The organism is Mesorhizobium sp. M0189, assembly GCF_040322135.1.
Classification (GTDB): Bacteria; Pseudomonadota; Alphaproteobacteria; order Rhizobiales; family Rhizobiaceae; genus Mesorhizobium.
Map to the genome: position 1 here is coordinate 448807 of NZ_JAMYSW010000002.1, position 115343 is coordinate 564149.

104 protein-coding genes and 2 pseudogenes (2 of these 106 only partly in view) are annotated in these 115343 nt (G+C 63.5%); 42 read left to right on the forward strand and 64 right to left on the reverse strand.

The window, feature by feature from the left end; translation table 11 throughout:
- The 3 genes from NKJ09_RS05090 to mtnK all read right to left on the reverse strand — a co-directional run.
- Positions 1-441, reverse strand: the 5' end (the start) of a protein-coding gene (locus tag NKJ09_RS05090; RefSeq protein WP_352762448.1) for a helix-turn-helix domain-containing protein. The gene continues 444 nt to the left of window position 1, outside the view; only the first 441 of its 885 coding nucleotides appear in the window; it begins with the start codon at positions 439-441; its stop codon lies beyond the left edge, outside the window.
- 182 nt (positions 442-623) lie between these two features.
- A complete protein-coding gene (gene mtnA / locus NKJ09_RS05095) occupies positions 624-1718 on the reverse strand; it encodes an S-methyl-5-thioribose-1-phosphate isomerase (protein WP_023716743.1) in 1095 nt (364 codons plus the stop codon).
- Positions 1715-2986: an S-methyl-5-thioribose kinase gene (gene mtnK, locus NKJ09_RS05100; RefSeq protein WP_352493973.1), complete on the reverse strand. Its 1272-nt coding sequence runs from the start codon at positions 2984-2986 to the stop codon at positions 1715-1717. The genes mtnA and mtnK overlap by 4 nt, the downstream gene beginning before the upstream one ends.
- Before the next feature lie 135 nt (positions 2987-3121).
- Here mtnK and NKJ09_RS05105 point away from each other — a divergent pair, with 135 nt between their 5' ends.
- From NKJ09_RS05105 to NKJ09_RS05120, 4 genes are all read left to right on the forward strand, one after another.
- Positions 3122-4633 (forward strand): sugar ABC transporter ATP-binding protein, encoded by a 1512-nt coding sequence (locus NKJ09_RS05105; RefSeq protein ID WP_023716745.1) that lies wholly within the window; start codon positions 3122-3124, stop codon positions 4631-4633.
- Between the two features lie 83 nt (positions 4634-4716).
- Positions 4717-5712: an ABC transporter permease gene (locus tag NKJ09_RS05110; RefSeq protein WP_023716746.1), complete on the forward strand. Its 996-nt coding sequence runs from the start codon at positions 4717-4719 to the stop codon at positions 5710-5712.
- A 46-nt stretch (positions 5713-5758) separates the two neighbouring features.
- Entirely contained in the window at positions 5759-6814 is a 1056-nt protein-coding gene (locus tag NKJ09_RS05115) for a substrate-binding domain-containing protein (protein WP_352482691.1), read from the forward strand.
- A 147-nt stretch (positions 6815-6961) separates the two neighbouring features.
- A complete protein-coding gene (locus NKJ09_RS05120) occupies positions 6962-7807 on the forward strand; it encodes an acyl-CoA thioester hydrolase/BAAT C-terminal domain-containing protein (protein ID WP_352482690.1) in 846 nt (281 codons plus the stop codon).
- Positions 7808-7880: 73 nt separating this feature from the next.
- On the opposite strand, the gene NKJ09_RS05125 is transcribed toward NKJ09_RS05120, so the two are convergent.
- A complete protein-coding gene (locus NKJ09_RS05125) occupies positions 7881-9935 on the reverse strand; it encodes a bifunctional aldolase/short-chain dehydrogenase (RefSeq protein ID WP_352482688.1) in 2055 nt (684 codons plus the stop codon).
- Positions 9936-10020: 85 nt separating this feature from the next.
- Positions 10021-10986 (reverse strand): sugar-binding transcriptional regulator, encoded by a 966-nt coding sequence (locus NKJ09_RS05130; RefSeq protein ID WP_352482687.1) that lies wholly within the window; start codon positions 10984-10986, stop codon positions 10021-10023.
- Positions 10987-11174: 188 nt separating this feature from the next.
- On the opposite strand from NKJ09_RS05130, the gene NKJ09_RS05135 reads away from it, so the two are divergent.
- The 5 genes from NKJ09_RS05135 (at position 11175) to NKJ09_RS05155 (ending at position 19789) form a co-directional block, all read left to right on the forward strand.
- The gene (locus tag NKJ09_RS05135; protein WP_352493974.1) at positions 11175-12815 is read left to right on the forward strand and encodes an acyl-CoA synthetase; all 1641 of its coding nucleotides are present in this window, start codon (positions 11175-11177) and stop codon (positions 12813-12815) included.
- A gap of 250 nt (positions 12816-13065) precedes the next feature.
- Positions 13066-13674: a TetR/AcrR family transcriptional regulator gene (locus NKJ09_RS05140; protein WP_023716752.1), complete on the forward strand. Its 609-nt coding sequence runs from the start codon at positions 13066-13068 to the stop codon at positions 13672-13674.
- A 62-nt stretch (positions 13675-13736) separates the two neighbouring features.
- Complete coding sequence (locus NKJ09_RS05145) at positions 13737-14888, forward strand: efflux RND transporter periplasmic adaptor subunit (RefSeq protein ID WP_023716753.1); 1152 nt, start codon at positions 13737-13739, stop codon at positions 14886-14888.
- A 208-nt stretch (positions 14889-15096) separates the two neighbouring features.
- A complete protein-coding gene (locus tag NKJ09_RS05150) occupies positions 15097-18231 on the forward strand; it encodes an efflux RND transporter permease subunit (protein ID WP_352493975.1) in 3135 nt (1044 codons plus the stop codon).
- A 70-nt stretch (positions 18232-18301) separates the two neighbouring features.
- Entirely contained in the window at positions 18302-19789 is a 1488-nt protein-coding gene (locus tag NKJ09_RS05155; protein ID WP_023716755.1) for an aldehyde dehydrogenase family protein, read from the forward strand.
- 258 nt (positions 19790-20047) lie between these two features.
- Here NKJ09_RS05155 and NKJ09_RS05160 read toward each other — a convergent pair whose 3' ends face one another.
- The 16 genes from NKJ09_RS05160 to NKJ09_RS05235 form a co-directional block, all read right to left on the reverse strand.
- Positions 20048-21757 carry a trimethylamine N-oxide permease gene (locus NKJ09_RS05160; RefSeq protein WP_352493976.1) on the reverse strand — a complete coding sequence of 570 codons (1710 nt, stop codon included), beginning with the start codon at positions 21755-21757 and terminating at the stop codon, positions 20048-20050.
- 395 nt (positions 21758-22152) lie between these two features.
- Positions 22153-24522, reverse strand: coding sequence for a trimethylamine N-oxide demethylase (locus NKJ09_RS05165; RefSeq protein ID WP_352493977.1), 2370 nt, complete (start codon positions 24520-24522; stop codon positions 22153-22155).
- 303 nt (positions 24523-24825) lie between these two features.
- Complete coding sequence (locus NKJ09_RS05170; protein WP_352493978.1) at positions 24826-25455, reverse strand: sarcosine oxidase subunit gamma; 630 nt, start codon at positions 25453-25455, stop codon at positions 24826-24828.
- On the reverse strand, positions 25448-28432 hold the full coding sequence (locus tag NKJ09_RS05175) for a sarcosine oxidase subunit alpha (protein WP_352493979.1): 2985 nt from the start codon (positions 28430-28432) through the stop codon (positions 25448-25450). Before NKJ09_RS05175 ends, NKJ09_RS05170 begins: the two co-directional genes overlap by 8 nt.
- The gene (locus NKJ09_RS05180) at positions 28432-28707 is read right to left on the reverse strand and encodes a sarcosine oxidase subunit delta (RefSeq protein ID WP_023716760.1); all 276 of its coding nucleotides are present in this window, start codon (positions 28705-28707) and stop codon (positions 28432-28434) included. Before NKJ09_RS05180 ends, NKJ09_RS05175 begins: the two co-directional genes overlap by 1 nt.
- Before the next feature lie 16 nt (positions 28708-28723).
- Positions 28724-29977 (reverse strand): sarcosine oxidase subunit beta family protein, encoded by a 1254-nt coding sequence (locus NKJ09_RS05185; RefSeq protein ID WP_352493980.1) that lies wholly within the window; start codon positions 29975-29977, stop codon positions 28724-28726.
- 36 nt (positions 29978-30013) lie between these two features.
- Positions 30014-31321, reverse strand: a complete 1308-nt coding sequence (glnT, locus tag NKJ09_RS05190; RefSeq protein WP_023716762.1) for a type III glutamate--ammonia ligase — start codon at positions 31319-31321, stop codon at positions 30014-30016.
- Positions 31322-31355: 34 nt separating this feature from the next.
- Positions 31356-32684: an FMN-binding glutamate synthase family protein gene (locus tag NKJ09_RS05195; RefSeq protein ID WP_023716763.1), complete on the reverse strand. Its 1329-nt coding sequence runs from the start codon at positions 32682-32684 to the stop codon at positions 31356-31358.
- A gap of 6 nt (positions 32685-32690) precedes the next feature.
- Complete coding sequence (locus tag NKJ09_RS05200) at positions 32691-33425, reverse strand: GltB/FmdC/FwdC-like GXGXG domain-containing protein (RefSeq protein WP_023716764.1); 735 nt, start codon at positions 33423-33425, stop codon at positions 32691-32693.
- Between the two features lie 4 nt (positions 33426-33429).
- Positions 33430-34323: a class II glutamine amidotransferase gene (locus NKJ09_RS05205; RefSeq protein ID WP_023716765.1), complete on the reverse strand. Its 894-nt coding sequence runs from the start codon at positions 34321-34323 to the stop codon at positions 33430-33432.
- Between the two features lie 95 nt (positions 34324-34418).
- Positions 34419-34739: a hypothetical protein gene (locus tag NKJ09_RS05210; RefSeq protein WP_031193328.1), complete on the reverse strand. Its 321-nt coding sequence runs from the start codon at positions 34737-34739 to the stop codon at positions 34419-34421.
- A complete protein-coding gene (locus NKJ09_RS05215; RefSeq protein ID WP_352762416.1) occupies positions 34736-35278 on the reverse strand; it encodes a hypothetical protein in 543 nt (180 codons plus the stop codon). The genes NKJ09_RS05210 and NKJ09_RS05215 overlap by 4 nt, the downstream gene beginning before the upstream one ends.
- 190 nt (positions 35279-35468) lie before the next feature.
- A complete protein-coding gene (locus NKJ09_RS05220) occupies positions 35469-36869 on the reverse strand; it encodes an APC family permease (RefSeq protein ID WP_031193329.1) in 1401 nt (466 codons plus the stop codon).
- Positions 36870-36884: 15 nt separating this feature from the next.
- Entirely contained in the window at positions 36885-37046 is a 162-nt protein-coding gene (locus NKJ09_RS05225) for a hypothetical protein (RefSeq protein ID WP_023716769.1), read from the reverse strand.
- Positions 37047-37062: 16 nt separating this feature from the next.
- The gene (locus NKJ09_RS05230; RefSeq protein WP_023716770.1) at positions 37063-37440 is read right to left on the reverse strand and encodes a hypothetical protein; all 378 of its coding nucleotides are present in this window, start codon (positions 37438-37440) and stop codon (positions 37063-37065) included.
- A 10-nt stretch (positions 37441-37450) separates the two neighbouring features.
- Entirely contained in the window at positions 37451-37738 is a 288-nt protein-coding gene (locus NKJ09_RS05235; protein WP_023716771.1) for a hypothetical protein, read from the reverse strand.
- A 248-nt stretch (positions 37739-37986) separates the two neighbouring features.
- On the opposite strand from NKJ09_RS05235, the gene NKJ09_RS05240 reads away from it, so the two are divergent.
- From NKJ09_RS05240 to NKJ09_RS05255, 4 genes are read left to right on the forward strand one after another with little or no spacing between them, the layout of a single operon-like run.
- Entirely contained in the window at positions 37987-39120 is a 1134-nt protein-coding gene (locus NKJ09_RS05240; RefSeq protein ID WP_023716772.1) for an aminomethyl transferase family protein, read from the forward strand.
- Between the two features lie 14 nt (positions 39121-39134).
- A complete protein-coding gene (locus tag NKJ09_RS05245) occupies positions 39135-39731 on the forward strand; it encodes a dimethylamine monooxygenase subunit DmmA family protein (protein ID WP_352484117.1) in 597 nt (198 codons plus the stop codon).
- Positions 39728-40693, forward strand: coding sequence for a PDR/VanB family oxidoreductase (locus tag NKJ09_RS05250; RefSeq protein ID WP_352762417.1), 966 nt, complete (start codon positions 39728-39730; stop codon positions 40691-40693). Before NKJ09_RS05245 ends, NKJ09_RS05250 begins: the two co-directional genes overlap by 4 nt.
- A gap of 9 nt (positions 40694-40702) precedes the next feature.
- Positions 40703-41743, forward strand: coding sequence for a heme-dependent oxidative N-demethylase family protein (locus NKJ09_RS05255; protein ID WP_352493983.1), 1041 nt, complete (start codon positions 40703-40705; stop codon positions 41741-41743).
- Positions 41744-41912: 169 nt separating this feature from the next.
- On the opposite strand, the gene NKJ09_RS05260 is transcribed toward NKJ09_RS05255, so the two are convergent.
- Entirely contained in the window at positions 41913-42629 is a 717-nt protein-coding gene (locus NKJ09_RS05260; protein WP_023716777.1) for a helix-turn-helix domain-containing protein, read from the reverse strand.
- Between the two features lie 260 nt (positions 42630-42889).
- Between NKJ09_RS05260 and NKJ09_RS05265 the strand changes: the two genes are divergently transcribed.
- Positions 42890-44248 carry a trimethylamine monooxygenase gene (locus NKJ09_RS05265; protein WP_352493984.1) on the forward strand — a complete coding sequence of 453 codons (1359 nt, stop codon included), beginning with the start codon at positions 42890-42892 and terminating at the stop codon, positions 44246-44248.
- Positions 44249-44274: 26 nt separating this feature from the next.
- On the opposite strand, the gene NKJ09_RS05270 is transcribed toward NKJ09_RS05265, so the two are convergent.
- Complete coding sequence (locus NKJ09_RS05270) at positions 44275-45612, reverse strand: aminotransferase-like domain-containing protein (RefSeq protein WP_352484112.1); 1338 nt, start codon at positions 45610-45612, stop codon at positions 44275-44277.
- 108 nt (positions 45613-45720) lie between these two features.
- Here NKJ09_RS05270 and NKJ09_RS05275 point away from each other — a divergent pair, with 108 nt between their 5' ends.
- The 5 genes from NKJ09_RS05275 to NKJ09_RS05295 all read left to right on the forward strand — a co-directional run bounded on the left by NKJ09_RS05275 (position 45721) and on the right by NKJ09_RS05295 (position 50507).
- Complete coding sequence (locus NKJ09_RS05275; protein WP_352493985.1) at positions 45721-46695, forward strand: substrate-binding domain-containing protein; 975 nt, start codon at positions 45721-45723, stop codon at positions 46693-46695.
- 68 nt (positions 46696-46763) lie between these two features.
- Positions 46764-47594, forward strand: coding sequence for an ABC transporter substrate-binding protein (locus NKJ09_RS05280; protein WP_502901314.1), 831 nt, complete (start codon positions 46764-46766; stop codon positions 47592-47594).
- Positions 47595-47602: 8 nt separating this feature from the next.
- On the forward strand, positions 47603-48523 hold the full coding sequence (locus NKJ09_RS05285; RefSeq protein WP_352484109.1) for an amino acid ABC transporter permease: 921 nt from the start codon (positions 47603-47605) through the stop codon (positions 48521-48523).
- Positions 48510-49283 (forward strand): amino acid ABC transporter ATP-binding protein, encoded by a 774-nt coding sequence (locus NKJ09_RS05290; RefSeq protein WP_352484108.1) that lies wholly within the window; start codon positions 48510-48512, stop codon positions 49281-49283. The genes NKJ09_RS05285 and NKJ09_RS05290 overlap by 14 nt, the downstream gene beginning before the upstream one ends.
- 42 nt (positions 49284-49325) lie before the next feature.
- Entirely contained in the window at positions 49326-50507 is a 1182-nt protein-coding gene (locus tag NKJ09_RS05295) for a M20 aminoacylase family protein (protein WP_352493987.1), read from the forward strand.
- Positions 50508-50630: 123 nt separating this feature from the next.
- Here the strand turns inward: NKJ09_RS05295 and NKJ09_RS05300 are convergent, their stop codons facing one another.
- The 5 genes from NKJ09_RS05300 to NKJ09_RS05320 all read right to left on the reverse strand — a co-directional run bounded on the left by NKJ09_RS05300 (position 50631) and on the right by NKJ09_RS05320 (position 56770).
- Positions 50631-52196 (reverse strand): hypothetical protein, encoded by a 1566-nt coding sequence (locus tag NKJ09_RS05300; RefSeq protein WP_352493988.1) that lies wholly within the window; start codon positions 52194-52196, stop codon positions 50631-50633.
- 159 nt (positions 52197-52355) lie between these two features.
- Positions 52356-54338, reverse strand: coding sequence for an ABC transporter permease (locus tag NKJ09_RS05305; RefSeq protein WP_352493989.1), 1983 nt, complete (start codon positions 54336-54338; stop codon positions 52356-52358).
- Complete coding sequence (locus NKJ09_RS05310; RefSeq protein ID WP_352493990.1) at positions 54335-55411, reverse strand: quaternary amine ABC transporter ATP-binding protein; 1077 nt, start codon at positions 55409-55411, stop codon at positions 54335-54337. The genes NKJ09_RS05305 and NKJ09_RS05310 overlap by 4 nt, the downstream gene beginning before the upstream one ends.
- Before the next feature lie 73 nt (positions 55412-55484).
- On the reverse strand, positions 55485-56459 hold the full coding sequence (locus tag NKJ09_RS05315) for an ABC transporter substrate-binding protein (RefSeq protein WP_352493991.1): 975 nt from the start codon (positions 56457-56459) through the stop codon (positions 55485-55487).
- Positions 56441-56770: a hypothetical protein gene (locus tag NKJ09_RS05320; protein WP_352484102.1), complete on the reverse strand. Its 330-nt coding sequence runs from the start codon at positions 56768-56770 to the stop codon at positions 56441-56443. The genes NKJ09_RS05315 and NKJ09_RS05320 overlap by 19 nt, the downstream gene beginning before the upstream one ends.
- A 250-nt stretch (positions 56771-57020) precedes the next feature.
- Here NKJ09_RS05320 and NKJ09_RS05325 point away from each other — a divergent pair, with 250 nt between their 5' ends.
- Positions 57021-58097: a D-alanine--D-alanine ligase family protein gene (locus NKJ09_RS05325; RefSeq protein ID WP_352484101.1), complete on the forward strand. Its 1077-nt coding sequence runs from the start codon at positions 57021-57023 to the stop codon at positions 58095-58097.
- A 56-nt stretch (positions 58098-58153) separates the two neighbouring features.
- On the opposite strand, the gene NKJ09_RS05330 is transcribed toward NKJ09_RS05325, so the two are convergent.
- From NKJ09_RS05330 to NKJ09_RS05350, 5 genes are all read right to left on the reverse strand, one after another.
- On the reverse strand, positions 58154-58939 hold the full coding sequence (locus NKJ09_RS05330; protein WP_352493992.1) for a glucose 1-dehydrogenase: 786 nt from the start codon (positions 58937-58939) through the stop codon (positions 58154-58156).
- Positions 58940-58947: 8 nt separating this feature from the next.
- On the reverse strand, positions 58948-59712 hold the full coding sequence (locus tag NKJ09_RS05335) for an SDR family oxidoreductase (RefSeq protein WP_352762422.1): 765 nt from the start codon (positions 59710-59712) through the stop codon (positions 58948-58950).
- A 126-nt stretch (positions 59713-59838) separates the two neighbouring features.
- The gene (locus tag NKJ09_RS05340; protein WP_023716792.1) at positions 59839-61347 is read right to left on the reverse strand and encodes a sugar ABC transporter ATP-binding protein; all 1509 of its coding nucleotides are present in this window, start codon (positions 61345-61347) and stop codon (positions 59839-59841) included.
- A 33-nt stretch (positions 61348-61380) separates the two neighbouring features.
- Positions 61381-62319 (reverse strand): sugar ABC transporter substrate-binding protein, encoded by a 939-nt coding sequence (locus tag NKJ09_RS05345; RefSeq protein WP_352484098.1) that lies wholly within the window; start codon positions 62317-62319, stop codon positions 61381-61383.
- 149 nt (positions 62320-62468) lie between these two features.
- Positions 62469-63452, reverse strand: a complete 984-nt coding sequence (locus NKJ09_RS05350; protein ID WP_502895879.1) for an ABC transporter permease — start codon at positions 63450-63452, stop codon at positions 62469-62471.
- 292 nt (positions 63453-63744) lie between these two features.
- Between NKJ09_RS05350 and NKJ09_RS05355 the strand changes: the two genes are divergently transcribed.
- Positions 63745-64707 carry a sugar-binding transcriptional regulator gene (locus NKJ09_RS05355; RefSeq protein WP_031193335.1) on the forward strand — a complete coding sequence of 321 codons (963 nt, stop codon included), beginning with the start codon at positions 63745-63747 and terminating at the stop codon, positions 64705-64707.
- Here the strand turns inward: NKJ09_RS05355 and NKJ09_RS05360 are convergent.
- From NKJ09_RS05360 to NKJ09_RS05390, 7 genes are all read right to left on the reverse strand, one after another.
- On the reverse strand, positions 64697-66196 hold the full coding sequence (locus NKJ09_RS05360; protein ID WP_023716796.1) for a xylulokinase: 1500 nt from the start codon (positions 66194-66196) through the stop codon (positions 64697-64699). The two genes, NKJ09_RS05355 and NKJ09_RS05360, sit on opposite strands and share 11 nt — an antisense overlap.
- 20 nt (positions 66197-66216) lie before the next feature.
- A complete protein-coding gene (locus NKJ09_RS05365) occupies positions 66217-67539 on the reverse strand; it encodes an NAD(P)H-dependent oxidoreductase (RefSeq protein ID WP_023716797.1) in 1323 nt (440 codons plus the stop codon).
- Positions 67540-67764: 225 nt separating this feature from the next.
- On the reverse strand, positions 67765-68871 hold the full coding sequence (locus NKJ09_RS05370) for a mandelate racemase/muconate lactonizing enzyme family protein (protein ID WP_352493995.1): 1107 nt from the start codon (positions 68869-68871) through the stop codon (positions 67765-67767).
- A gap of 50 nt (positions 68872-68921) precedes the next feature.
- Positions 68922-69659: a GntR family transcriptional regulator gene (locus NKJ09_RS05375; RefSeq protein ID WP_352493996.1), complete on the reverse strand. Its 738-nt coding sequence runs from the start codon at positions 69657-69659 to the stop codon at positions 68922-68924.
- 259 nt (positions 69660-69918) lie between these two features.
- Positions 69919-71073 carry an efflux RND transporter periplasmic adaptor subunit gene (locus tag NKJ09_RS05380; protein ID WP_023716800.1) on the reverse strand — a complete coding sequence of 385 codons (1155 nt, stop codon included), beginning with the start codon at positions 71071-71073 and terminating at the stop codon, positions 69919-69921.
- Positions 71074-71089: 16 nt separating this feature from the next.
- Positions 71090-74269 carry an efflux RND transporter permease subunit gene (locus tag NKJ09_RS05385; RefSeq protein ID WP_023716801.1) on the reverse strand — a complete coding sequence of 1060 codons (3180 nt, stop codon included), beginning with the start codon at positions 74267-74269 and terminating at the stop codon, positions 71090-71092.
- Complete coding sequence (locus NKJ09_RS05390) at positions 74263-74538, reverse strand: hypothetical protein (protein WP_023716802.1); 276 nt, start codon at positions 74536-74538, stop codon at positions 74263-74265. The genes NKJ09_RS05385 and NKJ09_RS05390 overlap by 7 nt, the downstream gene beginning before the upstream one ends.
- Positions 74539-74790: 252 nt before the next feature.
- Here NKJ09_RS05390 and NKJ09_RS05395 point away from each other — a divergent pair, with 252 nt between their 5' ends.
- Complete coding sequence (locus NKJ09_RS05395) at positions 74791-75372, forward strand: TetR/AcrR family transcriptional regulator (RefSeq protein ID WP_023716803.1); 582 nt, start codon at positions 74791-74793, stop codon at positions 75370-75372.
- 552 nt (positions 75373-75924) lie between these two features.
- On the opposite strand, the gene NKJ09_RS05400 is transcribed toward NKJ09_RS05395, so the two are convergent.
- The 9 genes from NKJ09_RS05400 to NKJ09_RS05440 form a co-directional block, all read right to left on the reverse strand.
- The gene (locus NKJ09_RS05400; protein WP_352493997.1) at positions 75925-76947 is read right to left on the reverse strand and encodes a LacI family DNA-binding transcriptional regulator; all 1023 of its coding nucleotides are present in this window, start codon (positions 76945-76947) and stop codon (positions 75925-75927) included.
- Between the two features lie 50 nt (positions 76948-76997).
- The gene (locus NKJ09_RS05405; RefSeq protein WP_023716805.1) at positions 76998-77792 is read right to left on the reverse strand and encodes an ATP-binding cassette domain-containing protein; all 795 of its coding nucleotides are present in this window, start codon (positions 77790-77792) and stop codon (positions 76998-77000) included.
- Between the two features lie 4 nt (positions 77793-77796).
- Entirely contained in the window at positions 77797-78783 is a 987-nt protein-coding gene (locus tag NKJ09_RS05410) for an ABC transporter permease (RefSeq protein WP_352493998.1), read from the reverse strand.
- A 107-nt stretch (positions 78784-78890) separates the two neighbouring features.
- Positions 78891-79823, reverse strand: a complete 933-nt coding sequence (locus tag NKJ09_RS05415; RefSeq protein WP_023716807.1) for a substrate-binding domain-containing protein — start codon at positions 79821-79823, stop codon at positions 78891-78893.
- A gap of 357 nt (positions 79824-80180) precedes the next feature.
- Positions 80181-81008 carry an SDR family NAD(P)-dependent oxidoreductase gene (locus NKJ09_RS05420; protein WP_352493999.1) on the reverse strand — a complete coding sequence of 276 codons (828 nt, stop codon included), beginning with the start codon at positions 81006-81008 and terminating at the stop codon, positions 80181-80183.
- A complete protein-coding gene (locus NKJ09_RS05425) occupies positions 81005-81913 on the reverse strand; it encodes an SMP-30/gluconolactonase/LRE family protein (RefSeq protein ID WP_352515634.1) in 909 nt (302 codons plus the stop codon). Before NKJ09_RS05425 ends, NKJ09_RS05420 begins: the two co-directional genes overlap by 4 nt.
- Positions 81910-82743, reverse strand: coding sequence for a carbohydrate ABC transporter permease (locus tag NKJ09_RS05430; protein WP_352494001.1), 834 nt, complete (start codon positions 82741-82743; stop codon positions 81910-81912). Before NKJ09_RS05430 ends, NKJ09_RS05425 begins: the two co-directional genes overlap by 4 nt.
- A complete protein-coding gene (locus NKJ09_RS05435) occupies positions 82740-83663 on the reverse strand; it encodes a carbohydrate ABC transporter permease (protein WP_352484091.1) in 924 nt (307 codons plus the stop codon). Before NKJ09_RS05435 ends, NKJ09_RS05430 begins: the two co-directional genes overlap by 4 nt.
- A gap of 37 nt (positions 83664-83700) precedes the next feature.
- On the reverse strand, positions 83701-85143 hold the full coding sequence (locus NKJ09_RS05440; RefSeq protein ID WP_352494002.1) for an extracellular solute-binding protein: 1443 nt from the start codon (positions 85141-85143) through the stop codon (positions 83701-83703).
- A gap of 294 nt (positions 85144-85437) precedes the next feature.
- Here NKJ09_RS05440 and NKJ09_RS05445 point away from each other — a divergent pair, with 294 nt between their 5' ends.
- The gene (locus NKJ09_RS05445) at positions 85438-86235 is read left to right on the forward strand and encodes an SDR family NAD(P)-dependent oxidoreductase (protein ID WP_023716813.1); all 798 of its coding nucleotides are present in this window, start codon (positions 85438-85440) and stop codon (positions 86233-86235) included.
- Between the two features lie 5 nt (positions 86236-86240).
- On the forward strand, positions 86241-87257 hold the full coding sequence (locus NKJ09_RS05450; RefSeq protein WP_352484090.1) for a LacI family DNA-binding transcriptional regulator: 1017 nt from the start codon (positions 86241-86243) through the stop codon (positions 87255-87257).
- 114 nt (positions 87258-87371) lie between these two features.
- Here the strand turns inward: NKJ09_RS05450 and NKJ09_RS05455 are convergent, their stop codons facing one another.
- From NKJ09_RS05455 to NKJ09_RS05490, 8 genes are all read right to left on the reverse strand, one after another.
- Complete coding sequence (locus NKJ09_RS05455) at positions 87372-88586, reverse strand: CoA transferase (protein WP_352494003.1); 1215 nt, start codon at positions 88584-88586, stop codon at positions 87372-87374.
- Entirely contained in the window at positions 88583-89587 is a 1005-nt protein-coding gene (locus NKJ09_RS05460) for a MaoC family dehydratase (protein WP_352494004.1), read from the reverse strand. Before NKJ09_RS05460 ends, NKJ09_RS05455 begins: the two co-directional genes overlap by 4 nt.
- 15 nt (positions 89588-89602) lie before the next feature.
- Positions 89603-89887 carry a muconolactone Delta-isomerase family protein gene (locus tag NKJ09_RS05465; RefSeq protein ID WP_352494005.1) on the reverse strand — a complete coding sequence of 95 codons (285 nt, stop codon included), beginning with the start codon at positions 89885-89887 and terminating at the stop codon, positions 89603-89605.
- Positions 89866-90900 (reverse strand): thiamine pyrophosphate-dependent dehydrogenase E1 component subunit alpha, encoded by a 1035-nt coding sequence (locus NKJ09_RS05470; RefSeq protein ID WP_352494006.1) that lies wholly within the window; start codon positions 90898-90900, stop codon positions 89866-89868. Before NKJ09_RS05470 ends, NKJ09_RS05465 begins: the two co-directional genes overlap by 22 nt.
- Positions 90897-91904, reverse strand: a complete 1008-nt coding sequence (locus NKJ09_RS05475; RefSeq protein ID WP_352494007.1) for an alpha-ketoacid dehydrogenase subunit beta — start codon at positions 91902-91904, stop codon at positions 90897-90899. Before NKJ09_RS05475 ends, NKJ09_RS05470 begins: the two co-directional genes overlap by 4 nt.
- A 96-nt stretch (positions 91905-92000) precedes the next feature.
- Entirely contained in the window at positions 92001-92474 is a 474-nt protein-coding gene (locus NKJ09_RS05480; protein WP_352494008.1) for a VOC family protein, read from the reverse strand.
- A gap of 18 nt (positions 92475-92492) precedes the next feature.
- Positions 92493-93290 carry an SDR family NAD(P)-dependent oxidoreductase gene (locus NKJ09_RS05485; RefSeq protein ID WP_352494009.1) on the reverse strand — a complete coding sequence of 266 codons (798 nt, stop codon included), beginning with the start codon at positions 93288-93290 and terminating at the stop codon, positions 92493-92495.
- Positions 93291-93329: 39 nt separating this feature from the next.
- On the reverse strand, positions 93330-94463 hold the full coding sequence (locus tag NKJ09_RS05490; protein WP_352494010.1) for an enolase C-terminal domain-like protein: 1134 nt from the start codon (positions 94461-94463) through the stop codon (positions 93330-93332).
- Positions 94464-94710: 247 nt separating this feature from the next.
- Between NKJ09_RS05490 and NKJ09_RS05495 the strand changes: the two genes are divergently transcribed.
- From NKJ09_RS05495 to NKJ09_RS05510, 4 genes are all read left to right on the forward strand, one after another.
- Positions 94711-95898, forward strand: coding sequence for an ABC transporter ATP-binding protein (locus NKJ09_RS05495; protein ID WP_352494011.1), 1188 nt, complete (start codon positions 94711-94713; stop codon positions 95896-95898).
- A 172-nt stretch (positions 95899-96070) separates the two neighbouring features.
- Positions 96071-96307 carry a biotin/lipoyl-containing protein gene (locus NKJ09_RS05500; protein ID WP_023716824.1) on the forward strand — a complete coding sequence of 79 codons (237 nt, stop codon included), beginning with the start codon at positions 96071-96073 and terminating at the stop codon, positions 96305-96307.
- Position 96308: 1 nt separating this feature from the next.
- On the forward strand, positions 96309-96800 hold the full coding sequence (locus NKJ09_RS05505) for a MaoC family dehydratase (RefSeq protein WP_352494012.1): 492 nt from the start codon (positions 96309-96311) through the stop codon (positions 96798-96800).
- Complete coding sequence (locus NKJ09_RS05510; protein ID WP_352484086.1) at positions 96800-98008, forward strand: CaiB/BaiF CoA transferase family protein; 1209 nt, start codon at positions 96800-96802, stop codon at positions 98006-98008. The genes NKJ09_RS05505 and NKJ09_RS05510 overlap by 1 nt, the downstream gene beginning before the upstream one ends.
- Positions 98009-98014: 6 nt before the next feature.
- Here NKJ09_RS05510 and NKJ09_RS05515 read toward each other — a convergent pair whose 3' ends face one another.
- A complete protein-coding gene (locus NKJ09_RS05515) occupies positions 98015-98308 on the reverse strand; it encodes an AMP-binding enzyme (protein ID WP_352494032.1) in 294 nt (97 codons plus the stop codon).
- Here NKJ09_RS05515 and NKJ09_RS05520 point away from each other — a divergent pair.
- Positions 98307-98843: pseudogene (locus NKJ09_RS05520) on the forward strand (LacI family DNA-binding transcriptional regulator); the annotation flags it as partial. The gene NKJ09_RS05515 and the pseudogene NKJ09_RS05520 overlap by 2 nt on opposite strands.
- Positions 98844-98928: 85 nt before the next feature.
- Positions 98929-99363, forward strand: coding sequence for a substrate-binding domain-containing protein (locus NKJ09_RS05525; RefSeq protein WP_352494013.1), 435 nt, complete (start codon positions 98929-98931; stop codon positions 99361-99363).
- A 45-nt stretch (positions 99364-99408) separates the two neighbouring features.
- On the opposite strand, the gene NKJ09_RS05530 is transcribed toward NKJ09_RS05525, so the two are convergent.
- Complete coding sequence (locus NKJ09_RS05530; RefSeq protein ID WP_023716830.1) at positions 99409-100566, reverse strand: fumarylacetoacetate hydrolase family protein; 1158 nt, start codon at positions 100564-100566, stop codon at positions 99409-99411.
- Between the two features lie 225 nt (positions 100567-100791).
- On the opposite strand from NKJ09_RS05530, the gene NKJ09_RS05535 reads away from it, so the two are divergent.
- The 7 genes from NKJ09_RS05535 (at position 100792) to NKJ09_RS05565 (ending at position 107577) form a co-directional block, all read left to right on the forward strand.
- Positions 100792-102075, forward strand: a complete 1284-nt coding sequence (locus tag NKJ09_RS05535) for an NAD(P)/FAD-dependent oxidoreductase (protein ID WP_352494014.1) — start codon at positions 100792-100794, stop codon at positions 102073-102075.
- An 84-nt stretch (positions 102076-102159) separates the two neighbouring features.
- Positions 102160-103047 (forward strand): ABC transporter permease, encoded by an 888-nt coding sequence (locus tag NKJ09_RS05540; protein WP_352484081.1) that lies wholly within the window; start codon positions 102160-102162, stop codon positions 103045-103047.
- Positions 103044-103922, forward strand: coding sequence for an ABC transporter permease (locus tag NKJ09_RS05545; RefSeq protein ID WP_023716833.1), 879 nt, complete (start codon positions 103044-103046; stop codon positions 103920-103922). The genes NKJ09_RS05540 and NKJ09_RS05545 overlap by 4 nt, the downstream gene beginning before the upstream one ends.
- Positions 103907-104977 (forward strand): ABC transporter substrate-binding protein, encoded by a 1071-nt coding sequence (locus NKJ09_RS05550; protein WP_352484080.1) that lies wholly within the window; start codon positions 103907-103909, stop codon positions 104975-104977. Before NKJ09_RS05545 ends, NKJ09_RS05550 begins: the two co-directional genes overlap by 16 nt.
- A gap of 59 nt (positions 104978-105036) precedes the next feature.
- Positions 105037-105645: a cupin domain-containing protein gene (locus tag NKJ09_RS05555; protein ID WP_023716835.1), complete on the forward strand. Its 609-nt coding sequence runs from the start codon at positions 105037-105039 to the stop codon at positions 105643-105645.
- Positions 105635-106720, forward strand: a complete 1086-nt coding sequence (locus NKJ09_RS05560) for an ABC transporter ATP-binding protein (RefSeq protein ID WP_023716836.1) — start codon at positions 105635-105637, stop codon at positions 106718-106720. The genes NKJ09_RS05555 and NKJ09_RS05560 overlap by 11 nt, the downstream gene beginning before the upstream one ends.
- A gap of 221 nt (positions 106721-106941) precedes the next feature.
- Positions 106942-107577 (forward strand): 2'-5' RNA ligase family protein, encoded by a 636-nt coding sequence (locus NKJ09_RS05565; protein ID WP_352484078.1) that lies wholly within the window; start codon positions 106942-106944, stop codon positions 107575-107577.
- 17 nt (positions 107578-107594) lie between these two features.
- Here the strand turns inward: NKJ09_RS05565 and NKJ09_RS05570 are convergent, their stop codons facing one another.
- Positions 107595-108074, reverse strand: coding sequence for an SRPBCC family protein (locus tag NKJ09_RS05570; RefSeq protein ID WP_023716838.1), 480 nt, complete (start codon positions 108072-108074; stop codon positions 107595-107597).
- A gap of 2 nt (positions 108075-108076) precedes the next feature.
- The gene (locus tag NKJ09_RS05575) at positions 108077-108427 is read right to left on the reverse strand and encodes an ArsR/SmtB family transcription factor (RefSeq protein WP_031193345.1); all 351 of its coding nucleotides are present in this window, start codon (positions 108425-108427) and stop codon (positions 108077-108079) included.
- 174 nt (positions 108428-108601) lie between these two features.
- Here NKJ09_RS05575 and NKJ09_RS05580 point away from each other — a divergent pair, with 174 nt between their 5' ends.
- Complete coding sequence (locus NKJ09_RS05580) at positions 108602-108955, forward strand: ArsC family reductase (RefSeq protein ID WP_352494015.1); 354 nt, start codon at positions 108602-108604, stop codon at positions 108953-108955.
- A gap of 191 nt (positions 108956-109146) precedes the next feature.
- On the opposite strand, the gene NKJ09_RS05585 is transcribed toward NKJ09_RS05580, so the two are convergent.
- A complete protein-coding gene (locus NKJ09_RS05585; protein WP_023716841.1) occupies positions 109147-109503 on the reverse strand; it encodes a DUF488 domain-containing protein in 357 nt (118 codons plus the stop codon).
- A gap of 57 nt (positions 109504-109560) precedes the next feature.
- Positions 109561-110817, reverse strand: a complete 1257-nt coding sequence (locus tag NKJ09_RS05590) for an aminopeptidase (RefSeq protein WP_352762433.1) — start codon at positions 110815-110817, stop codon at positions 109561-109563.
- Positions 110818-110964: 147 nt separating this feature from the next.
- Here NKJ09_RS05590 and NKJ09_RS05595 point away from each other — a divergent pair.
- Positions 110965-112318: pseudogene (locus NKJ09_RS05595) on the forward strand (IS701 family transposase).
- A 15-nt stretch (positions 112319-112333) separates the two neighbouring features.
- On the opposite strand, the gene NKJ09_RS05600 reads toward NKJ09_RS05595, so the two are convergent.
- Positions 112334-113248, reverse strand: coding sequence for a LysR substrate-binding domain-containing protein (locus NKJ09_RS05600; RefSeq protein ID WP_352496673.1), 915 nt, complete (start codon positions 113246-113248; stop codon positions 112334-112336).
- Between the two features lie 97 nt (positions 113249-113345).
- Between NKJ09_RS05600 and NKJ09_RS05605 the strand changes: the two genes are divergently transcribed.
- The 3 genes from NKJ09_RS05605 to sbmA all read left to right on the forward strand — a co-directional run.
- Positions 113346-113555 carry a hypothetical protein gene (locus NKJ09_RS05605; protein WP_352496674.1) on the forward strand — a complete coding sequence of 70 codons (210 nt, stop codon included), beginning with the start codon at positions 113346-113348 and terminating at the stop codon, positions 113553-113555.
- Positions 113556-113667: 112 nt separating this feature from the next.
- The gene (locus NKJ09_RS05610) at positions 113668-114822 is read left to right on the forward strand and encodes a YbfB/YjiJ family MFS transporter (RefSeq protein ID WP_352496675.1); all 1155 of its coding nucleotides are present in this window, start codon (positions 113668-113670) and stop codon (positions 114820-114822) included.
- Between the two features lie 115 nt (positions 114823-114937).
- Positions 114938-115343, forward strand: the 5' portion of a protein-coding gene (gene sbmA, locus NKJ09_RS05615) for a peptide antibiotic transporter SbmA (protein WP_352762436.1). Its footprint extends 872 nt past the window's final position; the window shows 406 of its 1278 coding nt (coding positions 1-406); the start codon lies at positions 114938-114940; the stop codon falls past the right edge of the window.

Consider the following 115343-nt stretch of genomic DNA (forward strand, 5'->3'; position numbering starts at 1 on the left):
CATCTCGTCGCGAAGCGAACTCAGCAGCGTGGCGACGACCGCGTCCTTCTTGTTTACCAGTATCGGCAGGTTCCTCAGGCGTTCGCATCCGGGAAGCCCGATATCGGGATCGATCCACAGGGCTGAAAATGAGAGGTTTACATCGCGATAGAAGCCCTGTCGCTCCGCGCCTGCCGGGACGAAGGTGAGGGCTCCGGGACGATCCATTCCGTCGTAGAGGGATCTTGCCTCGTGCCGGATAGACGTATGGGACGTGCCGCCTTCTTCCGTCAGCACGATCAGATGATGAGGGGCTGTCCAGCGGAGCTCCGCCTCCCGGCACGCCCACCGCCGGTTGTCGAAAACGATCGAGGAGCTGACCCATGACGCGGTTTGCAGGGGCTCCGACTTTTCCTCCTGGCTCCGAACCCGTCCGTCACCAAGCAGCGGTCTGAATGACATCGCGGCATCCCGCTGGTTCACTCGCCGAGCCGTGGTCAGCCCCGGCTTGAGCGTTGCGCCGCCCCGCCGCTACGCATACGACCGTCCATCTGGGACAGGCAACGGACGTTTTTAACCGCGCCGTGTTCAAGAAATCGTGAGATCAGGCAAAATCCAGGGCTCCTCCTGGCACTCCAAAGCGATCATCCGCGCTCGGGAAACATCGCCTTCAGGCCTTCGCGCGAGGCCGTGGCGACGCCGCGTTCGGTGATCAAGCCGGTGACCAGCCGCGCCGGCGTCACGTCGAAGGCAGGGTTGGCCGCCGGCGTGGCTTCCGGCGACACGCGGACCTGGGCAATCTCGCCGGAAGCGGTCTTGCCCCAGACCAGCGAGACCTCGTCGGGCGAACGCTGCTCGATCGGGATTTCGGCCAACCCGTCCCCCACCGTCCAGTCGATCGTCGGCGACGGCAGCGCGACATAGAACGGCACGTCGTTGTCGGCGGCGGCCAGTGCCTTGAGATAGGTACCGATCTTGTTGCAGACATCGCCGTCGGCGGTGGTCCTGTCGGTGCCGACGACGACCATGTCGACCTGGCCGCGCTGCATCAGATGGCCGCCGGCATTGTCGACGATCAGCGTGTGCGGCACGCCGTGGCCGGCCATCTCCCAGGCGGTCAATTGGGCGCCCTGGTTGCGCGGTCGCGTTTCGTCGACATAGACGTGGACTGGAATGCCGGCTTCCGTCGCCAGATAGATCGGCGCGGTGGCGGTGCCGTAGTCGACGGTGGCCAGCCAGCCGGCGTTGCAGTGGGTCAGGATATTGACCGGTTCGCCCGGCTGCTTGCGCGCCGCGATCGTCTTGATGATTTCGAGCCCATGGGCGCCGATGGCGCGGTTGAGGCCGACATCCTCGTCGGCGATCTCGCCGGCACGCCGATAGGCGGCTGCGGCACGTTCTGCCAGGGGAAGCGCCAGCAGGAAGCGCTGCATTTCATTCAGCGCCCACCGCAAATTGATCGCCGTCGGGCGCGTTTCGTGCAGGGTTGCCCAGACGGCGTCGAGCGCCGCATCCGACGGATCGTCGGCCATCTGCATGGCGACGCCATAGGCGGCGGTGACGCCGATCAGCGGCGCCCCGCGCACCCACATGTCGCGGATTGCCGTGGCGATGCCGGCGACGGTATCGATCTTTTCGATGCGGAAATCATGCGGCAGCCAGCGCTGGTCGATGATCTCCACCGAACGCCCGTCGTCACTCGGCCAGATCGTGCGGTAGTGGCGGTCACCGACGTTCAAATCCTGCTCTCCCGTTCGATCAGCGCGGCCAACTGGTTGACCTCGTCGATGCTGTGGATCTGGCGCCGGTTGACGGCGAGGTGACGGCCGAATTTCAGCGCCTTTGCCTCACATCTGGCGCGCAGATACTGATCGGCAATGGTCTCGAAATCGGCATTGTGGGCAAGGCCGAGAATTCGCCGGTGAACCTCGACGCCGGCAAAGCCGAGCAGATCGGTCCAGATCGAATGCAGCATGTGGTCGAGCGCCTGCTCGGCGCCAAGCCTGTCGCCCTGATCCTCGAACAGGCTCTTCTGGTAGAGTATGCCGGTGCGCTCGGTTCGCCACAGATGCGAGAACTCGGCGCGGAATGCCGACCATGTATCGACCGTGACGTCGAGCAGATAGGCGCGCATGGCGTCGCGCTTGCTATTCTGCTCATGGCCGCGCTGCGAGAAGAACGCCATCCAGAAATTGGCGAGCAGCATGCCGACATCGAAGGCGATCGGCCCGTAGAAGGCGAATTCGGGGTCGATCATCCGCGTTTCGGTGTCGGTGACCATGATCGAGCCGGAATGCAGGTCGCCATGCAGCAGCGTCTCGGCATTGGCGGCGAAGAGGTGCTTCATCCGCTGCGCCTCGACCTTGAGGTCGCGGTCGGCGCGCAGTTCGGCGACAATGCCATCGAGCTGCGGGCTGGTGTGCCGGTTCATCTTGGCATCGAAATACGGGTCCGAGAAAACCAGGTTCTCGGTGATGTCGCAGAGTTCGACATTGTCGGCGAACAGCGCCAGATCGGCCTTGCGGTCCTTGGTCGCCATATGCAGGTCGGAGCCGCGAAACAGCGTGCGGGCCATGAACAGGCCGATGTCTTTCGCGATGTTAGGCAGTTGCCGGCCCTCGATCAGCGCCCGCCGCAGGATAATGTGCGGCGACAGATATTCCATGATGATCAGCGCCTGGCCTTCGTCGAAGTGATAGATATCAGGCACGGAACCCGGCGCCCGCGCCTGTTGCCGCGTCAGCGCATGATATTCGAAAAAGGAGCGTTTCAACGGCAGCGGCCAGCTGTCGCCGACCAGCCGGACGTAGGGCAGGGCCTGCTTGACCACGGCCGCACCCTCAGCACCCTCGACAATGAACACCAGGTTCAGATTGCCGTCGCCGACTTCACGGACCTTCCAGCGGCTCGTATCCTTGCCGATCTGCGAACACAGAGCCCCGTTGGCACGGAGACGGCCCGCCAGTGTCTCGACCGACAGTGCTTCGAACGGCGATTTCCCAGTCATCCTCACCTCCCGCTTATGTGCTCCGATGATAGCGGAGCCATGGCGGTCGGGCCAAGCTAGGAAGCCCGCTAGCAATTGTCAATCGTGTTGACAATTGCCGATATAGCCCATAGCGTCACGGTCAGGGAGGAACGAATGGGCAATGATGCCGTGTTCCGCGTCGACGGCCTGAGGAAATCCTTTGGCCATATCGAGGTGCTTGGCGGCGTCTCGCTCGAATTGCATGCCGGCGAAGTCACGGTGCTGATGGGTGCCAACGGCGCCGGCAAATCCACCCTCGTCAAGATCATCAGCGGCGTCTACGACCATGGCGGCGGCTCGATGTCGCTTGTCGGTCAGGACTTTGCGCCGAAAACGCCGGCCGAGGCGATCTGCGCCGGCGTCGTCACCGTCCACCAGAACATCAATGACGGCGTCGTCGCCGACCTCGACGTCGCAACCAACCTCACGCTCGACAGGCTGAGCGGCAGCGGCGTGCCGACGCTGTTCAATCCAGGCCGGGTGCGCCGTGAGGCCAAGGCGGTTGCCGACCGCATGGGGCTGGCCATCGACCTCAAGGCCCGCATCAGTGACCTCTCGCTGGCCGATCGTCAGATGGTGGCGATCGCCCGCGCCATGGCGCACCGGCCGAAAGTGCTGATCCTCGACGAGCCGACCTCCTCGCTGTCCAGTGCCGAAGCCGACCGGCTGTTCGCATTGCTCGACCGGCTTCGCCAGCAAGGCGTGGCCATTCTCTATATTTCGCACCGTATGTCTGACATCAGACGGCTTGCCGACCGCATCATTTCGATGCGCGACGGGGTCATCTCAGGTATCTTCGACAGGAAGCCGCTGGACTATGAAGGTGCGGTCAACGCCATGCTCGGCCGCAAGATCCAACTCGAGCGGATCGTCGCCAGGAATTCGGCCAAATCAATTTTTATTGCCGACGGCTTGCGGATTGCCGAAGGCGCCAGGCCGATTTCGCTGACGCTCGGCGACGGCGAGGTCGTCGCCATCACCGGCCTCGTCGGCGTCGGCAAGACCGCGCTCGCCGAGACGCTGTTCGGCTTGCGCCAGCCGCTGTCCGGGACCATGGTGCTGAACGGGAAACCCTATGCTCCGGCGTCGACGGGCGAAGCGATTGCCGCCGGCGTGTTTCTCGTCGCCAAGGACCGGGGCGAAAACGGCATCGTCGGCGACTTCAACATCCAGGAAAATATCAGCCTGCCGTTCCACAGGCGAATGTCGCGTCTCGGCGTCCTCAAGCGCCGCATCGAACGCGCCATTGCCCGCCAGCAGATCCAGGAGTTGGGCATCGTCTGCCGCTCGGAGAAGGACGAGATGTCGTCGCTTTCCGGCGGCAATCAGCAGAAGGTGATGGTCGCCCGCTGGATATCGCAGACCGCAAGGCTTTTCATCCTCGACGAGCCATTTCAGGGCGTCGACATTTCGGCCAGGCGCGATATCGCCGCCAAGCTGCGGGCCAGCGCCAGCGGCCGCGCGACGCTGCTGTTCGTCACCGAACTCGACGAAGCCCTGGAGACGGCCGATCGCATTCTGGTGATGTCGGAGCAGACGATCGTCGGCGAGCACCGCAACACCGATGTCGATCTCGAGCGGCTGCTGGCCGAAGTGGCGGGCGGGCCGTTGCACAGCGCAGCCTGACGGCAGGAAGACGATGAGAATTCGAATGGAGAGGGCATGAGTTCAGGTTGGGTAAAGACAGTGCCAGCGTGCGGGAGCGCTGAATGATCCTGCGCGACCGTGCCATCCGGTATGGCTTCATCGTCCTGTTGTTCGGTCTGATCGCCTATTTCGCCATTGCCGCCGATGGCTTCGTGTCGCCGCAAAGCGCCGTCTTCATCTTCCAGTCGGTCGCCATCACCGGCGTTCTGGCGCTCGGCGTCACCGCCACGCTGGTCGTCGGCGGCTTCGACTTGTCGATCGGCTCGGTCGCCACCAGCGCCATGATGGCGGCTGCCTACGTCATGGTGGTGCTGGAGCAGAATGCCGTCGTGGCGGTCGTCGCCTGTCTTGTGATCGGCGCCGTTGTCGGCCTCATCAATGGCTGGCTGATCGTCTATATGCGGGTGCCGGACCTTTTGGCGACGCTCGGCATGATGTTCCTGCTCGTCGGCCTGCAGCGCATCCCTACCGAGGGCCGTTCGATCGCCACCGGCATGACCATGCCCGACGGCTCGGTCGCCAACGGCAGCTTCGGCGCCGCGTTCCTGGCGCTTGGCCGCCATCGCTTCGATTTCTTCATCCCGAACCTCATTCCGGTGTCGGTCGTCGTCCTGCTCGTGCTGGCGGTGCTGATCTGGTTCTTTCTCGAATACACCCGTTTCGGCCGCATGATGTACGCCGTCGGCAGCAACGAGCGCGCTGCCGAACTCGCCGGCGCGCCTGTCAAGGCATACAAAATCTGGGCCTACGTTATTTCTGGGGTTTTTGCCTCGATCGGCGGCATTTTGCTTGCCGCCCGGCTTGGACGCGGCGACATCGCCTCGGGTAATAATCTGTTGCTCGACGCGGTGGCTGCGGCACTCATCGGTTACGCGGTTCTCGGCGCCGCCAAACCGAACGCCTTCGGCACGGCCGTCGGCGCGGTGTTTGTCGGCGTGCTGCTGCAGGGCCTGACGATGATGAACGCGCCTTACTACACGCAGGATTTCGTCAAGGGCGTGGTTCTCGTGGTCGCCCTTGTCTTCACCTTCGCCCTGTCCGGCAGGGGCAGGAGATAGGGTTCGACCGGGTCACATTTTGGGTTCAACAAGTGGAGGAAACGACGTGAACATCACAAGAAGACTTTTGGGGAAAGCAGCGCTCGGGCTTGCCGGCGCAACATTGCTGATGCAGTTGCCGGCAATTGCGCAGGACAGGCCGGCGCCGTTCGACAAGCCGGGTGCCGTCAAGATCGCGCTGGTCCGCTATCTCTCGACCGGCGACTTCTTCCAGGCCTATCTCTCCGGCGTTGAGGCGCAGGCCAAGGCGCTCGGCGTCGACCTGCGCGTGCTCGACAGCCGTCAGGACGCGGCGCTTCAGGCGGACATGGTCGACCAGGCCATCGCGCTCGGCGTCCAGGGCATCATCATCCAGCACGGATTGACGGAATCGATGAAGGACGCCGCCCAGCGTGCCGTCGATGCCGGCATCAAGGTCGTCGCCTTCGACGTCAATGTCGAAAACCCCAAGATCCCGCAGATCGAACAGTCCGACCGCGACCTCGCGCGCCTGGCGCTCGAACAGGCGGTCAAAGACAATGGCGAGAGCTGGAAGGCCGGCTATGTCTATGTCGCCGGCATCGCCCCGCTCGATCGCCGCAACGAGACCTGGGTCGAATTCAAGAAGAAATATTCGGGCATCAACGAAGCCGCCATGTTCGGCACGCTCGACAATCCGATCGCCAATTCGGTTGCCAACCAGGCTCGCTCGGTGTTGTCGGCTCATCCCGACATCAAGGTGATGTTCGCGCCCTATGACGAATTCGCCAAGGGTGTAAAGATCGCCGTCGACGAGGCCGGGCTGAACAAGGATATCAAGATCTATTCGGCCGACATATCGACCTCCGACATCGCCGCGATGCGCGAGCCCGACAGCGCCTGGGCGGCAACCGCCGCCACCAACCCGGCCGTCGTCGGTCAGGTCTCCGTGCGTGCGCTGGCGCAGCTCTTGGCCGGCGAAGACCCCGGCCATAACGTCATTGTGCCACCGACGCTGATCACCCAGAAGGACCTGCTCGACAAGGAGATCAAGAACATGGAGGACCTCTCGGCCAAGCTGCCGCAATTCGCCCATGCCGATGTCGCCATGCCGGCCTGGATGCCGAACCCGAACGCGAAGTAACTTTCGACACGAGCAAAACAATAGCCGCCTGCAGCAGCTTGCTGCAGGTGGCTTTTTTGTCGAAGATGTCTGGCGCCGGGCTGCCGAATTTCAATTGTCGCAGTCTCCGGTTTTGCATGCCGATTGAAATCAGGATTCAGCGGGTACATGGAGGTGCGGGCGGTAGTAGAGGAAAGTCTTGCCGGCGCCGTCGCTGGAACATTTTTTCGACGCTCGCAGGCCACCACGGGCGTTGTGGTGTTGGGTGGATCGAGTGGTCGTGTTGATGTCGGGCGCGCGCGGCTTTTTACAGATGCCGGTACGTCGGCCTTGGCGTTGCAGTGGTTTGGCGGCGAGGGCCAGATTCCGGGAATATGTGAAATTCCCCTGGAAACGTTCTTTGCAGCAACAGACTATCTCATTGAAACAGGGTGCCGTCGCATCGTTTATGTCGGCACATCCAAAGGTGCCGAGGCCTCATTGCTTGCCGCGGTCCATGACCAGCGAATCAACGCGGTGGTCGCGATCAGCCCGTCATCGGTAGTTTGGGGGAATATCGGTGCGGGCCGGGATGGTGCCAGTTGGCCTGAACGATCCTCATGGTCGCTCAACGGTATCGCGCTGCCGTTTGTGCCGGCAGATCCAGATTGGACACGAGAGTATGTGGATGGCCTGGTATCTTACAGGGGGCTTTTCGAATGCTGTTTGAAAACCTTCAAGAGCGAAGCGAATGCGGCGACCATCCCCGTTGAGACCATATCGGCCGAGCTTCTGCTTGTCGCCGGTGGCAACGATGCGCTGTGGCCTTCCCTATCGTTCGCCCGAGATATTATTAGGCGGCGCGGCGAAGCAGGTAAGGTCACTCATCTCATTTCGTCGCCGGATGCGGGACACCGCATTCTGTTGCCAGGCGAGAGCACACCACGCTCGACATTGCACGCACATGGAGGCAATGACGAGGCCGATTCAAAGCTGGGCAGAAAGGCTTGGGAAGGCATCCGAGGCCTGCTGTAGTAGCAGTTCGAGAATGCCTTCCATGGCCGTGTCGCAAAATTCCGAGTTGCGTGCCTGTCTCGGCCGGTTCCGCCTACCGCAGCGCCGCCGCGATGTTGCCGCCGTCGACCGTCGTCACATCGGCTGTGGTCCGATCGGCCAGCGCTTGATGCAGAAAGGCCTGGGCGACGTCTTCGGCCGTCACTTCCTGCCCGAGCAGGTTGCCGGACATGTACTCCTTCTCCGATACGCCGCGCGCGCCCGAGCGGCTGGCGATCATGGCGTCGGTCAACAGCCCCGAACGGATGCGGTCGGCGTTGACGGCATTGGAGCGGATGCCTTGCGCGCCGTAGTCGAGCGCATATTGCCTGGACATGAACAGCGTTGCCGCCTTCGGGATGCCGTAAGCGCCGAACTTCGGTCCCGGATTGATCGCCTGCTTGGAGGTATTGAACAACAGCACGCCGCCGGTGCCCTGTTCGAGCATGATGCGCACGGCATTCTGCGCCGCCGACTGGTGGGCGAAGAAATTGAGTTCGAAACTTTTGCGCAAAGTGGCGTCGTCGAGCTCGCCGATCCGGCCCTCCCAGGCTGCGCCCGCATTGGAGACGAGAATGTCGAGGCCGCCGAAGACGGCGACGGCTTTGTCGAACGCAGCGCGCATCTGCTCCGGATCGGTGATGTCGGCGCCAATGCCGATCGAACCGTTACCGGCTTTTTTGGCGGCCTCGGCAGCTCTTGACCCGTCGACATCGACGACCACCGCATGGGCACCGTTGTCGGCGAATAGCTTTGCCGTGGCAGCACCGATCGCGCCGGCGCCGCCGGTGACCAGTACCACCTGGCCGGTCAGCGGCTTCGGCTTGTTGGCGGCGAGTTTGGCCTGTTCCAGCGACCAGTATTCGAGCGGGAACAGATCGGCTTTGGAGAGCGGGCGGAAATCGCCGACGGCTTCGGCGCCGCGTACCGCCTCGATCCACATTTCGCCGACGTCGGAGGCGATCTTCGCGTCCTTGAGCGTGCGGCCGTGGCCGAACATGCCGAGGCCGGGCACCAGCGTCAGCCGTGGCATCGTGTCGAGCATGGTGCGCTTCACGTCGTCGAGCGCATCGTTGGTTTCGAAATAGGCGCGATAGTCCTTGGCGAATTTTTCGACATGCTGGCGGATGACGGATTTGTAGTCGCCGACATTGTCCGCGTCGGGCGCCGGCAGTGCCATCGGTCCGGTCTTGATGCGGATCGACAGGTCGGGCGTCGACACGCCGCGTCCGGCATAGTCGGCAATTCTAGCCGAATTGATGAAATCGACGATCGCATCCGAGGTGCGGAAATCGCTGACCATGCGGTCGAAGCGGCCTTCGCCGCGTGCCACCGCCACCGCGCCGCGCAGCATCGGCGCAATGTCCGCGGGCTTGGCCAATCTGGCCGGCAAGGCCGCTTTTTCGGTGCGCGGCTTGCCGTGGCTGGCGATGAAATCCTCGGCGACGTTCACATAATGGATCATCCGGTCATAGGCCTGCCTGGCATCGTCGCCGAAGGTGAAAATGCCGTGCTTGTCGAGGATCAGGCCTTCGACCGTCGGGTCGGCGTCGAAAACATCGGCGGCAGCCTTCGCCAGATCGAAGCCCGGCATGATGTAAGGCACGAACCCCATTTTCTCGCCGAACACTTTTCTGCTCAGCGCCTCGCTGTCCTCCTGGTCGACGATGGCCAGGATTGCGGTCGAATGCGTGTGGTCAACGAATTTGTGCGGCAGGAAGGCGTGCAGCAGCGTCTCGACCGAAGGGTTGGGCGAGGACGGATCGATCAGGTTCGCCCGCTGCAGCGCGACCATGTCCTCGTCGGAGAGCTTCTTGAGCGACCGCGCCTTCAACAGCGCGCCGAGCTTGACCGCCGGCAGGCCCTGCGGCTCGATGACGCCCATGTCCCAGCCGCTGCCCTTGACGCAGAGCACGTCCCATTCGTCGCCGACAAGATCGGTGGCCTTGGTCTTGCACGAGGTGTTGCCGCCGCCATGCAGGACGAGCCGCGGCTCGCCGCCCAGCAGCCTGGTCGTATAGACGCGCAGCGCCAGGTCGCGGGCCACACCCTTCTTTGCATAGTCGGCGACCAGCTTCTCCGCGTCGCCGTCATTCCACAGGTTCTTCATGTCAGCTTCGTCCGATTTCTCTTTTGTTGTGAACAGGAATGCCGCGACGCCCTGATGACAATGCGTCGGCGACTGAAACTAGGTATCAGGCGACCTTTTCTGCTACTGCTCCGGCATGGTCGAGCAGCCGTCGCGCCATGCGCGCGCCGACGACGAGATGGGTGCAGAGCCCGCCGGCGATCGCCGCGACGAGCGGTTCGAACTTGCTCTCTTCCTGCACCACCACAAGGCGCTTTTCGATCTGGCGCAGCGATGACAGCTCTGCCGAAATCAGCCGGCGGTTGTAGCTGCAGTCGAGCGCCTGGCCTTCGGTATCGATGATCTGCCCGGCAATGACGCCGGCTGCACCCGCCTTGCGCAATGCAGCCATTTCGCTTGGCGTCAGCGCGCCGCATTTGACCAGATGGCTGTCGGTATCCACCGAGCCAACCGAGTATAGCGCCAGGTCGCAGTCACCGATACCCGACAACTGCTCGCGGATCACCGGTTCGGCGCGCAGGCCGCGTGCCAGTTCTTCCGTCGTCAGCACCAGCGGCGCGTAAAAATTCAGCCCCTTGGCATTGAGCCGGCGCGCGATTTCCATGGTGCATTGGTCCGGCCGGTACGAATAGGGTGCTCCCAGATTGCCGCAGAGCTGCACCACCGTCACGTCCTGCAGGTCGGCATAGGACATGATGTCGGCGATCGTGTAGATGGTCCGCCCCCAGGCGACGCCGATACGGTCGCCCTTCCTGACCAACTCAAGAAAGACGCTTGCCGCCAGCACCGCGATGTCGGTCGACGGATCGGCGACATAGCCGTTTTCCGGCGCGATCCAGACCGCGTCGAGCTTAAGCGCGTCTTCCAGCTTGCGTGCCAGCACGTCGTCGGTGAAAAGCTGGGTCGAGGTGGAGATGTTGACGATGCCGGTCTCGCGCGCCTTGCGCAGATACATGGCCACCGAGGCACGGGAAATCTTGAGTTGGCTGGCCACCTGGTCCTGGCGCAGGCCGTGTGCATAGTAAAGCCAGGCGGCCTTGTGGATAAGCTGTTCTGCCGGTCGGATCGCCATACCATCTCCTCGCTGACATTAGTCACGGCTCTCGACAAAAGTCAAATTGGGAGGAAGGCATAGATGCCCTTGCGCTCGCCGAATCTAGACCATTCTTGTGCCAAGCGCGGTCTATGATGGCATCGTTGGTGGTGACGGGCCGGAAGCCGGTAGCTAAAGTTCTCGACGAACACATTGCGGAGGACGGGATGGGCAATCCCTATGAACAGGACCTCGACCGGAACCCGGCCAACCACCAGCCGCTGACGCCGCTGACCTATTTTGAACGGGCGGCAAAAACCTTTCCCGACCAGACCGCCATCATCCATGGCCGCCAGCGCACGACCTATCGCGATTTCTGGAAGCGCTCGCTGAGGCTTGCCTCGGCGCTGGCGAAGCGCGGCATCGGCAGGGGCGACACCGTTACCGTCATGCTGTCCAACACGCCGCCGATGCTGGAAGCGCATTTCGGCGTGCCGATGACCAAGGCGGTGCTGCATTCGCTCAACACCCGCCTCGACGCCGCGGTCATTGCCTTCCAGCTCGAGCATGCCGAAACCAAGGTGCTGATCGTCGACCGCGAATTCGCCGGCGTGGTTCGACAAGCGCTGACGCTGGCCAAGGTCAAGCCGCTGGTGATCGACTACGACGATCCCGATTACGCCGCCGACGCGCCCTATGCCAAGGGCCTGCGGATCGGCACGCTCGACTACGAGGCGTTTGTCGCCGGCGGCGACGAGGATTTCGCCTGGTCGATGCCGGACGACGAATGGGACGCCATATCGCTCAACTACACCTCCGGCACGACAGGCAATCCGAAGGGCGTCGTCTGCCACCACCGCGGCGCGGCACTGATGGCCTATGCCAACACCATCCATGCCGGCATGGGCAAGCACCCGGTCTACCTCTGGACGTTGCCGATGTTCCACTGCAACGGCTGGTGCTTTCCCTGGACGCTTGCCGTGCAGGCTGGCACCCATGTCTGCCTGCGCTGGGTGCGGCCGAAGCCGATCTACGACGCCATCGCTGATCACGGCGTCACCCATCTCTGCGGTGCACCCATAGTCATGTCGGTGCTGATCAACGCCAGGGACGAGGACAAGCGGCAGTTCCCGCAGACCGTCACCTTCAACACCGCCGCGGCGCCGCCGCCCGAGGCGGTGCTGTCGGGCATGGCCGATGCGGGCTTTGCCGTCACCCATCTCTACGGCCTGACCGAAACCTATGGCCCGGCCGTCGTCAACGAATGGCATGGCGATTGGGACCGGCTGGAGAAAGGGGCGAGGGTGGCAAAGAAGGCCAGGCAAGGCGTACGCTATGCCGCGCTCGAAGGCCTGACGGTGATGGACCCGCAGACGATGCAAGAGACGCCGGCCGACGGCGAGACGATCGGCGAGGTGATGTTCCGCGGCAATATCGTCATGAAGGGCTATCTCAGGAACCGCAAGGCGAGCGATGAGGCCTTTGCCGGCGGCTGGTTCCATTCGGGCGACCTCGGCGTCATGCACCCGGATGGCTACGTCCAGCTCAAGGACCGTTCCAAGGACATCATCATCTCCGGCGGCGAAAACATCTCCTCGATCGAGGTCGAGGAGGCACTCTACAAGCATCCTGCCGTCGCTTCTTGCGGCGTTGTCGCCCGATCCGACGACAAATGGGGCGAGGTGCCGGTCGCCTATGTCGAGTTGAAGCCGGGCAAGGCGGCGACCGAGGCCGAAATCATTGAGCACTGCCGCGCGCTGCTCGCCCGCTTCAAGGTGCCGAAAGCGGTGATCTTTGCAGAAATCCCTAAGACTTCGACGGGCAAGATCCAGAAGTTCCGGCTGCGGGAGATGGCGAAGCAGCCTTAGCGCCTGACCCGAAAACGGAACCGATTTCGGGAGGCATCATTTCAAAATCCTGTGCGTTCAAAAAGACGCGCGGTGTTGCAGGCGCGCCCGGCGGGAACCACATGCGCTTCATGGGCCAACTCCGTCCAGAGATGTCACCATCTGTCATCAGCGGCGTCAGCTGGCCGAAATCATGTCTTGACAGGTGATGGTTTTCAATTTACGAGTGACGAAATTCTAAATTCGTCAGTCGTAAATTTTGGCCAACGAGATGCTTGAAACCTTAGACACCACCGCCGATTCCGCCCGCCAGGAAAATGTCACGCGCATCCTGGATTGCGCGGAGCGATTGTTCCGCCACTACGGCTACGGCAAGACCAACGTCGCCGACATAGCGCGCGAACTTGGCATGTCGACCGCCAACATCTATCGCTTCTTCGCCTCCAAGGTGGAAATTCACCAGGCGGTTTGCGGCCGTATGCTCGCCACCTGCTACCGGTTGACCTACGAAGCCTGCCATGGTCCCGGCACCGCCAGCGAGAAGCTCCGCCGCTATGTGCATACGCACTATCAGTGGACGCTCGAGACCATGATCGACCAGGAGAAAGTGCACGAGATGGTCATCGTCGCCATCGAACGCGATTGGCATGTCATCGAAAAGCACATCGACAGCATCCACGAATTGGTCGCGGAAGTGATCCGCGAGGGCATCGCCACCGGCGAGTTCGTCGATCAGGATCCGGTGATCGCGTCCAGGTGTTTCGGCGCTGCTATTATCAGCCTCTGTCATCCGCAGATGATGGCCCAATGCCTCGCCAAGAAGAACCGGGCGACGCCGGACGAGCTTACCGAGTTTGCCATCAGAGCCTTGAAGAAATGACCGTTGCCGCCCGTCGGGCGGTGATGTCGGCAATTCATCCCCACAGTTCGGGAGTACGAAAAGTGTCTTTGTCCAAGTCCATCACCTACAGGCTACCGGCCGCCGGCCTGGCACTGATTGTCGTTGCCGCTCTCGGCCTCGCCGGCTGCTCGCAGGAGAAAGCCGAGGTCAAGGAGATCATCCGCCCGGTCAAGGTGGTCGAGATCGCCAAGGCGAGCGATACCCGTCAGCTCTCCTATTCCGGATCGGTGCGCGCCCGCACCGAGATGAATCTCGGCTTTCGCATCAACGGCAAGATCACCGAGCGCCTTGTCGACATCGGTGACCGCGTCAAGCCCGGCGACGTTCTCGCCCGCATCGATCCCACCGACTACGAGCTTTCGGTGAGAAGCGCCCAGGCCAGCCTCGATGCCGCCGACCGTCAGGTCGAGACAGTCGAGCTTACGCGCAAGCGCGCCGAACAGCTCTACGCCAAGAATTTCGCACCGAAGTCGCAGCTCGAGCAGGCGACGCTCAGTTACAATCAGGCGGTCGCCACGCGCGACTCCGCCCGCTCGCAGCTTGCCCAGGCACAGAACCAGGTCCGCTATACCGATCTCAAGGCGGACAAGAATGGCATCGTCACCGCCGTTGCCGCCGATGTCGGCCAGGTGGTCGGCTCAGGCACGCCGGTGGTGACCGTTGCCATCGACGGCGAGAAGGAAGTCCTGATCGCTGTTCCCGAAACCGATATCGCCGAGTTCAAGCCGGGCAAGACCGTCAAGGCGGGTTTCTGGTCCGATGAGGCGCTGACGCTCGAAGGCAAGGTCCGCGAAGTCGCCGGCAGCGCCGATCCGCAGTCGCGCACCTTTGCCGTTCGCGTCAGCCTGCCCAACGATCCGAACGTGCTGCTTGGCATGACGGCCTCCATCGAAGCCGCGGCGGGCAACCGGCAGCAGCTGGTGTCGATCCCGCTGAGCGCATTGGCACAAAAGGACAGCCAATCGATCGTCTGGACCGTCGACCGCAGTGGCGGTACCGTTCATGCGCATCCGGTCAAGGTCGCCGCCTTCACGCCTGACGGCGTCAGTGTCGCCGACGGGCTGAAGCCGGGCGATGTGGTCGTCGCTGCCGGCACGCAGTTCATGACCGAGAATCTGAAAGTCAAGCTTACCGGTGATGCAGCACAACAGTCGGCCTCGGCCGATGATGACGCCGCAAGGCGCTTGCGCTGACGGCCAGGCAATTCACGGTTTCCGGGCGGCAGGCGCCCCCGATTTTCGAGATCTCAGGTCGATGTAACCCCCACATCGATCCTCGTGTCCCACCGCGATGTAGATCTCTCAACTCGGAAAGCCTCGCCGCTCGGAAGCCCACATCGGAAGTTCCTTGGGCATGCGAAAGCGCGTGCTCTGTTGATCAAATTGAAACGGACTGACGCCGATGACCACCGACACCACTGAAAAGCGGTCTTTCAATCTTTCGCGCTGGGCAATCGGCCATCCGAGCATTGCCCGCTTCCTGTTCGGGCTTATCATCGTCGCCGGTGCGCTCGGCCTGATGCGCATGGGCCAGAAGGAAGATCCCGATTTCACCTTCCGCGTCATGGTCGTCCAGGCGATCTGGCCGGGCTCCTCGATCAAGGAGATGGAGGACCAGGTCGTCAACAAGATCGAGCGCAAGCTGCAGGAAACGCCGCATCTCGATTTCGTCCGCTCCTACACCCGCGCCGGCAGCGCCATCATCACCTTGCAGGTCAAGGGCGACACCAGTCCCGCGCAGGTCGCGGATGCGTTCTATCAGGTGCGCAAGAAGGTCGGCGATATCTCGAATGAACTGCCGCAGGGCTTGCTCGGGCCCTACTTCAACGACGAATTCGGCGACACATTCATCACCCTGCATTCGATCAGCGGCGATGGCTACGGCTATCCCGAGCTGAAGAAATTCGCCATCCAGGCACGCGACATGCTGCTGACGACGCCCGGCGTCGAGAAAGCCGTGATCATCGGCGACCAGCCGGAAAAGCTCTACATCGACGTTTCATCCAAGGTGCTTGCCGAACGCGGCCTGACGCTGACCGACCTGCAGAATGCGATCAGGGGCCAGAACAATGTCGACCCGGCAGGTTCGGTCGACACCGGCCAGCGTTCGGTGCGCATCTCGGTCGAAGGCGACGTGGCCAGGGCGGCCGACATTCGCGAGCTTCGGCTGCGGGCCGGCAACCAGGTGACGCGCCTCGGCGACATCGCCACCGTGACCTCCGGCCTCGAGGACCCTTATCAGCGCAAATACCGCTTCAACGGCCATGACAGCGTCCAGCTCGGCGTCGTCATGGCCAAGGGCTTCAACGTCACCGACGTCGGCAAGGACGTCGAAGCGACCTACAAGCGCTTCGAGGAGGCGCTGCCCTATGGCGTGTCGGTGGACCAGGTCTCCGACCAGCCGGAAGTCGTCAAGGATGCGGTGGCCGAGTTCATGGAAGCGCTCGGTGAAGCGCTGCTGATCGTGCTTGTCGTCTCGTTCCTGTCGATCGGCTGGCGTTCGGGTCTGGTGATCGCGATCGTCATTCCGCTGGTCCTGGCCGCCACCTTCGCCATCATGTACGAGCTCGGCATCGACCTGCAGCGCATCTCGCTCGGCGCGCTGATCATCGCCCTTGGCCTCTTGGTCGACGACGCGATGATCGTCGTCGAAATGATGGAGCGAAAGCTCGAGGAAGGCTTGGTCAAGGTCGAGGCGGCGAGCTTCGCCTATTCCTCGACCGCCTTCCCGATGCTGACCGGCACGCTGATCACCACGGCCGGCTTCATCCCCGTCGGTTTCGCCGCCTCGACGGCCGGCGAATATGTGCGCACCCTGTTCTACGTCGTCGGTATCGCGCTGGTCGTGTCCTGGTTCGCGGCGGTCTATTTCACGCCATGGCTCGGCCACATGATCCTGAAGCAGCGCAAGCACGCCGGCAGCCATCACGATGTCTTCGACACGGGCTTCTACCGTCGCCTTCGCTCGACCGTGACCTGGGCCGTGCGCCATCGCATCATCGTGCTGGTGATGACGATGATGACCTTTGCCACCAGCCTGTGGGCGTTCCAGTTCATCCCGCAGAATTTCTTCCCGCAATCGTCGCGCCCGGAAATCCTTGTCGACCTCTGGCTGCCGGAAGGCACCAGCATCAAGGAAGTCGAGACACAGGCCAAGGCGCTCGAAGCCAGGATGATGGACGACAAGGACAAGCGCTTCATCGCCACCTATATCGGCGAAGGCGCGCCGCGTTTCTTCCTGCCGCTCGACCAGCAGCTTCGCAATCCGAATTTCGCCCAGCTTCTGGTGATGGCCAATGACGAACCGGCCCGCGAGCGGCTGATTGTCAAGCTGCGCACCATCCTGGCCGAGGATTTCCCGTCGATCCGCGCCAAGGTCGACCGCCTGTTCCTTGGTCCGCCGACCGGCTGGCCGGTGCAGATGCGCGTCATGGGTCCGGATCGCCAGGAGGTGCGCCGCATCGCCGACGAGGTGAAGGCGAAGTTCCAGGCAAATCCGCTGCTCGGCGCCATCCACGACGACTGGCTGGAGCCGGTGCCGGCGATGAAGCTGGTGATCGACCAGGATCGCGCCCGTGCGCTCGGCGTCACCTCGCAGCGCATCCGCCAGATGCTGCAGGCGACCATGTCGGGAGCGCCGCTCGATGACTTCCGCGACGGCGAGGAGACGGTTTCGATCGTCGCCCGCGAACCGGAGGCAAGCCGTCACCTGCTGTCGGCGGTCGATTCCGTCTATATCCCGACGGATTTCGGTGGCTCCGTGCCGCTGTCGCAGGTCGCCAAGATTGTCCCGGTGCTGGAGCAAGGCGTCGAATGGCGGCGCGACCGCTTGCCGACCATCAGCGTACGCGCCACGCTGCCGGATGGCGTGCAGCCGAACGATGTCGCCATGAAAATGTATGGCGAGATGTCGGGCCTGCGCGCCGGCCTCGCACCCGGCTACAAGATCGAGATCCAGGGCGGCGCCGAGGATGCGGCCGAAAGCCAGGCCTCGATTGCGGCGAAAGCTCCAGTCATGCTGGCGGTCATCGTCGTGCTGCTGATGATCCAGCTGCAGCATTTCGGGAAGGCGATGCTGGTGCTGGCGACCGGTCCGCTCGGCATCATCGGTGCGGCGGCGGCACTTTTGATCAGCGGTGCGCCGTTCGGCTTCGTCGCCATCCTCGGTGTTATCGCCCTGCTCGGCATCATCATGCGAAACTCGATCATCCTGGTCGATCAGATCGACCAGGACATCGCCGCCGGCGTGGAGCGCTCCGAGGCCATCATCGGCTCGGCCGTTCGCCGGTTCCGGCCGATCGTGCTGACGGCGCTGACGGCGGTGCTGGCGCTGATCCCGATCTCGCGCGGCGTCTTCTGGGGGCCGCTCGCCTATGCCATGATGGGCGGCATCCTGGTCGCCACGGTGCTGACCATCCTTGTCCTGCCGGCAGCCTACGCGCTGTTCTTCGGCCGGGAGCCCAAGAAGGTGGTGGAGCAGCCGGCCGAGACGGAAGAAAAGAACGAAAGGCCGCAACTGGCCCTGGCGGCCGAATAGAGCTGTTGGCAAATGTGACCTCCGGCGGTTTAATCCGCCCACCAGGCGTAGGTGCCGGAGGAGGACCGTCATGACCATAGCTCAGGCACCGCTGCGGCTGCCGATCGACGGACGCCATCGCCAGATGTTCATCGGCGGTGGCTGGGTCGATGCCCGCTCCGGCCGGACCATGGAGACCCGCAATCCTGCCACCGGCGCGGTCATCGCCACGGTGCCGCGCGGAGACCGCCTCGACATCGACTTGGCGGTGACTGCCGCCCGCAAGGCGTTCGAGGGACCGTGGAGCCGGCTCAAACCTTACGAGCGGCAGGTACTGCTGCTGAGGATCGCCGATCTCTTCGAAAAGAACTGGGAAGAGATCAGCCTCTCCGACACCACCGACATGGGTATGCCGATCGTGCGCACCCGCGCCAATCGCAACCGCGTCATCGGCATGCTGCGCTATTATGCCGGCATGGCGACGGCGCTGCACGGCGAGACGATCGAGAACTCGCTGCCCGGCGAAATCGTCTCCTTCACCCGCAAGGAGGCGGTCGGCGTCGTCGGCGCCATCATTCCCTGGAACGCGCCGACCGCCGCGTCGATCTGGAAAATCGGCCCGGCGCTGGCGACCGGCTGTACCATCGTGCTGAAACCATCGGAAGAGGCGCCGCTGACGCCACTGCTGATCGCCGACATCATGAACGAGGCCGGCGTCCCGGAAGGCGTCGTCAACATCGTCACCGGCACCGGCACCGAGGCGGGCGCCGCACTCGCCGAGCACATGGGCGTCGACAAAATCGTCTTCACCGGCTCGACGGCGACCGGCCAGTCGATCGTGCGCGCCTCGGCCGGCAACCTCAAGCGCGTCTCGCTGGAGCTTGGCGGCAAGTCGCCGGTCATCGTCTGCGCCGATGCCGATCTCGACAAAGCGGTGCCGGTGGCCGCGATGTCGGTGTTCGCCAATTCCGGCCAGATCTGCATCGCCGGTTCGCGCCTTTTCGTCGAACGCGCGGTCCATGACGAGTTCATCGAGCGTCTCGCGGCATACGCCAAGGGTCTCAGGGTCGGCGACGGCATCGACCCGGCGACCGAGATCGGCCCGCTCGTCTCCGAAAAGCAGTTGCAACGGGTCACCGGTTACCTCGAGGCCGGTACTGCAGAAGGGGCGAAACTCGTCACCGGAGGCACCCGGCTTGTGGAAGGCGCGCTTGCCGCCGGCAATTTCGTCGCGCCGACTGTCTTTGCCGGCGTCTCGGACGATATGAAGATCGCGCGCGAGGAGATCTTCGGGCCGGTGATTTCAGCCTTGCCGTTCGATACGCTGGACGAGGCGGTCGAGCGGGCCAACAACACGCCTTACGGCCTGGCTGCAGGGGTCTTCACCCAAAATCTCGCCACCGCCCACCGGCTGTCGCAAAAGATCCGCGCCGGCTCGGTCTGGGTCAACACCTATCACGCCATCGATCCGGCCGTGCCCTTCGGCGGCTACAAGATGAGCGGCTACGGCCGCGAGGGCGGCGCCGAACACCTTGACGAATATCTCAACACCAAGGGCGTGTTCATCAAGATCGATTGAGCCAGAATAGGCCCAGAAACGAAAAACCCGCCTCAGCGGCGGGTCTCGGGGCGAATCAGCACCATGGCGGGATTAGTAGCATAGCTGCCGGCACAAAGCAAGAACAAAATGCAAGCGATCGAGCGCGCATCGCGCGCCCAATCCGTAGAACGGTTCATCGTTTCACGGAAACGCCGAACCGCTCTATTTTTTGTTTTGAGGCAATTCCGGCCGGAAAACCGTTCACACCTTTTCCTGGAATTGCTCTCAAGGCAAGCCTCAGATGACGAACAGCCAGTTGGCGAGCAGCATCACCGCGACGCCGGCGATCAGCGTCAGGTAGGGCAGCATGCCCGCCTTTCGCACTGCGAGGTCGGACGAGTTCATGCCGAGATCGGCCAGCATGTGGTCGGGGAACTTGCCTTTGTCCTGGATGTAGTGCCGGAAGCAGAACACCGGGATGATCAAGGCGGCCGTGATCAGCCCGGCCCACAATGCCATCGGGTTCCAGACCTTGGCGCCGGCGCCCATGAAGACCGCGTTGACATAGGCAAAGATAGCGCCGAGGCCGAGCAGCCAGCTCGGCGCCTTCCATGGCCGCGCAATGTGGCCATTGTCGATGCGGTGGATCCAGCCGGCATTGAGGTTGAGGAAGTTGAAGATGATGTAGCCGCAATTCGACACGGCGAGGATGAAGAAGAAGCTCGTCGCGTCGGCCGAAGCGATGGCCAGCACAATCAGGTTGAAGATCAAGTCGGTCCACATCGCCCGCGTCGGCGCACCGTGCTCGTTGACGTGGCTGAGGTAGCGCGGCAGCCAGCCGTCGACCGAACCCTGGTAGAGCGTGCGCGAAGAGCCGGCCATCGCCGTCATGATGCAGAGCACCAGCGCCAGGATCATCAGCATGACCAGCAGGCTGTGGATCAGCTGTCCGCCGCCGACCATGCCAGCCAGCGCATCGGCAACGCCGGAGCCGTCGACGATCGGCGTCGCCAGCATGCCGTTCAAGCCGAGCACGCCCTGGAAGGTGAACGGCACCAGGATGAACAGCAGCATGCACAGAAGGCCGGAATAGAAGATCGCCTTGAAGGTATCGGTGCCCGGGTTCTTGAACTCGGAGGTGTAGCAGACGGCGGTCTCGAAACCGTAGGTCGACCATGCCGCGATGAACATGCCGCCGAGAACGAGCGTCCAGCCTGCGATGTTCCACGCGCCGGGCTCCGGCGCGTAGGCTGCCGCGAGCGGGACCAGCGGCGAAAAGTTTGCCCAGTCGATCTGGCCGGTGACGATCGGCACCACGCCGACGATCAGCATCGGGATGATGACGAGCAGGCCGATATATTTCTGCACGTTGGCGGTGCCAAGGATGCCGCGATGCTGGATGGAGAAGATGATCAGCATCAGCACCGCGCCGATGAAGAAGGTGGCATTGAAGGTGAAGGAAACCGGGCCAAGCGTATGACCGTAAAGCGTCCAGTTGCGGATCGCCGGCGTCGCCGCAGTGGTGCCCGCGGTGATGGCGTCGGCGGCGCTGGTTCCGGCATGGGCCGCGATATAGGCGGCGACTTCCGGCGAAGTGTCGGTGAACAGCGGCACCGGCGCCAGCGCATTGAGGATATAGGCGGCGGCGATCGAGCAGCCGAGCGACAGCACCGGCGACCAGGCGAACCAGTTGCACCACACCGAAAGCGGCGCGATGAATTTCGAATAGCGCAGCCACGCGGTGGCGCCATAGACCGAGGCGCCGCCGGACTTGTTCGGGAACAGGCCGGCGATTTCCGCATAGGTGAAGGATTGCAGGAAGCCCATGATCATGGATGCGGTCCAGATCATGAAGGCCAGCGTTCCGGTGGTGCCGGCAATGCCGCCGATCGAAAACAGGACAAGGGCCGGAACGCCGCTTGCCACCCAAAAGGCGCCGCGCCAATCGATGTTTCGGTGCAGCTGCCCTTCGGCAGGCGGCACCAGGGTGGTGACTATCGTGCTCATTTACGCGAATTCCCCATTTTTGATGTTCCCCATCGGCAACAGCCGCAATCTCGCGAGGCGTCATCGACGCTCACGTTGAACTGCCCAGGCGTTTTCCGCTCAGTAGTATTTTATTCTTAGCAGTGAAGATTGACCCAACGCGCTTTCACGTCAAGCGGTTTGTGACGCTGTGCACATTGCGCTTGTGAAACAGTCGAGCTTCGTTGGCGCTGCCAACGGGTGCGGTCTTTCCTTCTCCCCTTGTGGGAGAAGGTGGCCGAGCGTAGCTCGGTCGGATGAGGGGTGTTCCAGCTTGGCAAAACCGCACTTCGTCCAGCGCCCCTCAACCGTCTTGGCGCTGCGCGCCAATCCACCTTCTCCCACAAGGGGAGAAGGGAAGAACCGGGCAGCGTCGATCAGGAGCGCGGCCTGGTCTTCTGCGGATCGTAGTGGGCAATGGCGACGACGCGCGCCGGCAGCCGCTTGCTGTGGCCGTCGAGCTTGCCGATCTCGACCTCGGTGCCGATCGCCGAATGGGTGACGTCGAGCCTGGCCAGCGCGATGGTCTTGTTCAGCACCGGCGAGCGCATGCCGGAGGTGACGACGCCGATCTGGGCGCGACCGACATGCACGCAATCGCCGTGGCCGACCGCGACATTGGCGTCGATGTCGAGGCCGACCAGCTTCTTCTGCGGATTTTCCTTGCGTCGGATCAGCGCCTCGCGGCCGATGAAATCGTCGCTCTTGGTCTTCAGCGGCACGGTGAAGCCGATGCCGGCCTCGAACGGATCGGTCTGGTCGGAGAACTCGTAGCCGGCAAAGATCAGCCCGGCCTCGATGCGCACCATGTCGAGCGCCTGCAGTCCCATCGGCTTCAGGCCGTGCGGCTGGCCAGCCTCCCAGATGGCGTCGAACACCTTTTCCGCGTCGCGCGGATGGCACCAGATCTCGTAGCCGAGCTCGCCGGTGTAGCCGGTGCGCGAGACAACGACGGGAATGCCGTTGCCGCCGCCGATGCGGGCGACGGCAAAGCGGAACCACTCGAGCTCGTCGATCGACGGCTGCAGCGGCGAGGTCCAGATGATCTGCCTGAGAATGTCGCGGCTTTTCGGTCCCTGCACGGCGACATTGTGCATCTGGTCGGTCGATGAACGCACCAGCACGGTAAGGCCGAGTTTCGTCGCCGTTTCGCGCAGCCATTCGCCGGATAGATCGTCGCCGCCAACCCAGCGGAAATTATCCTTGCCGAGCCGAAGCAGCGTGCCGTCGTCGATCATGCCGCCATGCTCGTAGCACATGGCGGAATAGACGACCTGGCCGACGCCGAGCTTCCTGATGTCGCGGGTCAGCGTGTATTGCAGCAGCGCTTCCGAATCCGGGCCGGTGATCTCGAACTTGCGCAGCGGCGACAGGTCCATGATCACTGCATCCTGCCGGCAGGCCCAGTATTCGCCGATCGGGCCTTGCTTGGCGAAGGAATTGGCCAGCCAATAACCCTTGTACTCGACGAAGTTGCGGGTGTGCTTGGCAAAGCTCGAATGAAAGGCGGTCTCGCGGGTCATTTTCGGTTCCGAATCGGGCGTCATGCGTCTGGCGATCGCTCGCGAGAATTTGTGCTGGCCGGAATAGGTCCGCACATGGATGTCGGTCGGGTTCCAGCCATTGGCCGGCGTCGTATCGTCGGGGCAGGCGGACGAGACGCAGACGATGTCGGTCAGCGCCCGCAGCAGCACATAGTCGCCCGGCCGCGACCACGGCTCGTCGGAAACCACGACGCCATACGCGTCGATGGCCGTGTTGAAGAAGAAGTTGATCGCCATCCAGCCGGCGCGGGGCGTCACGCCCTTGTCGGCCAGCGCGCGGTTGAAATTCTCCGAGCAGTTGGGATGGCCGGGATAGCCGATGTCGTCGTAATATTTGGCAGCGCAGGCGAGCGCGAATGCATCGTGGCGGCCGCAAGTGTCCTGGATAACCTCGACCAGCGGCTCCATGTCCTGGTCATAATATTTCGAGTGCAGCCCGGGCATCGGATAGCTCGAACCCATCAGCGTGCGCGTCGTCGTCACGTCGAGCGGATGATCGCGGCCCTTGTCCAGCTTGCGCGCCGAAAAGCACTGGAAGTCGGTGCATTGGCGCCCGTCGACATCGATGATCTGCAGATAGTCGCCGGCTTTGACGAAATAGGCTTCCGCCGTCGCCGAATGGACGCGCAGATCGAGCACCGGATCGGCCAGCGGGTCGGCAAGCCGCGACTTCGCAGCTGGACGGATCGTGGCGCGGCGCAGGATGACGCTGAGCGGCGTTGCGGTATCGTGGCCGTCGACCAGCATCGGACCGCCGGGTGCAGCGACGAGCATCGAGCCGTCGCGGGCGATCGCAAAGCTCTGTTCGGTGCCGGCAGGGGTGGAGCCGCCGAAGACGCGGACCGCCTTTGCCTGATCTAGCTGTACCTGGCGACGTTCGAGGCCTCGGCGCAAGGAAGCGAGGCTATCGTCGCTATCGGCCAGCAGCGCCTTAATGCCGGCGGCATTGCTGTTCGATTTTTCGCCGAGAATACCGGGATCGGTTACGCCGGTGCTGTCCCATACCAGCAGCTCGCAGGCCTGCCCGCCCTCGATATTGCGCACAGTGATGCTGTCGCCGGCCTCGACCTCTATCAGCACCGCGCCATTGCCCTGAACCGAATAGCGCTCCATCCCGGCCGGCAGCGCGATCTGGCCTGGCCGCAGGATCAGACTCGGCCGGGGCGGTCCGGCGGCGATTACGGGGTAGGGCGACTGGCTCATCTCAACCCTGGTTTCGAGAAACAAGTTTGCCTGTGCGTGAAATTATTTTAGCGGGAAGAATAGGGCAGAAGAGCCGGAGTTGGCAAGGTGAAGGTGGCACAAGCTCCCCCTTCTCCCCTTGGGGGAGAAGGTGTCGCCGAAGGCGACGGATGAGGGGTGTTCCAGGGAACGCCAGCCTCTCACTCCGCTGGAACACCCCTCATCCGTCTCGGCGCTGCGCGCCGATCCACCGCCCTGGGGCGAGCCACGGGTCTCGTCCCGTCCTTCGGACCCCACAAGGGGAGAAGGGAAGACGCGCCAAGGCTATCCCAATTCCTCGGAATGCCCGATGTCGACGCCATACTCCGCGGCGGCATCGAGCATCGTGTGCCACAGGCTTTCGGCAAACGTCGCGAACACCAGGAGATTGAACACCGCCTGCCTATCCGGCCGGTCATGGCCGCGCCATAGATTGACGCTGGTATGGTCGATCGATGTCGCGGCAGCGGTGCCGGCCGGGAACGCCGCCGGGTGCAGGTCTAACGACGACAGTTTGGCCAACATCGCGCGCGCCTTTTCTCCCGAAACGCTGATCAGGAGGCGGGCATGCGACTGGTCCGACAGCGAGGCGGATTGCGAGAACGCCTGGCTCAGCGGTTCGATCGCGTGCTTGGCGCCTTTCGACAGGACGAGGAACTGATCCGGTCCCGACCAGATCAGCGTAGCGTCGGGAACTTGGACCGCCTTGGGCGTTTCCGGTGCGGCAACGTCGAAACGGGCCTGGGCAGCTTTTGCCAGCTCCGCCGTTTTGCCGCGCCGCGCCATCACCTGGATCAGGTCGAAATTGCGGATTTCCGTCAGCCAAACGCCGGCCTCGGTGCCGCGCGCGCCATGGGCGCCGACGACGAGCGCTTTCTCCAGCGGACTGCGGGCAATCCAGGACAACTCAACCACGCTGGCGCCCTCCATCCGGATCGTAGAAGACGGGGCTGCACAGCTCGACATCGTAGTCCTCGCCGCGCAGCGGGTCATGCGCATGGACGATCTCGCCGATGCGCTCGCGGCCGCGCTCGACCAGGCCAAGCCCGATCCACTGGTCGAGCACCGGCGAGAAGCAGACCGAGGTGACGTAGCCCTGGTCGTTGGCGGGACCGGGCGTCTCGCCCTTCGGGATAATATGCGCGCCGGAACGCAGGCGGCGCGTCTTGTCGACCGGCTTGATCCCGACGACGACCTGCCGGTCCGGCGCGACCAGCGCCTCGCGCCCGGCCATGACGCGGCCAATGAAATCCTTCTTGGTCGACATCATCTTGCCGAGGCCGAGGTCGGCGGCCGTCGTCGTGCCGTTCAGCTCCGGCCCGGCGACATGGCCCTTTTCGATGCGCATGACGCCGAGCGCCTCGGTGCCGTAGGGCGTAACGCCGAATGGCTTCCCGGCCAGCATCAAATTGCGCACCAGCGCGTCGCCGTAGCGGGCGGGAACCGAAATCTCGAAGGCCATCTCGCCGGAGAACGAGATGCGGAACAGCCGCGCCCTGGTGCCGCCGCGAAGCGATACCTCGCGCGCGCCCATGAACGGAAAACCCTCATTCGACAGATCCTCGGCCGGATCGACGATTTCCCGGAGCAGGTCCCGGGTCTTCGGCCCGGCGATCGAGAATTGCGCCCACTGGTCGGAGACGGAGGTGAGCTGCACGTCGAACTCAGGAAATAGCACCTGGCGGCAGAATTCGAGATGCTGCATCACCAGCCCGGCCTTGGCGGTCGTGGTGGTCAGGAAATAATGGTCCTCGGCCAACCGCGATGTGGTGCCGTCGTCATAGACGATGCCGTCCTCACGCAGCATCAGCCCGTAGCGGGCTTTGCCGACGGCAAGATTGGAAAAGGTGTTGATGTAGACGCGGTCGAGGAAGGCGCCGGCATCCGGACCGTGCACGTCGATCTTGCCGAGCGTCGAGACGTCGCAGAAGCCGACGCCGGAGCGCACCGCCTTGACCTCGCGGGTGACCGATTCCAGCCAGTCCTTTTCGCCGGCGCGCGGGTACCATTGCGCGCGCTTCCACAGGCCGGTGTCGACGAACACCGCGCCTTGTTCGGCTGCCCAGTGATGCGACGGCGTCAACCGTGTCGCATGAAAATTCTCGTCGCGATGATGGCCGGCGAAGGCGCCGATAGCGACCGGCACATAGGGCGGGCGGTAGATCGTCGTGCCGGTCTCGGGAATGGATTTGCCTGACAACGCAGCCATGAGGGCGAGGCCGGCGACGTTCGAGGTCTTGCCCTGGTCGGTGGCCATGCCGAGCGTCGTATAGCGCTTCAGATGCTCGATCGACTCGAAGCCTTCGCGCTGCGCCAGTTCGATGTCGGACGCGGTCACGTCATGCTGGTAATCGACGAAGGCTTTCCCTTTGCCGGCGACATGCCAGAGCGGCGTTAGCGAAAACGCCTCGCTGTCGGCAACCGGCGATGTGCCGGCATTGCCGCTGCGCCCGGCCCTCTGTGCTGCCGCCGCTCCTGCGGCAAAGCCCTGGCGCAGGCAGTCGCCCAACCCGAAGGCGCCGTTGGCGGCGCCTGCGGCCATCATGCCCGGAGGCGCACCGTCCGGGACGAAGGCTGCGATGTCGTCCTGCCATTTCGGCCGGCCGCGATGGTAGGAGGTCAGCCCGACCGCCGGATTCCAGCCGCCGGAGACGGCAAGCCCGTCGGCTTCGACTTCCGCACGTGCGCCGCCGGTCAGCGAGATCGCGATTTTCCGGACGCCGGCCTTGCCGCCTTCGACCCCGTTGACCGAGCCGCTGAGCACCGGAAAGCCGGCCTTGGCGGCGAGCGCGCGATGTGCGGCGGAGACGTCCGGGCGCGCATCGACGACCGCCGCGATCTGCAATCCGGCGGCGAGCGCGGTCTCGACCGTGCGCCAGCCATCCGCATTGTTGGTGAACAGCGCGATCCTCTTTGCCGGCGCTGCCGCGTAGCGCGCGACATAGGTCCGCATCGCCGAAGCCATCATCACGCCGGGCGTGTCGTTGCCGGCAAACACGATCGGCCGCTCGATGGCGCCGGCGGCAACGACGCAGCGCCTAGCCACGATCCGCCATAGCCTTTGGCGCACTTGGTGCTCTGGCGGGGAGGGCAGGTGGTCATTGACCCGCTCGATCGCGCCATAGGTGCCGCCATCATAGACGCCGAACAATGTCGTGCGGTTCATGATGCGGACATCGGGGAGTGCTGCGAGTTCGGCCAGCGTGCGCGAAATCCATTCGGCCGCCGGCAGGCTGTCGATGGTGCCGCCGTCGGCAAGCAGACGGCCGCCGAACGCAAAATCTTCCTCGCACAGGATGACACGGGCGCCGCTGCGCCCGGCCGCCAATGCCGCCGCGAGCCCGGCCGGGCCGGAGCCGGCGATCAGCACGTCGCAATGCGCCCACGCCTTGTCGTAATGGTCGGGATCGGCGACGCCGGCGGCGCGGCCGAGACCGGCGGCTCGGCGGATCGCCGGTTCGTAGACCGCTTCCCAGAATTTCGCCGGCCACATGAAGGTCTTGTAGTAGAAGCCGGCGACGAAGATCGGCGCAAACAGCTGGTTGACCGCCATCAGATCGTGGCGCAGCGACGGCCAGCGGTTCTGGCTGGCGGCCTCGAGCCCGTCGTAAAGTTCGGCCGTGGTCGCCTTGGTGTTCGGCTCGCGCCGCGCTCCGCTGCGCAGTTCGACCAGCGCGTTGGGCTCCTCCGACCCGGCGGTCAGGATGCCGCGCGGGCGATGGTATTTGAACGATCGGCCGATCAACTTGACGCCATTGGCAATCAGCGCCGAGGCCAGCGTGTCGCCTTGGAAGCCGGCAAAGCTCTTGCCGTCGAAGCGGAAGCTCAGCGGCGCGGCGCGATCGATGAGACCGCCGCTCTCCAGCCGGTGTCTCTGCGCAGGGCCAACCATCAGGCGCCCACCTTGGCGGCGCCAACGCCCGCAGCCGGCTCGACCGACGAAATCTCGTGCGTCAGCGTGTTGCGGGCGACCTTCAGCCAGGCCCGGCAGCCGCCGCCATGATACCAGTATTCGCTCATCGGCCCGGCGACATTGTCGCGCAGATAGACATAGTCGAAGACCTCGTCTTCGGAGGAGCCGGCCGCCGGACGCACCGGCCTGGCGTCGCCCAGATAGGTGAACTCGCCGAGTTCGCGTTCGCCGCAGAAGGGACAGACAATGCGCATGCTCTTCAGCCAGCCTTCAATGCAGGTTCGGTTGGGCGCCCTGGCCCTTTTCGTCGATCATCGCACCTCGCCGGAAGCGGTCGAGGCGGAAGCGCGCCGCCTCCTTGTGCGGCTCGTCGCGCGCCAGAAGATGGGCAAAGATCAAGCCGGAGCCGGGCGTCGCCTTGAAGCCGCCATAGCACCAGCCGGCATTGAGATAGAGCCCGTCGACCGGCGTCTTGTCGATGATCGGCGAGCCGTCCATCGACATGTCCATGATGCCGCCCCACTGGCGCAGCAGCCGCACGCGGCCGATCATCGGCATCAGCGCCATGCCGCCCTCGCAGACGTCCTCCATGACAGGCAGATTGCCGCGCTGGGAGTAGGAATTGTAGCCGTCGATGTCGCCGCCGAAGACCAGGCCGCCCTTGTCGGATTGGCTGACGTAGAAATGGCCGGCGCCGAAGGTCATGACATTGGGGATCAGCGGCTTGATCGCCTCCGAGACGAAGGCCTGCAGCACATGGCTTTCGATCGGCAGCCGCATGCCGGCCATCGCCGCGACGCGCGACGAGGAGCCGGCGACCGCCATGCCGACCTTGGCCGCACCGATCTTGCCGCGGCTCGTCTCGACGCCGGTCACCTTGCCGTTGCCGTCGCGGACAAAGCCGGTCACCTCGCAATTCTGGATGATGTCGACGCCGAGCGCGCTCGCCGCATGCGCATAGCCCCAGACCACGGCATCGTGTCGTGCCGTGCCGCCGCGTCGCTGCAAGAGGCCGCCCTGCACCGGGAAACGTGCGTTGTCGAAGTTCAGGAACGGCATCATCTTCCTGACCGCCGTCAGATCGAGCAGTTCGGCATCGATGCCGTTGATGCGCATGGTGTTGCCGCGCCGTGCGTAGGCGTCGCGCTGCGCGTCGGAATGGTAGAGATTGATGACGCCGCGCTGGCTGACCATGGTGTTGTAGTTGAGGTCCTGCTCCATCCGTTCCCACAGCTTCATCGACAGCTCGTAGAAGCCGGTATTGCCGGGCAGCCCGTAATTGGAGCGGATGATGGTGGTGTTGCGGCCGGCATTGCCGGAGCCGATCCAGCCTTTTTCCAGCACCGCGACATTCCTGATGCCGTACTCGCTGGCGAGGAACCATGCCGTCGCCAGTCCATGGCCGCCGCCGCCGATAATCACCACGTCGTAGTGGCTCTTCGGGCTGGCGTCGCGCCAGGTACGCTGCCAGTTCTTATGGCCGGAAAATGCCGCCCGGGCGAGGGAGAAGATCGAGTATTTCATGAACCTGTTTCGCGCCGGGCGTGCAACAATTCCGGATCAGATGTCGAGCGTGTGGTCGCGCTCCCACTGGGTGAAGTGGGAAGCATAGGAATTCCATTCCTGTTGCTTGAGCTTTAGATAGGCCGACGAGAATTCCTCACCCAGCGCCGCCTTGAGCGATTTGTCGTTGTCGAACTCGCGCAATGCGTCGAGCAGGTTGAGCGGCAGCTTCGGCGCCCCTTCGACCGTATGGCCGAACTGGTACATGTCGATGTCGTAGCGCCGGCCGGGATCGGCCTTCGAGCGGACACCGTCGAGCCCGGCGGCGATGATCACGGCCTGCAGCAGATAGGGGTTTGCCGCGCCGTCGGGCAGGCGCAGCTCGAAGCGGCCGGGGCCGGGCACGCGCACCATGTGGGTGCGGTTGTTGCCGGTCCAGGTCACGGTGTTCGGCGCCCAGGTGGCGCCGGAGATGGTGCGCGGTGCGTTGATGCGCTTGTAGGAATTGACCGTCGGGTTGGTGATGGCGGCAAGCGCGGAAGCATGTTTCATGATGCCGCCGAGGAAATTCCTGCCCTTGGCCGACAGGCCGAGTTCCATCGCATTGTCGGCAAAGACATTGGTCTTGCCGTCCCTGTCCCAAACCGAGATGTGGGCATGGCAGCCATTGCCGGTCAGGCCCTGGAACGGCTTCGGCATGAAGGTCGCGCGCAGCCCGTGCTTTTCGGCAACGGATTTCACCATGAATTTGAAGAAGGAATGCTTGTCGGCGGTCGCCAGAGCATCGTCGAAGGCCCAGTTCATCTCGAACTGGCCGTTGGCGTCCTCATGGTCGTTCTGGTAGGCGCCCCAGCCGAGCGCCAGCATATGGTCGCAGATCTCGGCGATGACGTCGTAGCGGCGCATCACCGCCTGCTGGTCGTAGCAGGGCTTCGACGCCGTGTCGTATTCGTCGGAAATCGTCTTGCCGTCCGGCGAGATCAGGAAGAACTCGGCCTCGACGCCGGTCTTGATGTGCATGCCGTCGCCGGCGGCCTCGGCGATCAGCCGCTTCAGCGTGTTGCGCGGCGCCTGCTCGACCGATTTGTCGTCCATCATGCAGTTGGCGGCGACCCAGGCGACTTCGGGCTTCCACGGCAACTGGATCACCGAATCCGGATCCGGCACGGCCAGCATGTCGGGATGCGCCGGCGTCAGGTCGAGCCAGGTAGCAAAGCCGGCAAAGCCGGCGCCGTCCCGCTGCATGTCGGCGATCGCCTGCGACGGCACCAGCTTGGCACGCTGCCCGCCGAACAGGTCGGTGTAGGATATCATGAAATATTTGACGCCCTTCTCCTTGGCGAAGGCGGCGAGATCGTTCCCCATTATAATTCCTCGCTTACTGGCATTTTGGTTTGTCTTAGAAGCCGTTCTTGCCCGGTATCCAGTTGGTGCCGGTCAGCGGCACGCCGGCCATGGCGGCGGCTTCGATCGTCAAGGCGACAAGATCCTCGGGCTCGAGATTGTGCAGGCTGTTCTTGCCGCAGGCGCGGGCGATTGTCTGAGCCTCAAGTGTCATTACCTTAAGATAGTTCGCCAGCCGTCGTCCGGCCGCAATCGGATCGACCCGTTTCATTAGCTCGGGATCCTGCGTGGTGATGCCGGCCGGGTCGCGTCCCTCATGCCAGTCGTCATAGGCGCCGGCGGTGGTGCCGAGCTCGTTGTATTCCGCTTCCCAGCGCGGGTCATTGTCGCCGAGCGCGACAAGCGCTGCCGTGCCGATCGACACCGCGTCGACGCCGAGCGCCAGCGCCTTGGCGACGTCGGCGCCGTTGCGTATGCCGCCGGAGACGATCAGCTGCACCTTGCGGTGCATGCCGAGATCCTGCAGCGCCTGCACAGCCGGCCTGATGCAGGCAAGCGTCGGCTGGCCGACATTTTCGATGAACACTTCCTGGGTTGCCGCCGTGCCGCCCTGCATGCCGTCGACGACGACGACATCGGCGCCCGATTTCACGGCAAGCGCGGTATCATAATAGGGCCGCGCGCCGCCGACCTTGACGTAGATCGGCTTTTCCCAATCGGTGATTTCGCGCAGTTCGAGGATCTTGATCTCGAGGTCGTCCGGCCCGGTCCAGTCGGGGTGGCGCGAGGCCGAGCGCTGGTCGATGCCTTTCGGCAGCGTGCGCATTTCGGCAACGCGGTCGGAAATCTTCTGGCCGAGCAGCATGCCGCCGCCCCCGGGCTTGGCGCCCTGGCCGACGACCACCTCGATCGCATCGGCGCGGCGCAGATCGCGGGGGTTCATGCCGTAGCGCGACGGCAGGTACTGGTAAACCAGCGTCTTCGAATGGCCGCGCTCTTCCTCGGTCATGCCGCCGTCGCCGGTGGTGGTCGAGGTGCCGGACAGCGTCGCCCCGCGGCCGAGCGCTTCCTTGGCCGGACCGGACAGCGAGCCGAAGCTCATGCCAGCAATGGTGATCGGGATCTTCAGCTCGATCGGTTTCTTCGCATAGCGCGAACCGAGCACGACGCTGGTGTCGCAGCGCTCGCGATAGCCTTCGAGCGGATAGCGCGAGATCGAAGCGCCGAGGAACAGAAGGTCGTCGAAATGCGGAAGCTTGCGCTTGGCGCCGGCGCCCCTGATATCATAGATGCCGGTCGCCGCGGCGCGGCGGATCTCGGAAAGCGTATAGTCGTCGAAGGTCGCGGATTTGCGCGGCGTCGTCGGCGGGTTGCGATAGGTCATGCTGCCTCAATACGCATCGGCGTTGTCGATATTGAAATTGTAAAGCGTGCGCGCCGAACCGTAGCGCTTGAACTCCGCCGCCTTGACGCCGGTCACGCCGGCACGGTCGAGCAGGTTTTGCAGCAATTCCAGGTGTTCGGGCCGCATCTCCTTGGCGATGCAGTCGGCGCCGAGGCTTTCGACCTTGCCGCGCACGAAGAGCCGCGCCTCGTAGATGGAATCGCCGAGCGCATCGCCGGCATCGCCCAGCACCACGAGGTTGCCGGATTGCGCCATGAAGGCCGACATGTGGCCGATATTGCCGTGGACGACGATGTCGATGCCTTTCATCGAGATTCCGCAGCGCGACGACGCATTGCCTTCGATGACCAGCAGCCCGCCCCGGCCGGTGGCGCCGGCATACTGGCTGGCATCGCCTTTGACGACGATCTGGCCGGACATCATGTTTTCGCCAACGCCGGGCCCGGCCGAACCATGCACGGTGATGGTGCCGCCGTCGTTCATGCCGCCGCAATAATAGCCGACGCTGCCGCGGACATCGATGGCGACCGGCTGGTCGACGCCGACGGCGACCGAATGGCTGCCGCGCGGATGCAGTACCTCCCAGGCGGTCTCGTTCGAACCGGGAGCCAGATCGTGCAGCGCCTGGTTGAGCTCGCGCAGCGACATTTCGGCCAGGTCGAAGACCCTCGATGCCTGGCCCGGCTCGCGCGCGGCCTTGGAGAGGTTAATTGCCGGCATAAGATCAATGCTCCCAGAAATAGACGGTTGCGGGCTCGGGTTCCCAGACCTTCGCATTGTCTATGCCGGGCAGTTTGGTCAGCGCACGATATTCCGAGCCGAAGGCGACATACTGGTCGGTTTCGGCCATCACGGCGGGCTTGCAGGCGATCGGATCGCGCACCACGCCGAAGCCATTCTTGGTGCCGACGACGAAGGTGAAGAAGCCGTCGAGGTCGCTCAGCGTGCCTTCCAGCGCCTCGCCGAGGTTCTTGCCATGCGCCATCTGCGAGGAGAGATAGGCGGCCGCGACTTCGGTGTCGTTCTCGGTCTCGAATGTCATGCCTTCGCGGATCAGCTCGCGGCGGACATTGTTGTGGTTGGACAGCGAGCCATTATGCACCAGGCACTGGTCGGCGCCGGTCGAGAACGGATGCGCGCCCATCGTCGTCACCGCCGATTCGGTCGCCATGCGGGTATGGCCGATGCCGTGCGTGCCGGTCATCTCGCGGACGCCGAACCGATCGACGACCGCTTCCGGCAAGCCGACTTCCTTGTAGATCTCGACGACGTCGCCGGCGCCCATGATGCGGATGTCGGGGCGCAGCGCCTGGATCGCCTCGCGCGCTTCGTCGATCTTGGCAGGCGTCGTCCTGACCACCGCATGCGTCGACTTCGCAGCCAAGCTCACCGGCGCGCCGATCGCCTTGGCGAGGTCGGCGTCGAGGCCGCGGAAATCGCGCTCCGGCTTGGCCGACTGGATGGTGATCTTGGCTTCATTGGAAGACGCGCCATAGATGGCGATGCCGGCGCTGTCGGGACCGCGATCGCTGAGCGAGATCAGCATCTCCGACAGCATCGCGCCAAGCTGGGGCTCAAGCGACTTGTCCTTCAAAAACAGTCCGACGATTCCGCACATGTCAGGCTCCGAGATTTGTTCCCTTGGAGATGTATCGAATGAGTCCCGGGAATTCAATTAGTATGAAAAAAATTTTCCTGTCGTTATATATCGGCTCAGGCGCTGCCGGCCGCACTATCGCTGCGCTTGCCGCCATTGTGAACCCATTTGGCATGGCGGACGCGGGCGATCTTGTAGGCATCCAGGATCGACAGGGCATAGATCAGGAAGCCGCCGGCATGCCGGCCGATGAAGCTGGCATCCGGCGGCGCGATCTTGGCGGTGACCCAGGCCAGGATCACCATGAAAAACAGGAACTGCAGGCCGCGCACCGGCACACCTAGCACGACATGCCCGCTCGCCGGCAAGACGATCGCGGCGCCGAGAACCAGATACGGGTTCGGTGGCGCGGGGGAGGTGGTGCTCTGCCTGCTCATGCCGCTTGCCGTTCGCTTTGATTGATGGCATCGCGCAGTGCCGACGCCGACGACAGCAGCCTCTCGACCAGCGCCGGATCGAGCCTGACCGTGCCGAATTCGGCTTGCCGGAACACGCCATAGCGCGCCCGCTCGGCCTCGGCCAGCAGCCAGACGATGCGCACGCCGTTCGGCGTGATCAGCAATTCCTTGGCGCGCCCCTCGACAAAGACATCGAGGTGGTCGGTGATAATGGCGTCAGGGAAGCGCACGCCCTTGCGGTCGCTCCGCAGCACCGCTTCGGCTGGAAATCCCGCCGCCTTCGGCAGTGTATGGTCGAGATGATCGAAATTGGAAAAAGTCGTCGGCGATCCTGGCCGCATCATCATGTCGAAAGTGCCTGGCACCGCGACTTTTTCGTTGATCGAAACGCTCAGCCAGCGCGCTGGCAGCTTCCTGATCGCCAGCGTGTCAACGATGGTCCGTACCTGCACCCGCCGGCCGTTCCACGAGCCGGCGAAGGTGACGACGCCGGCGGTGCCGTCCGAGACGTTGGCCACGTCGGGAATGATTTTCGCGAAGTCCCGCTTCGTCGGCGGCAAGTGCGGTCGAAGCCTTGTTGCGGTTGGCGCGCGCAAGCCAGGTCATGTGGAGGACGAGAGCCAGGGCAACCGCCCCGGCGAGCAATGCTGAGATCACCTAACGCACCTCGTCACGCAAATGCCCGCCCAGACAGGGCGCGCCCTCCTGTCAGTACCCCTGTGGTTTCGGCCACGGCATGGTGAACTGGGCACCGCGGCGCACGAATCTGTAGCGGTAGAAATGGAACCATAGCGAGATCAGGAAGTAGAAGGCGACCATGGCGATCAGCTGCGAGCCGAAGCCGAGGAAGATCGCAAAGAAGGTGACCACGCAAAGGCAGAACAGCACGATCGCCGGCAGCGGATGGAAGGGATGGGTGTAGCCGCGGCGGATCGAGCCGAGCGGCCACTTCTTCCTGAACATGATGATGTTGATGCTCATGAAGGTGTATTGCAGCACGCCCGACAGGATCGAGAAGGTGATCGCCTGGTTGAGGTCGGCGATGAAGGCAAAGGCCAGCGCGATCGGCAGCAGGAACAGGATCGAGCGATAGGGCGTGCGGTATTTCGGATGCACCGCCGAGAACCAGGTCGGCAGATAGCGGTCGCGGCCGAGCGAGAACCAGGCGCGCGCGGCGTCGTTGATGCAGCCATTGGCCGAAGCAAGTGCAGCAAGCAGCGTCGCGATGAACAACAGGTTCTCCAGCAGCGGGCTGCCGGTCAGCTTGCCTGCGTCCCAGAGCGGATAATAGGTGATGCCGAGATATTCCCAGGGCATCAGCGAGGCGCAGACATACCAGGTCATGGCGGCGGCGATCAAAAGCGTAATCATGCCGGCCATCGTGCCGTAAGGCAGCGAGCGCGCCGGCGAGCGAACTTCCTCGGCGGCCTGCGTGGTGCCCTCGATGCCGAGATAGTACCAGATGCCGAACTGGAAGGCGGCGATGACGCCGATCCAGCCATAGGGCAGGGCGTTGCCGGGGGTGACCAGCTCGTTCAGCTTGAGCACGGCGCCTTGCGTCCACGGGCTGACCGAGAAGAACAGGATGACGATCGAGACATAGGCGATGGCGGTGATGACGAAGTTTACGTTGAGCGTCATCAGCACGCCGCGATAGTTCAGCCATGCCAGCACGACGATGGTCGCGGCGATGAAGGAATTGTGGTTGAGGCCTTCGACGCCGGCCTTGGCGACGATCGTGTCGCCGAGCAGGATAGCGTCCGACACTTCGAGCATGGTGTAGGCAAAGACCAGGAACAGCGCGACGTTGAAGGCCATCAGCGGCCCGACAATGTGCTTTGCCTGCGCATATTGGCCGCCGGCGGCGGCAACCGTTGAGGTGACTTCGGAATCGATCATGGCGACCGAGGTGTAGAGCAGGCCGACGATCCAGCAGACGATCAGCGCCGCCAGCGCGCCGCCCTTGTCCGCCGCGAAATTCCAGCCGGTGAATTCTCCGACCAGAACAATGCCGACGCCGAGTGCCCAGACATGGGCGGGGCCGAGCACCCTGAGCAGCGAAACCCTGTCGCCTTGCACTTGCACTGCCGGTTCAAGCGTGACCGTCATCGTTCAATCCCCTACTCAGATCCGGTGTTTTTCGGACACGGCTTCAAGTTCGCCTTCCCTGGACGAGGTCAGCACGTCTTCGGAAAATGTCGTGTCGATCTTGAACCAGTCGTAGAGCATCCACAGCGCGAGCACGATCGAGATGCCCCAGCATGCGTAAGATAGTGCCACCCACATGACGATGCTTCCCGGTTTATTTGTCGTCGAATTTTTCGTTGATGACGTCGCGGTATTCGCGGTCCGATGCGCGGAACAGAAAGATGAAATAGCCGATCAGCACTGCGGCCATGATGATCAGCGTCGGCCAGTCGATGATGTAGTGGAACCGGTTCTGGATGATGTCGTGCGCGGTTTCCGGCGTGTAGCCGAGCTTTTCCCAGATCGAGGCCATGGTCGGGTTCTGGCCGAGCGCTTCCCACGTCTTGGCGTCGAGCGCGTCGATGGATTTTGCCGCCCCTGCCAGCCCCAGTTTCAGCGGCAGCCACAGCGCGACAAAAATCGCGACCACGACGACGGCGATATCGAAAACCTGTCCGGCCTTGCTCTGTTCGGGCGGTGTGTAGCGGGCCATGCGTCTCCCCTCAGGACTTGCGGTTGCGGTAAGCGTCGGCATTCTTGATGTCGAGGCCGTAGATGAAGTCCTTGTCTTCCTTGTAGTGGTTGACCATCGCCAGGATGGCGGCCGTGTTGAAGATCAGCACCGCGGCGGCAGCGACCGCGACGACTAGCTTGATGCCTGCGTCGGGGATGTACGGCCATGTCATGAAGAGGACGAAGAGGATCGTCGCCCACAGACAGACGATCAGGAGCACCGATCCACGAAGGTCGGAACGGTACAGGGCTTCAATGCGCTGCTGCATGTCGGACATCGGTTCCCCTCCATCGCTCTCTTTCAAGAGAGTGAAATTTTTTTCATAACTTCAAGCCGAACTCCGCAATTGTCAAGACGATTTTACGCAACGTTAACTGTTTGTTTGACCAGCCGGATTTTGCCTGACAATGAAATTATTTGCTTGCGGGTATTGCAGGCTCTCGGCGTTTGCGATCAATATTCGGGCAACGCTCCCGCCAGGGAGCAGGGGAAAGCAAGAAGTTTTTTCGAACGGAGGACCAGCGGATGACGGCATCCTGGAGATTTTCGGCCCTTGCGGACCGCCATCGCGCGCTCGGCTCGAAGCTCGAAGACTGGAGCGGCATGGGCACCGCGTGGACCTACGACAAGGACGCCGACGAAGAGTATATCGCCATCCGCACCAAGGCCGGCCTGATGGACGTGTCCGGCTTGAAGAAGGTCCACATCACCGGGCCGCACGCCTCGCACCTGATCGACCTGGCGACGACGCGCGACGTCGAAAAGATCTATCCCGGCAAGTCGGCCTATGCCTGCATGCTGAACGAGGCCGGCAAGTTCACCGACGACTGCATCCTCTACCGCACCGGCCCGAATTCCTGGATGGTGGTGCATGGCTCGGGCACCGGCCATGAAGAGCTGCAGCGCGCTTCGGTCGGTCGTGACGTGTCGCTGCGCTTCGATGACAATCTGCACGACCTTTCGCTGCAAGGCCCGACCGCCGTCGACTATCTGGCAAAGCATGTGCCGGGCATTCGCGACCTCAACTATTTCCATCACATGCAGACGCAGCTGTTCGGCTTGCCGGTGATGATCTCGCGCACTGGCTACACCGGCGAGCGCGGCTACGAGATCTTCTGCCGTGGCCAGGACGCCGGCACGATCTGGGACAGGATCCTCGACGAGGGCAAGAGCGCCGGCATCATCCCGTGCCGCTTCACCACGCTCGACATGCTGCGCGTCGAGAGCTACCTGCTGTTTTACCCCTACGACAATTCGCAGAAATACCCGTTCGAGAACGAAGGCCCCGGCGACACGCTGTGGGAGCTCGGCCTCGATTTCACCGTCAGCCCCGGCAAGACAGGCTTTCGCGGCGCCGAGGAGCATTATCGCCTCAAGGGCAAGGAGCGCTTCAAGATCTTCGGCGTGCTGCTCGAAGGCAAGGAGCCGGCCGACGAGGGCGCGCCAGTCTATCGCGACGGCAAAAAAGTCGGCGTGGTGACCTGCGCCATGTATTCGCCGCTGGTCAAAAAATCGATGGGCATCGCCCGGCTCGACGTCGACTGCGCGGTACAAGGCACCAGGCTCGAGATCCGCAACAAGAGCGGCGCCATCAGCGCAACCGCCGAGCCGCTTCCGTTCGACGATCCGAAGAAGACCAAGCGCACGGCGAAAGGCTGAGGCATACTGCGGGTATGGCAGCGAAAAGCATCATCAGTCGGCCGGTCTATGGGACCCTGTCTCCGCAGCCCGGCAAGTATCATCTTTTCGTAGCGGATGCAGAGGGAGCGCTGGCGATTGCCGATCTGGCCGCCAAGGCACCGGCGGACTTCTTCGGCGGCGCCCACATCATTTTCATTCCCGGCCGCGACAGCAAATATGCCGATGTGCTCGAAGCGCTGAAGCCGGCGCAGTTCTACCTCGGCCATTCCTTTGCCAGCGCTTTGCCGCGGCTGAAGCAGACGCTGGCAAACGCGCATATGGGACTCAGGCTCTACCTTGCCGGCACCGAAGGGCTGATCGGCCAGGCCATGCAGGCGGCGCTCGAAGCCGGCATCGACCACATCTCGATCCAGACCGAGCATCGCGGCTCGCTGGCGCGCCGCATGCAGTGCGTCCACTGCAAGGGCATCACCGAGAACGTGACGACGCAGCCGGCGACCTGTTCGCATTGCGGCCTCTTGCTTCTGGTTCGCGACCACTATTCACGACGCCTCGCCGCTTTCCAGGGCGTCTGCATCAATGCCGAGGACCGCAGTGAAATTCCTCCGACGGAGGAGGTCTTTCGATGAGCACCGGCACCACCAAGCTCGACGTCATCGTCAGCGATGTCGTTCCGGTCAACGAGCTGGTGACGCGCTTTCACTTCCGCAGGCGCGACGGCGAGCTCTTGCCGACCTTTTCCGGCGGCGCCCATGTCGTCGTCGAGATGCGCGATGGCGAGCGGACCAGGCTCAATCCCTATTCGTTGATGGGCTCGCCGCTCGACACCCGCGAATACACCATCTCGGCTCGCCGCGACGACGCCGGCCGCGGCGGCTCGCTGTTCATGCACCGGCAGGTCAGGCCGGGCACGGAGATGGTGGTCAGCTACCCCGTCAACCTGTTCTCGCTCGATCTGCGCGCCAGGAAGCATCTGATGCTGGCCGGTGGCATCGGCATCACCCCGTTCATGGCGCAGACCGCGCAGCTGGCGGCGGAGGGCGGCAATTTCGAGTTGCACTACACCTGCCGCACCGCTTCGCTCGGCACCTATGCCGATCTGCTGAGAGAGCGCTACGAGCGCCGGGTCAGGCTCTATCACGACGATCGCGACGAGCGCATCGAGCTCGACCGGCTGCTGTCGTCGCAGCCGCTCGGCACCCATCTCTATGTCTGTGGCCCGTCCGGCATGATCGGCTGGGTGCGTGACCGCGCCGCCGCTCTAGGCTGGCCTCCCCAGACCGTGCATTTCGAGCATTTCGCGGCACCGCAGCCGGGTGCGCCCTTCGACGTGACGCTGGCGGTCAGCGGCAAGACGATCCGCGTCGACGAGCAGCAGAGCCTGCTCGAGGCGATCGAGGCGGCCGGCGTCGATCCGCCCTATCTCTGCCGCGGCGGCGTCTGCGGCCAGTGCGAGACCAACGTCATCTCGCATGACGGCAAATTCATCCACAACGACCACTGGCTGAGCGAGGAAGACCACCGTTCGGGCTGCAAGATCATGCCCTGCGTGTCGCGCTTCGAGGGCAGGTCGCTGGTGCTGGAAAGATAGGAGGCGAGCTTGGGCATTACCTTTCGCAAGGAAACCTTTCGCGACGACTTCACCTTCCGGAACAGCCCGGAGCACATCAGGCGGTTTCCATTCCCGTTCCATGAAGACAGCTACATGTATGCGGTCAATATCGAGCCGCATGTCGTCGGGCCGAAGGGCAGCGTGCTGGAGAATTTGATCGACGTCGACGAGCACTATGTCGCCGAAATGCAGGACCGTGCTTTGGTGCTCGCCGAAGACCCGCTGCGCTGCCAGTCGCTGCCGCACATGACGCTGGCCGGCTGGGACCTGCTCGAACTGCTGATGGAGCAGCAGGCTTCCGGCTATCCCGAGCATTTCACGCTGACGCGCGACGGCGACCGCTGGCGCTGGATCAACCGCCCGCTCGGCATCGACGACAGCTTCACCTTCGGCGACGTCTCGACGCTGCCCTATGGGCCAATGGAGTACATCACGCGTCAGAGCCAGGGCGATTTCTGCATCCTCGACCAGCGCGACGGCAATCTGTGGATGGATGCCGGCATGGTCACCACCCAGGCCGACTGGTCGCTCGATTTCGACATCGGCATGAACTTCTTCGAATGGCACGCGCCGGTGCCGCTGGCGCATGAGAAGGGCATCTTCGTCCGGGCGCTGAAGTTCCTCACCAACATCCAGCAGGGCAAGCCGGCACGCCGGCTGAACTGGACGATGACCATCAATCCGCGCCTCGACACCAGCCCGGAAAACTACCACAAATGGGGCCCGGACCGCGCCACGGTGACGCCGGAAAATGTCGGCGACAAGGTCCATCTGCGCGTCGAGCTGCAGAGCTTCTGGCGGCTGCCGCGCTCGAACGCGATCGTCTTCCCGATCCGCTGCTATCTGATCAAGATGGACGAGCTGGTGATGCAGCCGAAATGGGCAAGGCGCCTGCACCGCGTCATCCGCGACCTGCCCGACGAGCTCGCCAACTACAAGGGCCTGACGCGCTACCGCGCGACGCTGGTCGAATGGCTGTCGAAGTTGGATGACGGCAGTGCGACGTCGCCGGGGTTTGGGCCGGATTAAGCAAGTCCCCTCATCCGGCCGCTTCGCGGCCACCTTCTCCCCGCTGGGGAGAAGAGGCTAGCGCCGGCGCTGCCAATCTCCTCTCCCCTCGGGGAGAGGTCGGATTGCCCCGAATTTGTCCTTCACAATTCGGTTGGCAATCCGGGTGAGGGGGGCGCTTGCCTCCCGCTCACCCCGCGCTCTGCGGGTAGCAAATGATCGACAAATAGCGCATCGGCAGAACGGTCAGCACTTCCGGCCCGTGCGGCGCATCGGCGTCGAAGAACAGGCTGTCGCCGGGCTTCATCGGGTAGAGATTGCTGCCGTGCCGGTAAACCACTTCGCCTTCGAGCATATACAGGAACTCCATGCCTTCGTGCTGGAAGGTCGGAAACACGTCGGAATCTTCGGTCAGCGTGATCAGATAGGGTTCGACGACGACGCCGCTGGTGTTGGAGCCGATATGGCCGAGCAGATTGTACTGATGGCCGGCGCGCGTGCCGCGGCGCTCGACGTCAAGGCCTTCCCCGGCCTTGACAAAGACGGCGCTGCGCTCTTCCTCGAAGCGGCGGAAGAATGCGGTGACGGGAACGCCGAGTGCCCGCGACAGCGCCTGCAACGTGGTCAGCGACGGCGAGGTGATGCCGTTCTCGATCTTCGACAGCATGCCAAGCGAAATGTCGGTGGCGGCCGCCAGATCGGCGACGGTGATGCCGAGCTTCTTGCGGAATGCCCGCACCTCGCGGCCGATCGCGACCTCCAGCACTTTTTCGCGAGTGTCGCGAATGGCGTGCGGGTTCTGGGTGAGCGGCGCGCGCATCTTGCGCGGATCGATTACAGCAACCGACGGCTTGGCTTTGCCCGCGGCGGCTGCCGCAGGCTTTAGACTGGTCGCTTTTTTCGCCATTTCGCCACCCCGGACCTTGCCGATTCATTTCACTCACGGTGAACATATTCGGTGCCGATACAGAAGCGCAACTCTTACGGCAAGCCACCCGTGTCGAATTGCGCAATGTCCGGATTTCGCGCGAGCTACCGCGTCGCTTGGAAATCCAGCGTGGTGAAACGAGGGTTTCGCGACAAGGCCTGTTGACAGCATCGAAGGGGTAATTACTGTCCTGTCAGTGAAATTTGTTTCGTTAGAGAAATGAGATCGGGAGGCCCGAAATGAAAGATCGTGTTGCCGTCATCGGAGCCGGGCCGTCCGGCATGGCCCAGCTCAGGGCCTTCAAGTCGGCCGCCGACAACGGCGCCGACATTCCCGAGATCGTCTGCTTCGAAAAGCAGTCCGACTGGGGCGGCCTGTGGAACTACACCTGGCGCACCGGCCTCGACGAGCACGGCGACCCGGTGCACGGCTCGATGTACCGCTATCTCTGGTCGAACGGCCCGAAGGAATGCCTCGAATTCGCCGACTATACGTTCGAGGAGCATTTCGGCCGGCCGATCGGCTCCTATCCGCCTCGCGCCGTGCTGTGGGACTACATCAAGGGCCGTGTCGAAAAATCCGGCGTGCGCCAATGGGTGCGCTTCAACAGCCCGGTGCGCATGGTCACCTTTTCCGATGCGACGAAGAAGTTCACCGTCACCGCGCATGACCGCACCAACGACGTCACCTACTCGGAAGAGTTCGACAATGTCGTCGTCGCTTCGGGGCATTTCTCCGTGCCCAACGTTCCTTATTTCGAGGGCTTTTCGACCTTCAACGGCCGTATCCTGCACAGCCATGACTTCCGCGACGCGATGGAATTCAAGGGCAAGGACATTTTGATCATCGGCCGCTCCTATTCGGCCGAGGACATCGGCTCGCAATGCTACAAATACGGCGCCAGATCGATCACCTCGAGCTACCGCTCGAAGCCGATGGGCTTCAGATGGCCGGAGAACTGGAAGGAAGTGCCGCTGCTGCAGAAGGTCGTCGGCAAGACCGCGCATTTCAAGGACGGCAGCACCAAAGACGTTGACGCCATCATCCTGTGCACCGGCTATCTCCACTCCTTCCCGTTCCTGACCGAAGACCTGAAGCTGAAGACCGCCAACCGCATGTGGCCGGACGGGCTCTACGAGGGCGTCGTCTGGGAGAAAAACCCGAAGCTGTCCTATATCGGCATGCAGGACCAGTTCTACACCTTCAACATGTTCGACGCGCAGGCCTGGTTCGCCCGCGACGTCATCATGGGCCGCATCAAACTGCCCTCGGCCGATGCGATGGCCGAGCGCGGCAAAAAGTGGCGGGCACGCGAGGAAACGCTGGAAGACGCCGAGCAGATGATCTGGTTCCAGGGCGACTACACCAGGGAGTTGATGGAGCAGACCGACTATCCCGGCTTCGATGTCGAGGCTGTCAATCAGACCTTCATGGAGTGGGAGCACCACAAGGCGGAAGACATCATGGGCTTCCGCGACCATTCCTATCGCTCGCTGATGACCGGCACGATGGCGCCGCTGCACCATACGCCCTGGCTGCAGGCGATGGACGATTCGATGGAGAGCTATCTCGAAGTGAAGGGCGTGGCGGCGGAGTAGGGAGTCCGAACGACGATTGCCTTGCCTCACACAACGTCCCGCGCCGGGTCGGCTGCCAGCGCCAGGGAATTTGCGACGTGTTCGAGGTGCTCCTCGTCCAGGATGCTGGTCGCGACGCGGACGGCGTTCGTTTTTCCGGTCGAAAACTTCGCGCCGGCATGGACCGCGATGCCGTGCGCGGCCAGCGTGACCATCGCATAAGGTTCCGAAGCAACCGGAATGAGGACGCTGAGACCATATCCGGCGTCGATCGCGACATCGCGTTTCGCCAGTTCGCCGGCGAGCCGTTCGCGGCGGCGGCGATACACTTCCTTCGCCTGCTCGACCAAGACAGCCGTGGCCGGGTCCTGCAGCAGCCAGGCGGTGGCCGCCTGCAGGATACGGCTGGTCCATCCCGAGCTGAAGCTGCGATAGGACTGGATCTGTTCGACGATCGTCGCCGATCCGGACAGCACGGCGAGCCGCAGGTCCGGGCCATGGGTCTTGGAATAGGACAGGATGTGGACGACGCGATCGGGAAAACGCCGGCCAAGCGAAATGCGCGGCGCATCGGCAATATCGCCAACGCCGTCATCTTCGACAATCAGCACGTCGGTGCCGGCGAGCAGGTCGCCGATGACTTCCAGCCGCGCCGACGACATGCAGGCGCCGGTCACCGAATGGACGCGCGGCTGGAACAGGAACGCGACCGGCCGCTGCCGCAGAGCGTTGGCGAGCGCGTCGGGCAAGGGGCCGTCACTGTCGCAGTCCACCGGGATGATCGGCACGTCGAGATCTTCGAGGATGTCGAGCAGGCGAAGCGCCGTCGGATTCTCGATGGCCACCGGCGCCCCCGTCGGGACCAGCGCATGCAGCAAGGTGTAGATGGCGTTGTAACCGCCATTGGTGGCCAGGAACGCGCCGGGATCGTACGGCCATGACGGGCGCACCGCGGCCTCCAGCTCGGGCAGGATGCGCACCCGGTCGTAGCTGTTGAGCTTTTCGGCGCGCGCGCCATGCGCCAGCGCGATGTCGAGCGGCGGCAAGAGCTTCACATCGGGCTCCGCGATCGCCAGGTTCAGAATGTCCGCACCGTAATTGCCGCCGCTCATGTGGCGCTCGGGCCGGGCGGCAAAGCGGTTGCCCATGATCCAGGTGCCGTTGCGCCCGCGGCCGCCGATGATCTTGTAGCGCCGCAGCTCGCTCCACGCCTGCGAGACCGTCGCCGGGCTGACGCCGAGCACATAGGCAAGATCGCGCACCGGCGGAAGCTTTGCGCCGACAGGCAGCGCGCCGCTTCTGATCAGCGCACTGGTCTCGCGCGCGATGCCGCGCGTCGTGCGGTCGCCGAGGCGTTCAGCGAACCATCCTGCATCGAAATCCATCGAATCAACGACTGCCAGTGTTAATGTTCAGTAACATAATAACATTTGATCGGCCAAAAATAAACATTTACCAATCGCCGGTCAAACATAGTATTGAAGTTCATGCCGATGCCCGTTTCCATCACTATAGCCACCCGTGATTGGGACTATCTCACGCCCTTGGTCCTCGGTGACGTCACCTCCAGCCGCTTGTCGGTGAAGGTTGACCGCGTCGCCACGCTGATCGCGGATCTCGGTACCGATCCGAACTACGCGGCGGCGGAGGTCTCGTTCAGCCGTTATGTGTCGGCCATGGCGTCGGGCCGGGATACGGTGGTTGGAATACCGTGTTTCATCATGCGCGGCTTTCGCCACCGCTGCATCATCACGGTCAGTGACAGTCCGCTGGTACGGCTCTCCGACCTTGCCGGCAAACGCATCGGCGTCACCGGCTGGCGCGATTCCGGCAACACATGGACGCGGGCGGCACTTCGCCGCGAAGGTGTCGGCGTCGAGGACGCCTACTGGTTTGCCGGCAGGCTGACATCCGAGCACCCGGTCGCCGACCGCCTCGACGGATTCGGCAGGCCGGGTCGCATCGAAGCAGCGCCAGGCGAGCGCCCGATGATGGAGCTGCTGGCGCAAGGCGAGCTCGACGCCGTTTTCACACCCTTCATGCCGGACGGCTTTTTCGGCCCGGCTTCCGGCTTCCGGCAAGTGCTGCGCGATTTTCGCGCGGCCGAACGCGCCTATTTCGCCGACGTCGGTTATGTCCCGGGCATGCATCTGGTCGCCGTCAAGGCCGTCCTGGCCAGGGAGCACCCCTGGCTGCCGCAGGAACTCGCCAGGCTGATCGACGAAAGCCAGCGCGTCTGGACGGGCAAGCGCCGAAAATATGCCGATACCTCGCCCTGGATCCTCGAGGAGCTGCTTCATGCGGGGCGCGACCTGCCTGCCTCCTGGAACGCCAGCGGCCTGCCCGCCAACCGGCGCATGATCGAGGATTTCGTCACCGAGCTACATGCCCAGGGCATTCTGACGGAACCGATTTCCGCCGAAGCCTTGTTTCCTTTCGACGCCAGGTCGCGGGCCACCGCAGCCTGACAACGCGCAACGAAGAACAGGAGAATGCCATGAGGACAATCAGCTTCATATTCGCCTCGCTCGTCACCATGCTGGCGCAGGCCAGCTTTGCCCAGGATATCCAGAAGCAATCGGTCAACGAGGATTTGCGGGCCCGGCTGCCGGAAGAGATCCGCACGGCGGGAAAGATCACGGCCGTCAACAACGGCTCGTTCCCGCCCTATGAGATCGTCACCGGCACCGAACTGTCGGGGGCGACCAAGGACATTTCCGACGCTATCGGCCAGCTGCTCGGCGTCGAGGTCGATCATGCCTCGGTCGCCGGCTTGCCGGCCTTGCTGAGCGGCATCAATGCCGGCCGTTATCAGTTCGCGATGGGACCTGTCGGCGACTATCCCGACCGCCAGAAATCCAACGACTTCATCGATTGGGTGCGCGAATACGTCGTCTTCGCCGTCGAGAAGGGCAATCCGCAAGGCATCACCTCGCTCGACACGGCGTGCGGCAAGCGCATCGCCGTGATGTCGGGTGGCTCAGCCGAAAAGGTCATCAAGCAGCAGGCGCAGAAATGCACCGAGGGCGGCAAGCCGGCCGTCGAGGTGCAATCCTTCACCGACCAGCCGAGCTCGATACTGGCCGTCCGGTCGAAGCGCTCCGACGCATTCTTCTCCTCGCAGGCGCCACTGACCTATTTCGTCGAGCAGGCGAAGGGCCAACTGGAACTTTCAGGTGTCGGCCAGGCCAATGGCTTCAAGGACATCTATCAAGGCGCCGTCGTCAAGAAGGGCTCGCCGCTGGGCGGTGTACTACTCGACGCGTTCAAGATCCTGATGAAGAACGGCACCTACGCCGCGGTGATGAAGAAGTGGGGTCTCGAGAAGAACATGATCGACGCGCCCGGCATCAACCAGGGACAATAGAGGCTGCCATGACCGACGCGACCGCTGCCTACGCGTCCGAGGTGCCGCGACGTCCCGACGACGCTCTGCGCGATGTCAAGCGAGCCCACCGGCCGTTTCCGCTTGTCCGGCTGGCGCTCTGGGCGTTCACCGTCGCCGTGGCGGCCGGCTTCGCCTATATCGTCGCGGTCAACCCGAATTTCGGTTGGCCAGTCGTCGCCCAGTATTTCTTCGATCCGACGGTCATGCAGGGGCTTTCCGTAACGCTCGGCCTGACAGTCGTGGCGATGATCCTGGGTATCGTGCTCGGCCTGCTGCTCGCCATCGCGCGCATGTCGAAAGACAGGCTGGCATCTTTTCTATCCGGACTGTTCATCTGGTTCTTCCGGGGAACGCCGCTGCTGGTGCAGCTCATCCTGTGGTACAATCTTTCGACGCTGTTTCCGCGCATTTCCATCGGTTTTGCGAGCTGGAACACCAACGACCTGATCACGCCTTTGACGGCCGCTATCCTCGGTCTGGCGCTGAATGAGGCCGCCTATATGGCAGAGATCATTCGTGGTGGGCTGCTGTCGGTGGACAAGGGGCAGGCCGAAACGGCTGAAGCCTTCGGCATGACCCGCGCGCGGGCCCTGCGGCGCATCATCATCCCGCAGGCGATGCGCTCGATCGTGCCGCCGACCGGCAATCAGCTGATCAGCATGATCAAGGCGACGTCGCTGGTCAGCGTCATCGCCATGGCCGACCTGCTGTACTCCGTGCAGTCGATCTACAACCGCACCTTCGAAATCATTCCGCTGCTGATGGTTGCGGTGCTCTGGTACCTGCTGATCACCTCGGTTCTCAATGTCGCGCAGGGCGCGATCGAACGCCATTACAGCCGCGGCGACCGCGGCGCCCGCGAGAAGACGGCGACCGCCACCCTGGAGGCCGCCAATGAGCGCGCATGACACGCCCTTGGTCCGGGCGCGCAACGTTCACAAGGCCTTCGGCCCGCTCGAGGTGCTGAAGGGCATCGACCTGGACGTCGCGCCTGGCGAGGTGGTGGTCGTTCTCGGACCGTCCGGCTCCGGAAAGTCGACCTTCCTGCGATGCATCAATCATCTCGAGGCGATCGACCAAGGGGCGATCGAGGTGGACGGCGAGCAGATCGGCTACCGGTTGCACGACGGCCGTCTCGACAAGCTCTCCGATCGGGCGATCGCGGCGCAGCGGCGCAAGATCGGCATGGTGTTCCAGCAGTTCAATCTCTATCCACACATGACGACCCTTCAGAACGTCATCGAGGCTCCGGTCGGCGTTCACCGGGAGAACCGCAAGGAAGCGATCGGCTACGCCCGCGAACTGCTGACCCGTGTCGGTCTCGCCGACAAGATCGACGCCTATCCGCGCCAGCTTTCAGGCGGCCAGCAGCAGCGCGTCGCCATCGCCCGTGCGCTCGCCATCCGCCCGAAATTGATGCTCTTCGACGAGCCGACGTCGGCGCTCGATCCGGAGTTGGTCGGCGAGGTGCTCGCCACCATGCGCGATCTTGCCAGGCAGGGCTTGACCATGATCGTGGTCACGCATGAGATCGGCTTCGCCCGCGAAGCGGCGGATCGGGTGGTGTTCATGGACGACGGCAATGTGATCGAGGCCGGGCCTCCGGACGAGGTTCTCGCCAAACCCAGGCACCCGCGCACGCGGGCCTTTTTAAGCCGTTTCATCTAACAGAAAAGCCGGCGCCATTACGTGCTCGGCAAAGGACCCCTCATGCCAAAGACCTCCAACCAGTTCGCCGATGTTTCCGACTTCGCCGACAAGGCCGCCGAGCTTGCTGCGGCTCGCCAGCACCTGCACGCGCATCCCGAGCTTTCCTTCCAGGAGCACGAAACGGCTGCATACGTTGCCGAACGGCTCGAAAGCTGGGGCTATGAGGTGACACGCAATGTCGGCGGGCTCGGGGTCGTCGGCCGCTTGCGCCAAGGCAGCGGCCGCAGCATTGCCATCCGCGCCGACATGGACGCCTTGCCGATCACCGAAGCGACCAATCTCCCTTATGCCAGCCAAGCCAGCGGCAAGATGCACGCCTGCGGCCATGACGGCCACACCACGATGCTGCTCGGCGCGGCCGAATACCTGGCGCGCACGCGCCATTTCAACGGCACGGTGAACCTCATCTTCCAGCCGGCCGAGGAAGCCGGCAAAGGAAGCGGGGCGCAGGCGATGATCGCCGACGGCCTGTTCGAGCGCTTTCCCTGCGATGCGATTTTCGGGCTGCACAACCATCCGGGCGCGCCGGCGGGTTCCTTCCTGATGCGCGCGGGGCCGCTGATGGCAGCGAGCGATACCGTCACCATCAAGATCGCCGGGCGTGGCGGCCACGCCTCGCGTCCGCACCTGACGGTCGACCCGGTCGTCGCTGCCGCCAACATCATCATGACCCTCCAGACGGTGGTGTCGCGCAACGTCAACCCGATCGAGACGGCTGTCGTCACCGTCGGCACCATTCACGGCGGCACGGCCTCCAACGTCATCCCCGAACAGGCCGAGATCACGCTCAGCGTCCGCTCCTTCTCGGTCGAGATTCGCGATAGGCTCGAGCAGCGTATTCGCAGTATCGCAGCACTTGTGGCGCAGGCGCATGGCGCAACCGTCGAGATCGACTACGAGCGCGGCTACCCGGTGGTGGTCAATTCCGAGAGCGAGACGTCCTTTGCGACAGACGTCGCTGTTGAACTCGTTGGTCACGACAAGGTGGCCGTCTGCCCGTTGATCCCCGGCAGCGAAGACTTTTCCTATTTCCTCGAGCACAAACCCGGTTGCTTCCTCCGCCTCGGCAACGGCGAGGATTCAGCCATCCTGCACAGCTCGAAATATGATTTCAACGACGGCAATTTGACCGTCGGCGCAGCGCTCTGGGCTCGACTGACCGAGAGATTCCTGGCCGCTTGATCCATACTTGCGGCTGGGATTGTCGATCGGCCGGTCGACCAGAATTGGGGCGACCGGCCGCGCGACGATGCTCAACGAATTCTCACGCATTCCCCCTCTTCGAATGCGATAAGAGCTTCACTTTCAGACGAACAAAAAGTCACTCGTTGTCAGCGGGCTCGCAAAGTTTGCGAGAGTAACTTGATCGACTCCCGCGGTAATAATGGTGTCGGTTCCACTTTGCGCAATTGTGAGATCATCGAACGATTGCACGCCCTCCACGCCACTAAACACGATAGTGTCGCCTTGGGTCTGGCTGAAGTCGTAGATGGTGTTTTGGGTTCCGACCGTCATTGAACCATCGTCCTTGAATATGAATTGGTCTGCGCCGCCCTGAGCCAACTCGCTCAGTTGTCCATCCCCCCACATGTCATTGATGACCGTGCAGCCAGGTGCCGCGCTCCCTGCGTACAGGACATCGTTGCCGCCCTGAGCCGAACCGGACATTTGCAGAGCGTCGCCGCACAGGAAGTTGCGAACTTGGCCGCTTTCGCTGTTCTGGCCCCCGGTAAGAATGTCATTGCCGCCCTGGGCGGAGCCGGACATAGCGCGCGCGTCGCCGGACAACTCGTTTAGAACGTCAGGAAAGGCGCTCTTGTCCCCGCCGGTCAGGGTGTCATTGCCGCTCACAGCGTTGCCGAGCATCGTCACGGCGTCGCCATACCCCACATTATGGGCGGTGCCTTGCAGCACGGCCACGTCATCGCCCCCAAGCGCATGGTCGAACATACTGCCGCCCGCGTCACCGTAGAACGTTACCCGGGACCCACCCACGCTCGTGAAGGTGTCGTTGCCGCCCGTGGCAAAACCGGAAAGATCGCCGCCCGCATCGCCATAGAGAGTTTTGCTCCCGAGATCCCCAAACGTGTCTGTGTAATAGTCGTCGCCGCCCAGAGCATGGCCAGACATGTTGCCGCCGGCGTCGCCGAAGAAAGTGTTGGTGGAAAAGGAGCGGCCCGTAAAGGTATCGTTGCCACCCCTACTGTCGTCCGACATGTCGCCGCCGGCATCGCCGTAGAAAGTGTTGAATGAATCGCTCTTGCCCGTGAAGCTATCGTCGCCGCCCCGCGCATTGCCGGACATGTTGCTGCCGGCGTCACCGTAGAAAATGTTATTGGCTTCTTTCGAGCCCTCGAAGGTGTCGTTGCCGCCCTTGCTGCGATCGGACATCTCGCCGCCTGCATCACCGTAGAAGGTGTGGTCGGCTCCTTGTTTGGTTTGGGTCAGGAAAGTGTCGTCACCCCCATGAGCATGGCCGAGCATGTTGCCGCCGGCGTCACCATAGAAGGTATCGACTACCTGCCTTGCCAATCCACTGTTGAAGGTATCGTTGCCGCCCTTGCTGTGGTCCGACATATCGTCGCCCGCGTCACCATAGGCAGTCGTCGTGGTGGACGAAAGCCCCGTGGTGAAGGTGTCGTCACCGCCCCGAGCAAAATTGAACAAGCTCCGAGCCGCGTCACCGTAGAAGGTGTAGGTCGACGGTGCGGTTTCCGTTAAGGTATCGTTGCCGCCTCTCGAGAAATCGAGCAGGCTGCCGCCGGCGTCGCCGGTCAAGATATTCGTGTTTGGATCGCCTGTGAGGGCGTCATCGATACCCCACTGATGATCTGCTAGATCACCGGTAGTAAAGGGAACGCGTTTAGACATTATCCGCTCTCCTGTTGAGCCTACCCGTCCCATCACAGCCGTACGATGTGAGCCAAGAGCGAGCAATAATCCCGAAGGGCTATGTCGTTAGGCGTAGGGATCGGTAACTCGTCACCGGGGCGCCATTAGCGGCAGCTTCCTGTGGCCCTCCTATTCCGGCTATCCCAGCCTCGCTCTCGCCTTGGCCGTCCATGCATTGAACAGCCGGTCGGCGACGATGCCGATGAAGGCGATGGCCAGGCCGGCGACGATGCCGCGGCCAGAATCGGCCTTGGACAGGGCGATGAACACTTCCTGGCCGAGATCGCGGGTGCCGACCATGGCGCAGATGATGATCATTGCCAGCGCCATCAGGATAGTCTGGTTGACGCCGAGCATGATCTCCGGCAACGCCAGCGGCAGCTGCACGCGAAAGAAGGTCTGGCGCTTGGTGCAGCCGGAAACCTTCGCCGCCTCGATCAGCGCCGGCGGCACCTGCCGGATCCCGTGATTGGTGTAGCGGATGGCCGGCACCACGGCGAAGGCGACGGTGGCGATCATCGCGGTGACGTCGCCGACTCTGAACAGCATCACCACCGGAATGATGAAGCAGAACGACGGCAGCACCTGCAGCGTGTCGATGACCGGCGTCACGATCTTTTCGAAGCGGTCGCTGCGCGATGCCATCAGCCCGATAGGGATGCCGATCAGGCAAGCGATAAAGGCCGAGATGCCGCACAGGTAGACCGTCGCCATGGTCTTTTCCCAAAGGCCGGTGACGGCGCAGAACGCTGTCAATGCCGCGACCAGGGCGGCGAGGCGCAAGCCGCCGAGCTGGTATCCGGCAAGGCCGAGGAGACAAACCGCGCCCAGCCACGGAAAGCCCTCGCAGAAGGCGCGCACCGGGTTCAGCACATTGAGGATCAGCGCCACGCGGAACGCCTCGATCGTGTCGAAGAAGTTGATCGTGATCCAGTTCACCGCCGCCTTCCACAAAGGTGCGGTGGTGAAGGTGATCGCCTTCGGCACCGCGGCGAAGGCCGGCACGAACAGGCTGAGCAGCGTGGTGACGGCGAGGATGGCGACGGCCAGCGTCAGGTTGGGATAGCGCCGCCAGAAGCTGGTGCCGGGCTGATGGCGGACATTGCCCTTGGCGTGATTGTGCGCGATCGCCTGGCTCAGCCGGTCGAGCGCAATTGCCAGTGCGACGATGGCGAGGCCTGCCTCCATCGCCTCGCCGACCTTGAGCGCGCGCAGCGCCAAAAGCACATCATAGCCGAGGCCGCCGGCGCCGATCATCGAGGCGATGATCACCATATTGAGCGCCAGCATGATAACCTGGTTGACGCCGACCATCAGCGTCGGCCGCGCCGACGGCAACAGCACCCGCCACAGCTTCTGCCGTGCCGTGCAGCCGGCCATCTCGCTGAAATCGTCGATCTCCGACGGCACCCGCGACAGGCCCAGCATCGTCGCCCGCACCATTGGCGGTGTCGCGAAGATTGCCGTCGCGATCATTGCCGAGACCGGGCTGTTGCCGAACAAAAGCAGCATCGGGATGAGATAGGCGAAGGTTGGGATCGTCTGCATCAGATCGAGGGCAGGGGAGATCAATAGCCTTTCTGCCCAAGGCTTGCGCCATGCCCAGATGCCGGCGAACAGCCCGGTGACAATGCAAAACGGCACAGCGATCGAGATCAGGCCCAGCGTCAGCATGGCGCTGGTCCACTGCCCGAACAGCGCGATGTAGAGAAAACACCCGCCGACCAGCGCACCCAGCTTCCAGCCGCCGGCGGCGCGGCCGGCAAGGTAGGCGGCAGCGCAGACGCCGACCCAGGACAGGCGCGGCAAGACGATCATATCCGCGCCATGGCCGATCTTGAAATTTTTGGCGAGAAGATTGAGCGCGAAATCGAGCGGCACGCCGAGCACGGCGGTGATCGAGCGCGTCAGCCAGGAGAAATTCGACTTCACCCAGTTCATCAGCGCGCTGACCCAGTCGGCGACGGGAATGACGGCATTGGCTGGGTAATTGACCGTCCAGGGCAGGCTTTCCTGCAGCAGGAAGACAACAAGCACGGCGGCGAGCGCGCAGGCCCAGATCACCAGCCAGGTCTGACCCTGCCGCGGCCTCGCTGCGCTCGCGCTTGCCGTGACCGTCATGCGCCGGCTCCGGGACGTTCGATGCCAGCGAGAAGATCGATCACCGCCTGCGGCGTTACCTCACCGATCGGCTTGCCGGTGCCGTTGACCACCGCGAAGGGCTTGCCGGCAGAGACGATATCTGCCGAGAAACTGGCGATCTTGGCATCCGGCGCGACCGTGCCGCCATGTTCAGCGGCGTCGCAGGCGCGCATCAGGCTCTTGGCCGAGATCACCTTGGCGCGGTCGACGTCGCGGGTGAATTCGGCGACATAATCCGTCGCCGGGTTGACCACCAGCTCTTCCGGCGTGCCGATCTGGATGACCTCGCCGTCCTTCATGATGGCGATCCGGTCGGCCAGCCGGATGGCCTCGTCGAAATCATGGGTGATGAAGACGATGGTCTTGTGCAGCATGGTCTGCAGCCGCATCAGCTCGTCCTGCATCTCACGGCGGATCAGCGGATCGAGCGCCGAGAATGGCTCGTCGAGGAACCAGATTTCCGGCTTGGTGGCGAGGCTGCGGGCGATGCCGACACGCTGCTGCTGGCCGCCGGAAAGCTCGCGTGGATAGAAATGCTCGCGGCCGCGCAGGCCGACCAACTCGATGACCTCGCGAGCCCGCTTTTCGCGCGTCGGCCGGTCCTGCCCCTGGATGCCCAAGGGAAAGGCGATGTTCTCCAGTACGTTGAGATGCGGCAGCAGGGCAAAATTCTGGAACACCATGCCCATGCGGTGGCGTCGCAGCTCGATCAGCGCGGCATCGGAAATCTTGAGCAGGTCCTTGCCTTCAAACTCGACCTTGCCGTGGGTCGGCTCGATCAGCCGCGACATGCAGCGCACCAGCGTCGACTTGCCGGATCCCGAAAGTCCCATGATGATGAAGATCTCGCCTTGCCGGATTTCGAGATCGACGGCGCGCACCGCGCCAACCAGTCCGGCAGCGGCGATGTCCGCCAGGCTGGCCTTGCCGTCGCGCCGGCGGATGAAATTGGCCGCGTCCGCCCCGAACAGCTTCCAGACATTGCGGCAGGCAAGCTTTATCGGGCGGGCATCGTTGCCCGCTTTCGCCGCGCGTTCAATCGTATCGGTCATGCAATCGTCCTTCTGGAATAGGGATCGAGACCCGGCCACGAATGGCCGAGCCGTCGGATTTCCAGTCAGACGGTCACTCGGCCCAAGCTTTCCAGTCGCCTTCGTGGGCGGCGATCCAGGCGGCGGCGACGTCTTCCGGCGTCTTGCCTTCGAGATCGATCTCGCCGCTCATCTTGTTGAGCTCGTCGGTATCGACCGTGTAGTTTTTCGCGACCTTGTAGGCGACCGGCCATTTGTCCTTCATGCCGGCCCAGGAATATTTCCAGATCTCGCCATGCGGCTTGCCACAGTCGTATTTCGCATCGGGGTTCACGCCCCATTTCGGGTCGGTGTAGCACTCTACAGTATGGTCGGGGAATTCGATCCATTCGCCCTTGTATTTGGCCGGTGCCCAATGCGGCGAATAGATCCACAGCATGATCGGCGCCTTGCGCTGATAGGCCGAGTCCAGTTCGGCGAACATCGCTGCATCGGTGCCAGCATGGATGACGGTGAAGGGCAGTTTCAGCGCCTCGACGCGCTCGTCGTCAAAACCTTCCCATGTCACAGGGCCGCCGAGATAGCGCCCCTTCGGTGTTGTTTCCGCCGTCGAAAAGGCCTCGGCGCATTTCGGGTCCTTCAATGCCTCCCAGTTCGGTAGGCCCGGGCATTTCTCTTTCATATATTCGGGAAACCACCATTCCTCCTTGGCCTTGGGCCCGAGCTTGCCGAGGCGTTCGGTCTGGCCGGTTGCATCCGAGGCCTTCATCGCTTCGCCGGCCGTCGTGTCCCAGAACTCCATGCCGACATCGATGTCGCCATTGGTCAGGCCGGTGGTCAGGCTGGAGAGATAGTCGGCGGTCGGGTACTCGACGGTATAGCCGAGCTTTTCGAGGATGCCGCCGAGGATCTTGGCGTTCAGATTGACGCTGGTCCAGTCGAACAGCGCGATCTTGATCGGGTCGTTGGATTCCGGCGCCGCTGCTTGTGCCGGTAGTGTCAGCGCGCTTGCTGCGGCAAGCGCCAAGGCTCCCATTGATAGTTTCGAAATCATGCTCCGAAGTAACATGCTTGTTCTCCTGTCAAGCTCTGGTGGAAGTTATCGTTAGTTCCCTTCTTGCGTCTTTTTTGATTGTGTTGGAAAAGCTGGTCGTTGCGCAAGGCCGTCGGCGCCACAATGCTGCCGAAGCGGATGCCGGCGCAAAACGGGGTGGTGCCCAAATTGGTGAAGATGTGGCGCGGGACCGGCCGCGTCATGACTGCCGATGGTTTGCTGCGGAAGCAGTCATCCGCGGATCGATCGCCGGTCTTCAGGTGCAAACCATCAAAGTCCCATGATCTCGGCTGTTGGCTCGGCAACTCGCCCAGAGCCGCTTTCATGGGATGAAATTATATATACCAACGTTCACGTCGCGCAACGAATAACGCCTGCGCCAATTTCACGGCCGTCTTTTTACATGGACCCGTAGATCGGCTCGAAAAAAAGCCAAGGTTGCCAGTCATCGGGTACCAGCCGCGACGACAGGACATCGACACAATGCAGCAGACCAAAGCGCCTTACTTCAGCGCCAACCGCGGTATTGCCGTCGGCTTCTGACCCTTTCAACACCAGATCATCTCCGAGGCTTTCATGACCTCTTCCTTAAACAGACTGCGCATTGCCGTGCTCTTTGGCGGACGTTCCGCCGAACATGACGTTTCGGTGCTTTCCGCAACCAATGTCATGCGTGCGCTGCTGCCTGCCAAATACGATGCCGTCCCAATCTTCGTCACGCGCGAGGGACGGTGGCGGCTGAGCAGCTTTCAGGATGGTAAGCTCGCGAAACCTGCAGGCGGCACGGAAGTTTGCCTGCTTCCGGGTGGGCGCGGACGGATGATGGCGATCCCGGCCGACGGCACGCCCTATGATCTGCCAACGATCGACATCCTGTTTCCCGTCCTGCACGGCCCCCATGGCGAAGACGGCTCGGTACAGGGGGTGGCCGAGGTGGCTCTGGTGCCGCTTGCCGGCTGCGGCATCCTGGGTTCAGCAACCGCGCTGGACAAGGATGTCACCAAGCGGCTCCTGAAAGCGGCGGGTCTGCCAATCGCGCGCTCAGTGACGGTCCATGAAGGTGCGGCGCCCGCCCTCGCCACACTCGAAGGCGAACTCGGCCTGCCGTTCTTCATCAAACCGGCGCGTCAGGGATCGTCTGTCGGGGTCAGAAAGGTCAATGCCAGCCAGGAATTCGATGGGGCGCTTGCTGAAGCCTTCCAGCACGATTGCAAGCTGTTGGCCGAGGAATTCGTTCATGGGCGCGAGATCGAATGTAGCGTGTTGGAGGACCCGGCAGGCGACCTGTTCGTCTCGCGGCCAGGCGAGATCGTGCCGGCGGAAAGCCACGGTTTCTATAGCTACGATGCCAAATACATCGACGAGAACGGCGCGGCGCTAAAAGTGCCGGCCGAACTGCCGCCCGAGGTCGAGGCAAGCATGCGGGATGTGGCTGCAAGGGCTTTCAGAGCCGTCGGCTGTGACGGGATGGCGCGCATCGACTTTTTCCTGACACCGGACATGCAGTTCTTGGTCAATGAAATCAACACCATCCCCGGCTTCACCGATATCAGCATGTACTCCAAGGCAATGGCGGCAAGCGGCGTCAGCTATTCCGAAATCATCGACCGGCTCGTGGAACATGGATTGGCGCGGGCCGGCCGAGCAGCCTGAATGCAGCGAAGCGGCTTTCAGATCCCGGCGGATGGAACGTTGGCCTGTGTCGTATCTTACGACATGATCAGGCCGCCATCGACATTGATGGTCTGCCCGGTGATATAGGCCGCATCGTCGCTGGCGAGAAAGCTGACCAGGCCGGAGACGTCCTCGCCGCTGCCGGCGCGGCCCATCGGGATGTTCTCCACCCATTCGGCCATCAGCTCGCCGGGCTTGTAGTCGCCCATCAACTTGCCCCATGCGGCATCGTTATAGGCCCACATATCGGTGTCGATGATGCCGGGGCAGATCGCGTTGACGGTGATCTTCTCCTTCGCCAGTTCCTTGGCGAGGCTCTGGGTGATGCCGACGACGCCGAATTTCGAGGCCGCATAATGCGGCGTGTAGATAAAGCCCTGCCGCGCCTGGCCGGATGCGGTGTTGATCAGCCGGCCGCCATCGCCATGCTTGCGGATGCGCGCGATCGCCTCCTGGCAGCACAGGAACACGCCCTTGGTGTTGACCGCCATCACCTTGTCCCATTCTGCCTCGGTCATCGCCTCGATCCTGGCGATGGTGATGACACCGGCATTCTGCACTGAGATGTCGACGCGGCCGAATTGTTGCTCGGCCAGGTCGTAAAGCGCGACGACCTCTTCCTTTTTGGTCACGTCCATGCGCATCCACGCAACCTTGGCGCCCGCAGTCTTCAGATCGGCGGCAACCTCTTCAACGCGCGCGTCGATGGCGCTGACGACGACCGCAGCACCTTCCACGGCGAAGCGCCTGGCCATTGCCGCGCCAATGCCGCCGCTCGCGCCGGTGATGACCGCCGTTTTTCCCTGGAATCGCTTCTGCATTTTTTCTCCTACCAGCAGACGAAGCCGCCATCGACGATCAGGTCGATGCCGGTGACGAAACTCGCGGCGCGGCTGGCCAGGAACACGGTCGGGCCGACCATCTCTTCCGGCGCCGCCATGCGGCCCATCGGCGTGTCGCGCTCGAAGATCCTGACCTGGTCGGCGACCTCCGGTCGCTTGTTCATCGGGGTCAGCGTATAGCCGGGGCTGACGACGTTGACGCGTAGACCGCGATCGGCCCATTCCATGGCGAGGCTCTTCGACATGTGGATGACCGCGGCCTTCGACGAGTTGTAATGCGCCTGGGTCAGGCCGCGGTTGACAATCGAGCCCGACATCGAGGCGATGTTGATGATCGAGCCCTTGCGCCGCGTCAGCATGGCACGGGCCTCGGCCTGGCAGGACAGGAACACGCCGCTGACATTGACGTCATAGAGCTTCTGCCAATTTTCCAGCGACAGCGTCTCTGCCGGCTCAGCTCCGGCGACGCCGGCATTGTTGACTGCGATGGTCAACGCGCCGAGTTCCTGCTCCGTACGCTCGATCGCGGCCGCGAGATCGGCCTCTGAAGTCACCGTGCCGGTCAGCACCAGTGCCTTGCGGCCGCGTGCTGTGATCTGGTGTGCGGTCTCCTCCAGCCCGCCTTTGGAGGCGTGGCCGAAGCAGGCTATGTCGGCGCCGGCCTCGGCCAGGCCGATGGCGATTGCTTGCCCGATGCCGCTGCCGGCGCCTGTCACAAGTGCCACGTCACCATGAAGATCGAATAGTTTCATCGTCGGTCCCTCTCCTCCAACCGCCGTCCTCCGGAAATAAAGGGGCGCCAACTCTGTTGCTGGCGCCCCGCGCGGTCTGGTGCCCGGGAGGATACCACCTGCTGCGCTTTGTTTCGATGGGCTGTCCTAGCTTGTGGCGAGTTCCATGACGGCGACATTGCTCGCATCACTGCGGTCGAGAATGCCGCGCTGACGGCCGCGGCTCAGCACGAGCACGCGATGCGACAGGCCGAGCACTTCCTCGAGGTCGGAACTCACCACCACCACCGCCATGCCGGAACGGGCAAGGTCGGCGATGACATCGTAGATCGCGGCGCGGGCACCAACGTCGATGCCGCGCGTCGGCTCGTCCAGGATAAACACCTTGGGCGGGCGCGACACCCATTTGGCAATGATCACCTTCTGCTGGTTGCCGCCTGAAAGCTTGCTGACCGCCTGGTTCGGCCGGCCTTTGACGCCGAGCCGGCGAATACCGGCCTCGGCGAATTTCTGCACCGCCTTCGGGAACACCCAGCCATTCGGCGCGACATGGTCGAAATTGCCGATCGCCAGATTCTCGCCGATCGTCTGGTCGAGCACCACGCCTTGCGCCTTGCGGTCTTCCGGCACGAGCACGACGCCGGCCTTGATCGCCGCCGCCGGCCCATTGAGATGCACCGGCTTGCCGGCGACGCGCACCGAGCCGGATGAGATCGGGTCGGCGCCGGCGATCGCCCTCACCAGCTCCGTGCGGCCGGCGCCGATCAGCCCGGCAATGCCGAGGATTTCGCCGGCCCGCACCGAAAAGCTGACATTTTGAAAACTGCGTTCCGGCGAGGACAGGTTCTCGACCTCGAGCAGCGTGTCGTTGCGGGGCGCCGACAAAGTCGGGAACATCCGCTCGACGCTGCGGCCGACCATCTGCTCGACAACGGTGCGCACCGGAATGTCGGCGCGCTCGTGCCGCGCGACGATGCGCCCGTCGCGCATCACCACCACACGGTCGGCGATTTGGGCGATTTCGTCCAGCCGGTGGCTGATATAGATGAAGGACATGCCTTCCGCCTTGAGCTTGCGGATTTGCTGGAACAGGAGCTCCGTTTCCTCGCCGCCAAGGGCGGCCGTCGGTTCATCGAAGATCAGCAGCTCGGCATTGAGCGTCAGCGCCTTGGCGATCTCGACCTGCTGCTGGGCGGCGATACGCAGCGTGCGCACCTTGCGCTCGGGCGAGACGTCGAGGCCGAGGCGCTTCAACTGGGCCGATGCCCGCGCATTCATTGCCGCGCGGTCGATGCGGCCGCCGCGCATCGGCAGGCGCCCGACATAGACGTTTTCGGCGACCGACAGATCCGGCAGCAGCTTCAGCTCCTGGTGGATCATGCCGATGCCGGCGTCGATCGCCGCGGCAGGATTGGCGGGGGAATAAGCGTTCCCCCGCCAGGTGATGGTGCCGGCATCGGGCTTGGTCGACCCGGCGATGATGTTCGAGACGGTGGACTTGCCGGCGCCGTTTTCGCCAAGCAGCGCCACGACCTCGCCCGGCCGCACCTCGAAGCTCGCATCGGCCAGGACCTGCACCGGTCCGTAGCTTTTGCAGAGGCCGCTGACGACGAGACCCAGATTGGGGCTGTGCGTGTGGCGAGGTTCGGTGGACATTGTTGCGCTCGTCGACTGCCGGATTGGTCTAAATCAGGGATGCTTGGCGATGAACTGCTCGACATTGTCCTTGGTGGTCAGCGTCGCATCCTGCAGCTGTTCTGCGGGAATGGTCTCGCCGGCCACCAGCTTGATTGCCGCATCGACGGCAAGCCGGCCCATGCCCTGGGTCTGCTGCGTCGCCGTCACGTCGAAGACGCCGTCCTTCAGCGCCTTGAGCGCCGCCACGTCGCCGTCGAAGCCGGCAACCCAGACCTTGTGGCCGGGATTGGCGACCTTGACCGCCTGCGCCGCACCGAGCGCCAGCGCATCGGCCTGGCCGATGACGATCGACACGTCGGGATGCGACTGCAACAGATCCTGCGTCAGCTTGAAACCTTCGTCCTGGTGCCAGCCTTCGCTCCACAATTCGCCGACGACCTTGATGTCGGGATAGCCCTTCAGCGCTTCGCCGCAGCCCTTCGAGCGATCGACCTCGGGCGTCGTACCCTTCTGGCCGTGGATGATGATCAGCTCGCCCTTGCCGCCGGCCTGCTTGGCGATGTAGTCGCAAACCGCTTTCGCCGATGCCACGCTATTGGTGGCGATGAAGGTGTCGCCGGGCGCGCCGTCGGCGTTGCGGTCGACATTGATGACTGGGATGCTGGCAGCCTTGGCCGTCTTGGTCGGCACGGTGGCGGCGGTGGCGCCGGCCGGAATGTAGATCAGCGCATCGATATTCTGCGTGATCAGATCCTGCACCTGGCTGACCTGGGTCGCCGAATCGCCCTTGGCGTCGACGGTGACGACCTCGATGCCCTTTTCCTTGCCGTAGGCTTCGACGGACTGCTTGATCTGGTTGAAGAAGTCGGCCTGCAGATTGGCGACGGCGAGGCCGAGCTTCTTGGCTTCCTTGGCCGAGGCCATGTCGGACAGGCTAAGCAGCGGGATGATGGCCGCGGCGGCAAGCAGCAATGAACGTTTAGTCAGCATGTTATTCCTCCGTTGATGTTCAATCTGTCCTGCCCGCGCATCGCGGCGCCCCGTGGCCGAACAACTCCCAGTTTCGGATCACCGATCCGTTTTCGCCCGAATATCCGGGTGAATCTCATTGAGCCCAATTCTTCATTGTGCCCCATTTTTCATTGTGCTCTGCGCCGCCAGGTGTCGGTGGCCACCGCCAGCGCGATCACCACGCCGATAACCACTTGCTGGATGAAGGGCGAGACACCGAGCAGGTTCAGCCCGTTGCGCAGCACGCCGATGATGAGGACGCCGATGGCGGTGCCGCCGATCGAACCGACGCCGCCCGACAGGCTGGCGCCGCCGATAACCACCGCCGCGATGGTGTCGAGCTCGTAGCCAAGGCCGGAGCTCGGCTGGACGGAATCGAGCCGGGCGGCAAGCACGATGCCGGCGAGACCGGCCAGCACGGCGCAGATCGTATAGACCCAGTTTGTCAGCGACTTGACCGGTATGCCGGACAGCCGGGCGACTTCGGCGCTGCCGCCGATTGCGTAGAGGCTGCGGCCGGTGGCGCGATAATTCAGGAAGATCGCGAAAATGACGGCAAGCACGATCATCAGCCCGACGGTGACCGACAGGAAGCCGAAATGGCGGATGATCGACAGGCTGGTGAACCAGTCGGGAAAGCCGACGATCTGCGAGCCGTCGGTGATCATATTGGCGAGACCGCGCGCCACCGACATCATGGCCAGCGTGGCGATGAAGGGCGGCAGCTTGGTGACCGTCACCAGCAGGCCCGAAACCAGCCCGCAAAGGCCGGCGACGACGAGGGCTGCGGCGATGCCGGCCGGCAGGCCGAGATTGAGATAGTCCGGATGGGCGACGAAGCCCATCACCATGGAAGCCAGCGCCAGCACCGAGCCAACGGACAGGTCGATGCCGCCGATCAGGATGACCAGCGTCATGCCGATCGCCATGATGCCGAGTACGGTAACCTGGTCGAGCACGTTGAGGATGTTGCGGATGGTCAGGAACGTATCGGTGGTCAGCGAGAGCGCCAGGCACAGCAGGACCAGCCCGATCAGCGGGCCCATGGTTCCGGCAAAGACAGCCGAAAACTTTGCGCCCGTCGTGGCCTGCGTACCAGAGCCTGCTTTCAACTCGCTTGCGTCGTTGCTCACAGCCACTTCGTCTCCTCCACAGCAATCCGGCGCTGCATCACCGGGCCACTTTGTTCACCAGGCCCCTCCATGTGAACAATTTATCTTTAACATGCAATTTTGTTCAGCTAAACTGTTCGTCGGAAAATTGTCAAGGCCTGCCGTTTCATTCGACGACGGTTTGCGCTGTCCGCCGGTTTGCCTTACGCAAGGTCTCGGAAATCTTGGGCATTTCGAAGTCGCCGGATTGGAATATCATGAGCAGAGCCGGCGGCTGCGGCAAGGCAAACAGATGACGATCGTAGAGAACGAAAGAGCCTCGCGCTTTCCCGACGCCGAACTCAAGGCCCGCGCCGCCTGGCACTATTATGTCGAGGGTCTTACACAGGAGCGGATTTCCGAAATTCTCGGCGTCGGCCGCATCAAGGTACATCGCATTCTCTCCGCCGCCCGCGAAGAGGGTGTCGTCCAGTTTCGCATCCGCGACAGCGTCGTCGAATGCGTGGTTTTGGAGGAAAGCCTCAAGCAGAGGTTCGGGCTCAGCCAGGCTGTTGTGGTGCCGTCGGCTGCCGACCGAAGCAACGCACCGCTGATGATCGGCCACGCCGCCGCCGCCTATCTGGCCGACCATGTGAATGCCGGCGATGTCATTGCGCTGGGCTGGGGGCGGACGCTGAAATTCGCCATCAATGAGTTGCCAAGGCGGCCTATCGCCAGGACCACGGTGGTTTCGATGCTTGGCGGCCTGACCCATGCACAGCCGCTCAACCCGACAGAAAGCGCCTGGGATTTCGCCGAGAAGATCGGTGCGGAGTGCTTCCTGCTGCCGGTGCCGGTCTATGCCGACCGGCCGGAACAGCGCGACGCGTTCATGAGCCAGCGCAGCGTTCAGGACGTTGTCTTCCGTGCACGCCGGGCAAACATTGCCGTGCTCAGCGTCGGCTCGTTTTCCAACGACAGCCCGATCGCCAATTACGGCTTCATCAAGCCAAGCGAACTCGAGGAACTGCAGGCGGCCGGCGCCGTCGGCGATATTCTGTGTCATTTCATCGACGCCGAGGGCCGCCCGGTCGACCACGAGGTGAACCGCCGCGTCTGTGCCTATCCGCTGCAGGATCTGTCGGATATCCCGAGCATCATCCTGGTGTCGGGAGGGCAGGAAAAGATTGCCATCATGCGGGCAGCACTCGCCAACACCAAGGTATCGGTTCTGATCACCGACGAGGATGCGGCAAAGGGGCTGCTCAACCGCTAGTCGCGTTGAGAGCACTCAGCCGCACGTGGATATCGCGCGTCGCTTGATAGAGATCGCGGTAGATTGCCTTGCGGCCGCGATAGCCGGCAACAAGTCCATCGACCGGGTCGACATGCATGGTGGGAGCGGCAGCCATTGCCTTTGCGGCGGCTTCCGGCGAGGCAAACCAGCCGACCGCGGCGGCCGCCAGCATGGCGGCGCCGAGTGCGGCGGCTTCGTTGACCGGCGAAACCGAGATCGGCCGCTCGAGCACGCTTGCCATGATCTGCATGAGGAGTACGCAATTGGTGCCGCCGCCGGCGGCAATCATCGCCGCCTGTCCGCCGGCCTGGGCTTCCATGGCCTCGGTGGCAACGGCCTGCTCGAAGGCGATGCCTTCCAGGACAGCGCGGAAAAGATGCTCCGGCCGGTGGTCGAGCGACAGGCCGACAATGGCGCCACGCGCGGCACCATCCCAATAGGGGCTCATGACGCCGGCCCAATAGGGCATGACGAGCAGGCCCTCGCTGCCAGCGGCAACCTCCAGCGCCGCTTTCTCCAGTGCTGCCGCCGACGGCGAACCGGTCGTGCGGACAATCCAGTCGACCAGTTGCATGCCCGAACGCAGCACTGTCTCCAGCATGAAACCGGAACCGGTCGGCGAGACCAGCGTGCGAAAGGCGTCCGAGGTTTTCACCTTGCCGGAATAGCAGCCGCTGACCACGCCGGAGCCGAGCGAGAGATAGCTCTTGCCTTCGCCGTAAACGCCCATGCCGAGGCCCATCGCCTGGCCGTCCCCAGCGCCGGCAACGACCGGCGTGCCGGCCCTCAGGCCGGTCAGTTGCGCCGCGGTTGCGGAAAGCCCGCCGCAAATTGCGCCCGGCGCGACCAGGTCGGGCAATTGCTCCATCTGCAGTCCGGCGGCCGCAACGAGGCGGGGATGCCAGGTACCTCTCTCGACGTCGAGGAGCCCGAGCGGATCCGCACTTGCGGTGCTGGTGACCAATCGCCCGGTCAGCCGCTGGACGAAGAAACCGTGCACGTCGACCAGTGCCGCTGCCTGGTGAAGCACCTGAGGCTGGTGTTCGGCAAGCCAGGCGATGGCATAGAGCGCCGGCGTCGGGTCCGGCGGCTTGCCGCTCCAGTCGCGGATCGCCTCGCGGCCGAGTTCGGCCGAAAGCCTGATAACCTGCGGCCGGGCGCGTTCGTCCAGCCACAGGATCGCCGGAATAAGTGGTTTGCCGGCGCTGTCGACCAGCGTGAAGGTCTCGCGCTGGTGGGCAATGGAGATCGCCGCCACGCGGAAAGCGCCGACCGCCTCAGTGACCTGCTTCAATGCGCCAAGCAGCGCCGTCCACCAATGTTCGGCGTCCTGCTCGAAATGGCTGGGCTTCGGATTTGAAAGCGGATAAGTCTCGCGCGCCTGGAACAGCTCCTCGCCGTCGCGGGTGAAGGCAATCGCCTTCACGGCCGTGGTCGAGGCGTCGATCCCGATTACGATATCGTCCATCAGGCGGAGATCCGGCGGGGTCAAGCCGCGTTGGTAGCGAACCGTCCGTCCGACTGATCGAGACGACGGCGGATCTGGGTTATCACCATCGAATCGTCGGGTACACAATTTTCATAGGTCAGGAAATCGCCGATCTTGAGCGGCTTGACCACCTTGGCCCGTTCGGCAAGGCCGAGCGGCAGCGCGCCCCGGGCGCGTGCATCTTCCCATGTCATGGCGAAGCCGCGATAGTCGTTCTCGCCGATCATGCCGAGCGACTGGCCGACGCCAAGATCGCTCTTGGCAACCGCCACCGCCTCGGCGACCGGACGGTCGAGCGGCTCCATGTCGGCCCGTTTGTAGACGACGGCGCGCGCCGCCGACAGCGGCACTTCCAGGCTGGTCAGATGATAGGGCCGGAAGATCGTGAAATAGGGGCCTTTGCCGACCTTGAGGTCGATCATACGCTCCAGCACGCGCGGATGCTGGGTCTCGATGATGCAGAACACGCCGGGCGCCACGCCCTTGCCGATCGAATAATCGACCACGCCCTTGCGATGCAGCACGCCGCCATCCTCGCGCGGGCAGAGCACGCTGGCGAGCTCCTCCAGCGTTGCGGTTGGGCCGTGCATGCCCGGCACGTCGGGCACCAGGCCGGTGGCATTGGCGATCGCCACCATTTCGATGGCCGTCTTCGAGCCGTCGACGAATTCGACCAGCATGCGCGCATTCATGTTGCGCTCGGCCGCTTCTTTCTCGTAATCGGCCGGCATGGCGTCGATCTTCAGCGGATTGTTCTTGCCCTTGCCGGCGGCGATGATGTTGAAGCCGAGGCTTTTGGCAAAGCCGATGATCTCCAGCGTGCAGGCCGGCTCGTCGCCGGCGGCACCGGTATAGACGACGCCGGCCTTGCGTGCCTCGTCCTTGAGGAAGCGGCCGATCGTGATGTCGGCCTCGACATTGAGCATGACGATGTGCTTGCCGTTCTTCATCACTTCCAGCGCGAACAGCGTGCCGATATTGGGATTGCCCGTCGCGTCGATGATGACGTCGATCCGGCCGGCCGCCGCCAGCGCGTGCAAATCTTCGGTCACCGCAATCTTGCCGGCCTCGATGGCGCGGTCGATCGCCGCCGCATTTCCGGCCTGGACGATGTCGGAACGGTCGTGGCCAGCGAGCAGCGCCGCGTCGATCGCTGCCTGCGGCCTGACCTCGGAAATAGCGCCGATCCGCATGCCCGGCATCAGTGCCACCTGGACGACGATGTCGGTGCCCATCTGACCGGCGCCGGCAAGCCCGATGGTGATCGGCCCCTGCTGTTCAGCGCGCTGCAGAAGTTCCGCTGCAAATTGCGGATGGGACATGTCGCTTCCTCCAGTTCTTGACGCGCCGCAGCGTCCAAATCAACGTTTTGAACATTCCTATTTCCAAATGAAAAATATTTCAACCTGCAATTGGGACATTCCCGCTCTGGAATGGCCGATCGCTTGGGGTCAGCTGCCGGTCAGGGCACGACCTCTGCAGATAGCCGGACGGCGCCGACCGATGCGGGTTGCTCGACGTTGCCTTGAGGTGGCGCGGTCTCTACCTCAGCTGCCGATCTCGAAGAAGGGCGCGCCGAGCAGGTCGGGAACGACATCGATGCCAAGTCCCGGCCCGTCCGGAATGCCCATGCGGCTGCCCGAGACCGGCGGCATATTGGATGCGGTGCGCACCGTCACCCATTCGTGGAAGGCGATGGCGTGCAGCCGGCGCTCCTCGGGCGTCGACAGCGACAGATGCGCCATGGCCGATGTGTCGATCTCGGCGCCGCCAGTGTCCTCGACGGTGATCATGAAGCCGAGATCGACGGCGAGGTCGCGGATTTGGCGCGTTTTGGTCACTCCTCCGAGCCGCGAGATCTTCAGCGTCAGCCCGTCGGCAGCGCGCTTGCGGTGGATGTCGAGCATGTCGTCCAGCGAGGCGACGGATTCGTCGAGCACCATCGGTTTGTCAAGCGAGCGGCGCACCGACATGCATTCGTCGATCGTCGTGCAGGGCTGTTCGAACGTGTAGTCGATGGTGCGCGTCGCATCCACGAACTGGCGTGCCTGGTAAGGCGTCCAGCCGGCATTGGCGTCGCAGAAGATGACGGTGCCCTTCGGCACCGCGGCGGCGACGGCTGTGACGCGTTCGATGTCGTCATGGACGTTGCCGCCGACCTTGACCTGCAGTCGATGAAAGCCGTCTTTGACGATGCGCTTGGCAAGTGCAGCCATCGCGTCGACCGTGCCATGGGTGACGACCTTGTAGAGTTCGGCCGTCTCGCTCTCGCGTCCGCCAAGCAACGTAACCAGCGGCACGTCGGCGGCGCGCGCCGCGAGATCCGAGCATGCCATGTCGAGCGCCGACTTGACGTAGGGATGGCCCTTGAACACCGTATCCATGAGCCTGTTGATCCCGGCAAGCCCGCGTGGGTCATGGCCCATGAGATGCGGCGCGATCTCGACGACGCCGGCGCGCGTGCCGGCGGCGAACGCCGGCGAGTAAAAATTGCCGAGCGGCGCCATCTCGCCCCAGCCGGTGAGCCCGCTATCTGCGGTGACGGCGACGATCACAGCGTCGAACGCATCGGCGACGCGCCCCTTCGACATCCGGTAAGGTCCGTCCACAAAGGGCTGCACGACATGGTAGGCTTTGATGGTTTTGATCTGCACGTCTTCTGTCCGTTGTCTGTGTTCCGGGATGACCGCCAAACTTGTCGGGCTCAGCCGCCTTTGGGCCGATTGCGCGTTAGGCCGGCACGATCCGCGCCGGCGCCCTTTGAGCCACGCTCTTCCAACTCGCGCGCATAGGCGAGCAGTTCCTCGAAATCCAAATCGATATGCTCCTTGGCGTGGCGCTGGGCAGCGCGCATGTCGCTGCCCTGGAGCAACTGCACATAGGTTTCGTGAGCGTCTTCGGCAGGCACCGGCTCGTTGCGGGCCCGCTGGTGCAGCGCAAAATACATCTGCAGCCGGCTGGCCAGCCGCTGCCAGGTTTCCAGCAGCACCGAGTTGTCGGCCCATTCGTGGATCAGTCCATGCAGTTGCAGCGCCGTTTCGATCTGCCGCGTCGTGTCCAACTCGCGCGTCGCCTGCTTCACCGCCGCATGCCGCCGGTCGATCTCGTCGAAGAAGCGCTGGTCGCGAAGCGGCCAGGTCCGCTCGATGGCGAATTCGTCCAGCACCTTGTTGAGCGAATAGGCATCGTCGATGTCCTTGGCGGTAACGTCGATGACGAAGGTTCCGGCGTAGGGGATGCTGGTCAGGATGCCTTCCTGCACCAGCTCGCGCATCGCCTCACGCAGCGGCGCACGACTCACCCGCATCTGCTCGGAAATCCTGAGTTCGTTGAGTTTTTGTCCTGGCTCTAACTGGCCGGTCAGGATCGCGCGCCGGAGCAGCGCCACGATCTCGGCCCGGCGTGTCGTATCCGCGATCGGACTGAAATCCAGCTTCGCCATTCGGTGCTCCAGGAGACCAAAAGCTACACAAGCAGATTGTCGACAATCTAACAAGAGGGTAATTGCGGGTTCAGGTTCTCCGCTGGCCTGCAGCTTGCGGCAGATGGGTACGTCACGGCCCGCTCTATTTGCGCCTTCATGGCTCCTGCCAAGGCCGAGTGCGCCGATGAGGCCAATCTTGCCGACCCTGCTCAGCAAGAAAACGGCGCCCTCGGCGTGGGAGCCGAGGGCGCCGCGGGACCGGACCTGATGGGGGTTATCAGGTGGCCGGTTTCTGGGGTAGCGGCGAGACCGGCATTCCCGGGCCGATCTTCTGCAGATTGCCGGTGATCACCTGGTCGCCTTCGGCTACGCCGCTCAAGATGGCCACCTGATCGCCATTGGTCGGTCCGAGCGAAACGATGCGCTGGTCGACGGTGTTGTCCTTGCCGACGACATAGAGGTATTTGCCGAGCTGGCCTGAGCCGAGTGCCGTCTGCGGCACCATCAGCGCATCGGGCTGCTCTTTGACGTGCAGCCGGACGCGGACATACTGCCCGGGCAGCAGCGTGAATTTGCCGTTGCCGACCGTCGCCCGTGCCGTGATCGTGCCGGTCGAGCGATCGATTGTGTTGTCCATGAAGGTAAGATCGCCCTTCTGGCGCGGTTCGGTTTCACCGGGAAGCAGGACGTCGACACTGATCGGTCCCGCAGCCCGAGCTTCCTCGATCTGGGTCAGGTCCGTTTCGCTCGGATTGAAGGTGACGTAGATCGGATCGAGCTGCACCAGCGAGTTGAGCACCGTGCCGGCAACGCTGACCAGCGTTCCGACGGAAGCCTGGCTGCGTCCGATGCGTCCCGCGAACGGGGCACGGATTTCGGTATAGCTCAAATTGAGCTCGGCGGTCCGCAAGGCGGCTTGGTTCACGGCGAGCGAGGCCTGAGCCTCGCGCAAGGTGCTGGTGCGCTGGTCGAACACGTCCTTGGCGAGATAGCCGCTCTTGGCGAGCTCGCTGCCGCGCCCGAGATTGGAGCGCGCATAGTCGAGTGTTGCCGTGTCGCGCTGGATAAGCGCCTTCGCCTGCTCCAGGGCAGCCTGGAAATCCTCCGGGGCGATCTTGTAGAGAAGGTCGCCCTTTGCAACATCGCCGCCGTCGGTGGCGACCTGCTCCTGCAGATAGCCCGGCACGCGCGCCTGCAGCGTAATGCTGCGGATCGGCTCTACCCGGGCGGCGTAGTCGAGATAGATCGGGATCGTCTTCTTGACGACGCTCACCACCGGCACCGGCATGACAAAGGCTTCCGGCTTGGGTGTCGCCGCCCCGGCCGTGCCGGCGTTGAGGCTGAGACTGCCCATGTCGAGCAAGTGAACGCTCGCTATCGAAATCGCCCCAAGGGCGACGGCCGTTCCCAGCGCGATTTTCCATTTACGCATGATCGATTCTCCAGTCCTATTCAGCCGCTTCGGCCAATGGCTCGAAGGCGGGTTCGGCGGTTGGTTGTTCAGTCGTTTCGGAGACCGGTTCGCTCTCGCTGCGGCGCTCGCGCAGCTGCTCGATCACCGCATAGAAGACCGGCACGAACACCAGCGACAGGATGGTCGCTGCGACCATGCCGCCAAAGACGGTGGTGCCGATCGACTGCCGGCTTGCGGCACCCGCACCTGTGGCGAACATCAGCGGCAGCACGCCGAGGATGAAGGCGAAGGCGGTCATCAGGATCGGCCGCAGCCGCAGCCGCGCCGCTTCCATCGCGGCGTCGACGATGCTGAGGCCTTCTTCGCGCCGGCGCCGGGCAAACTCGACGATCAGAATCGCGTTCTTGGCCGCCAGTCCGATCAGCATGACGAAGCCGATCTGCGAGTAGACGTCGATCTGCATGCCGCGCAGCCACAGCACGACGAACGCACCGAACAATGCGAGCGGCACCGCCAGCAGCACCATGAACGGCATCGCCCAGCTCTCATATTGCGCGGCAAGGATGAGGAAAACGAAGACGATGGCGAGGCCGAAGACGACGGATGCGATCGATCCCGCCTTGAGCTCCTGATAGGTGATGCCGGTCCATTCGTAGCCGAAATCTCTCGGCAACGCCGTGGCAGCGGCACGTTCCATTGCCGCCACCGCCTGGCCGGACGAAAAGCCGGGGGCGGCGCCGCCATTGATCAGGGCCGACGCATTGTTGTTGTAGTGCGGCACGGTCTCGGGGCCGACGATGGGCACAAGCTTGCCCAGCGTGCTCAGCGGCACCATGCCACCCGACGCATTGCGGACATAGAGCCGCGAAATGTCGGCCGGACCGGCTCGAGAGTCCTTGTCGGCCTGGATCGTCACCCGGAAGGTGCGGCCAAACAGGTTGAAGTCGTTCACATAAAGCGAGCCGAGATAGATCTGCAGCGTGTTGAAGACGTCCGGCAGGTTGAGCCCGAGCAGCTTTGCCTTGGCGCGATCGAGATCGTAGTTGAACTGCGGCGTCGAGGTCGAGAACGACGAGAACAATTGCTGTGGGTTGAGCTCCGGCTGCTTGCGCGCCTCGGCAATCACAGCTTGCGTCGCATCGTTGAGCGCCACGCTGCCGCGGCCGGTCAGATCCTCGACCTGGAACTCGAAGCCACCGGTGGTGCCGATGCCCGGGATCGAAGGCGGGTCGAAGCTCAGCGCAAAAGCCTCCGGAATTTGCAGCAGCTTGTTGCGCACGTCGGCGACGAGCTTCGAGGCGCTCTGGTCGGGGCCGCGTTCGTCCCATGGCTTCAGGATGGCGAATTCGACCGCCGAGTTCGACTGCGCGGCACTGGTCAGGAAGTTCAAGCCGCTGATCGAGCCGACAATGTCGACGCCGGGCGTGTTCTGCAGGATATCGCGTGCCTTTTGCGCCACTGCATCGGTGCGTTCCAGCGAGGCCCCGTCGGGGAGCTGGATAACGACGAAGAAGTAGCCCTGGTCCTCGACCGGAAGGAAGGTCGAGGGCAGGCGCTGCCAGACGAAGTAGGTCGCGACAAGTCCGGCCGCGAACAGGCCAAGCATGATCCAGCGCAGACGGATGAGAATGCGCACGCCATTCGCATACGCATGCGACAGCCGTTCGAAGCCCATGTTGAACCAGCGGAACAGCACGAACTGCGTTTCAGGCCGGTGGCGCAGGAACGCCGCGCTGAGCGCCGGAGTAAGCGTGAGCGAGACAAAGGCCGAGATGCCGAAGGAGATCGCGACTGTCAGGGCAAACTGGTTGTAGAGCCGGCCGGAAACGCCGGGGATGAAGGCAACCGGCACAAACACGGCCATCAGCACGGCGGTCGTGGCGATGATCGGTCCGGTGACCTCGGCCATCGCCGTACGCGTGGCAGCCAGCGGTTTGAGGCCGGCCTCGAGCTGGCGTTCGACATTCTCGACGACGACGATCGCGTCGTCGACGACGAGGCCGATCGCCAGCACCATGCCGAGCAGGCTGAGCATGTTCAGGGAGAAGCCGAACATGTACATGACGACTAATGTCGACACCAGCGACACCGGAATCGCGATCGTCGGGATGATCGTGGTGCGCCAGCTTTGCAGGAAGATGAACACCACCGCGACGACCAGGACCAGCGCCTCGCCGAGCGTGATCAGCACGTCATGCATAGACGCCGATACGAAACGTGTCGTATCGTAATGCATGGCATAGCTGACCCCCTTCGGGAAGCGGGCCGACAGCTCCTGCATCTTGTCCTTGACGCGCTGCTGCAGATCGAGCGCGTTGGAGCCCGGCATCTGGTAGACCGCGAGCACCACCGTCGGGTCCTTGCCGAAGAAGGCCGACGACGAATATTGCAGCGCGCCGAGCTCGATGCGCGCAACGTCGCGGAGCCGCACCAACGAGCCGTTGGCGGTATTGGCCCGCACGACGATGTCGCCGAACTCCTTGGGGTCGCTCAGCCTGCCGACGGCGTTGACCTGCATCTCGAAAGCGGTGCCGGCCGGAGCCGGCGATTGCCCGATCTTGCCGGCCGCCACCTGGACGTTCTGCTCGGCGACGGCGTTCTGCACGTCGACGGCGGTGATGCCGAGATTGGCGAGCTTGTCGGGATCGAGCCAAACGCGCATCGAATAGCGCCGCTCGCCGAAGATCTGCACGTCGCCGACGCCAGGCAGGCGCTTCAGCGGATCGACCACCTGCAGGTAGGCGAGATTGCTCAAAGTGACCGGGTTGACGGAGCCGTCCGGGGAGGTGAGGTCGACGATCAGGACGAAGTTCGGGTTCTGTTTCTTGATCGTCACGCCGCCCTGGTTGACGATGGCCGGCAACGAGGAAGCCGCCTGCGAAACGCGGTTCTGGACGTCGACGGCGGCGGTGCTCAGGGAATAGCCGACCTCGAAAGTGATGGTGATCGTCGAGGAGCCGTCATTGGAGCTCGACGACGACATATAGGTCATGCCCTGAACGCCGTTGATCTGCTGTTCGAGCGGCGTCGTCACCGTGTCGGCGACAACCTGCGCGCTGGCGCCCGGGTAGTGGGCGCTGACCACGACCTGGGGCGGCGTGATGTCGGGAAACTGCGAGACGGGCAGCAGAAAATAACAAATGCCCCCGGCGAGCACCATGATGATGGCGATCGCCGACGCAAAGATCGGACGATGAATGAAGAAGTTTACCATGAGATGCACGCCTCGCCCGATGCTCTGGCCCGGCCAAAGGCCCTGGCCACCCTGGACAGTCGCCGGCTGCGCGTTGAGCCGGAATCTTCGAGAAAGCCGAAATCTTGCAGCGGGCGACGCGGCGCGTTGCGGCGCTCGGCCTGCTCGTCCGCCAGCGCACGCAGCATCGCCTCGAAAGACCGCGGGTCGACGCGGTCGGCCTTCATCAGCATGCGGATCATCGGATCCTTCACAACTTCATCGATCGTCAGATCATTGCGCTGCGACATCGAAGCGGCTCCTGGTTTTTGGCGATCCGCGGCAGGCCGCGGATCGGGTGTTCTCTTGCTCGCCGGCCGAGGCCGTAAGGTGCGGTTCGTCCCCTTGCCGATTGGGCGGGGCTGATGGCCGGCACTTGCGAGTTTGACATGATGCAATGCGGGTGTTACAGGTAAGTAACATCTCTAACGTTACAGACCGGTAACACCCTAGTCAAGAGGTGCACCGAGGGAATTTCGGGAAACGCAATCACGGAGGTTTTGATGACAGACGGTGTTGTGGAGCGTGTTCGCCCCCGGGACAGGATCCTGGAGACGGCACGGGACATGTTTCACAAGCATGGCATTCGCGGCGTCGGCATCGACGCCATCACCGAGGCCGCCGGTACCAACAAGATGACGCTCTACCGGCATTTCGAGTCCAAGGACGACCTGATCATCGAATGTCTGCGGGCGACCGCCTGCAGCGCCAACGCGATGTGGGAAAAGTTCGAGGCCGAGAATCCGGGCGACAAACTGGCGCAACTGCACGCCTGGGTCCGGATGGCGGCCGATTGCCTGATGTCGGATCGTCGCGGTTGCGACATGGCCAACGCCGCCATCGAGCTGAGCGAGACCGATCATCCGGCAAGGCAAGTGATCAAGGAACTCAAGGAAGCGCAGCGCGAGCGGCTGGTCTCGCTGTGTCGCGATGCCGGCATCGGCCAGGCCGAACTTCTCGCCGACACGCTGTCGCTTCTGCTCGAGGGCGCCCGTGTCAGCCTGCAAAGCGTCGGCGCCGAAGGCCCGAGCGCGCAGTTCGTCCGCATGGCGGAAGGCCTGATCACTTCTTTCAGGGCCAGATAGTCTCGCAAGCGGCGAAACCATTGACAGCTCGTTGGTTACGAGCCGCGCCGCCGAGCGCTCTTTCGTCCCATTCGGATGTGTCGTCACCACACTTCTCCGTCTGCCGCCGCGCCATTCCTTGCGCGGCGTATTGCTTGTTGGTTGTGAGGGCAAGATAGGGCCGGCAGCGAATTGGTGAGAGTGACAAGTGTGACAGGATTCCGCCCGGAAATGCCGTGGCGATCTCAGCGAAGGCCCATCGATTCGCGGATCGGTACTCGTCCCGGTGATAGTCATGGCCCCAGCCTTGGCCGATACCTCAGAGCCGGAACGAAAAAAGCCCGCTGCCGGGAGGAGGTGGCAGCGGGCTTGATTTTCGAATGCGGTGCGGGAGGAGGTGCACCGAATTCAACGTCGGCATCGCATCTGGGAGGAGTAGATGGCCGACGCTTATGAACTTACTGGTTGCCCAATGATTCGGCAACCACAAAAGTTGCATAGCTGATGTGCAGATTTGCGGTATCAACCGAATTTTAACGATCGAGGCCGAGCGAACACCGCCCTCGCGCGGCATCACTGCACCGGGACATTTTCCTTGAAGATCAGGCGCGGCTCGATGAATTTCCGCGTCAGATAGGGCGCCGACGAGGCGATCGAGCCGAGCAGGCGAATGACCGACTGTTCGGCGATCAGCCTGGCATTCTGGTCGATGACGACGTCGAGCAGATCGTCGATGAGATAGCCGCGCGTTTCGCGCGTCAGATCATGGCAGATGAACACCGGCTTTTTCTGCGGTCTGGCTTCGAGCAACGCTTTCGCCACGCCTGATCGTCCGGCGCCGATACAGTAGATGCCGAGCAGCTCCGGCTCGTTGTGCAGCGCCTTCATGGTCGCGGTGTAACTGACCTCCGGCTCGTCGTTGATCTCGACGGCACTGGTGACGGTCAGATTGGGGAACTCCTCGCCGAGCACGGAGCGAAAGCCCATTTCGCGTTCCTCGTGGCCGCGATAGGAACGTGAGCCGACCACCATCGCCAGATGGCCTTTGCGGCCGCCGAGGAACCGTCCCATCAGCAGCGCCGCGGTGCGGCCCGCCACCCGGTTGTCGATGCCGACATAGGCCGAGCGGGGCGCGCCCGGAACGTCGGACACCAGCGTGACTAGGCGGATGCCGGCCTCGACGATCTCGCGCAAGATGTTGCGCGTCCTTGGATGATCGACGGCAATGACGCCGACCCCGTTCGCCTTGAGGGAGAGGTTTTCGACGGCTGTCTGTAAGGCGCTCGGCGAAATGCCGGTGAGCTTATGGATGCGGCAGGAGGCGACCAGCGGCAGGCGCGCCGCATAATCCTCGATGTGCCTGGCCAGATCGGCCATGAAGGCATTGCTGCCGATCGGCAGGAAGAATTCGAGATGCGCCGGCCGCGAGGGCAACGCGACCTGGTCGACAACCGGCAGATAGCCGAGCTGCTTGGCCGCCTCCATTACGCGCTGCCGGTTGGCGGCACTCGCCCCCGGCCGGTTGTTGAGCACACGGTCGACCGTCGCGGTCGACAGGCCGCAGCTCCTGGCAATATCCGAAACGGTGGCTTTCATCTCGCAACCATGTGGCGATGCGATCCAGTGCCTCGGCGGTCAGCCGGCGGTCAGTCGTGCCGCTTTGTGCGCTCGACCAGCGCGTCGTGGATCTCCTTGTCCGACATGCCGGTGATGACGCGTTCGACTTCGGCGACGCTGGTCTTCTTCGGGTCGATATCGTCGGCGACCACCTTGCCGCGGCGCATGACGACGATGCGGTCGACCACCTGGAAGACGTGGTGGATGTTGTGGGCGATGAAGATGCAGGAATGGCCGGAATCGCGGGCGCTGCGCACGAAGCTTAGAACGCCTTGCGTTTCGGCGACGCCGAGATTGTTGGTCGGCTCGTCGAGGATGATGAGGTCGCTGTCGAAATGCATGGCGCGTGCAATCGCCACCGCCTGCCGCTCGCCGCCGGAGAGCGAGCCGATCGGCGTCGTCGGCGGAATGTTCTTCGAGATGCCGACCTGCTTGAGCAGGTCGCGGGCAACCACGTTCATCGCCTCCTGGTCCATGCGGTTGAGGAAACGCGGCGGCTTGATCGGCTCGCGTCCAAGGAACAGGTTGCGGGCGATCGACAGTTGCGTCACCAGCGCCGAGTCCTGGTAGATCGTCTCGATGCCGTGGGCGATGGCGTCGCTGGTGCTGCGCAAATTTACCCTCTTGCCGCGGATGAAGATGTCGCCGCTGGTCAGCGGGACCGCGCCCGACAGCACCTTGATCAGCGTCGACTTGCCGGCGCCATTGTCGCCGAGCAGTCCGACGATCTCCCTTTCGTTGACATGGAAATTGGCATCAACCAGCGCCTGAACGCGGCCATAGGACTTGCGGATGTTCGTCATGCGGATCAGCGGCTCGACCATCGTCTCAAGTCCCTGCCTGATGCCGGCGTTCCAGCCAGGAGTGGAGCGCCATCATGCCGAGGATGATAGCGCCGATGAAGATGTTGTAGGCAAGGCCCGGCACACCGATCAGCACGATGCCATTGCGCATCACGCGCAGGATCAGGATACCGAGCACTGTGCCGATGATGGTGCCGCGCCCGCCGGTCAGCGCCGTACCGCCGATCACCACCATGGCGATGACTTCGAGCTCGTAGCCGGTGCCGCTGTTGGGGTTGGCCGCCGAGGTGCGCAGCGAGCTGATGACGCCGGCAAGCGAGGCCAGGATCGACGACAGGATGAACAGGCCGATCTTGACGCCGCTGACATTGACGCCGCGCGCCCTTGCGGCACTCGGGTTGCCGCCGGCCGCCTGGATCCAGTTGCCGATCCGGCTCTGCGTCAGCACGTAGCCGAGCGCGACGGCGGCCGCGATGAACCAGAACAGCGACATATAGATACGGAACGGCCCGATGAAGAAATCGCCGACCAGGGCTTCCGCCAGCCAGCTCCCCTCGGCGCTCCAGGTCCGCTGCGGAAACCCGTTGGTGACGAACAAAGCGGTGCCGCGCACCACCAGCAGCATGCCCAGCGTCACCAGGAAGGACGGGATCTTGAGCTGCGTCACGAACCAGCCATTGACCAGCCCGATGAAGGCGGCAACCACCAGGGCAACGGCGAAGGCGGCTTCGAGCGAGGTGAGACCGCTGTTGAACAGCGTCCACATCAGGACCGGCGAGAAGCCGAACACCGAGCCGACCGAGAGGTCGAATTCGCCCGATGTCATCAGCAGTGTCATCGCCAGCGCGATCAGCCCGAGTTCGACCGTGAAGGCCAGCGTGTTCGAGATGTTCTGCGGCGACAGGAAGTCGTGATTGATGCCCCAGAACACGGCAATCTCGACGACAAGCAGCACGAAAGGCCCGAACTCTGGCCGCGCGATCGAGCGTTGGATAAGGGAACGATTTTCCACCTTGGACCCGCGATAGGATTGGAACTGGCCGAGACGGCAACCGGCTTCGGCGGAATGATGAGACAGCCACGGCCGCCGGAGCGGCCGTGACCAACTCGATCGCGGATTTATTTGCCGGACAGGATCTTGTCGTAGACTGCCGCGGTGTCCTTCTCGTACAGCGCGCCGGTGATCACGTCGAAGCCGGGCGGAATGCCGCTCGCCGCCATGTTGGCGAGCGAGAGCGCGACGTAGCTGGTCGCCTGCGGATCCTGCCACTGGCCGGCATTGACGTAGCCGTTCAGCACTTCCTGGGTGGTATCGAGCGAGTTGCCCCAGCCGACAACCGGGATTTCGCCCGGCTTGACGCCGACCTGGTCGAACACTCGCTTGATCGAACCGGTGACAAGGTCGCCGAGACCGATGACCGCCTTGACCTTGGCCCTGTTGGCGGTGAGGTAATCGACCATGCGGTTGATCACTTCGGCCTGGTCGAGCGTCGCTTCGGTGATTTCATAAGTGATGCCGAGCGGCTCGAAGACGCTCTTGATGCCTTCCTCTTCCTGGACGCCATAGGTGGCGCCGGGAATTTCGACCGGCATCCAGACGAAGTCGCCCTTCTTCACCAGGCCCTTGTCGACCAGATACTGCGCCCAATGCTTGCCGAAGGTGACGTTGTCGCCGCCGACATAGGCGTTGAAATCCGCCTTCGGGTCGGGCGTGTTGAAGTTGATGATCGGGATGTTCGCCGCCCGCGCTTCCTTGACGATCTCGACAAGGCTGCCCGGATCGGGGCTGGTGGTGGTGATGCCGTCGGCCTTGGCGGCGATTGCGGCGCGAACGGCTTCCTGCTGCGACGCCACGTCACCATTGTGGAACGAGGTGTTGACGGTATTGCCGGTGTCCGTCGCCCATTGCTTGGCGCCGGCAAGGAAGTAGGTCCAGACCGGATCGGCCGGGCCGCCATGCGAAATCCAGTAGAATGTCTTGGCCTGTGCCGCGGCCGGAATGGCCAGCGCCACCACCAAGCCAAGTACAAGCAGTCTTAGCCTCGTCAGCATTTGATTTCCTCCCATTTGAACCGAACTCCTCCTCCCACGACGATCGCGGCGAAAAACCGTGCGCGGCAAAAACCGCGATCGTATTCTGCCAGCGTCGACCTGGGTGCATCAGAGCATCCCCTTTTTCGATCGATGGCAAGCCTTCATCTGCCAGTGGTAGTTGGCGCATCCGCAGGCGCCATCAGCCCTACCATCAGATTGCATCAGTTTGCGTGATATTTTTCAGGCAGGCGATTCCTGGACTGCGTCGGCCGGATTGCTCCCGGCGCCCATCTACTCCAAACGACCATGACGTCCCTTGTCGTGGGCGCTGCGGGCCTGTTTGATACCGAAGACCTCAGGTTCCGGATGTCAAGATCAGCCCTTGATCCAGGCCGGGTCGCGAAAATTGTCCCATGTGGCACCGATGCCTGCATCGACCGGAATGGCAGCGCCTGTAATGCCATTGGCTATGGGCGAGGCGACGAACGCAATCGCCGCTGCGATGTCACGCGGTGTCAGCACCCGGCCGAGCGGATGCCGCTCGGCGTAGGAGGCGAGGATCTCGTCGCCATTCGGCAGCGCTGCCAGCCGTCCGGCCAGCAGCGGCGTATCGGTCACGCTCGGGCAGACGCAATTGACCGTGACCCGGTCCCGCGCCAGGTCGAGCGCCGCCGCGCGGGCAAGGTTGAGCAGCGCTCCCTTCGACACGCAGTAGGAGAACATGCCGTGCTCGGCCTGCAGCCCATCGAGGCTGGAGAGCAGCACGATGGCGCCGCTCTTTTGCTTGCGCATGCCCTTGGCCGCCTCGCGCACCACCAGGAATGAGCCTCGCACGTTGACGCCCATCACCTGCTCGAAATCCTCGACCGAGGTCTCGAACACCGGCCCGCCGACGCCGAGCACGCCGGCACAGGCCACGGCGACATCGATTTCGCCAAGCTGCTTGCGCGTCGCCGCAAAGGCATCGGCGACGGTCTTCTCATGACCGGCATCGCCTTCGAAGGCGATCGCTTTCCGACCGATGTGCTTGACCTGCCTGGCGGTGTCTGCAGCAGCGCCCGCGGTCCAGTCGAGGATGGCGACATCGGCGCCGAGATCGGCCAGTGTCAGCGCCGTCTCGCGGCCTATGCCCGAGCCGCCGCCGGTGATGAAGGCGACCTTGCCTTGATAGGAAAGTCCGGGAAACGGTTCGCGCGGGCTCATGCGCCCGCCTCCGCTGCCATTTTGATCGTGCCTTTGTAGGTCGGGGCGCCGCCGCCCGGCACTTTCAGCCGCCACAGGCGCCCGGCATAGGACGGTTTGTCGCTCGATGCCAGCACGCTGGCGTCGGTCACCCACAGCGTCTCGCCATCGAAGGCGAGATTGGTCGGCGCGCCGCCGCACTTGATGAAGCCCTTGATGGCGCCGTCGCGGGCGACGACATGGATGCCGCCGCCGACCAGATCCGTGACCAGCAGCGAACCGTCGGCGGCGATCGTCATGCCGTCGAGGATCGGGTTATCCCCCGGCATGCGGCCGAGATCCTCGATGCTGCCGTCGCCCTTCAGTCGCCTGACACGGCCGGTGTAAGATTCGTCCCAGACGATCGAGCCGTCGGCCTCGACGACGATGCCGTTCGGAAACACCGGTTCTGGGAAGGCCACCTTGATTGTCGCCTTGCCGTCCGGCGCCAGCGCAAAAATGTAGCTCGGGTCGGGACTGGCGGGATTATAGGTGCCGGGGTCGGTCCAGACCAGCGTACCATCCGGCGCAAAGACCAGATCGTTCGGGCCATTGAGTTTGACGCCCTCGACCTCGGTCACCAGAATTTCCGGCCCGGCGCCCGGCCGCACCCGCTGGATCGATGGCACGGTCATCTCAGGCGCGCGCCACGGACCGACGGTGCCGCCGTTCTGGCAGACATAGAGCGCGCCGTCGGAGCCAAGCACGCAGGAGTTCGGCGCGCCGGTGACATAGGCGAATTGCCTTGCCTTGTCGTCCTTGCCAACGATGGTCAGCTGGCTGCGGTAGCTTTCGACGAAGACCAGGCTGCCGTCCGGCATCACGGTCGGCCCTTCCGGCCATCCGAGATTGTCCGTCACCAGTTCCGGCGAAAGATCGTTCTTCATTTCACGGCCCCTGCGGTTAGTCCGCGCACGATGTAGCGCTGGACGAAAAGCGAGAAGAGGAGGATCGGGATGACAGTGACGACGCCGACCGTCGCGGCGATGTTCCAGTCGATCGGTCGCTGCGCGCTGACCAGGGTCGCGGCACCCAGCGATATGGTCTGGAAGGCACGGCTGTCGATGACGTAGAGTGCGACCAGGAACTCGTTCCAGATGAACAGCGCGCCGAACAGCGCTGCCGTCACCAGGCCCGGCCGCACGATCGGCAGCATGACGTGCCACAGCACACCGACGCGCGTGCAGCCGTCGATCATCGCCGCTTCATCGATCTCGCTCGGGATTTCGTCGAAGAAGCCGATCATGATCCACACCACGAGCGGCAGCGAAAAGGCGATATAGGGCAGGATCAGGCCCGGATAACTGTCCTGCAGGCCGGCCGTCTTGACCATCAGAAACAGCGGAATGGCGACCGCGATCGGCGGCATGAAGCGCATCGACAGGATGGTGCTTGCCAGCTGCTCGCTACGCTTGAAGCGCAGCCTTGAAAACGCATAGGCCGCCGGCGTGCCGATCAGAATCGCGGCTGCGGTTGCGATGCCGACCACGATGATGGAGTTGAGGGTGAAGGCCAGCATCCCCTGGCTGAACAGCACCTCATTGTAGTTCTTGACGATCTGCGTCCAGTTGAGGTTGAGCGTCGGTGGCACCTGCGCCAGGATCTCGATGCGCTTCTTGGTAGACAGCACCGCCAGATAGAGGAAGGGCGCGGCGCCGAAGATGCCGAGCACGATGAGGAAGAGGTAGGCGATGACCCGGCCCGGGCGGATCTTCATCGCGAGTTCCCGGGCCGGATCTGGACGTATCTGAGCATCACTGTCGTGCCGACGGCGAGGATCAAAAGCATCATGTAGGCGACCGCCGCGGCATAGCCGTAATTCTGGAACTGGAAGCCGTTCTGGAACGAGAAAAAGGACAGCGTCGTCGTGCTGCGCGCTGGCCCGCCATAGCTCAGCCCGTAGATCAGGTCGAACGAACGGAAAGCATCGACGGCGCGGAACACGGCGGCGAAGACGATGGCCGGCGTCAGCATCGGCAGCGTGATGCGCCGGAAGGTGACGAATGGGCCGGCGCCGTCGACCTGGGCGGCTTCGAAGACATCCTGCGACAGCGCCTGCAGGCGCGCAAAGACGATGATGAAGACGAATGGCGTCCATTGCCAGCAGTCGACGAGGATCACCGTCACCATCGACATGCCGACCGAGCCCAGCCAGTCGGGTGGCGTCAGTCCGATCTGCTTTATCGCCCAGTTGACCAGCCCCCAGTCCGGATTGAGCAGGGCGCGCCACATCACCCCGACGATGATCGGCGTCATCAGCATCGGCAGCAACAGGATGCCGCGCACGATCCAGGCGCCCTTCAGCTGCAGGTTGAAGAACATCGCCAGTGCGACGCCGAGCACGACCTGGATGGAAACCGAGAAAAACACCATGATGGCGCTGTTCATGGCGGCGTTCCAAAACAGCGGATCGACCAGCAGGGCACGGTAATTGGCGAGGCCGACGAAATTGCCGGTGCCGGTCGCGGCGGTCAAATCTGTAAGCGACAGGCGCAGGCTGTGGAACAGCGGATAAATGCTGAAGACGATCAGGTAAAGCAGGCACGGGCCGAGGAGCAGCCACACGGCTCTCCCCGGCTCGTCACGTGTGCCGAAGACGAATTTCGTCTGGGTGGCGGCGGTTGTCGCAAGGCTCATCGAAAATCACATCCACAGCGATCCGCGCGGGCACCGATCAGGCAAGGTGGCCTGCCTTCCGCAAGATCGCCTCCCACTGGGTCTGCACTTTTTCACAGGCAGTCTTGGCATCTTGCGTGCCGATCAGCGCCGCGTTGAACTCGACGTTCATGACATCGTTGAGTTGAAAGAATTCCGGGATCAGCGACGTCGGTATGGTGTCGGCCGTCTCGATCGCCGTCAGCGCGTCCTTGAGGTAGGGGAACTTCGCCACCAGCTCGGGATCTGTGAAAGCCGAGGTGCGGTTCGCATCGATGTTGTATTTCTCGATGGAATAGCGGTTCACCGCCTTGCTGGTGATCCAGGTCAGCGCCAGCCAGGCGGCGTCCTTCTTCGCCGGGTCGATATTCTTCGGGATGCCGACCCCCCAGCCGCCTTGGATTGCCCGCGGCGACTTGCCGTCGCCGGAAGGAACCGGGGTGGTCGCGGTGGTCTCGGCGACCATGGAATTCTCGCTGTTCAGGATCGGCCCGGCAATTGTAGACCAGAAGATCATCTGCGCGATCTTGCCGGTGGAGAAGCCGTCGACGTTTTCGGCAAAGCCGTATTTGGTCACATTCTTCGGCGCATAGGGCAGCAGGTCGATCAGCATCTGCAAGGCGCCGATGCCTTCCTTGGAATTGACCTGCGGCTTAAAATTCTTCTCCTTGGCGCTGCCGGTCATCAGCACGCCGCCAGTGGTGATGAAGCGAGTGTACCAGTCGACCGCGGCGAGCGAGAAATCGTTGGCGCCGATGAAGGAGCAACCGGCCACGTCGTCGGTGTTGAGCTTCTCGGCGGCAGCCTTGAACTCGTCCCAGGTCTTGGCCGGCTGCAGGCCTGCCGCGTCGAACAGGTCCTTGCGATAGAAATAGATGACCGACCCGGAATGCAGGCCGGGTATGCCGTAGACGTCCTTGCCTTTGCCAACCGTGCCGGAGGCCATGTCGAAAATGCCGACATTCTTCATCGCCGCCGGGATGAGATCGGCGAAATCCCAGTCCGGCGGCGTTTTTGCGGGATCGTCGATATAGGCGTTGAGCTGCTCGTAATAGCCGCCGCCGACCTGCTGGGTCGTCAGGAACCCAAGATACTCGATCAATTCGAACGAGGATTTGTCTGCCTTGAGGTTCTGCAATGTCTTTTCGATCAGCGCGCCGAGTGCCGGCGAGGTGATCTCCAGTTCCATGCCGGTCTCCTCGACGAATTTCGGCAGCATGTCGGCGAGCGCGCGATGGTCGTTCTCATCGCCGGTCATCAGGATGTTGATTTTGGTGCCGGCGAACTTCTTCATGTCGAAACCGGCGGCGTAGAGCGGCACGGTGCCGCCAAGTCCTCCAAACGCCGTTGCCAGGCCCAGCATGCCGGCGCGCTGCATCAGGTCGCGGCGCGTCAGGCCGCCTGTATCCACGGCGGCGTTTTCGCCGGGCCGCGGGTGATCCGTCTGCTCTTTTCCGCTCATGTCTCACTCCCCAGTTTCTTCTTTGTTCTGCCGACGGGACTGCATCGGTCCGGACGGCAGATTGCATCCGGCGATCTAAATAGTCAATCGATTGCTTAATGATCGCTCAAACGATTGCTTGAACAAACACGTCGTGTTATCGATGCCGTGCTCTATGGGTGAAAATTGTCTCGGGCGCAGGCGCTTGACAGCTGTCGCGCACGGCCTCTACACGCTGGCAAACAACAATGTGCCAGGCGACTGAATGGCGGCCTTCCAGCGCATCCGAAGCCCGAACCGACAGGGAGGTCGTCGATGAGCCTGGGAAGCGTTGTCGTGACAGGTGCGGGCGACGGCATAGGACGCGCCATAGCGATCCGATTGGCCGCCGACGGCTGGAATGTCGTCGGCCTCGAACTTGACCGGGCGGCAGCCGAGGCGCTTGGCAAGACGCTTGGCAACGGCCATCATGCGGTGTGCGGCGACGCATCCGACCGCTCGGTGCTGAAAGCCGCCCGCGAGGCGGCGGAACAACTCGCGCCGTTGCGCGGATGGGTCAACAATGTCGGCATCGCCTTGATGGGCAATCTGCATGAACCCAATGAGCCCGAGGTCGAGCGTTTGTTCGCCGTCAACCTGATGTCGCATTTCTGGGGCTCGTCCGAAGCCATCCGGACGTGGGTTCGAGACCGGGCGACCGGTTCGATCGTCAATGTCTCCTCGGTGCATGGCCGCTCGGCCTTCAACATGTGGGCGGCCTATGATGTGGCCAAGGCCGGCATCGATGCGCTGACCCGCTATATCGCGGTCGAATACGGGCCGATCGGCATCCGCGCCAATGCGGTCGCGCCCGGCGCCGTCCGTACGGCGCTGGTGCAACGCGTGATCCGCGACAGCCCCGACAGCGCGGTGGCTGAAAAGGAAATGTCGATTCAGCATCCGCTCGAGCGCATCGGCGAGCCGGAGGAGATCGCGGCCGCCGTCTCGTGGCTGATTTCGTCCGAGGCCTCGTTCGTCACCGGCCAGTCGCTGGCCGTCGATGGCGGCTTGACCTCGCGCTGCTACCGCTATGCGCCCGACGCGCAACTGCTCGCCATGTACGGAAAGGGCTGAAGCCTTTGAAGCCAATCAGCCCGCCGGGGCGCGCCACGCTGAAGGACATTGCCCGCACTGTCGGCGTCGACGTTTCCACCGTTTCCAAGGTGCTCAACGACGGCGGCATCAGCGTGCGGCCGCAGACGCGCCAAGCAATCATCGACGAGGCAAGCCGGGTCAACTATCGCCCACATGCGCTTGCTCGCAACCTGCGCACCCAGCGCACCGGCGCACTCGGCATTCTGCTGCCCGACCTCACCAATCCAATCTATGCCGAGACGGTGCATGGTGCGATGCGCCAGGCCGAACGGTCCGGCTACGTCATGCTCATTGCCGAGGTTGCGGACGAGCGCACCTCCGCCGCCGCCTATATGCGGTTGGTCAGCGAACGCCGCATCGACGGGCTGATCATCGCCGTCAGCGCCGAAACCAGCGAGATGATCGCTGCCATCGAGAACAATCCGGTGCCGCACGTCTTCGTCAACCGCCGTTCCAGCATCGGCCGCAGCGTCACCGTCGACGACCAGGCTTCGGGACGGCTTGCCGCGCAGACCCTGATCGAGGCCGGCCATCGGCGCCTCGGCTTCATCGGCGCGTTGCCCGAACTCGACACCTCGCGACGCCGGCGCCATGGCTTCGTCGAAGTCTGCCAGGCTGCCGGCCTGCCGGCCGTCGTCGAAATCGCCGGCCCGGTCTCGCGCCGCGGTGGCTACGATGCCTTGCACAGGCTGCTCGATGAGGCGCAACGCCCGACCGGCGTCTTCGCCTTCAACATGCTGGTCGGCATCGGTGCGCTGGCGGCGGCCCGTGTGCGCGGCGTGCGCGTGCCGGACGATCTTTCGGTGGTCACGCTGGACGGCGAGGACGCCATCTTTACCGCGCCGCCGCTGACCGCCATCATTACCCCGCTCGCCGAAATGGGCGCGCGCGCCGTAGTCGAGCTCGAAGCCATGATCCAGGGGCGCGAACCGCAGGATGTCGTCATCGATATCCCGCCGAAGCTGGTTTACCGCGAATCCGTGGCGCCGCCGCCTCGCTAAAGCGGTTCATCGTTTCACGGAAACGCCGAACCGCTCTATCTCTTTGTTTCTACGCAATTCCGGACGGAAAACCGTTTCACACCTTTCCTGGAATTGCGCTAAAGCCTTCGCGGCTCAAGCCGTCGCCGGACCGGCGACGATGCCGCGGTCGTGCAGGCTTCCGATCTCGCCGTCGCTCAACCCCAGTTCGGTCAGGATCTCGTCGGTGTGCTCGCCAAGTACGGGCGCGCGGACTGCAGGAAGCCGTTCCACCGAGGAGAAATCCAGTGGCGAAGTCGGCGTCAGCAGCGATCCGAGACCGGGGTGATCGACCTTTGCGAACATCGGGTTGTCCGTCGAGCAGCGCGGATCCTCGACCAATAATTGCCGGAATGTCTGGTAAGGCCCCCACGAGACGCCGGATGCCGTGAAGATGCGCCGCACGTCGGCGAAGCTCCGTGCCGAAAACCACGGCGCCAGTAGGGCGGCGATCGCCTCGCGCGCCGCATAACGCCCGCCTTCGCTGTCGAGGTCGGCGCCGCTTGTTGCCGCGAGCTTTGCCGTGTCCAGCCCGGTCGCCTGCAGCAGTACGGCCCATTGCCGGCCGGTCAGCGCCATCACCATGACGCGGCGGTCGTCGGCGGTGAGGAAATCCCGCCCGAACGCACCATAGAGATAGTTGCCGTCCTTTTCGGCACTGCCTCCAAGTTCGGCCTGCGCCAGCCGACCGAGATTGCCGGTCATGGCCAGCGCTACGTCCGATAGCGCCAGTTTCACCAATGACCCGTTGCCGGTGCGGCTGCGGTGGCGGTCGGCGGCAAGCACGCCCACCGCCGCCATCTCGCCCATCGCGATGTCCCAGGCCGGCAGCACGCTATTGGTAGGCTCCGTGGCGCCGCGCGCGCCGGTGATTTCGGCAAAGCCGGTTGCCGCGTTGACGGTATAGTCGACCTCGCTGGTTCCATCATTGTTGCCGGTCAGCGCGATCATGATGACGTCGTTGCGCCGGTGCTTCAGGGCCTCGTAGGAGAGGGCGCCGCGCGCCGCAAAATTGGTCAGGAAGATGCCGTTGCCCGGCCCCGGTCTCGCGATCAGACTGGCCACGACGTCCTGCCCTTCGGGCGACTGCAGGTTGATCTGGATCGAACGCTTGCCCTTGTTCATGCCGGCCCAGAACAGGCTCTGGCCGTTGTCCGCCACTGGCCACCGGCCATGGTCGAGCCCACCGCCGATCTGGTCGTAGCGGATCACGTCGGCCCCCAATTGTGCCAGCGTCATGCCGCCGAGCGGTGCCGCCACGAAGGCCGAGCCCTCGACGATGCTAAGGCCGGCGAGAATGCCGCCGCTCATGCGAACAGCCCCACTGATCGCCAGTCGAGCACGTCGGAAATCCCGCCATCGGAAGCGGTCGCCCGCACCAGTGAGCGCAAATGCACCAGCCCACCGCCGCCGGGCAGAGGCTCGCAGTGCCCGATGCCGATTTCGGAGTGCAGCGTGTCGCCCTCGTGCACCGGCCCCAGATGATCGCAGTCCTGCCAGCCCAAAAAGGTGACCAGCGACGGCAGTGCACGGGTCAACTGTGCCGCTGCCAGCCCGATCGTATGGCCGCCATAGACGAGGCGCTGCCCCGTCTGGGTGCGGTCATGGTGGATCGTCGCCAGGTTCATCGTCAGCCGCGCCAGCTCCGGCGCGCTGCTCACCACATCGCCGCCGGCAAGGCGATGGATGGTGCCGGCGCTGAGATCGTTGAAATGCGGGCCAGGCACCGCCTTGCGGTAAGCGTCGAGGTTCCATCCGCCGATCGCCGCCGGCGCTCCCGTGAACTCGGATCGCGGCGGATCGGTTTCGCCCTGCGCGGCACCATCCCCTGCCTGTCTGGCCGGTAGTAGCGCGCACCGGCAGAAATCGAGTACCGGTCGGTCCTCCTGATCGCTGGTGGCGATCCGCATGGTGACCAGGCCGCGCGACGCACGCCCCGGCCTGGCGGCGGCGGACCGCAGCCCGATGATGGTGGTGACGGTCTTCAAACTGTCGCCGATCGCCGGCGCCCGGCGAAAGATCAGACCGCGGTAGAAGAGGTTGGCGATCGCCCGCTGCGTCACCAGCGTCGACTGGCCGATCGCCACGTCCCAGACCAGCGCCGGCGCGGCAAAAGGCTGCTTTAGTCCGGTCACGGATGCCGACAGTGCCGCATCGAAGGCCAGCCTCAGCCTGCCGCCGACGATTGCATGGTGGGCAGCGGCAAGGCCATCGCTCAGCCGCATCACCGGCGCTCCGTCGAAGCGGTCGCCGATGCGGAGATCCTCGTAGAACGGACCGTCGATGCCTGTTGCGGGGGGAGACGTGATCACGCTGCTGAACCTTCGTCAGCTTCGGCCCGGATCAGAAGGATGCGCTGCCAGCGGCCGCACCACCACCTTCAGCCAGGGGTAGAACGGCAGCGACGCGATCGCCTCATGCAGCGCGGTCGCGTCCGGCGCCTCCCAGATGCCGAAATTCGCCCATCGGCCCGGCTGACGCCACAGCCGGCGCACGATGCCGGCCGCGGCCAGTTCCTTGGCGCGACGGCCTTCTGCCGCGATCAGCTCCGCCTTTTGCAGGGGGTCGCCGTCGGGCGGGAAATTTACCTCTATTTCGACCAGAAATTCCATCTCTGGTCCCCTCCAGCCGAATGGGCGCCGACATGCGCCAGGATTTCGCCGAGATCCGGCGCCGGTGAGTCCAGCACCTCCATTGTCGCCCGCTCCACGGCATCGCTTATGTCGGCCTTAAGCTGGTCGAGACCGCCCGGCGCCAATATTTTTTCGCCGGCCAGCCGCTCTGCCAGGATGTCGATCGGGTCACGCTTCAGCCAGGCATCGAGCTCGCCGGCCGGCCGATAGGTCGCCGGGTCCGAACGTGAATGGCCGGAATAGCGATAGGTCTTCATTTCGATCAGTGTCGGCCCTTCGCCGCGGCGGGCGCGGGCGACGGCGGTCGCCATCGCCTCCGCCACCTTGTCGACATCCTGCCCGTCGGCGACGACGCCCGGCATATTGTAGCTCGCTGCACGTATGGCGATGTCCTCGACCGGGGTCGACAGCTGGATACGGGTGTATTCGCCGTAGAGATTGTTCTCGCAGACGAAGACCACCGGCAGCTTGCGGATCGCCGCGAAATTGAGCGACTCGTGGAAGGCGCCGATATTGGCCGAGCCGTCGCCGAAAATGGATACGGCGATGCGGTCCTTGCCGCGGGCGCGTGCCGCCATCGCCGCGCCGCAGGCGATCGGCAGGCCGGCGCCGACAATGGCGGCGGTCGGCAGCAGCCCGACCTCTGGCTCGACCAGATGCATGGAACCGCCGAGGCCACCGGCACAACCGATGACGCGGCCGCAGATCTCGCCGATAACCGCCGTTGGCGACACGCCGAGCGCCAACGCGTGGCCATGGCCGCGATAGGTGCAGGTCACGATGTCGTCGGGATCGATCGAGCGCGCGATGCCGACCGAGACGGCCTCCTGTCCACAGGCAAGATGTGTGCTGCCGCGGACATGTCCTTCGGCGAAGAGTTTCTGGATGCGCTCCTCGACCGCGCGGATCTCGACCATGCGCGTGAGCTGCTCCAGCCTGTTCTTCAAGGCCTCGCGCCGCACGATCGGCACATTCGAATTGGAGAGCGTCATGCTGCGTTCCTCCACCACGGCAGGGGTGGCTTGTTGGTCGAGACAAGCGTCGCGATCTGCTCGGCCACATAGGCCGGGCTCGGCAGGAAACGGGCTTCCAGCGCGCCGCTATAAGGTACGGGCGCTTCGGGAAGCGTGATACGATGCGGCGGCGCCTTCAGCCGGCCGAACGCTTCGATGGCGATCAACGAGACGACATCGCCGCCCCAGCCGCTGCCGGCCGGCGCCTCCTCGAGTGTCACTAGGCGGCCTGTGCGCGCAACCGATTCGGCAACACTCCGGCGGTCCCATGGCCACAGCGTCAGAAGGTCGACGACCTCGATATTGGCGTGGCTGGTTTCCGCTGCCGCGAGCGCCACCCGCCGCATCGCGCCGCAGGTGACGAGCGTCACGTCGCTGCCGGGCCGCGCGATCTCGGCCTGGCCGAGCGGAATGCGGTAGTTGCGGTCGAATTCGTATTCCTCGCGCTCGGCGTAAAGCACGCGCGGTTCGAGCACCACCACCGGATCCGGATCTTCGATCGCCGACCGCAGCAGGCCATAGGTCGTGCGCGCATTGCTGGTCACCGCGACCTTGAGGCCGGGCGTGCCGCGGAACCAGTGGTCGAGCATCTGCGAATGCTGGCAGCCAAACCCCTGGCCGGCGCCGGCTGACGCGCGCACGACGAGCGGCGTCGTCAGTCGGCCGCGCGACAGATAGCGCATCGTTGCCGCCTGCGTCGTCAACTGGTCGAGCGCGACGCCGATGAATTCGATGAACATCATCTCGACCACCGGCTTCAGGCCGCAGACGGCAGCACCGACCGCGGCACCCATGAACGCCATTTCCGAAATCGGTGTGTCGATCACCCGTTCGGGGCCGTGCGTGGCAAGCAGCCCCTCGGTCACCTTGAACGGACCCCCGGCGGCGGCGATGTCTTCACCCATGACGATGACGCTGGGGTCATCCGTCATTGCATCGTCAAGCGCCCGCAGAACCGCTTGCCGTATCCAGATTTTAGCCAAGGTTCAGACCTCCCAATGCACTGCTCGGATCGTCGATAGCGTCGGCGAAATCATCGCAGCGGAAAAGATTTGGAAACGTTTTTATCGGCACTGGCGTCATTCCGGTTTGTAGCTGCCGAAGGCTTGGGCACTTTCGATGAGCTCGACGCGGAAGCCGTCCGGGTCGATCAGGTAAACCGCCTTGCCGCCCTTGTTCGGCCCGATCGTCGGTGTCACCGGCGGCGACACGGATCTGACGCCTATCGCCGTCAGTTTTTCGTAGAACGATATGAGGTCATCGACGTTGAAGGCGATGTGGCCATTGCCGACATTGCCGTTATGCATGTCGACGGGAATCTGCTCGACATTGCGGTATTCCAGAAGCTCGAGGCAGACGTCGGTACCGGGCAGGCGCAGGATGGCGCTGTGCAGGTCGACTTCTGGATAGCCGACCAATTCGCCGATATAGGGCGCACGCGGGTTCCATTGGAACGCCAGCTCGAATCCGAGCACGTCGCGATAGAACGCGATCGAGCGGTCGAGCGAGCGCACGGTGAAGCCGGTGTGATGGGCTTTCGTGATCCTGGCCATTCCGTCTGCGCTCCTTGGTCAGGCGTTCAGATAGCCGTCGTCGCACATGACGACATGGCCGGTGACCAGTTCCGAGGCGTCGCTGGCGAGGAACACCGCCGTGCCGATCAGTTCGCGCGGCAAGCCGAGTCGCGGCCGCGGCATACGCGCCTTGATGAAATCGGCGGTGATCGAGCTTGTCGCTCCCGCCGCCCTGGTCAGCGGCGATTCCATCAGTGTCGGCCCGATGCCGTTGACCCTGACGCCGCGGTCGCGCCACTCGAGCGCCAGTGCGCGGGTGACCTGCAGGACGCCGCCCTTCGACGCGAGATAGGCGCTCGCCCAGGGATAGGCTTTGAACGAGCCGATCGAGGCGATGTTGATGATCGAGCCCTTGTTCTGGCCGAGCATCACTCCGCCAAAGGCCTGGCAGCAGAAATACGTGCCCTTCAGGTTGAGGTCGAGGATGAAGTTGAATTTGTCCTCGGGGAACTCCTCGGCCGGGCTGCGGAAGGCCGAGCCGGCGCTGTTGACCAGTATGTCGACATGGCCGTGACCGCGCTTGACCGCCTCGGCCAAGGCGAAGCACTGGTCGCGCTTGGTGACATCGAGGCTGGCGACCTCGGCTTTGCCACCCTGTTCGGCGATCGTTGCGCGCGTCGCTTCGGCGCCGGCCATGTTGATGTCGGCAACGATGACGGTGACGCCCAATTGCGCGTAGCCGATCGCGATCGCGGCACCCAGCCCGCTGCCGCCGCCGGTGACGACGGCGACGCGGCCGGAGAGGTCGAAGAGGCCCGCTGCATAATTGGCGGGAACGGTCTGGTCGTCGGTCATCGCTATGCCCGTGTCTAGGCCGCTCCACGGCGGCTTTGGTCAGTCGAGAATGTGGTCGGGATCCTGGTGCGGTTGGCTCAGCGCCCATTCCCGGTTGATCATGTCGCCGAAGCCAGGTTTGGCAGGAAGCGGCTTCATCAGCCCGCCCTTGATGATTTCGGGTTGCACCAGGCTGTCCGCATAGGGGTCGACGCCGCTCCACGGCACGCCCCATTCGACCGGCTTGTCGGAAAAGCCCCAGGCGCTGAACACCTGGCTGTGCACATGCGCGAACATGTGCGGACCGAAATCGACGCCCGCGGCAAGGCACTCGTCGATGATGGCGCGGCCGCCGGTAATCCCACCCATGCAGGTCAGGTCGACGCGCACGCGGTCGACGGAGCCGGCCATGATTAGCGCTTCGGGATAGTAGGAGCCGCCCTGTTCGTCGCCTTGCCAGATCGGCATCGGCACGCGTTTGCGCAGTTCGGCGAGCTTCCTGGCGTTTCCCGGCGGGAAGATGTCTTCGATGCAGCCCATATTGAGATCGGCGAGGCGGTTGGCATAGGCGGCAGCCGCGTCGACGTCCGAGAACATCCAGACCAGATCGGTGCCGAGCCAGGCGTCCGGCGCGTTCCTGCGCGCGGCGCGCAGCCGCGCTTCGGATTCATCCAGCGTGACGCCCATTGGCGCCTTGAACCGGCGCCAGCCCGCGGCATAGAGCCCTTTCACCTGCTCGCCGATCTGCTGCGGGTTCATCAGCGCCGGCGGGTAGCCGACGATCGCGGTTGCCGGCATTGGCGCGGTTGTTCCGCCGAGGAACTCGGCGATCGACTTGTCGGCTATCTTTGCTGCCGCGTCCCATGCGGCGAGGTCGACCTGCGACAGCGCGCGCAAGCCGACACCGGCGCTGTGCGAACCGTAGCTGCGCCCCTTGGCTGTCTTGAAGGTCTTTACGCGGTCGCCAACGTCGGTACCGATATAAACTGGGGCGATGCTCTTGCGGATCTGCTCGGCGCAGGCGCCATCCCGCGTCAGCGTGAACGACCAGCCCTCATGGCCGGACTGCGTGCGCAGCCGCACTACGACGAATTCCCTTTGCTTCATCACCCAGTCGCCAAAGATCACCGGCGCCGGCAATTGGCCCTGTATGGCGGCGACGCTGATATCGACGATAGTTGAAGGACCAGGCATTCCATCCCCTCCCAAGGACCCCGGCCGACCCGGGAAAGCGGAGCAACCATAGCCCCGCGAGGCGGTTTGGTCAACCGATTGATCTGGTGTGGTCAAACGATTGACATAGATTCTCGAATTGCCTAGTCTCGCGCCACAATTTCTGGTGCGGGACCGCTTTTGTCGGCAGTCGCCAACGGTGCGAAATGCGCTCCTGCATCGCCCGCGCCTGGCTGCTTGCAGGCCGGTGCGCAGGGAAGGGGTGTTGATGGGATCGATCAGCCTGCAGAAGGTCGGCAAGCTCTATGGCGCCGTTTCGGCGATCCATGGCGTCGACCTTGAGGTCGAGGACGGCGAGTTCGTCGTCTTCGTCGGCCCGTCCGGCTGCGGCAAGTCGACATTGTTGCGCATGATCGCTGGGCTGGAATCCATCACCACCGGCAAGATCAGCATCAATGGCAAGGTGATGAACGAGGTGTCGCCGCGCGATCGCGACATTGCCATGGTCTTCCAGAACTATGCGCTCTATCCGCAAATGACGGTGCGCGAGAACATCGCCTTCGCGCTGCAGTTGCGTAAATTTGCCAAGGCCGAGATCGACCGCCGCGTCAGCGAAGCGGCGCGAATTCTCGACCTCGCCGATCTGCTTGAGCGTAAGCCGCGCGAGCTCTCCGGCGGCCAGCGGCAGCGTGTCGCCATGGGCCGCGCCATTGTGCGCGATCCGGAGGCCTTTTTGCTCGACGAGCCGCTCTCCAATCTTGACGCGAAATTGCGCGTCCAGCTACGCGCCGAGCTCAGCCGCCTGCATGTGCGGCTCGGCGTCACCACAATCCATGTCACCCACGACCAGGTCGAAGCGATGACGCTCGGCAGCCGCGTCGCCGTCTTTTCGCGCGGCGCGCTGCAGCAGTACGACACGCCGCACGCGCTCTATCACGCGCCGTCCAACATTTTCGTTGCCGGTTTCATCGGCAGCCCGGCGATGAATTTCCTTGAGGCAACTGTAGTCGATGCCGGGCGCGGCAAGATGGTCGTGTCCATCGGCGACGGTCGGCTGGTTGTGACACCGAAGTCGGATGCCCACGACCTCCCGGCCGGCAGAACATTGCTGGTCGGCCTCCGGCCGGAGCACCTGTCATGGCGGCCTGCAGGCGAAGCTTCGGCCAGCGGGGGGGCAGCAAGCTGTCTGGCCGGCCGTGTCGAGCTGGTCGAACAGCTCGAACCTGAATCCTTCATCGCGGTGGCTCCAGCCAATCCCCAGGTCGTCATCCGCACCGCTGATGATTATTCGATCGGCACTCCCGCCGATCCGGCCGAGCTGGTGCGCCGGGATGCCCGCCTGATCGTGCTTCGCGTCAGCGCCGACAAGGTGCCGCGCCGCGACACGATGCTGGAACTCGTCATCGATGGTAGCCGCGCGCATCTCTTCGACGGCACCACGGGCAAGGCGCTGTGATGAGAACGCGTGCCGCCTCGAATTTCACCGAAGTCTTTGCGCTCGATCTTGGCGGGGGTCTTGTCGTCTGGCAACGAAGAAGTGGGTGTTTTCAAGCGCCCATCCGCCGCGAAGCCTGGCTGCCAGCCGGCGGACTTCCTTCAACCCTCGCCTTGCAGACGGAGAACTGACGATGCGTTCCACACTCAAGATGCCCAAGGTCGGCGATGCCGTCGATGAAGTCGTCATCAGCGAAATCCAGGCCAGCATCGGTGCCAAGATCACCGAGGGGCAAACCCTCTTCACGGTGGAGACCGACAAAACCCAGGTCGAAGTTCCCGCACCCTTCGCCGGAACCGTCATCGAGATATTGATCGCTGTCGGCGATGACGTGAGGACCGGCGCCCCGACCCTGGTGCTCGAGGTCTGACATGCCGAGGGTTCATTCGGCCCGCGACGAAAGGTTTGGCTCGTATCTCGACGACTACGAGATCGGCGACGTGTTCAAGCACTGGCCGGGCAAGACCGTTACCGAGGCCGATGACCACCTTTTTTGCCTGCTGACCATGGCGGCCAGCCCGCTCCACATTGACCGCCATTTCGCCGTGACCGAAATGGCGCAAGGCCGCAATGTCGTCGTCGGCACCTATGTCTACTCGCTGCTTCTCGGCATGAGCGTACCCGATATTTCCGGACGCGCGGTCGCCAATCTCGGCCTCAGCGAGCTGCGCCATCTCGCTCCGTTGTTCCATGGCGATACGCTCTATGGCGAGACCGAAATACTGGCGCAGCGTCCATCCGCCTCCAGGCAGGGCGAGGGGGTTTTGACCGTTCGCACGGATGGGTTCAACCAGGACCGGCTCAAAGTCTGCACATTCACGCGCTCGGTCCTGCTGCCGCTGCGCCCCGGGAAGGACGCGTGATGGACAAGCCGGCTCCGCCAGCGACCAAGACCGTGCCGAAGGCCGAAGCGTCGGGGCCGCTCGACGGCGTCCGCGTCATCGAGCTGGCCACCGTCGTAGCCGGGCCGGGTGCCGGCCGTTATCTTGCTGATTTCGGCGCGGAGGTCATCAAGGTCGAGGGGCCGGGTGGCGATCCGACCCGCCGCATGGGGTGGACCGGTCCGGGGGAAACGGATTCCTATTTCTGGAAACTGGTCAACCGAAACAAGCAGGTCATTGCGCTCGACCTCAAGACCGATACCGGCAAGGAAAATCTCTGGTCGCTGCTGCTCGACGCCAACGTACTGATCGAGAACATGCGGCCGGGCAAGCTCGAGGCGCTGGGTTTTGCGCCGGACGAACTGCTGCGCCGCAATCCCAGGCTGGTGATCCTGCGCATCACCGGTTTCGGCCAGGATGGTCCCTATGCCATGCATCCGGGCTTCGCCACGATTGCCGAGGCGATGAGTGGGTTTTCCGGGCTCCTCGGCGAGGCCGGGGGCCCGCCGCTGCTGCCGCCGATCGCCATGACCGACGAAGTCACCGCCCTTGTCGGCGCCTTTGCGGCGCTGGCGGCGCTGCGTCATGCCGAGCGGACAGGCGAAGGCCAGACAGTCGACGTCAATCTGCTCAACTCGATGTTCCAGATCATGGGGCCGTTACCGTCCGCCTATGCCCATCTCGGCTATCTGCAGCCGCGGCTCGGCTCCGGCATCCCCTACACCGTCCCGCGCGGCACCTATCGCTGCGCCGATGGCGTGTGGGTGGCGATTTCGAGCTCGTCCGATTCCGTCGCCCGCCGCGTCCTGGCCTTGATCGGTCACGGTGACGATCCCCGCTTTGCCGGCTTCCAGGCCCGCAGCCAGAACCGCGAGGCATTGGAGGCCTATGTCGCCGCCTGGGTCGCCGGCCGGCCATCCGAGGAGGTGCTGCGCGAGTTCCGCCGCGTCGATGCGGCAATCGCCAAGGTCCTCGACATGAGGGACATCTTTGACGACGAGCATTTCCGCGCCCGCGGTATGATCGCCGAAGTGGACGGCGTGGTGATGCAGAATGTCGTTGCCGGCATGTCGAAGACACCCGGCCGCCTGCGTCATCAGGGCCGTCCGTTCGACGCCGATACCGAGGCGGTGCTCGCCCGCTTCGCTGGGGGTCGGGGAGCCGCAAAGAAGCCGACGCAGAAGACCTGAACCACTTCAGTCCGGCGCGAGATTTCGGCGCAGCAATTTGCCGTTGGCGCTGCGCGGCAGGCTCGGCACGAAGAACACCTGTTTCGGCCGTTTGTAGGCGGCGAGCCTTTGCCCCGCCAGGGCGACGATATCTTCGGCGCTGACGCTGACGCCTGCCTTGCGCACGACATAGGCCGCGATGACCGAGACATCGTCGCGCACCCGGTGTTCGGCAACGGCGATCTCGGCGACGCCGGGGCAGGGCGCAAGCGCTGCCTCGACTTCCAGCGGCGAGACGCGGAAGTCGCCAGCATTCATCATGTCGCGTTCGATTTTCAGTTTCGCGACATGGAAAACCCGGATTCTGGCGGCGACAATACGCGACGTGGCGCGCGTTTCCGGCGTGTCCGTCGGAACCGTTTCGCGGAGCTTGAACGCGCCTGAGACTGTCAGGCCGGAGACGTTGGGGAAGGTACGCGCGGCAATCCAGTCGCTCGGCTTCCAGCCCGATTCGCGCGCCCAGAACATGCGCCGTCGAAACACCATGACGGTTGGTTTCGTCATCGACGACATTGCCAATCCCTGGCATGCCAGTTGCTTCAAGGCGGTGGACGCGGAAATGCGCCAGCGCGGCTATTCGCTTTACCTGATGAGCACCAACGGCCGCGCCACCGAGGAGGCGGCGGCGATCGACATGCTGCAGCATGGGCGGGCCGACGGCATGATCATGACCATCAACAACGAACAGGATGCGCGCACCATCAAGCGCTTGAAGGAGTTGCGGATTCCATCAGTACTGCTCGATCGCGACATTCCGCTCGAGATCGACGCGGTGCTGACCGAGCACGCCGCCGGGTTACGGCAGGCGACAAGCTATCTGATCGAACTCGGGCACCGTCGCATTGCCATCATCACGGCCGGCAGCGACATCAGGCCGGGCCGTGAACGGGGTGCGCGGCTTCGTCGAGGCGTTCCAGCGCAGCGGCCTGCCGGTGCCGCAGGACCTGATCCGCTCGCAAAGCCTCTCGGTGGACTTCGGTTTCCGCGAGGCCACCGCCCTGTTCCAGATGAAGGAGCGTCCAACCGCCATCATCGCCGCCGGCAACCGCATTCTGGTCGGCGTGCTGCGCGCCATCCAGCAGCAAGGCGTTTCGGTCCCGGGCGATATCTCGCTGATCGGCTGCGACAGGTCGGACGTCGCGCTGCTTTATCCCGGCCCGATCACGCTCATCGACCGGGCCGTCGAGGAGATCGGCCGCACCGCAGCACAGCTTCTGCTGGAGCGGCTCGGCCGCCAGAGCGAGCGGCCGGCGCAACGCATCGCCTTTCCGACCCATCTGATCCTCGGCGGCTCCTGCTTGCCCGTCCCGAAATAGAGGCGGTTCACGGCCTGGTTACTGCCGAATTGGATCGTTCTCTATTCAGATCAGGTCGGCTCTGGCGAGGTCGCGCATCAGATGGCTGGCGCCATAGGTCCAGTGCGGGCAGTCGGGTGACAGCCGCACGCGGTTGACCAAGGCGCCGAACTTCTCCGACGAGATGGTGACGATGTCGCCGACCTTGTGGGTAAAACCCTTGCCTTTTTCGCCGCGATCCTTCGACGGCACGAACATCGTGCCGAGATAGAGCGCGAGCCCGTCCGGGTACTGGTGGTGCGGCCCCATCGCGGCGGCGACCAACTCTTCCGGCGAACGGCTGATCTCGGCCATCGAACTGGCGCCCTCCAGCGAGAACCCGTCCTCGCCCTCGACCTTCAGCCGTACGACCGCCTTCTTCACGTCGCCGATGGAAAATGTCTCGTCGAACAGCCGGATAAAGGGGCCAAGTGCTGCCGAAGCGTTGTTGTCCTTGGCTTTGCCGAGCAGGAGCGCCGAGCGTCCCTCGACGTCGCGCAGATTGACGTCGTTGCCGATCGTCGCCCCGACAATCCTGCCGCTGCTGGCGGCAATCATGGCGATCTCCGGCTCCGGATTGTTCCATGTCGAAACCGGATGCAGGCCAACATCGGCGCCGAAGCCGACCGAGGCCATCGGCTGGCATTTGGTGAAGATCTCGGCATCGGGCCCGATGCCGACTTCCAGATATTGCGACCAGGCGCCGCGCGCGATCAGCTTGGCCTTGATCTCCATCGCTTCCGGCGAGCCGGGTTTGAGCTTCGACAGATCGTGGCCGATCAGCCCGGCGATGTCGGCTCGAATGGCGTCGGCCTTCTCCGCCGAGCCGCGCGCCTGTTCCTCGATGACGCGCTCGAGCAGGCTGACGACAAAGGTAACGCCAGACGCCTTGATCGCCTGCAGGTCGACGGGGGACAGCAGGTACGGCGTTCCCGGATCGCGCGCTGTCTCGAAACTGTTGGCGGCAATGGCTTCGAGCGGGCCGATCGGCCGCCCCTTGGCCGAGCGGACGTGTCCTGCCGGATCCGGCAATTCGCAAATGTCGCGTACGGTCGGTGCCACATTTGACGTGATGTCGAAGACCGTGCCGTCGCGCACCGTGACCACCAGCGGATGGGAAGCATCGCTCGTCCGGGCGCGGCCTACGAAGAGGCCCTCGGCGGGCAAATGTGTGGCGTTCGTCATGACTTGCGTTTCCTGTTGTCTTGTCCTTTGGCCGCGGCACTTTCAACAAATTCCCGCCAAACGTCTATCCCGCTTCCAGGGTGAGCTTTGTCAATTCTTTCCAGCGGTCTTCGCATCGCTGGACCTTGATCGAGCCTGACGTGCGCCCATGGCCATGGAAAACGCTCTTTCAAAATAATGAAACCGTCGCTAGGGTTTTCACTTACTGAAATCTCCAGGTGACGCTTGCGCTTACGGTTTTCCGATCCAATCTGGCAAAAGCCGCGGACAGCAACCGCGTTCCAGTCGCTTTTTCCAGCCGGCCGACGCGTCGATGTCGTCATCGTCGGCGGCGGCATCATGGGGCTGTCGACGGCCTTGCACGCCGCCCGGCTCGGTCTTGCCGTCCAGGTGCTGGACGCCGGCGAAATCGGCAATGGCGCATCCGGCCTGAACGGCGGTCAGGTCATTCCCTGCCTGAAATACGATCCGGACTGGCTGCTGGAGCATTTTGGTCTGGAGCGCGGCGAAGCGCTCGTCAACTTTGCCGCCTCGACCGCTGACACCGTCTTCGAATTGATCCGCGACGAAGGACTGGCGGTGCCGTTCGTCCGTAATGGCTGGATCCAGGCGGCGCATACCGGTACCGCGCTAAAAGCGGCGGCAAACCGGGATCGGCAGTGGCGCGCCCGCGGCGCCGATGTCCGGCTGCTGAGCGCGACGGAGATTGCGACGATGACCGGCGCGCAAGGCTATCTCGGCGGCTGGCTCGATCGCCGCGCCGGTGTCATCGATCCGCTCGCCTACACGTCGGAACTGGCGCGCGTCGCTGCCGCGGCGGGCGTGAAGATCGCCGAACGCCAGAACGTGATGCAGATCAGCAAGGGTGCTGGCATTTGGCACGTTTCGGCGGAAAGCGGCGCCGAACTGAAGGCCAAGGCGGTCGTTCTGGCGACCAACGCCTATACCGGCGGCCTGCTTCCCGGCCTCGCCGAGACGATCGTTCCGCTGCATTCCTTCCAGATCGCGACAGCGCCGCTATCGTCCAATCTCGCTGCGGCGATCCTGCCGGAAGGGCAGCCGGTTTCGGATTCGCGCCGCATCCTCGTCTATTACCGCAAGAGTGCCGACGGCCGGCTGGTGCTCGGCGGGCGCGGCCGCATGGCTTTGCCGAACGGCCCGGCCGACTGGGCGCATCTTGAACGCGCGCTGCTGCGGCTTTATCCGGCGCTGTCAGACATTGCCATTGAAAAGCGGTGGTTCGGCCGGGTGGCAATGACGCCGGACCATCTCCCGCATATCCACGAGCCAGAGAAGGGTCTGCTGGCGGTCGTCGGCTGCCAGGGCCGCGGCATCGGCCTGATGACCGCGCTTGGCGAGCGCATCGCCTCCTATCTGTCGAGCGGCGACACCAGGCAATTGCCGTTCCCGATATCGCCGATCCGGCCGATCCCTTTTCACGCGTTTCGGCAGGTCGGCGTTGCCGCGACCATCGCCTGGTACCGGATGCTGGACGCGTTCGAACGCTGACTTTCATTCCCAAGCGTGAAACAGCTTGACAGTTTCACCAATATGAAAAAAGCTTAGTCGATTTCAAATTTCGACGGACAGTCAATGTCGACCATTGCCGCAACGCAGCCGCTGCCGGAAACCCGGTCTTCGCCAGGCTTCCGTTTCGCTATGCTGCTGCCCGGCGGGCTGGTCACCTTTCTGCTGATCCTTTTCGCCCTTGGCTTGGTGTTCTTCCTTGCCTTCCGCGGCAATGACGGCTCGCTGCTGGGGGCTGGTTTTACCCTTGCGAATTTCGTCACTGTGGCCACCGATCCACTGTACTGGACGGTGACGCTGCGCTCGCTGGGCATCGCCGGCCTGGTCACGCTCGCAACCGTCGTCACCGCCTATCCCGTCGCCTATTATCTGGCTTTCCATGCCGGGCGGCGGCGTGGGCTGCTGCTGTTCCTGCTGACCCTGCCGTTCTGGACCAGCTATCTCCTGCGCGTCTTCGCCTGGAAGATCGTGCTTGCCTATAATGGCGTGCTGAACTCGGCGCTGATTGAAAGCGGCATCTGGTCGGAGCCGACATTGGCGTTCTTGAATACGCCGGCAGCAGTCGTCGTCACGCTCGCCCACGCTTATGCGCCATTCGCTATCCTGCCCATCTACGTGGCGCTGGACACGATCCCGAAATCGCTGCTCGAAGCCGCTTCCGATCTCGGCGCAAAACCGTTCACCAGCTTCCGCCGCGTCGTGCTGCCCAATTCGATGCCCGGCGTGCTGGCTGCGGCCCTCGTCGTTTTTGTGCCGACCGTCGGCGACTACGTCACCCCGGCGCTGGTCGGCGGCCCTGCCAGCACGATGATCGGCACACTGATCCAGGCCGAGTTCGGCAAGGCCAATGACTGGCCGTTCGGCGCCGCACTCGCCGTCGCCGTCATGCTTGTCATTCTCGCCGTGGTGCTGGTGGTGCGCTTCGCCGACCGCCGATACCGCAGCCGCACATGAACACAGCGCGTATCGATGCAAGGCAGGGCGGCGGCTGGCTCGGTGCCTATGTCCTTGCCTATCTGGTGTTCCTGTATTTGCCGATATTGCTGATCCCGCTGTTTTCCTTCAACAATTCCGTCCAGGCGGCATTTCCCCTGCAAGGCTTTACGCTTGAATGGTACGGCACGCTGTTAGGCAATTCGGCGCTGTCCGGTGCGCTCGCCAACAGCCTCGTCATCGGCGCCATTGCCGCCACCGGCGCCACGCTCTGTGGCATCACGGTGTCCTATATGGACCTCTACGGACGCTCGCCGCTGGCCGCCACCATCAGTGCCATAGCGCGGCTGCCGATCCTGATCCCAGGCGTCATCGTCGGCATATCGCTGCTCATCCTCGTCAACCTCGCCGGCTTTGGGCCGTCGCGCATTGCCATTGTGCTCGGCCACATATTGGTGGCGCTGCCGGCGACGGTGGTGGTCATGCGCAGCCGCTTCGCCGCCATCCCGAAGACCATCCGTGAGGCAGCGCTCGACCTCGGCGCCTCCGACTGGACGACCTTCAGGCGGGTGATGCTGCCACTCAGCCTGCCCGCCATTATCTCGGCGTTCATGCTGGCCTTCCTGACCTCGTTCGACGAGTTCATCGTCGCCTTCTTCCTTGCCGGTACCGAGCCGACGCTGCCGCTTTATATCTGGAGCCAGCTGCGCTTCCCGAAATCGCTGCCGACCGTCATGGCGCTGGGCACGGCGATCTTGGCCGTGTCCTTCGTCACCGCCGCACTCGCCGAAATCCTGCGCCATCGCGGGCTTGCCGCCGCTCAGCGGCCAGCGACCGCCAGCCTGTCAAAACCAGAAGAAACCGAAAGAGGAGAACTGCAATGGCATTCGACCTGAAATCGATAACGACAAAGACAGCGAAAACCGGACTGGCCGCCTTCGCGCTGGCGCTTGCGTCGACTGTCGCTTTTGCCGGCGACAAGCTGCAATATTTCACCTGGTCGGGCTATGAGCTGCCCGACTTCAACAAGAGCTTCCTCGCCGCGCACCCGGATGGTGTCGAAGCCTCGATGTTCGGCGACGACGATGACGCTTTCACCAAGGTCAAGGCCGGCTTCCGCCCCGATGTCGCGCACCCATGCTATGACAAGGTGGCGCGCTGGAACAAGGAAGGCCTGCTGCAGCCGATCGACACCAAGCGCATCAAGAACTGGGATTCGATCTTCCCGGTCTTCAAGAACCTGCCCGACCTGCAGGCCGGCGACGGCAAGGTCTGGATGGTGCCGTGGGACTGGGGCAACACCTCGATTCTCTACCGCACCGATCTGGTGAAGAACCCGGAAGCGAGCTGGAACCTGCTCTGGGACAAGCAATATGCCGGGCGCATGGCGACCATCGATGCCGTCCACGACACTCCGGTGGTGGCGGCCCTTCTTGCCGGCGTCAATCCATTCGACATGACGGCGGAACAGATGGACAAGGTTGCGGAGAAACTGCGCGAGCAGCGCCCGCTGCTCTCAAACTACACCACAGACATGACATCGGTCGAACAGGCGCTGGCCAGCGGCCAGCTGGTCGCCGCCATGACCTGGAATGCCTCGGCCACGTCGCTGAAGAAGCAAGGCGTGCCTGTCGAGTTCATGAAGCCGAAGGAAGGCATGCTTACCTGGGCTTGCGGTTTCGTCATGCTCAAGGACGCCAAGAACGTCGACCTCGCCTATGACTTCATCAACAGCCGGCTGGAAACGGACTCGGGCAAATACCTGATCCAGGCCTATGGCTATGGCAGCTCGACCAGCTCGGCTTTCGCTGCCGTGCCGAAGGAGGAGTTGGAGAAATTGCAGCTGCCCTCCGATCCGGAAGTGATGTTGAAGACCACCATCTTCACCGGGCCGATGAAACAGAATGATGAACTCGCCAAGATGTTCGAGAAGGTCAAGGCGGGCGGCTGAGCCTGCTTCTTCCTTCTCCCGCAAGGGGAAGGGAAAGCGTTGGCAAAAAGGACGAATGGATGGACATGCTGGACGAAGCGGCTGAGAAGCCGAAGGACGACGCCGACGTCAGGGTCGGCCGGCGCGTGCGGGCGCTCAGGCTGGAGCGTAATCTCTCGCTGGCCGAACTTGCAGCCAAAGCCGGCGTCTCGATCGGAGCGCTGAGCCAGATCGAGCGCGGCATGTCGTCATTGCGGGTCCGAGTGATCTGGCCGCTCGCCGCCGCCCTCGACATCGAGCCGTCCGCGCTGATCGCCGACGGCAACGACGCCGGCAACGATCTTTATTGTGTGCGCGCCAACAGCCGGCGTCAGATCCCGGTCAAGTCGGAAGGCATCGCCAAGTCGCTGCTGTCGCCGCCGGCTGCTGCGCTGACCGGCATGCTGGTGACGGTGGAGGCCGGTGGCGGCACCGCCGAAGCCTACGCCCATGCCGGCCATGAATTCGGGTTCGTCCTTTCGGGCGAGGTCGAGCTGGTGGTCGATTCGACCAGATACGGCCTGAAGGCCGGCGACAGCTTCGCCTTCAAGAGCACCTTGCTGCATGCTTTCCGCAATCCGGGCAGCGAGCGCTGCCAGATCCTGTGGGTCAACACGACCAAGCCGTCCGAGGTTCGCGATGGCACCTGATCCACTCGTCCGGCTGGACAAGGTCTCCAAGATATTCCCCGGCAGCATCGTCGGGCTCGATGCCGTCGATCTCGATATTTCGCGCGGCGAGTTCCTGACCCTGCTCGGACCATCCGGCTGCGGCAAGACCACCAGCCTGCGGGTCATCGCCGGCTTCGAAAGCCCGTCGAGCGGCAAGGTTCTGCTCGAAGGCCGCGACATCAGTGCGCTCAGGCCCTTCGACCGTCCGGTCAATACCGTATTCCAGGACTACGCGCTGTTCCCGCACATGAACGTCGCCGAAAATGTCGGCTTCGGCTTGTCGCTGCGCAAGCTCTCCGGTGCCGAACAGGCAAAGCGCGTCGGCGCAGCGCTCGACATGGTCGGCCTTGCTGAAAAGCTCGGCGCCCGCGTGTCCGAATTGTCGGGTGGCCAGCGCCAGCGCGTCGCGCTTGCCCGCGCCATCGTCTGCGAACCGCGCGTGCTGCTGCTCGACGAGCCGTTATCGGCGCTCGATGCGCATCTGCGCGAACAGATGCAGGTCGAATTGAAGCGACTGCAGTCGCGCCTCGGCACCACTTTCGTCATGGTCACGCACGACCAGACCGAGGCGCTGTCGATCTCTGATCGCATCGTCGTCATGAACAAAGGCCGCATCGAGCAGATTGCGCCGCCGGCGACCCTCTACGACCGGCCCGCCACCAAATTCGTTGCCAGCTTCATCGGCACGATGAACCTTCTGCAGTCGCGCTTCGTCGGTCGTGACGGCGAGCGCTTGCGGTTCGCCGCCGGCGCCCTGCCGCTGGAAGCGGTTTCGGAGACGGGCGAACTGCCTGGCGAGGGCACGGTGCGCACCATCGGCGTGCGTCCAGAGGATTTTTTGGCGACGACCGAAGCGGCGGCCGGCACTGTACCGGTGCGGGTGAACAGCATCGTCTTCCACGGCCGCACCTTGCGCCTTCATGCGGAGCTGGGGCAGGGGACACAGGTGGTGATCGACGCGCCGCGCCGGGCGGAGGGTTTTCAATTCAGCGTCGGCGACGTGGCGCATATCAGCCTGCGCCGTGGCGCCAACTGCCCTATGCTGTCCAGCTAGGCAACGGCCGCGAATACGCCGACCGGGCGATCCACGATTTCCTCGAGATCAAGGGCATCATCGGCGACGGCGCCTGAGCCATCAACATACGGCCGACCGAAATGTGGTTGCGAGCGTTGGTGCTGCCAGTACCGGCGCTCGTATCATTTTCGTTTGATTTGTTCCCTTTTTGTTCTATTCTGCTTGGCTGGGCGGGAATGGCTTTGAGAGGAGCAATGAACATGAATGAGCTGCCCGCATTCAGGATCACCGAAAACGGCCAAGCCGTGTTCAACTGGCAGGAGCTGGATCGGCGCTGGAATGACCGGCTGTTCTTCGCCATTCTTCTTGAAAGTACGATCGCCGTGCCGCTTGCACGCCGGGCCGCCGTCTGGCGGCGAGAATCGGGATTGCGAGGGCAAGTGTTTCCGGCGGAACGCCTGCACATCTCGCTTATTGGGCTCGGCGACTATGATGGACTGCCGGAGGAATTGGTCAAAATCGCCCGCCACGTCGCCTCGATGGTCCAGGCGAAACCGTTTGAGGTGTCGTTCGATCGGTTGTCGGCTTTCGGCGGCGGTGCGTTGGTGCTGCGTGGCAGCGACGGCGTCCCGCCGCTGCAAGCGTTCTGGCGCAATCTTACCGCCCTGATCGCCGACAGCCCGCTGAAGCCCTTTGTGGGGAGCTCCTTTGAACCTCATGTTACATTGCTTCGTGACAAATTGCGGGTTCAAAGGGTTCGAGAACGGGCGATCGAACCCATCAGCTGGACCGTACGTGACTTTGTGCTCATCCGCAGTCTGATCCGGCAAGGCCGGTACGAAGAGCTCGGGCGCTGGCGGTTGAACGGCCACGACGATTCCGTGGCCGCAATGTGAGCCAAGCCAGGGTCCCCTCAGATCGTCTTGACGTAGCCCGCCAACTGATCCGCCACCGTGCCCCAGCCGTCGTAAAAGCCCATCTCCTCGTGGCTGTTGCGCGTGGCTTCGTCGCGGTGGATAGCGGTCGCGGTGTAGCGCGTCGCCTCGCCCTGCGATTGCAGCGATATGACGGCTGTGATGAATGGGTCGCCTGACGGCCGGTAGCCGGGCAGCAGCGCATCGGTCCACACCAGCCGCTCGTTCTGGACGATCTCGAGGTAGCAGCAACGCCTGTCGTTGACCTCCTTGCCGTCGGGCGACTGCATGCGGGTGCGGAACAGACCGCCGGGCCGCAGGTCGATCTCGCAATCGGTGATGATCCACGGCTTCGGCGTGAACCATTGGCGGACATGCTCGGGCTTCGTCAAGGCCGTCCACAGCAGTTCTCGTGGCGCCTCGATCGTCCGTTCGAGCACGAGGTCGAGCTTCGGATCGGGTTGAAAAAACGCGACCATATTCATCTGTCTGTCTCCTTGAGTTTCAGCACGTAGTCGTCGAACTGGTCGAGACGGCGCTCCCACAGCTCACGCTGCTCGGCCAGCCAGCTTTCCGCGAGCTTCAGCGGCTCCGGCGCAAGCCGGTAGGTCCTGACGCGGCCGGCCTTCTCCGAACGCACCAGCCCGCAGCCTTCCAAAACCCTGAGATGCTCGATGAAGGATGGCAGGGCCATCTCGAACGGCTGGGCAAGCTCGCTGACCGAGGCGGGGCTTCGGTTCAGCCGCTCGACCACGCGCCGCCGGGTCGGATCGGCGAGCGCACGGAAAATGCCGTCGATCGGTGGGGGGCTTTCGGTCTGCAGGCTCGTCATGGTCATTTCCTTGCCTCGGCCATTCCGCGTGACCAAAATTAGCTCGGGAAAATAGTTAGGAAAATTCCTTACTATTGGCAAGCGCAAAAATCACGGATGCCTGGCAAGGCAGCTGGAAAAGTGAGAGGCACGGTTTTAGGGTGCCATCAGATTCGACCGATCCGAGGAAGCGTTTTGACGATCACCATGTACGGCATCACCAATTGCGATACGGTCAAGAAGGCGCGTTCCTGGCTGGCGAGCCATGATGTTGCCTATCGCTTTCACGATTACAGGGCAGACGGGCTTGACGCGGATCGGCTGAACGGCTGGTCAGGCAAGGTCGGCTGGGAAATCCTGCTCAACAAGGCGAGCACGACGTTTCGCGAACTGTCGGACGAAGACAGGATGGGTCTAGATGAAAAGAAGGCCAAGGCGCTGATGCTGGCCAAACCGACGATGATAAAGCGACCGGTGCTGGAACTTGGCGATCGCATCCTGGTTGGCTTCAAGCCTGATGTTTATCAAGCGGCGATCCGTAGGAAGTAGGACCGACCCGCCGCGATCCGTCGCGCCCCCCTCTGTCCTGCCGGACATCTCCCTCTCTAGTGGGGAGATTGGATGTCACTTCGGCTTTCGCTAGTCTCCAAAGAAGGGCGCTTTCGGCGAAGCTGCCAATCTCCCCCCTTGAGGGGGAGATGTCCGGCAGGACAGAGAGGGGTGCTGTCCCGCCGGCGTGACTAATTGTTCTCACGCAAATAGCTAGCCAGTGCCACCGCATTGTTGTGCGCCTCGTCATGGGCGCCGTAGAGCAGCGTCACCTTGCCTTCACGGAGCAAGGCGCGCAGTTCCGCCACCGCCTCGCCGTTCCGTTCGAGCTCATCGCGGTATCGCCGCTGGAACTCCGCCCAGCGCGCCGGCTCATGGCCGAACCATTTGCGCAACGCGTCGCTTGGCGCGATGTCCTTTAGCCAGGCCGTCAGCGCCGCGTCCTGCTTGGCGATGCCGCGCGGCCATATGCGATCGACGAGCACCCGCTGCCCGTCATCGGGCGCCGGCGGCTCATAGATGCGCTTGACCGCGAGCTCCATTGCCAACTCCGCATGGGCCAGCAGGCGCCGATGCTTGCTGGCCTTCGCTTAGCGATCCCGGGCCTAAACCCACTCGCCCTTGCGCATCACCGGCACGCGGCTGCCGTCCTTGTGGATGCCGTCTATGTCGATCTTGTCCGAGCCGATCATCCAGTCGATGTGGATGAAACTCTTGTTGCCGCCGCGCGCCGCGATCGCGTCCTGGCTGAGCGAGGCGCCATCGACGAAGCACTTCGAGTAGCACTGGCCGAGCGCGATGTGGCAGGCGGCGTTCTCGTCGAACAGCGTGTTGAAAAACAAGAGCCCGCTCTTGGCGATCGGCGAGGAATGCGGCACCAGCGCCACCTCGCCGAGACGGCGCGAGCCCTCGTCGGTATCCAGCACCTTTTGCAGCACATTCTCGCCCTTCGTGGCCTTGGCCTCGACGATGCGGCCCGCCTCGAAACGCACCGCAATGCCGTCGATCAGGGTACCCTGATAGGACAGCGGCTTGGTGCTGGTGACATGGCCTTCGACGCGCCTTGCATGCGGCGTGGTGAAAACCTCTTCGGTCGGGATGTTGGGGTTGCAGGTGATGCCGTTCTTGGCGGTCGAGGCGCCGCCCATCCACTCGTGGCCATCGGCCAGCCCGACGGTCAGGTCAGTGCCGGGGCCGGTGAAATGCAGCGCGTGGAAATTGTGGCCGTTCAGCCATTCGGTGCGGCTCTTCAGCGCCGCATTGTGCGCCGTCCAGTTGCCGATCGGGTCTTCGACGTCCACCCGCGAGGCGGCAAAGATGGCGTCGGCGAGCTTGGCCACGGCGACGTCTTCGGCGTCGTCCGGAAACACTTGTTTGGCCCAGGCCTGATCGGGATAAGCCACGATGTTCCAGTTGATGTCGAAGCCGGTGATCTTCTCCAGCGCCGGCTGGTAGGCCATCGAATTCGCCTTGTTGGCACGCGCCACCTTTGCCGGGTCCTGAGAAGAAAGCAGCGACGGATCCTCGCCGCGCACGGCAAGCCTCGCCGCATTATTGGCGAAGGCTTTTGCCATGCCTTCAAAGAGCCAGCCGGCGGCGCGGTCGAAGCCGGCGTCGGCGCCGTAGCGGAAGCGCGCCAGCGTGATCTCGTCATCGTTGAAGATCGGCGTCACCAGGCCCGCACCTGCCTTGTAGGCGTGCTCGACGATCCGCCGCGTCAGAGGCAGCGCGGCGATAGACGAGGTCAGCACCAGATCCTGCCCCGGCTGCAATTGCAGCCCGACCTTGACGGCGACCTCCGCCAGCCTGTCGAGCTTTACCGGGTCGATGGTTGCGGAAACGCCGCGCGAATGTGTGGTCATGATCCTGCCTGCCGTGATTGGGGGACTGTGTCTTACATAGACCGGCGCTACCGACCTTTCCACTCTGATGACGCCGGCAGCCCTAGCACTACTTTGGCAGATTTTTAGTTCCGGGAGCGTTTCGAGGATTCCCAAGAGCGGTTTTGCGTGATTCATGAGAGGTCGGCTGTTGGAGGGGCCGGCCATGAACAGGGATTGGCAACTCGATCTGGAGCGGTGGCTTGAGCCGTTCGTCTCGGCGTTGAGGCACAAGACGCGTGCGCGGATGTGTCCGGCCTATATTGCTGGGCTGATTGGCCTTGGGGATCGCAAGAGCGTCCAACCGATGGCTGCGCGCGACGCAGGCGTCAACTATGACCAGCTGCACCACTTCATCGCGAGCGGCGTGTGGGATGCTGCGCCGCTGGAGAAGGTGCTGCTCGCGGAGGCCGACAGACAAGTTGGCGGGAACGATGCGTGGCTGATCGTGGACGACACCGCGCTCCCCAAGAAGGGGCGCCACTCGGTCGGCGTCGCGCCGCAATATGCCTCGGCACTTGGCAAGAACGCCAACTGCCAGACGCTGGTGTCGCTGACGCTGGCCTCTGGCGAAGTGCCGGTCATGGTGGGGCTGCGACTGTTTCTGCCCGAGAGCTGGACTTCCGATCCCGCCCGGCTCGACCGTGCCGGTGTGCCCGAGGACCATCGTGCCTACAGGACCAAGCCCGAAATCGCGCTGGCCGAGATCGACCGGGCTCGCGCAGCCGGCTTACGCTTTGGCTGCGTGCTCGCCGATGCCGGATATGGCTTGAGCGCCCCCTTCCGGCAGGCGCTCACCGAGCGCGGCCTTACCTGGGCCGTCGGTATCCCGTTCAAGCAGAAGGTCTATGCCGCCGACGTGGCGATGATCTTCCCCGTTGCCGGACACGGCCGCCCGCGCCGCCGGCATATCCCCGATGTGAAGTCGATGGCCGCGCAGGCGATGCTGGAAAAAGCCCAATGGCGGACGGTCAGTTGGCGGCGTGGCACCAAAGGCCGCCTCTCGGCCCGCTTCGCCGCTGTCCGTGTCCGGGTTGCAGATGGCCCACCCCAGCGCATCCGCGACATGGGCGCTCAGCATCTGCCTGGCGAGGAGGTCTGGGTGATCGGCGAGCACCGCTCGACCGGCGAGCGCAAATACTACCTCTCCAACTTGCCCGCCGACACCCCGCTCAAGCAGATCGCAGGCGCCATCAAGGCGCGCTGGGTCTGCGAACAGGCGCATCAGCAGCTCAAGGAGGAACTTGGCCTCGACCACTTCGAGGGGCGCTCATGGACGGGCCTGCACCGGCACGCGCTGATGACGATGATCGCCTACGCCTTCCTGCAATCTCGCCGCCTCAAACAAGCGGGAGGGGGAAAAAAGAATCCTCGGCCCGCCGCCCCAACCGAGCCTACCCGCCGTCAGGCAAGCCATCCTCACCGCGCTCGCGCAGCCGCCCCCAATCCGTTGTCCCCACTGCCGCAGAACCATCTCCGCTAAAAATCTGCCAAAGTGCTAGCTGGCCCTCTCGAGCGATCTGAACTGCGCCATCGTCGCCTCGATCTCTTCGCGCATCCAGGTCTTGAAATCCCTGACCTTGCGGCTTTCGCCCTTGCTGGCCGAAGTCACCAGCCAATAGCCGAGGCCGCTCTGCGCGCGTACGCCGAACGGCGCGACGAGCCGGCCGTCGGCCAGTGCGTCGGCGGCCAGCAACTGCCAGCCGAGCATGACGCCGTGACCGGCAATCGCCGATTCCAGGCACAGCATCGGATCGGTGAAGCGCGCGCCCTTCATGAAGGTGACCGGCTCCACCCCCGCCGCTTCGAACCAGCTCCCCCAGCTGATCATCGATCTTTCGTCGGTGATCGCACAGGTCAAAGCAAGGTCCTCGATCGATTTCAGCTTGCTGGCGATCACCGGTGCACAGACCGGAAACACCTCCTGCGCCAGCAGCAATTCTGCCCGCCCGCCCGGCCATTTGCCGTCGCCGAGCCGGATGGCGACGTCGATGTCCGAGCGATCGAGATCGGCAAGCCGCACCGAGGCATCGATGCGCAGGAGCACGTTCGGATGGCGGGCGAAATGCCGCGACAGCCGCGGCAGCAGCCATTTCGAGGCGAAAGCCGGCGCCACCGAAACCACCAGCGTGCACTCCGAGCTTTCATCGGCAAGCGCTACCGCCTGTGCGAGCTCGCGGAAGCCTGCGCTGAGCCGCGCGGTAAAGACGGTGCCGAATTCCGTCGCCACCAGGCCAGCTGGCGTTCGTTCGAACAGCGCCCGGCCGAGCTGCTTTTCGGTCCGGTTGATCTGCTGGCTGACGGCGCTGACCGAGACGTTGAGCTCGCCGGCCGCCGCCGCGAGCGAGCCCAGGCGGGCGACGGCTTCGACGGCGCGCAAGCCGTTGAGATGGACACGGTTCAGCATAGCCATACAGTTTTTCTAAACTCGTACGGCTTAAATCTCAATTGCCAGGCGCTGCCGAATGCCGGATTTTAGGTGGGTTACTCAGAGTGAGGAGGCAAATCCGATGAAGATTTTATCATGGCTCGGCGCCTTTTCCCCAATCGGAATGCAGCCACACCGGCATGACAGCGAGGCCACCAACTGGGTGACCGATCCGCTGTCGCATCCGGTGCTCGACACCATGTCGGAGCGCGAACTAGCCGACATGCCGTTCAGGCTGACTGCGGGTCGTACTCACTTTGAGACGGCCCCGCCAAGGACCTGCTGCGGCTAAACAAGGACTTGCTGGCACTTCAGGCGAGCCAGCCGCCGACGCGGCCGCGAACACTTCTGGCCCAATAAAAGGCGGATTGTCTCACTGGCAGGCGCACCTATGGTGCACCGCGATGAACATCGCTTCGCCCTTGCGTCTGGCAATCGCCGGCATGATCGCCCTGGCCGTCGCCATGGGCATCGGCCGCTTCGTCTATACGCCGATCCTGCCCGGAATGATGGAAGAGCTCGGCCTGTCGCCGGCCGATGCCGGCTGGATCGCATCGGCCAATTATCTCGGCTACCTCGTCGGCGCGCTTGCCGCCACCGGCGGCTGGGCGCAAGGCCGCGAGCGCCAGCTGATGCTGGCCGGCCTCGCCGCCACTGCGATCCTCGCCGGCCTGATGGGCCTGACCGGCACGATGCCCGTCTTTCTCCTCATCCGCTTTCTTGCCGGCCTCGCCAGCGCCTTCGTATTGGTCTTCATGACCAGCATCGTTTTTGGTCATCTCGCCGCAGCCGGGCGAAACGACCTGCAGGCGCTGTATTTCGGCGGAGTCGGCCTCGGCATCGCGGCGTCTTCGGCGCTGTTGGCAGTCCTCGTCACCGAACATGCCGGCTGGGCTGCGGGCTGGCTGTGGTCGGCGGTGATTTCAGCCTGCGGCTTTGCCGCCGTCGCCTTGCTGGCCGGCGGCACCTCGGCCGCGAACAGCACCACCGGGAGCGAGCCGGCACTGCCGAAAGACCGGTCGCTGGTGAAGATCATCGTCGCCTACGGCCTGTTCGGCTTCGGCTACATCGTCACGGCAACGTTCCTGGTCGCCATCGTCCGCCAGGGCGGCGGCGGCCGCGTCTTCGAGGCGGTGGTCTGGATGGTCACCGGCCTTGCCGGTTTCCCCTCGGTCTGGCTGTGGCAGAAGCTTACGGCCAGGATCGGGCTCTATGCCACATACGCGCTGGGGTGCCTGGTCGAGGTGGTCGGCGTCAGCGCCAGCGTCGCCATGGGCGGGCGCACCGGGCCGCTGCTCGGCGGCCTTCTTGTCGGCGGCACCTTCATCGCCATCACCGCGCTTGGCCTGCAGGCCGGCAGGCAGCTTGCTCCGCAAGCACCACGCCGGATGCTGGCGGTAATGACGGCCGCCTTCGGCCTTGGCCAGATCATCGGCCCGATCGTCGCCGGGCTGCTTGCGCAGGCCTCCGGTAACTTTTTCCTTGCCTCGATCGTGGCCGCCGCCGTCCTGCTCGCTTCCGGTACGATCGCCTGGTCGGCTGCGCCAAAATCGCCATGATTATGGTCTTGCTCGGTTGCGGGCATCGGGCACAGGCATTTTCTTTCCCACTAATGTGTGACTTTATGCCCGCTGAACCCCGCTGATTTGCGCATCGACCGAGGATTTCGCCACAGTGTTCGTATCGTTTTTTCCGCAGCCGAAGCTGTTCTTCAGTTCGGTCGCCGTCTGGAGCCTCGCGGCCGTTCTGTTTTGGTTTTTTGGAGGAGAGCAACTTGGAGCAGTGTTTGGACTGCCCCCGATGGCCGCCGGCGTCGACAAGATCATTGGCGTGTCGCTCTTTTGGTCGAAGCCATTTCTCTGGTTCTATATATATTTTGCGGCTGTCGTCCTCATCTTCTACGGCTTTTGGGCCTGGTACCGACCTCATCCATGGCGGAATTGGTCGATCCTTGGCACCTCACTGATTCTCTTTGTGATCTATTACCAGGTGCAGGTAAATGTCGCCTTCAATGACTGGTATGGCCCTTTCTACGATCTTATTCAGAAGGCTTTAGGCACACCGTACTCTACGACGCCGT

Coding starts and splice junctions, on each gene's coding strand:
- NKJ09_RS05135 (WP_352493974.1), top strand. CDS start 11,175: ATGGGCAATCCCTATGAACAGGACCTCGACCGGAACCCGGCCAACCAC.
- NKJ09_RS05550 (WP_352484080.1), top strand. CDS start 103,907: ATGGCATTCGACCTGAAATCGATAACGACAAAGACAGCGAAAACCGGA.
- NKJ09_RS05195 (WP_023716763.1), bottom strand. CDS start 32,684: ATGACCTATCGCAACCCGCCGACGACGCCGCGCAAATCCGCGACCTTC.
- NKJ09_RS05610 (WP_352496675.1), top strand. CDS start 113,668: ATGAACATCGCTTCGCCCTTGCGTCTGGCAATCGCCGGCATGATCGCC.
- NKJ09_RS05105 (WP_023716745.1), top strand. CDS start 3,122: ATGGGCAATGATGCCGTGTTCCGCGTCGACGGCCTGAGGAAATCCTTT.
- NKJ09_RS05205 (WP_023716765.1), bottom strand. CDS start 34,323: ATGTGCGGAATCGTCGGACTGTTTTTGAAGGACAAGTCGCTTGAGCCC.
- NKJ09_RS05200 (WP_023716764.1), bottom strand. CDS start 33,425: ATGCCGGCAATTAACCTCTCCAAGGCCGCGCGCGAGCCGGGCCAGGCA.
- NKJ09_RS05395 (WP_023716803.1), top strand. CDS start 74,791: ATGACAGACGGTGTTGTGGAGCGTGTTCGCCCCCGGGACAGGATCCTG.
- NKJ09_RS05175 (WP_352493979.1), bottom strand. CDS start 28,432: ATGGTTGGCCCTGCGCAGAGACACCGGCTGGAGAGCGGCGGTCTCATC.
- NKJ09_RS05400 (WP_352493997.1), bottom strand. CDS start 76,947: ATGAAAGCCACCGTTTCGGATATTGCCAGGAGCTGCGGCCTGTCGACC.
- NKJ09_RS05415 (WP_023716807.1), bottom strand. CDS start 79,823: ATGCTGACGAGGCTAAGACTGCTTGTACTTGGCTTGGTGGTGGCGCTG.
- NKJ09_RS05280 (WP_502901314.1), top strand. CDS start 46,764: ATGCTGGCGCAGGCCAGCTTTGCCCAGGATATCCAGAAGCAATCGGTC.
- NKJ09_RS05250 (WP_352762417.1), top strand. CDS start 39,728: ATGAGCACCGGCACCACCAAGCTCGACGTCATCGTCAGCGATGTCGTT.
- NKJ09_RS05605 (WP_352496674.1), top strand. CDS start 113,346: ATGAAGATTTTATCATGGCTCGGCGCCTTTTCCCCAATCGGAATGCAG.
- NKJ09_RS05430 (WP_352494001.1), bottom strand. CDS start 82,743: ATGAAGATCCGCCCGGGCCGGGTCATCGCCTACCTCTTCCTCATCGTG.
- NKJ09_RS05470 (WP_352494006.1), bottom strand. CDS start 90,900: ATGACGCTCTCCAATTCGAATGTGCCGATCGTGCGGCGCGAGGCCTTG.
- NKJ09_RS05495 (WP_352494011.1), top strand. CDS start 94,711: ATGGGATCGATCAGCCTGCAGAAGGTCGGCAAGCTCTATGGCGCCGTT.
- NKJ09_RS05285 (WP_352484109.1), top strand. CDS start 47,603: ATGACCGACGCGACCGCTGCCTACGCGTCCGAGGTGCCGCGACGTCCC.
- NKJ09_RS05345 (WP_352484098.1), bottom strand. CDS start 62,319: ATGCTGACTAAACGTTCATTGCTGCTTGCCGCCGCGGCCATCATCCCG.
- NKJ09_RS05140 (WP_023716752.1), top strand. CDS start 13,066: ATGCTTGAAACCTTAGACACCACCGCCGATTCCGCCCGCCAGGAAAAT.
- NKJ09_RS05230 (WP_023716770.1), bottom strand. CDS start 37,440: ATGGCCCGCTACACACCGCCCGAACAGAGCAAGGCCGGACAGGTTTTC.
- NKJ09_RS05305 (WP_352493989.1), bottom strand. CDS start 54,338: ATGACGGTCACGGCAAGCGCGAGCGCAGCGAGGCCGCGGCAGGGTCAG.
- NKJ09_RS05335 (WP_352762422.1), bottom strand. CDS start 59,712: ATGAAACTATTCGATCTTCATGGTGACGTGGCACTTGTGACAGGCGCC.
- NKJ09_RS05225 (WP_023716769.1), bottom strand. CDS start 37,046: ATGTGGGTGGCACTATCTTACGCATGCTGGGGCATCTCGATCGTGCTC.
- NKJ09_RS05505 (WP_352494012.1), top strand. CDS start 96,309: ATGCCGAGGGTTCATTCGGCCCGCGACGAAAGGTTTGGCTCGTATCTC.
- NKJ09_RS05560 (WP_023716836.1), top strand. CDS start 105,635: ATGGCACCTGATCCACTCGTCCGGCTGGACAAGGTCTCCAAGATATTC.
- NKJ09_RS05485 (WP_352494009.1), bottom strand. CDS start 93,290: ATGACCGACGACCAGACCGTTCCCGCCAATTATGCAGCGGGCCTCTTC.
- NKJ09_RS05185 (WP_352493980.1), bottom strand. CDS start 29,977: ATGAAATACTCGATCTTCTCCCTCGCCCGGGCGGCATTTTCCGGCCAT.
- NKJ09_RS05310 (WP_352493990.1), bottom strand. CDS start 55,411: ATGACCGATACGATTGAACGCGCGGCGAAAGCGGGCAACGATGCCCGC.
- NKJ09_RS05575 (WP_031193345.1), bottom strand. CDS start 108,427: ATGACGAGCCTGCAGACCGAAAGCCCCCCACCGATCGACGGCATTTTC.
- NKJ09_RS05375 (WP_352493996.1), bottom strand. CDS start 69,659: ATGGCGAAGCTGGATTTCAGTCCGATCGCGGATACGACACGCCGGGCC.
- NKJ09_RS05125 (WP_352482688.1), bottom strand. CDS start 9,935: ATGAAGAACCTGTGGAATGACGGCGACGCGGAGAAGCTGGTCGCCGAC.
- NKJ09_RS05455 (WP_352494003.1), bottom strand. CDS start 88,586: ATGAGCGGCGGCATTCTCGCCGGCCTTAGCATCGTCGAGGGCTCGGCC.
- NKJ09_RS05515 (WP_352494032.1), bottom strand. CDS start 98,308: ATGATGAATGCTGGCGACTTCCGCGTCTCGCCGCTGGAAGTCGAGGCA.
- NKJ09_RS05240 (WP_023716772.1), top strand. CDS start 37,987: ATGACGGCATCCTGGAGATTTTCGGCCCTTGCGGACCGCCATCGCGCG.
- NKJ09_RS05270 (WP_352484112.1), bottom strand. CDS start 45,612: ATGGATTTCGATGCAGGATGGTTCGCTGAACGCCTCGGCGACCGCACG.
- NKJ09_RS05160 (WP_352493976.1), bottom strand. CDS start 21,757: ATGAGCACGATAGTCACCACCCTGGTGCCGCCTGCCGAAGGGCAGCTG.
- NKJ09_RS05155 (WP_023716755.1), top strand. CDS start 18,302: ATGACCATAGCTCAGGCACCGCTGCGGCTGCCGATCGACGGACGCCAT.
- NKJ09_RS05150 (WP_352493975.1), top strand. CDS start 15,097: ATGACCACCGACACCACTGAAAAGCGGTCTTTCAATCTTTCGCGCTGG.
- NKJ09_RS05500 (WP_023716824.1), top strand. CDS start 96,071: ATGCGTTCCACACTCAAGATGCCCAAGGTCGGCGATGCCGTCGATGAA.
- NKJ09_RS05390 (WP_023716802.1), bottom strand. CDS start 74,538: ATGTCGCAGCGCAATGATCTGACGATCGATGAAGTTGTGAAGGATCCG.
- NKJ09_RS05490 (WP_352494010.1), bottom strand. CDS start 94,463: ATGCCTGGTCCTTCAACTATCGTCGATATCAGCGTCGCCGCCATACAG.
- NKJ09_RS05540 (WP_352484081.1), top strand. CDS start 102,160: ATGTCGACCATTGCCGCAACGCAGCCGCTGCCGGAAACCCGGTCTTCG.
- NKJ09_RS05330 (WP_352493992.1), bottom strand. CDS start 58,939: ATGCAGAAGCGATTCCAGGGAAAAACGGCGGTCATCACCGGCGCGAGC.
- NKJ09_RS05435 (WP_352484091.1), bottom strand. CDS start 83,663: ATGAGCCTTGCGACAACCGCCGCCACCCAGACGAAATTCGTCTTCGGC.
- NKJ09_RS05120 (WP_352482690.1), top strand. CDS start 6,962: ATGGAGGTGCGGGCGGTAGTAGAGGAAAGTCTTGCCGGCGCCGTCGCT.
- NKJ09_RS05465 (WP_352494005.1), bottom strand. CDS start 89,887: ATGGAATTTCTGGTCGAAATAGAGGTAAATTTCCCGCCCGACGGCGAC.
- NKJ09_RS05245 (WP_352484117.1), top strand. CDS start 39,135: ATGGCAGCGAAAAGCATCATCAGTCGGCCGGTCTATGGGACCCTGTCT.
- NKJ09_RS05340 (WP_023716792.1), bottom strand. CDS start 61,347: ATGTCCACCGAACCTCGCCACACGCACAGCCCCAATCTGGGTCTCGTC.
- NKJ09_RS05165 (WP_352493977.1), bottom strand. CDS start 24,522: ATGAGCCAGTCGCCCTACCCCGTAATCGCCGCCGGACCGCCCCGGCCG.
- NKJ09_RS05300 (WP_352493988.1), bottom strand. CDS start 52,196: ATGTCTAAACGCGTTCCCTTTACTACCGGTGATCTAGCAGATCATCAG.
- NKJ09_RS05320 (WP_352484102.1), bottom strand. CDS start 56,770: ATGAAAGCGGCTCTGGGCGAGTTGCCGAGCCAACAGCCGAGATCATGG.
- NKJ09_RS05445 (WP_023716813.1), top strand. CDS start 85,438: ATGAGCCTGGGAAGCGTTGTCGTGACAGGTGCGGGCGACGGCATAGGA.
- NKJ09_RS05365 (WP_023716797.1), bottom strand. CDS start 67,539: ATGTCCCATCCGCAATTTGCAGCGGAACTTCTGCAGCGCGCTGAACAG.
- NKJ09_RS05440 (WP_352494002.1), bottom strand. CDS start 85,143: ATGAGCGGAAAAGAGCAGACGGATCACCCGCGGCCCGGCGAAAACGCC.
- NKJ09_RS05380 (WP_023716800.1), bottom strand. CDS start 71,073: ATGCGTAAATGGAAAATCGCGCTGGGAACGGCCGTCGCCCTTGGGGCG.
- NKJ09_RS05425 (WP_352515634.1), bottom strand. CDS start 81,913: ATGAAGAACGATCTTTCGCCGGAACTGGTGACGGACAATCTCGGATGG.
- NKJ09_RS05590 (WP_352762433.1), bottom strand. CDS start 110,817: ATGACCACACATTCGCGCGGCGTTTCCGCAACCATCGACCCGGTAAAG.
- mtnK (WP_352493973.1), bottom strand. CDS start 2,986: ATGACTGGGAAATCGCCGTTCGAAGCACTGTCGGTCGAGACACTGGCG.
- NKJ09_RS05565 (WP_352484078.1), top strand. CDS start 106,942: ATGAATGAGCTGCCCGCATTCAGGATCACCGAAAACGGCCAAGCCGTG.
- NKJ09_RS05570 (WP_023716838.1), bottom strand. CDS start 108,074: ATGGTCGCGTTTTTTCAACCCGATCCGAAGCTCGACCTCGTGCTCGAA.
- NKJ09_RS05210 (WP_031193328.1), bottom strand. CDS start 34,739: ATGAGCAGGCAGAGCACCACCTCCCCCGCGCCACCGAACCCGTATCTG.
- NKJ09_RS05260 (WP_023716777.1), bottom strand. CDS start 42,629: ATGGCGAAAAAAGCGACCAGTCTAAAGCCTGCGGCAGCCGCCGCGGGC.
- glnT (WP_023716762.1), bottom strand. CDS start 31,321: ATGGGGAACGATCTCGCCGCCTTCGCCAAGGAGAAGGGCGTCAAATAT.
- NKJ09_RS05290 (WP_352484108.1), top strand. CDS start 48,510: ATGAGCGCGCATGACACGCCCTTGGTCCGGGCGCGCAACGTTCACAAG.
- NKJ09_RS05530 (WP_023716830.1), bottom strand. CDS start 100,566: ATGACGAACGCCACACATTTGCCCGCCGAGGGCCTCTTCGTAGGCCGC.
- NKJ09_RS05420 (WP_352493999.1), bottom strand. CDS start 81,008: ATGAGCCCGCGCGAACCGTTTCCCGGACTTTCCTATCAAGGCAAGGTC.
- NKJ09_RS05480 (WP_352494008.1), bottom strand. CDS start 92,474: ATGGCCAGGATCACGAAAGCCCATCACACCGGCTTCACCGTGCGCTCG.
- NKJ09_RS05295 (WP_352493987.1), top strand. CDS start 49,326: ATGCCAAAGACCTCCAACCAGTTCGCCGATGTTTCCGACTTCGCCGAC.
- NKJ09_RS05265 (WP_352493984.1), top strand. CDS start 42,890: ATGAAAGATCGTGTTGCCGTCATCGGAGCCGGGCCGTCCGGCATGGCC.
- NKJ09_RS05275 (WP_352493985.1), top strand. CDS start 45,721: ATGCCCGTTTCCATCACTATAGCCACCCGTGATTGGGACTATCTCACG.
- NKJ09_RS05110 (WP_023716746.1), top strand. CDS start 4,717: ATGATCCTGCGCGACCGTGCCATCCGGTATGGCTTCATCGTCCTGTTG.
- NKJ09_RS05360 (WP_023716796.1), bottom strand. CDS start 66,196: ATGGACGATATCGTAATCGGGATCGACGCCTCGACCACGGCCGTGAAG.
- NKJ09_RS05405 (WP_023716805.1), bottom strand. CDS start 77,792: ATGGTCGAGCCGCTGATCCGCATGACGAACATCCGCAAGTCCTATGGC.
- NKJ09_RS05510 (WP_352484086.1), top strand. CDS start 96,800: ATGGACAAGCCGGCTCCGCCAGCGACCAAGACCGTGCCGAAGGCCGAA.
- NKJ09_RS05385 (WP_023716801.1), bottom strand. CDS start 74,269: ATGGTAAACTTCTTCATTCATCGTCCGATCTTTGCGTCGGCGATCGCC.
- NKJ09_RS05315 (WP_352493991.1), bottom strand. CDS start 56,459: ATGTTACTTCGGAGCATGATTTCGAAACTATCAATGGGAGCCTTGGCG.
- NKJ09_RS05130 (WP_352482687.1), bottom strand. CDS start 10,986: ATGGCGATCCGACCGGCAGAACAGCTTATCCACAAGGCCGCCTGGCTT.
- NKJ09_RS05355 (WP_031193335.1), top strand. CDS start 63,745: ATGACGATCGTAGAGAACGAAAGAGCCTCGCGCTTTCCCGACGCCGAA.
- NKJ09_RS05545 (WP_023716833.1), top strand. CDS start 103,044: ATGAACACAGCGCGTATCGATGCAAGGCAGGGCGGCGGCTGGCTCGGT.
- NKJ09_RS05600 (WP_352496673.1), bottom strand. CDS start 113,248: ATGGCTATGCTGAACCGTGTCCATCTCAACGGCTTGCGCGCCGTCGAA.
- NKJ09_RS05555 (WP_023716835.1), top strand. CDS start 105,037: ATGGACATGCTGGACGAAGCGGCTGAGAAGCCGAAGGACGACGCCGAC.
- NKJ09_RS05325 (WP_352484101.1), top strand. CDS start 57,021: ATGACCTCTTCCTTAAACAGACTGCGCATTGCCGTGCTCTTTGGCGGA.
- NKJ09_RS05235 (WP_023716771.1), bottom strand. CDS start 37,738: ATGTCCGACATGCAGCAGCGCATTGAAGCCCTGTACCGTTCCGACCTT.
- NKJ09_RS05180 (WP_023716760.1), bottom strand. CDS start 28,707: ATGCGCATTGTCTGTCCCTTCTGCGGCGAACGCGAACTCGGCGAGTTC.
- NKJ09_RS05220 (WP_031193329.1), bottom strand. CDS start 36,869: ATGACGGTCACGCTTGAACCGGCAGTGCAAGTGCAAGGCGACAGGGTT.